The sequence below is a fragment of the Mycobacterium paragordonae genome, from assembly GCF_003614435.1.
GTDB lineage: Bacteria > Actinomycetota > Actinomycetes > Mycobacteriales > Mycobacteriaceae > Mycobacterium > Mycobacterium paragordonae.
The window spans coordinates 458,423-573,765 of the sequence record NZ_CP025546.1 but is presented as its reverse complement, the minus strand read 5'-3'; the positions used below and the strand labels follow the sequence as shown (position 1 = coordinate 573,765).

Genomic DNA, 115,343 nt, shown 5'->3' with positions numbered 1-115,343 from the left:
GCCCGGGGCGAACCGCCCCCTAGCCGATGCGGACACGAGTTCGGGGGCGAAGCGCATGCCCCACACGCTCATCGCGGCGATGGTTCCCAGCGGCTCCAGGCGCTTGCCGACCAGGGGCAGCGACGCCCCCGCCCTGCTCATGGCCAGGAGGTAGTCAGCAGGGCCAGCCCGCAGCATCCTCTTGACGCAGGATTTGGACTGTCCAGTCGCCGTCATGCTGGGGAGCGTACCCCTACTGGCCGGTAGTAACCCAGCATTAGCCGTTTGCTTTCTCGGGTTCCGGGATCCGGCGCCGCGCCAGAAGGAGCCGCGCGGCGTAAGTAAGCGCGCTGCCGGCGAACAACGCGGCGACCACCAGCAACCATCGGCCCAGAAACGGCTGCTGGGTCAGACCGGTCGCCGCGTGGTAGGTCTCGGCGCCCTGCTCGATGATGCCGGGCAGAAAGACCAGCAGGGTGAGCCCGGCCCCCAGGGCCGGGAAACGAATGTAGTTGCGTACCGGGATTTTTGGTGACCTTGGCGGGGACTCTGACTGGGTGCCCGGCAGCCGGCCCAGGACCGCGTCGGCCAGCGCGTAGAGCGGGAATAGCACCAGGTCGTGGCCGACGACGGCGGCGGCGAACCAGACCGCCACCGACTGCCACCACTTGTCCGGATTCCACAGCGCGGCCGGCCGCAGCGCGATCAGCACATAGCCCAGCAACGCGAACCCGGCCACCATGGTCAGCAGATGCAACGGGTGGGCACCGTAGTATTTCGCGAAAGACGTTGGCCTCAATCGCATTTCAATCCCGCTTGAAGTCGATGGCGGTGACCCACTTGGTGTTGTGCACACCGGGCAGGGCAGGAACGATGATCCGCGCCGGATAACCGTGATCCAGCGGCAGGTCCGCGCCGTCGACCTGCAGCGCCAGCAGCGCATCCGGGTCGCCGACCTGGTTGGCCTGCAGGAACGCCTCGCCGAAGGCTCCGCCGCGCTGCAGCGACCGCACGTGTGCCGACTCCGGCGCCGGCACCCCGGCCAGCTTCGCCAACTCCGCCAGTGGCACGCCGCTCCAGGTTTGCACCGTCGACCAGCCTTCGACGCAGGCGATCGGCAACCGCGCGGTGCGCTGCGGCAGCCTGGCCAGCGCGGCACGGTCCAGCACCACGTCAGCGGGCCCGCCCCGCAGCGTCAATCGCCATCCGGGACCCACCGCCTCCGGCGTGATGCCGGCGACGGACGCGGTCTTGTTGACCGGGAAGTCCCGGCCTCGCCCCCGGGGAACCAGCAGGGCGACGCTGCGGGCGGGTCCGCCGAGCGTCTGGCCGACGGTCAGCACCGCGAGCAGCAAGACGCCGGAGCCGACCAGGGCGAGTGCGCCGCGGCGGCTGACGGTCGGCGCGGCCGGCTCCGCGGCCACCAGCCCGGTGTCGTCGGGAGGTTGTGCCCGGGTGTCGGTCACGTTGGTGCGCAACACTTCTCGCCACGACAGCGATCGCAGCCCGGTGACCATGTGCGGGATCTTGAGCGCGATGTGCATCAGGAACCCGGTGATGAACACCCAGGCGCCGAAGTAGTGCGCGTCGTAGAAGCTGAACCCGAAGATGTAGTCGTACTGGATGTTGAGCACCCCGGTGACGATCTCGAACAGCAGGCCGCCGACCAGCAACAGCAACGACACCCGTTCGATCAACTGGGCGAGCGTGCGGGCCGGCGGCCAGGCGAACAGCTTTGGGATCACCGACCACAGCTTGGCCAGCACCACCGGGATGATCACCAGACCCAGACCCACGTGCAGGCCCTGAGTCAGCCGGTAGAGCCAGGACGGGCGGGTGGGCCAGGCGAACAGCGGCAGCCGCAGCCAGCCGACGTCGGCGGGAATGGCCTGGCCCAGCTGCGGACCGTAGGCGATGTAGGACAGCAGCCCGGTGAGAATGATGATGGGCAGGGCAACCAGCAGCGCCAACCCGAACACCGACGTCAGCCAGGGGCCGCGCAGTGGGCTGGTGAAGCGACTCGCCGGGGTTTTCACAACGCGGCCAGCGTTGCGATCACCCTCCCGCCGATCATCCGCACGCCGGTAAGCGTAAGTCCAACTTGCGCCGCAAGCGAGGCGGCGCTGTCCACGCCGACCGATGCCCAGCGGAACCAGGGACCCACCTCGCGTCCGGACTCCAGCCGGACCCAACGGCCCTGGATGCCGATGGCGCGGGTATCGAATTCGGCCACGCAGCGCCCGCCGCGGCCCAGTAGCTCCGCGGCCCTGCCCAGGATGCGGCGCGGGTCGCCGCCGAGGCCGACATTGCCGTCGACCAGCAATACCGTCTGCCAGCGCCCGGTGCCGGGTAGCGGCTCGAAGACGTCGCCCAGCAGGGCCGGAGCGCCGCCGCGGCTGGCGAGTTGAATCGCGGTCACCGAGCGGTCGATGCCCAGTGCCGGGATGCCCCGCTGCACCAGGCGGGCGACCAGGCGCGCCGGCCCGCAGCCCAGCTCGATCGTCGGGCCGAAGCACATCTGCGCGACGGCCTCGTCGAATGCCTCGTCGGAGGCGAGTTCTCCGTCGTGGGCGGCACGGTCGGCGGCCGCCAGCCAGCGGTGGGCCGGCAGCGGACGCACCTCACCGTCGTCGTGGCGGATCCAGCAGCGCTCGCCGCCGAGCGCCCGCTCATACAGATTTCCCAGCATTTGCCCGCTCCTCGCACGTCGTGACCGACCACGTTGCGCGAACGCGCAGCGGCCGCTGGCAAAACCGCGTCCACCGACAAACCCATCGATACCCCGTTCCCGGGCCGGCTACACACGCCGTTGTCAAGAGTTACGCGCGGCGAACGTGAAAGTCCATGCCGGATATTCGGTGCCGAAGCACCCGCAGATGGCCCGAATTGGATACTGGATTGATGCCGACCGCCTCGAAAGACGACTTGAATGCCGGGGTCCACCCTGACCTGCGACGGATTGCGCGCTTTGCGCCGAAGCGGTTGGTCAGTCCGCGACTGTTACCGGTGATGCGGCGTGCGAGCAAGCTGATGAGCCCGGGACGGACGCCCGGCGGGGTCGAGGTGGTGACGCTGCCGTCGGGCACCGGCGTTCGCCTCTACCGGCCAACGGGCGTCGCCGAGCCGACTGCCGCGCTGTTGTGGATTCACGGCGGCGGATACGTGTTCGGTTCGGCCAAGCAGGACGACGCTCTGTGCCTGCGGTTCTGCAAAGCGCTGGATATCACGGTCGCCTCGGTGGATTACCGGCTGGCTCCCGAGTTTCCCTACCCGGCCCCACTCGAAGACTGCTATGCGGCCCTGACCTGGCTGGCCGGCCTGCCCGCGGTGGATCCGGCCCGGGTCGCGATCGGCGGAGCCAGCGCCGGCGGCGGGCTTGCGGCCGCGCTGGCATTGCTGGCGCGCGACCGCGATGAAGTGGCGCCGGTGTTTCAGCTGCTGGTCTATCCGATGCTGGACGACCGCAGTTCGTCGGCGCCGGCCGACCCCAATCACCGGCTGTGGGATCCGCGCGCCAACCACTTCGGTTGGAGCTCCTATCTCGGTGGCGCCGACCCGGCCGTGGCGGTGCCGGCCCGGCGCACCGACCTCAGCGGGCTGCCGCCGGCGTGGGTAGGGGTAGGTACCCACGACCTGTTTCATGACGAGGACATCGAGTACGCGCGGCGGCTGGTCGAGGCCGGGGTGCCGTGTCAGGTGGAACGGATTCCGGGCGCGTTTCACGGATTCGATCTGGTCGCGGCGAAACTGCCGGTGTCGCAACAGTTTTTCCGGATGCAGTGCGACGCGTTGCGCCCCGCCCTGTCTGGTCACATCGCGAAGTAGACGAGTTCGCCCCGGATCAGCGTCGCGGCCACCAGACCTGCGTTCAGCTCCGCCAGCGCCGCGGCGGGTGGCTCGGAGAGCACACAGAGGTCCCCCGGTTCACCGATCTCGACGGTGCGCGGCCGGTCCGGGCGATCCGACCAGCCCAGGAACATCGTCAAAGCCATTCTGGCAGAAACACATTCGTGGGAATTGAGGACCTCGCCGCTGGGTGTGGTGCGCGACACCGCGGCCCGCATCGCGGCCCACGGATCGCCGTCGCCGAACGGCATATCGGTGGACAGCGCCACGGGAATGTTCGCCCTGAGCAACGACGCGACCCGCCAGAGCTGATCCTGTTCCCGCTCCGGGACCTCGGCCAGGTACTGATCACCGCGCTCGGCAACGAAATTGGGCTGCGTCACCACGGTGACCCCCAGCTCGGCCAGGTCGGCCAGGTTGTCGTCGGGCACCACCGCGGCATGTTCGATGCGATCGAAGGGATGGCTGCCGGCCGCGCGCAGAGCCGCGATCGTGACGACCAGTTGTGCCGCGGTCACGCAGTGCACGGCCACCGGCTGCCCGGAGCGATGCCGGTCGCCGATCCACTCCGTCAGGGCATCGAGGTCGAGCCGGTCGTCGTGCAGGATCTTCTTGCCGGGCACCAGAACCTTTATCCCGGGCCGGAATTCGCCGTTACGGTGCGCCATCATCAGTGACACCAGGCCCTCGACGTCCAGATCGGGAGTCGCGTCGGTGACCCCGGTGACGCCGGTGGCCGTGATCCGCCGGCTCAGTTCGGCCAGATCTGTCTCTCGTCTTAAGGCCGGATCCCGCAGCGCCTTTGACCAGGGATCGGCGCTGCGCAGCCGGCCGTCGGGATGACCGGCGAGCCCCACCCGCCCCAGCGCTTCGGAATTGAGCATCCACAGGGCGCCGCTGCGGTGCTGGACCCGCACCGGAACGTGCGCGCGGACGGCGTCCAGGACCGTCCGGTCCAACTCGCCGGCCACCGATTCGTGGTAGCCGACGGCGCGGATCCAACCGTCGGGACCGGGCACCGCGTTCGAAAGGGCATGTGCCAGTTGGTCTCGGGTTCGAACCGCGGGCGGCCCGACGGACAACGAGTCCAGCGCCGCCGCCGCCGCGTGCAGGTGCACGTGATGGTCGTGCAGCCCGGGCAGCACGGTTCCGCCCCCGGCGTCGAGCACGCCCTCCCCCGGCCGCGGGTGCAGGCCCTGGCCCACTTCTTCGATCCGGACCCCCGCCCGGATGTCGGTGGTCGTGCCGTTCAACAGGGTGGCCCGTTTGATCAGCATGAGAGGCAACGTCTTTCGGCGACCAGATGGCGTACGGCGTCGTTGTCGGCCCCCAGTACGGCGGCCACGCCGGCCACGTCGGGAGCCTGCGGCGCACACACCGGCTGGTCGGAACGCGCGGGGCAGGTCGGCACCGCAGCATAGGTCGCGGCCACCGCGGCCATGGCCACTTCGATCAGCTCGCCGCCGCCGCGATGAAGCGAATCCAGCACCGCCCGGGCGGCTTCCAGCCCGGTGAGCGGGTCGGCGATGGCGTCCCCGCAGAAGACCGGCCCTCCCCTCACGAATCTGCCGACCAATCCGCCGGCCACCGCCGCATCGTCGCCGAAGGCCGGTCGCCGGGACTGCGGCCCGTGACCGGTTATCCGCAGCCACGTCCGGCCGGCTCGCGGCGGGATGTCGTCCGGTCCCAGGCGCCGGCGCGCCAGCGCGTCGGGCCGCGAACCTTCGATCACGACGTCGGCGACCGTCAGCAGGTCCCGCAACTCGCCGGCCTGCCGGTCGAAGTCCAGGCAGTAGGACAGCTTCGAGCCATTGATCCAGTCGAAGAACTTCGGGTTGCCGGCCCGGGTGCCGTCGGGCCGGGCGGGACTTTCCACCTTGACGACGGTAGCGCCCGCCCGGGCCAGCAACTGCCCGCACAACGGACCGGCCCACATCGAGGACAGGTCGGCCACCAGCAGTCCGGCCGGGCCGTTCAGCCGTTCCCGCGGCCCCGTCTCGCGCACCCGCGGCGACGCCGCGGCGGTCTCCCCCAGCACGGCCGCGGGGATGTCCAGCAGCGCCGCGCGTTCGACGATCTGGGTCGCCGGGCGGGTCGCAACCCAGCGGCGCAACGCCGGCCACGGGTCCGCGACCGTGTCGGCCGACAACAATGCGGGGACGGCGGCGACGTCGTCGGGACGGGACAGGGTGATCGCGCACCAGCCGTCGCGCGCCGCCAGCAGCTGGGTGGCGCCGCCGGCCGACACCCGCCCGGCCCGGGTGAGCCCGAGCAGCGCGGCGCGCCCCGTCAGCCAGGTGGCCGCCTCGGGAGCAAGACGGCGGGCGTGTTCGAGCACGCCGGCGCGGGAGAAGTCGGGCGCGTGGAATTCGGGGCCGGGCAGACCGGTGAGGTAGGCCATGCCGCTGCGCCCCCACTCCCGGGCGGGGTCGGCGGCAGGCGGGCCCGAACTCACCCCACCATGGTTGCTCGCAGCCGCGGATGCGCGGATGCGGGGGCACCGGTGCCGAGATGCGGGGATGTGGCGTAGACCACATTCTCGAAACTATTTGGATGTGTTTACCGCTTTTTAGCCATAAGCCAGTTTGTTTTGGGCGGATTCCAGTTATCGTCGTATCGGCTTAGCCGATCAACATGACCGGGGGACATGACACGACCTCTGTGGTCGTGACCTAGCGAGTGGGCGGTTCCCATGTCGTATGTAGTTGCATCGCCGGACCTACTGTCGGGCGCCGCGTCGAATCTGACCGGCCTCGGGGCCGCGCTGGAGCGCGCCAACGCGGCCGCGGCGGCCTCCACCACCGAGCTGCTGTCCGCGGCGCAGGACGAGGTGTCGACCGCCATCGCCGCACTGTTCGGCGACCATGGCCAGGCCTACCAGGCGGTCAGCGCGGAAGCCGCGTCCTTCCACAGCCGGTTCATCCAGGCCCTGTCCTCGGGCGCGAGTGCGTACACCGCCGCCGAGGCCGCCGCCGCGTCCCCGCTGCAGCCGCTGATCGACCTGATCAACCAGCCGACCGAGGTGCTGTTCGGACGGCCGCTGATCGGTGACGGCGCCGACGGGGTCGACGGGACCGGTGCCGCCGGTAAACCGGGTGGCTACCTGTACGGCAACGGCGGTAGAGGCGGATCGGGCGCGGCCGGTCAGGCCGGCGGGGCCGGCGGTTCGGCCGGATTGATCGGCCACGGCGGCGCCGGCGGCGCCGGCGGGAACTCGGCGACGGGTGCCGGCGGGGCCGGTGGGGCCGGCGGCAACGGCGGCTGGTTGTACGGCAACGGCGGCGCCGGCGGGGCTGGCGGGAACAACACCGCCGGCGTGGGCACTGGCGGCCTCGGCGGGGTCGGTGGCGCCGCCCGCCTGATCGGCAGTGGCGGCGCCGGCGGGGCCGGCGGGTCGAGTGTCAGCGCCGATGGCGCGGCGGGCGCGGCCGGTGGCGGCGGCGGGCTGCTGTACGGCAACGCCGGTTCGGGCGGGGCCGGCGGCAGCGCTACCGGCACCGGAGCCGGTGGGGCCGGCGGCGCCGGCGCCAACGCCGGATTGTTCGGCAACGCCGGATTCGGCGGCGACGGCGGTGACGGCACCCTGCTCGGCGCGGGCGGCGCGGGCGGGTCCGGCGGCAACGCCGTCCTGGGCATCGCGGGCTCGGGTGGAGCCGGCGGCGACGCCGCCGGGACGGGTGCCGGCGGCGCCGGGGGCATCGGCGGCAATGCCTGGCTGGTGGGGCTGGGCGGACATGGTGGTGCCGGCGGCAGCAGCGTGGGCGCCGACGCCGGGGCCGGCGGCTCCGGCGGGGCCGCGGTGCTGATCGGCTACGGCGGTAATGGCGGTACCGGCGGCGTCAGCCTGGCCGGCTTCGGTGGCGCCGGGGGCGCGGGAGCAGCCGGTGGTCTGTTGATCGGCAGCGGGGGCGTCGGCGGCAACGGCGGCGCCAACCTGGGCGGTAACGGCGCGGGCGGGGCCGGCGGGGCCGGCGGCAATGCATATCTCCTCGGCGAGGGCGGCTCCGGCGGTGCTGGGGCCAGCAGTGCGACCGGGGTCGGCGGTGCCGGCGGCGCCGGAGCAAACGGCGGCTACCTGATCGGCACCGGCGGGTCCGGCGGCCACGGCGGCTCGACGACCTTCCTCAACGGCACCGCAGGCAACGGCGGCACGGCAGGCAACGCCTGGCTGTTCGGCCGGGGCGGCATCGGCGGCAGCGGCGGGAGCAGCACCAGCGGCCTCGGCGGCAACGGCGCGAACGGCGGAAATGCCGGATTCCTGCTCGGCAACGGCGGCGGCGGCGGGAACGGCGGAGGCGGCGGCGCGGGCGACGGCATCGGCGGTGGCGGCGGGAACTCCTGGCTGTTCGGCAATGGCGGGCATGGCGGCAATGGCGTGATCGGCGGCACCGCGGGCCGGGCCGGGTTCTTGATCGGCAACGGCGGTGACGGCGGCACCGCGCGGGCCGGCGCCAACGGCGGCCTGTTGTTCGGCGACGGCGGCAACGGCGGCAATGGCGGAATCGAACTGCCCTCCGACGGCGGTGCCGGGGGCAGGTCCTGGCTGCTGGGCAGCGGCGGCCACGGCGGCGCGGGCAGTGCCGGGTTGTCCACCGTCGCCGACGGCAACGGGTGGGCCGGCGGCAACGGCGGCGCCGCCGGACTGCTGTTCGGCTTCGGCGGGAACGGCGGCAGCGGCGGTGCCGGACTGGTCACCATCGCCGGTTCCGGCAACGGCGGCGCCGGGGGCGCCGGCGGTGACGCGGGCTGGATCTGGGGCATCGGCGGAGACGGCGGCACGGGCGGCGCCGGCGGGAGCGGCACCTTCCTCGCGACGGCCGGCCACGGCGGCGTCGGCGGCAACGGCGGCATCGCCCGCATCTTCGGCACCGGCGGCCACGGCGGCGCCGGCGGTAGCGGCGGCGACCACAACGTCAGCACGGCCGCGGGTGCCGGCGGCCAGGGCGGCAATGCCGGTGGCAGCGGTTTCATCTACGGAAACGGCGCCTACGGCGGCGCCGGTGGCGCCGGCGGGGCGGGCGGTATCAACGCCACCGGCGGCGCGGGCGGTAACGGCGGCGCCGGCGCGTCGACGTTCCTACTCGGCGACGGCGGGGCCGGTGGGGCCGGCGGCGCGGCCGGTGACGGGAACAACGCCGCCGGGGCGGGCGCGGCAGGTGGGTCCGGTGGCGTCGCCGGCAACAGCGGATTCATCTTCGGTAACGGCGGGGCCGGGGGCGTCGGCGGCGCCGGCGGCGACAACCAGAGCCAGCAGCCCGGCGGACCCGGCGGCAACGGTGGTGGCGGCGGCAACGCCACCTTCATCGGCAACGGCGGCAACGGCGGCGGTGGCGGCTCGGGCGGTACCGGCGTTCCGGCCGGAACCACCGGCGCAGGTGGCGGCGGAGGTCGCGGCGGCTTCTTCGGGCAGCCCGGCACTGCGGGGTAGGCAGCGGTTATCCGCTATTCACGGATGACCATCCGCTAAACGAAGCAGCACCCGGTACCGCCAGTCGTACCTGGCGCGCTGGAGAGTGCTCCGCGCCCCATGTTGACCCGACTTAGATCACCTAAGTGTGGCGCAGACCACTGTTTAGAAACTATTTAGATGCTTTAGCCTGTTTTTGGACAAAAGTCAGTATGTAAACGGCGTTTTCCAGTTATCGTCCGTATCGGCCTGGCCGATCAGCATGACCTGGGGACATCAAACGACCTCTTGGTCGTGACTTAGTTAGTGGGCGGTTCCCAATGTCGTACGTAATTGCATCGCCGGACGTGCTGTCAGCCGCGGCGTCGGATCTGGCCGGACTGGGGGCCACGCTGGAGCGGGCCAACGCTGTCGCGGCGGCGTCCACCACCGAGCTACTGGCCGCGGCGCAGGACGAGGTGTCGACCGCCATCGCCGCGCTGTTCGGCAACCACGGGCAGGCATACCAGACGATCAGCGCCCAGGCCGCCGCCTTCCACAGTCAGTTCCTGCAGAACCTTTCCACCGGCGCGGGCGCCTACGGCATCGCCGAGGCCACCAACGCGGCACCGCTGGCCGGACTCGAGCAGGCGGTGCTCGGGGCGATCAATGCCCCCACTCAGGCGCTGCTCGGACGTCCACTGATCGGCGACGGAGCCAACGGCAGCACGCCCGGCGCGGCGGGCGGCGCGGGCGGGTTGCTGTGGGGCAACGGCGGCTCGGGTGCGGCGGGAGCCAGCGGACAGGCCGGCGGCGCCGGCGGCAGTGCCGGATTCATAGGTAACGGCGGGGTCGGCGGGGCCGGCGGCGCCTCGACGACCGGCAATGGTGGCGCCGGTGGCGCCGGCGGTGCCGGCGGATGGCTATACGGCAGCGGCGGCGCCGGCGGCGCCGGTGGCGCCAACCTCAACGCCCTGGGAACGGGTGGCGCCGGCGGGGCCGGTGGCCGGGCCTGGCTGATCGGCGCCGGGGGCACCGGCGGCGCCGGCGGCACCGGCGCGAACGGCGGCTGGGGTGCGGGCGGCGGCAACGGCGGCTACCTGTACGGCGACGGCGGGACCGGTGGCGCCGGTGGCGGCAACACCAGTCCGACCGGGGTCGGCGGGACCGGCGGCCGCGGCGGCGACGCGTACCTGTTCAGCAACGGCGGCGCCGGCGGATCCGGCGGTGCCGGTCCGACCGTCGGCGGCCAGGCCGGGTTCGGCGGCCACGGCGGTCACGGCGGTCTGCTCACCGGCGCGGGCGGCGCCGGTGGTGCCGGCGGCATGGGCTCGACCGGTGGCGGCGGCGGAACGGGTGGCGACGCGGGCTGGCTCTCCGGCGGGTCGGGCGGAGCCGGCGGCGCGGGCGGTATCGGTCAGAGCGGCAACGGCGGCCTGGGTGGCGCCGGCGGCTCCGGCGGGCTCTACGGCGCCGGTGGAGCGGGCGGTACCGGCGGCGCCGGCGCCGCGGCCGGCGGTACCGGCGGGCTCGGCGGCAATGCGGGCTGGCTGTTGGGTACCGGTGGCACCGGCGGTAGCGGCGGATCCAGCGGCGCCGGCAACCCCGGCGGTACCGGCGGCGCCGGCGGCAACGGCGGATGGCTGTACGGCAACGGCGGCGTCGGCGGCAACGGCGCCAACGGCGGAGCCGGGTCGATCGGGGTCAACGGTGGCGCCGGCGGCAACGGCGGGGCCGGCGGCCGCGGCGGCCTGCTCTTCAGCGACGGCGGCAACGGCGGCAACGGCGGAATCGGCGGCAAGGGCGGCACCGGCACCCAGGGCGCCAACGGGATCGACGGAACCTATCCCAGCGACAATGGAACCAACGGCGGCGACGGCGGCACCGGCGCCATCGGCGGCAACGGCGGAAACGGCGGCGCGGCCGGCCGTGGTGGCCTGCTGTTCGGCGAGTCCGGCATCACCGGCCGTGGTGGCGCCGGCGGTGACGGCGGCACCGGCGGCTTCGGCGGTAACGGCGGCAACGGCGCGGCGGGCAACGCGGCGAGCCCGAACGGCGGCAACGGCGGCAACGGCGGCAACAACGGCGTCGGCGCCGCCGGCGGCACCGGCGGGTCCGGATCGGTCGTCGGCGCGCACGGCAAGACGGGCACCACGGTCACCGGCACCGGTGGTAACGGCGGCAACGGTGGGGCCGGCTACGACGCGTCCCTGGGCTCCGTCGCGGGCGCCAGCGGCGGCAACGGGGGCGCCGGCGGCCACGGCGGCAACTACGGCAACGGTGGGGCCGGCGGCGCCGGCGGGAACGGGGCGGCCGGCAAGGCCGGCGTCAACGGGCTCAACGCGGGCGACAGCGGCACCAGCGGCACGGCCGGTGGATCCGGCGGTAGCGGCGGCGCGGGCGGTAACGGCGGTTCCATCTCCGGCAACAGCGGTGCCGGCGGAGCCGGCGGTCACGGTGGCGCCGGTGGCGCCGGCGGGTTCGGCGTCGACGGCAAGGACGGCGCCGCGTCGGGTCAGGCGGGTCAGGCCGGCGGTAGTGGTGGCGACGGCGGCGCCGGTGGCACCGGTGGCGCGGGCGGCCAGGCCGGAAAGGTGCTGGGCACGGGCGTCGCGGGCGCGGCGGGTGCCGGTGGCGCCGGCGGCGACGGTGGCGCGGCCGGGCGGCCCGGTGACGGCGGTATCGGCGCGACCGGCGACGCCAACCACATCGACGGCGCCGCGGGCGGCAAGGGCGGCAATGCCGGTACCGCCGGCAACGGCGGCAACGGCGGCGTCAACGGCAGCGGAAGCGGCACCGGCGTCAAGGGCGCCAACGGCGCAGCGGTAGTGGGTCCGGCCGGCTCCGGCGGCGACGGCGGCGCGGGCTACAGCGCCACGGTGGCGGGCGCCAGCGGCGGCAGCGGCGGCGCGGGCGGTGCCGGCGGCAACATCGGCAACGGCGGTAGCGGCGGCGCCGGCGGCAACGGCGCGGCGGGCGGCAACGGCAGCAACGGCGTCAACGCGGGTGACAGCGGCACGAATGGTCTGGCCGGCGGCAAGGGCGGCGACGGTGGTGCCGGTGGCGCCGCGGGCGGCGCAGGCACGCACGGCGGCGCGGGTGGCGCCGGTGGTACGGGCGGCCAGGGCGGCAGCGGCGGCAGCGGTGTGGATGGCTCCGACGGCGTCGCCACCAATGGCAACGGCGGCGCCGGCAAGGCCGGCGGGAATGCCGGTAGCGGTGGCGCCGGTGGGGACGGCGGTAAGGGCGGGGCCGCGGGCGGAACCGGCCTGGGCGGCGCGGCCGGCACGGCCGGTAGCGGTGGCGCGGCGGGTAGCGGCGGCAACGCGGGTGTGGCAGGCCAGGGTGGCGGCGGCGCCGGCGGCGCGAACGGCGCGGCCGGGGTCAACAACGGCGCCGGCTATGCCGGTGGTGACGGCGGCGCCGGCGGTAAGGGCGGCGACGGCGGCAAGGGCGGCGTCGGCGGCGCGGCCGGCACCGGAACCGGCGGCAGTGCGGGAGCCAACGGCAACGGTGGCGCGGCCAGCAGCGGTGGCGCCGGCGGCGCGGCCGGCTCCGGCGGCGCCGGTGTGGACGGCGCGAACGGCGTGGCCGGGTCCAACAACGGCGCGGGTGTGGCCGGCGGCGACGGCGGAGCGGGCGGCAAGGGTGGTGCCGGCGGAAGCGGCGGCACCGGCGGCCAGGCCGGTGGGTCCGGGGCAACCGCGGGCGCCGACGGCAAGGGCGGTGCCGGCGGGCACGGCGGCAACGCGGGCACAGCCGGTGACGGCGGTCGCGGTGCCGACGGAGTGACCGGGGCCGGCAACCTCGTCGACGGCGGTGCGGGCGGCAAGGGCGGTAACGCCGGGGCGGTGGGCCTTGGCGGCAGCGGTGGTACCGGGCCGGCCGGCAACGGCGCAAACGGCCTCAGCGGGCTGGGCGCCAATGGTGGCGACGGCGGCGCCGGCGGTAACGGACTGGCCGGAACGGCCGGAACCAACGGCGTCAGCGCCGGCGACAGCGGCGGCAACGGCGTGGCCGGCGGTCGGGGCGGTGACGGCGGCGCCGGTGGCACGGCCAGCGGTTCGGGCACCCACGGCGGTGACGGCGGCGCCGGCGGTGTCGGTGGGGCCGGCGGCAAGGGCGGCTGGGGCGTGGACGGCTACAACGGCCAGCTCACCAACGGCGCCGGGCAGAACGGCCAGGCCGGCGGCAACGCCGGCAGCGGCGGCGACGGCGGGGCGGGCGGCAAGGGCGGCGACGCCGGCAGCGGCGGCACCGGCGGCGGCGTCGCGGGCAAGGCCGGCAGCGGCGGCAACGCCGGCAGCGGCGGTGACGCGGGCACCGCCGGCAAGGGCGGAATCGGCGCCACCGGCGCCAACGGGGTGGCCGGGCTCAACAGCGGCTCCGGCTACGCCGGCGGCGACGGCGGGGCCGGCGGCAAGGGCGCCAGCGGTGGTAACGGCGGCGCCGGCGGTCAGGCCGGTGCCGGCGCAGGCGGCAGTGCGGGCAAGGACGGCAACGGCGGCGCGGCCAGCAACGGCGGCGCCGGCGGCGCGGCCGGTAGCGGTGGCGCCGGTGTCAACGGAGCCAACGGCGTGGCCGGCTCCAACAATGGCGCGGGCGTCGCGGGTGGCGACGGCGGGGCCGGCGGCAAGGGCGGCGACGGCGGCGTCGGCGGTACCGGCGGCAAGGCCGGCGGCGCCAACGGCACGGCAGGTGGCGACGGCAAGGGCGGCGCCGGCGGCCAGGGTGGCAACGCCGGCACGGCCGGTGACGGCGGCCGCGGTGCCGACGGCGTGACCGGCGCGATCGACGGTGGCGCCGGCGGCAAGGGCGGCAACGCGGGCGCGGTCGGCGGCGGCGGCACCGGCGGTAACGGGCCGGCCGGTAACGGCGCGAGCGGTCTCGCGGGCGCCGGCGCGAACGGCGGCAACGGTGGCGCGGGCGGCAACGGCCTGGCCGGAGCGAACGGAACCGACGGCGTCAACGCGGGCGACAACGGCACCAGTGGCTTTGCCGGCGGCAAGGGCGGCGACGGCGGTGCCGGCGGAACGGCCAGCGGGTCCGGCACCCATGGCGGTGACGGCGGGGCCGGCGGTAAGGGCGGCGCGGGCGGCAAGGGTGGCAGCGGTGTCGACGGCGGCAACGGGGTGGCCACCGATGGCGCCGGACAGAACGGCCAGGCCGGCGGCAACGCCGGCAGCGGTGGCGACGGCGGAGCGGGCGGCAAGGGCGGTAACGCCGGCAGCGGCGGCACCGGCGGCGGCGTGGCAGGTCAGGCAGGCAGCGGCGGAGACGCCGGAAACGGCGGCGCGGCCGGCACGGCCGGCAAGGGCGGCATCGGCGCCCACGGTCACGACGGCAGCGCCGGCAGCCCCAACGGCTACACCGGCGGCGACGGCGGCGCGGGCGGCAAGGGCGCCAACGGCGGTAACGGCGGCGCCGGCGGTCAGGCCGGCCTGGGCGCCGGCGGCAGCGCCGGCAAGGACGGCAACGGCGGCGCGGCCAGCAACGGCGGCGCAGGCGGGGCGGCCGGGGCCGGCGGCGCCGGTGTCAACGGTGCCGACGGCAAGGCGGGCCTCAACAACGGCGCCGGCGTGGCCGGCGGCGACGGCGGGGCCGGCGGCAAGGGCGGCGACGGCGGCACCGGCGGCACCGGCGGCAAGGCCGGTGGACTCACCGGCAGCGCGGGCGCCGACGGCAAGGGCGGCAATGGTGGTCTCGGCGGCAACGCCGGCACGGCGGGCGACGGTGGCCGCGGCGCCGACGGCGTGACCGGCGCCATCGACGGAGGCGCCGGCGGCAAGGGCGGCAACGCCGGCGCGGTCGGCGGCGGCGGCAATGGCGGCGTAGGCCCGGCCGGCAACGGCACGAACGGCGTCGGTGGGCTGGGCGCCAATGGCGGCAACGGTGGCGTCGGCGGTAACGGTCTGTCCGGAGCGAACGGCACCAACGGCGTCAACGCGGGCGACAACGGCACCAGTGGCTTCGCCGGCGGCAAGGGCGGCGACGGCGGCGCCGGCGGGACGGCCAGCGGAGCCGGTACCCACGGTGGCGCGGGTGGCGCCGGCGGCCAGGGCGGCGCGGGCGGCAAGGGCGGCTCCGGTCTCAACGGCGGCAACGCCGTGGCGGGTGAAGACGCATACGGCACCGGTGTCGGCGGCGGTCAGGCGGGCGGCAACGCGGGCACTGGTGGCGACGGCGGGGCCGGCGGCAAGGGCGGTGACGCCGGCAGCGGCGGCACCGGCGGCGGCACTGCGGGCAAGGCCGGTAGCGGCGGTGCGGCCGGTAGCGGCGGTGACGCCGGCACGGCGGGCAAGGGCGGTAACGGGGCCGGCGGCGCCAACGGGGTGGCCGGGGTCAACAACGGTGCCGGCGCTGCCGGTGGCGATGGCGGCGCCGGCGGTAACGGCGCCAACGGCGGTAATGGCGGCGCCGGCGGTCAGGCCGGTGCCGGCGCCGGCGGCAGCGCGGGCAAGGACGGCAACGGCGGCACGGCCAGCAACGGCGGCGCGGGCGGCGCGGCCGGCAAGGGTGGCGCCGGTGTCAATGGCGCCAACGGCGTGGCTGGCTCCAACAACGGCGCGGGTGTCGCCGGTGGTGACGGCGGGGCCGGCGGCAAGGGCGGCGCCGGTGGAACGGGCGGCACCGGCGGTAAGGCCGGTGGCGTCACCGGCAGCGCGGGCGCCGACGGCAGCGGCGGGGCCGGTGGCAAGGGCGGCAACGCCGGCACGGCCGGCGACGGCGGCCGCGGCGCGGACGGGGTGACCGGAGCCATCGACGGCGGCGCCGGCGGCAAGGGCGGCAACGCCGGTGCCGTGGGCCAGGGCGGCACCGGCGGCAGTGGTGCCGCGGGCAAGGGCGCCACCGGTCTCGACGGCAACGGCGCCAACGGCGGTAACGGTGGTGCCGGCGGTAACGGTCTGGCCGGAGCCAACGGCAGCGACGGCGTCAACGCCGGCGACAACGGCACCATCGGTCAAGCCGGCGGCAAGGGCGGCGACGGTGGCGCCGGCGGCACGGCCAGCGGGTCCGGCACCCACGGCGGTAACGGTGGCGCCGGCGGCATCGGCGGCACCGGCGGCAAGGGCGGTTCGGGCATCAGCGGTGCGGTCGGGCAGGTCACCAACGCGGCCGGCGGCAACGGGCAGGCCGGCGGCAACGCCGGCAGCGGCGGCGACGGTGGCGCCGGCGGTAAGGGTGGCGACGCCGGCAGCGGCGGTACCGGCGGCGGTGTCGCGGGCACCGCCGGCAGCGGCGGCGCGGCCGGTAGCGGTGGTGCGGCCGGCACGGCGGGCAAGGGCGGGGCCGGCGCGGCCGGTCATGACGGGGTGACCGGGATCAACAACGGCGCCGGTTACGCCGGCGGTGACGGCGGCGCGGGCGGTAGCGGCGCGAACGGCGGTAACGGCGGCATCGGCGGTGCGGCCGGAGCCGGTGCGGGCGGCAGCACGGGCGTCAACGGCAACGGTGGCGCGGCCAGCAACGGCGGCGCCGGTGGCGCGGCCGGCGCAGGTGGTGCCGGCATCACCGGCGCCAACGGCGTGGCAGGGACCAGCGCGGGCGCCGGCCAGGCCGGTGGCGACGGCGGCGCCGGCGGTAAGGGCGGTGCCGGCGGGACCGGCGGAACCGGTGGTAAAGCCGGCGGCGCCGGCGCGACGGCAGGCGCGGATGGACAGGGCGGCGCCGGTGGCCAGGGCGGTAACGCCGGCACGGCCGGCGGCGGTGGCCGCGGCGCCGACGGGACCAGCACATTCATCGACGGCGGCGCCGGCGGCAAGGGCGGCAATGCCGGCGCGGTGGGCCAGGGCGGCACCGGCGGCACCGGTCCGGCGGGCAAGGGCGCGGACGGTCTCACCGGGTCCGGCGCCAACGGCGGTGACGGCGGCGCCGGCGGTAACGGCGCGGCCGGGGCCAACGGCGAGAACGGCATCAACACCGGCGCCAACGGAACCAGCGGTGCGGCCGGCGGCAAGGGCGGCGACGGCGGTGCCGGTGGTACGGCCAGCGGATCGGGCACCCACGGCGGTAACGGCGGCGCCGGCGGCATCGGCGGGACCGGCGGCAAGGGCGGTTCCGGCGTCGACGGCAACAACGGCGTCGCCACCACCGGCGCGGGCGGCAACGGCCAGGCCGGTGGCAACGCCGGCAGCGGCGGCGACGGCGGGGCCGGCGGCAAGGGCGGCGACGCCGGCAGCGGCGGCACCGGCGGCGGCGTGGCGGGCAAGGCCGGCAGCGGCGGTGCGGCGGGCAGCGGTGGCGCCGCGGGCAGCGCGGGCAAGGGCGGCGCGGGCGCCGTCGGCCACGACGGCATCGCCGGGCTCAACAACGGCGCCGGCTACGCCGGTGGTGACGGCGGTGCGGGCGGTGCCGGCGCCAACGGCGGTAAAGGCGGCGCCGGTGGCGCGGCCGGTTCCGGGGCCGGTGGCAGCGTGGGTGCCAACGGCAACGGCGGCGCGGCCAGCAACGGCGGCGCGGGCGGCGCGGCGGGCTCCGGCGGTGCCGGCAGCACCGGCGCCAACGGCGTGGCAGGAACCAATGCGGGCGCCGGCCAGGCCGGTGGCGATGGCGGCGCCGGCGGTAAGGGCGGCGCCGGCGGCACCGGCGGAACCGGCGGGCAGGCCGGCGGTGCCGGCGCCACCGCTGGAGCCGACGGCAAGGGCGGGGCCGGCGGCCAGGGTGGCAACGCCGGCACGGCCGGCGACGGTGGCCGCGGCGCCGACGGGACCAGCACATTCATCGACGGCGGGGCCGGCGGTAAGGGCGGCAACGCCGGCGGGGTCGGCACCGGCGGGACCGGCGGCGCCGGTGCGGGCGGCAATGGCACGAACGGGACCGACGGCCTCGGCGCCAACGGTGGTAACGGCGGCGCCGGCGGTAACGGCGCGGCCGGGGCCAACGGCGAGAACGGCGTCAACGCCGGCGCCAACGGCACCAACGGCCTCGCCGGCGGCAAGGGCGGCGACGGCGGCGCCGGTGGTACGGCCAGCGGAGTCGGCACCCAGGGCGGAAACGGTGGCGCCGGCGGCATCGGCGGGACCGGCGGCAAGGGCGGTTCCGGTGTCGACGGCAACAACGGCGTCGCCACCAGCGGCGCGGGCGGCAACGGCCAGGCCGGTGGCAACGCCGGCAGCGGCGGCGACGGCGGAGCCGGCGGCAAGGGCGGCGCGGCCGGCAGCGGCCCGATCGCCGGCAAGGCCGGTGACGGCGGCGCGGCCGGCAGCGGTGGCGCCGCGGGCACCGCGGGCAAGGGTGGCGCAGGCGCCGTCGGCCACGACGGCGTCTCCGGGATCAACAACGGCGCCGGCTACGCCGGCGGTGACGGCGGCGCGGGCGGCAACGGCGCCAGCGGCGGCAATGGCGGCGTCGGCGGGGCCGCCGGCACCGGCACCGGCGGCAAGGCGGGCGCGAACGGCAACGGCGGGGCCGCCAGCAGCGGTGCCGCCGGCGGCGCGGCCGGTAACGGTGGCGCGGGTATCACCGGCGCCGGCGGGCAGGCCGGCGTCAACGCCGGCGCGGGTCAGGCCGGCGGGAGCGGTGGCGCCGGCGGCAAGGGCGGCGACGGCGGGACCGGCGGAACCGGCGGGCAGGCCGGTGGCGCCGGCGCCAGCGCGGGCGCCGATGGCAAGGGCGGCGCCGGCGGTCAGGGCGGCAACGCCGGCACGGCCGGCGACGGTGGTCGCGGCGCCGACGGCACCGGCAGCTTCGTCGACGGCGGAGCCGGCGGCAAGGGCGGCGACGCCGGTGCGCTCGGCGCCGGCGGCAAGGGCGGCAGCGGGCCGGCCGGTACCGGCGCTAACGGCGCCGACGGCACCGGCGCCAACGGCGGAAGCGGCGGCGCCGGGGGCAATGGCGCGGCCGGCACGGCCGGCAAGAGCGGGGTCAACCCCGGTGACAACGGCACCATCGGCTCGGCCGGCGGCAAGGGCGGCGACGGTGGTGCCGGCGGCACGGCCAGCGGGAAGGGCGTCGGCGGCACCGGCGGGCAGGGCGGCACCGGTGGCACCGGTGGCACCGGCGGTTCCGGCGTCGACGGCGGCAACGGCGTGGCCGGCGTCAACAGCGGAGCCGGCCAGGCCGGCGGCAACGCGGGTGCGGGCGGAAGCGGCGGAGCCGGTGGTAAGGGCGGCGACGCCGGCGGCGCCGGCACCGGTGGCGGCACCGCGGGCAAAGCGGGCAGCGGCGGAGCCGCCGGGTCCGGTGGCGACGCGGGCGCTGCCGGCAAGGGCGGCATAGGCGCCACCGGCGCCAACGGTCTGGCCGGAGTCAACGGCGGCGCAGGCAGTGCCGGCGGTAACGGCGGGTCGGGTGGTAACGGCGCCAACGGTGGTAACGGTGGCGCCGGGCGGCGCGGCCGGCACCGGTTCCGGCGGAAAGGCCGGCGCCAACGGCAACGGCGGCGCGGCCAGCAGCGGTGGCGCCGGCGGCGCGGCCGGCAACGGTGGCGCCGGAGTCAACGGGGCCAACGGCACGGCCGGCGTCAACAGCGGCGCCGGGTGGCCGGCGGCGACGGCGGCGCCGGCGGCAAGGGCGGGGCCGGCGGAACCGGCGGAACCGGCGGGACGGCGGCGGCGCAGGGGCGACGGCCGGCGCCAACGGCAAGGGCGGCAACGGCGGTCAGGGCGGCAACGCCGGCACCGCCGGCACCGGCGGCCGCGGCGCCGACGGCACCAGCGCGTTCGTCGACGGCGGAGCCGGCGGCAAGGGCGGCAACGCCGGCGCGGTGGGCCTGGGCGGCACGGCCGGCACCGGTGCGGGCGGCAATGGCGCGAACGGGCCCGACGGCCTCGGCGCCAATGGCGGTAGCGGCGGTGTCGGCGGTAACGGCGCGGCCGGCGCCAACGGCGTCAACGGGGTGAACCCGGGCGACAGCGGCACCGCCGGCTCGGCCGGCGGTAAGGGTGGCGACGGCGGGCCGGCGGCACGGCCAGCGGCACCGGCACCACCACCGGAAACGGCGGAGCCGGAGGCCAGGGCGGCGCGGGCGGCATCGGCGGCTCGGGAGTGGCCGGCGCCAACGGCACGACGACGACCGGCATCGGTAACGCCGGCCAGGCCGGCGGCAACGCGGGCGCCGGCGGCGCGGGTGGCGCGGGAGGCGCCGGCGGCGCGGCCGGAACCCCGGGCAGCGGCATCAGCAAGGGCACCTCCGGCAACGGCGGCACGGGCGGCAACGGCGGGGCGGCCGGAACCGCGGGTGCCGGTGGCACCGGCGCCAACGGCGCGAACGGCGTCTCCGGGGTCAACAACGGCGCCGGTTACGGCGGCGGGACCGGCGGCGCCGGCGGTAACGGCGCAGCGGGCGGCAAGGGCGGCAACGCCGGTGCGGCCGGCGGAGCCGGAGCCAGCGCGGGCGGCAACGGCAGCGGCGGCGCCGGCAGCAGCGGTGGCGCCGGCGGCGCGGCCGGATCCGGCGGCACCGGCATCACCGGCGCCAACGGGGTCTCCGACTCCGGCAAGTACGGCACCGGCATCGGCGGCGGCCAGGCCGGCGGCGACGGCGGCGCCGGTGGTACCGGCGGCAAGGGCGGCGCCGGCGGAGGCGGAGGCGCGGCGGGCACCGGCGGTACCGGCGGCGCCACGGGCGCCAACGGCAACGGCGGCAGCGGCGGCAAGGGCGGCAACTCAGGCGCAGCCGGTAGCGGCGGCGACGGCGCGGCCGGCACGGCGACCAACCCCAACGGCGGCGCCGGCGGAGCGGGCGGAAACGCGGGCGCGACCGGCACAGGTGGCGGCGCAGGCGCGGCGGGCACCGGCGGCACCGGCGGCACGGGCGGCAGCACCGGCGGCACCGGCACCGGGGCCAACGGCGGCAACGGCGGCGTGGGCGGCAACGGCATCGCCGGTACGGCCGGTTCCAACGGCGTCAACGCCAACAACCCGAACGGCACCGACGGCACCGCCGGCGGCAACGGCGGGGCGGGTGGCGCCGGCGGTAAGGGCGCCGGCAGCGGCTTCAAGGGCGGCACCGGTGGTCTGGGCGGTAACGGCGGCGTCGGCGGCGCCGGCGGCAGCGGCATAGACGGCAGCAACGGCGTGGCCACCACCGGAGTCGGCGGGTCCGGCACGGCCGGCGGCAACGCCGGCAACGGTGGCGCGGGCGGCAGCGGTGGCGCGGGCGGCGCAGCGGGCGCCGCCAACGGCAGCGCGGGTGCGGGCACGGCAGGCAGCGGCGGCAACGCCGCCAAGGGCGGTAACGCGGGCACCGCCGGCAACGGCGGGACCGGCGCGGCCGGCGCCAACGGCGCCTCGGGCTTCAACAACGGCGCCGGCTACGCCGGTGGCGACGGCGGCGCCGGCGGTAAGGGCGGCAATGGCGGTGCCGGCGGCACCGGCGGCACGGCCGGGGCCACCAACGGCGGCACCGCGGGCACCGCGGGCACCAACGCCGGCGGCGGCAACGCCAGCAACGGCGGCACCGGTGGCGCGGCCGGCGCCGGCGGCACCGGCATCACCGGGGCCAACGGCGTCAGCGACCAGAACAACTACAACAACGGCGTCGGCGGCGGCCAGGCCGGTGGCGACGGCGGGGCCGGCGGCACCGGTGGCGCCGGCGGGTCCGGCGGCAAGGGCGGAGCGGCCGGCGGTGCCGGTGCCACCGCGGGCAGCAACGGCAGCGGCGGCGTCGGCGGCAAGGGCGGCAATGCCGGCACACCCGGCAGCGGCGGTAACGGCGCGGCCGGCACCAGCACCAACCCGAACGGCGGCGCCGGCGGCAACGGTGGCAACGCCGGTGCCGTCGGCAAGGGCGGCGTCGGTGGCAGCAACGGCGGCGGTGGTACCGCGGCCAACGGCGCCAACGGCACCAACGTCACCGGTCCGGTCGGCAACGGCGGCAACGGCGGCAGCGGGTTCAACCCGCAGGCTGCCGGTGCCAGCGGCGGCAACGGCGGGGCCGGCGGTGACGGCGGCAACTACGGCAACGGCGGCAACGGCGGAGCCGGCGGCAACGGTGTGGCCGGCAACGACGGCAGCGCCGGGGTGAAGGCGGGCGACAGCGGCGGCAACGCGCAGGCCGGCGGATCCGGCGGCGACGGCGGCCGCGGCGGCAAGGCCGGGGTGAACTTCGGCAACGGCGGCGCCGGCGGGGCCGGCGGCAGCGGTGGCAGCGGCGGCACCGGCGGGACCGGGCAGGACGGCGCCGCGGGTGTGGCCGGCGTCAACAACGGCGCGGGCGGGGCCGGCGGCAACGGCGGCAACGGCGCCAACGGCGGCAACGGCGGCAACGGCGGCGTCGGCGGCAGCTCCACCAAGGGCATCGCGGGCACCTCGGGCGCCGGCGGCAACGCCGGCAACGGCGGCAACGCCGGAACCCCGGGCAACGGCGGCAGCGGTGCGGCCGGCACCTCCACCAGCCCGAACGGCGGCGTGGGCGGCAGCGGCGGCAACGTCGGCACGGTCGGCGCCGGCGGAACCGGAGGCAGCAACGGCAACGGCATCGGCACCGGCAAGTACGGCATCGACGGCGCTTTGCCGCAGACGCCGGTCGGCAACGGTGGCGCCGGCGGCGCCGGATTCACCTCCACGGCTGCGGGTGCCAACGGCGGCGACGGCGGGGCCGGCGGCAAGGGCGGCAACTACGGCAGCGGCGGCGCCGGCGGCGACGGCGGCAACGGTGTGGCAGGCGCGGTCGGCAAGGACGGCGTCAGCACCGGCGACAACGGCGCCACGGGCCAGGCCGGTGGGGCCGGCGGCAAGGGCGGCGCCGGTGGCGACGCCGGCACCAACCTCGGTGACGGTGGCGCCGGCGGCAACGGCGGGACGGGTGCCAACGGCGGTGCCGGCGGCACCGGCGCGAACGGCGCCAACGGCGTCTCCGGCCTCGACGAGTACGGCAACGGCAAGGGCGGCGGCCAGAACGGCGGCAACGGCGGCAGCGGTGGCGTCGGCGGCAACGGCGGCGCGGGCGGCGCCGGCGGCAAGGCCGGCCTGTACGGCACCGCCGGAACCGTCGGCAACGGCGGCAACGCGGGCAACGGCGGCGCCGCGGGCGCGTCCGGCAGCGGCGGCAACGGCGCGGCCGGCATCGCGACCAGCACGGCCGGCGGCAACGGCGGCAACGGCGGCAAGGTCGGCACCGCGGGTGGCGGCGGTACCGGCGGCCTGGACGGCGGCGGCGACGTGAGCGGGGCGAACGGGACCGCGGGTGCCGCGTTCACCGGCCCCTCCGGCAACGGAGGTGACGGCGGCGTCGGCTACACCTGGGCGCCCAACGCCACCGACGCCAACGGCAACGGCTTCGCCGGCGGCGCCGGCGGACAGGGCGGCAGCGGCGGCAGCAACGGCAGCGGCGGCAAGGGCGGTGCCGGCGGAAACGGCTCCAACGGCGCCGGCGGCAGCAACGGCATCAACACCGGCGACTCCGGAACCAACGGCGGCAAGGGCGGCGCCGGCGGCGCCGGCGGCGCGGGTGGCGCCGGCGGCACCACCACCGGCAACGGCGGAGCCGGCGGGGTCGGCGGCAACGCCGGCAGCGGCGGCAACGGCGGCAACGGCGTCGACGGACACGACGGCGTGGCCAACTCGAACAAGTACGGCACCGGCATCGGTGGCGGCCAGAACGGCGGTAGCGGCGGCAGCGGCGGCCAGGGTGGCGACGGCGGCGTCGGTGGCAAGGGCGGCAGCAGCGGTCCCAACGGCGTGTCGGGCGCCGGCGCGGCCGGCGGCAACGCGGGCAACGGCGGCAACGGCGGCCTGCAGGGCAACGGCGGCAACGGCGCGGCCGGCACCGCAACCAACCCGGACGGCGGGGCCGGCGGCAAGGGCGGCAACCCGGGCACCGGGGCCGGCGGCGGCACCGGCGGTGCCGGCGGCGCCAACGGCAGCGGTTCGGGCTCCGGCGCCAAGGGCAACAACGGCAGCGGCGGCAGCACCCCGACCGGCGTCGGCGGCAACGGCGGCAACGGTGGCGACGGCTACAACGCCACCACCCCCGGCGCCAACGGCGGCAAGGGCGGAGCGGGCGGCGATGGCGGCCTCTACGGCGACGGCGGCACCGGCGGCAACGGCGGCAACGGCGCTGCCGGCAAGGCGGGCGCCAACGGCACCGTCAACGACCCCAACGGCGCCACCGGCCAGACCGGTGGCAGCGGCGGCGCCGGCGGTGACGGCGGCAACAGCGGCACCCTGAACGGCAAGGGCGGCGCCGGTGGTAACGCCGGCACCGGCGCGGCCGGTGGCGCGGGCGGCAACGGGCTCAACACCAACGTCGGCGCGGGCGGCAACGCCGGCAGCGGCGGCGACGGCGGTCTGGGCGCGGCCGGCGGCAAGGGCGGCAACGGCTATCTGGGCGGCGGCAAGGGCGGCAACGGCAGCGACCCCGGCGCCGGCGGCAGCGCCGGCACCCCCGGAACCGGCCCCGGCGGCAGCGGCGCCAACGGCAAAGCCGGCACCACTCCCACCACCCCGACCGGCAACGGGGGCAACGGCGGCAACGCCTTCGGCATCCCCGGCGCCGGACAGACCGGCTACGCCGGCGGCGACGGCGGCAATGCCGGGGCTTACGGCAACGGCGGCAACGGCGGCAACGGCTACACCGGCGGGACCGGGGTGACCGGCACCACCGGGCCGACCGGCGGCACCGGCGGCGTCGGCGGCACCGGCGGTGACGGCGGCGCGGCCGGCAAGGGCGGCAACGGCGGCACCATCGCCGGCAACAGCGGCAGCGGCGGCAAGGGCGGCGACGGCGGCGCCGGTGGCGTCGGCGGCAAGGGCGGCGCCGGCGACCCGACCTTCGCCTTCCACAACGGCGCCGGCGGGGACGCCGGCAACGGTGGCACCGGCGGCAAGGGTGCTGCGGGCGGCGATGCCGGCAGCGTCACCAACGGCACGGTCGGCAACGGCGGCAACGCCGGCAACGGCGGAGTCGGCGGCGTCAGCGGGGTCGGGGGCACCGGCGCGGCCGGCACCGCGGCCCACCCGACCGGCGGCACCGGCGGCAACGGGGCCAACCCCGGTAGCGGCGGCACCGGTGGCACCGGCGGCAGCGGACTGAACCCGGGCGGCAATGGCAGCAACGGCGCCACGCCCACCACCATCGCCGGCAACGGCGGCACCGGCGGCGCCGGCTGGGACTCCACCGACCCGACCAAGGCCGGCGGTAACGGCGGCACCGGCGGCAACGCCGGGCAGTACGGCGTCGGCGGTACCGGCGGCAAGGGCGGCAGCGGCGCCAAGGGCAGCACCGGCACCGACGGCAACGCGCCCGGCGTGGACGGCGGCAGCGGCGGCAACGCCAGCGCCGGCGGCAACGGCGGCCAGGGCGGCGTGGGCGGCACCATCGGCGGCGACGGCGGTGCCGGTGGCGCCGCGGGCAACGGCGGCGACGGCGGTACCGGCGGCAACGGCGGCAGCGGCATCAACGGCGGCAACGGCGGTAAGGGCGGCGGCGGCGGCAACGGCGGCGGCGGCGGCCAGGGCGGCAACGGCGGAGCACACGTTGGCGCCGGCTACAAGGACGGCAACGGCGGTGCCGGCGGCAACGGCGGCAACACCGGAGTCGGCGGCAACGGCGGCGACGGCGGCAACGGCACCTACGCCAACCCCAACGGCGGCAAGGGCGGCGACGGCGGCAACATCGGCACCGGCGGCACCCTCGGCAAGGGCGGCACCGGCTTCGTCAACGGCGCCGACGGCAAGGCCGGCAGCGTCCCCGCCGGCACGGCCGGCAACGGCGGCAAGGGTGGCACCGGGTTCAGCTACAACCCGCTCACCGACCCGGGCAAGACCGGCGGTGACGGCGGCGCCGGCGGCAGCGGCGGCACCATCGGCAACGGCGGCGACGGCGGGGCCGGCGGCAACGGCACGGCCGGCAAAGCCGGCGTCAACGGCGTCCTGCCCGGCAGCAGCGGCACCAGCGGCCAGGCCGGCGGATCCGGCGGCAGCGGCGGCGCCGGTGGCGCCAGCGGCACGCTGGCCGGTAACTCCGGCAGCGGCGGCGCGGCGGGCAACGGCGCGGCCGGCGGCAAGGGCGGCAACGGCGTGAGCGGCAAGTCCGGTCTCCCGCTGATCAACAGCGGCGCCGGCCAGGACGGCGGCAACGGCGGCGACGGCGGCAACGGCGGGGCCGGTGGCAACGGCGGCAAGGCCGGCGCGCTGCTCAACGGCAGCGGCAGCAAGGGCACCGACGGCACCGGCGGCAACGGCGCCAACGGCGGCAAGGCCGGCACCCCCGGCAACGGCGGCACCGGCGCGGCGGGCACCGTGCTCAACCCCAACGGCGGCAACGGCGGCAACGGCGGCAACGCCGGCAAGGCCGGAATCGGCGGCACCGGCGGCACCGGGTCCACACCGGGCACCAGCGGCACCGACGGCGCCTCGGTCGCCGGCCCCGCCGGCAATGGCGGCCAGGGCGGCGCCGGCTACAACCCGCTGACCAAGGGGGCCAACGGCGGCAACGGCGGGGCCGGCGGCAACGGCGGCAACATCGGCAACGGCGGCAACGGCGGTGCCGGCGGCAACGGTGTCGACAACACCCTGAACGGCGCGAACGGCACCAAGTCCGGCGACTCCGGCGTCGACGGCCGCGCGGGCGGCTCCGGCGGCAGCGGCGGCGCCGGCGGCAAGGGCGGCTCCACGTCCGGCAACGGTGGCCAGGGCGGGGCCGGCGGCAACGGCGGCAACGGCAGCGCCGGCGGCAACGGTGTGGCCGGCGGCAACGGTGTCACCGATGTCGACCAGTACGGCACCGGCGTCGGCAGCGGCCAGAACGGTGGCAACGGCGGCGCCGGCGGCAACGGTGGCAACGGCGGCAACGGCGGCGTCGGCGGTACCGCCACCAACGGCGTCGCCGGCAGCGACGGCACCGGCGGCAACGGCGGCAACGGCGGCAAGGCCGGCACCCCGGGCGACGGCGGCAAGGGCGCCGACGGCACCGTGACCAACCCCAACGGGGGCAACGGCGGCAACGGCGGCAACGAGACCGCCGGCAAGGGCGGCACCGGCGGCACCTCCAACACCAAGGCGGGCACCAACGGCACCAACGGCGGCACCGTCGGCGGCGTGACCGGCAGCGGCGGCGCCGGCGGCAACGGCTACAACCAGACCCTCGCAAACCCGGGCACGGCCGGTGGCAACGGCGGCGCCGGCGGCAATGGCGGCAACCACGGCAACGGTGGCGCCGGCGGCAACGGCGGCAACGGCTCGGCCGGCACGGCCGGCACGGCGGGCGTGGGTGCGGGCGCGAGCGGCACCGACGGCACGGCCGGCGGCGCGGGCGGCAGCGGTGGCGCGGGTGGTACCGGCGGCTCCGGTTTCGGTAATGGCGGTAAGGGCGGCAGCGGCGGCATCGGCGCTGCCGGCGGCAACGGCGGCGACGGCGTGGCCGGGTCGGCCGGAGTGAACGGTGTCAACAACGGGGCCGGGCAGAACGGCGGCAACGGCGGCACCGGCGGCGCCGGCGGCAACGGCGGCAACGCCGGGCTCGGCGGCAAGGCCCTCGGTACCGGCACCAACGGCACCGACGGCAACGGCGGCAACGCCGGAAACGGCGGCAAGGCCGGCACCCCGGGCGACGGCGGCAAGGGCGCCGACGGAACCGCACTCAACCCCAACGGCGGCAAGGGCGGCGACGGCGGCACCGCGATCGTCGGCAAGGGCGGCACCGGCGGCACCAACAGCGGCGGCACCGGCACCACCGGCAGCAACGGCTCCGACGGCGCCGGGTTCGCCAGCCCGGTCGGCAACGGCGGCAACGGCGGTAACGGCTTCACCCAGACCAGCACCGCGGGCGCCAACGGCGGCAGCGGCGGCGCCGGCGGTAACGGCGGTACCTACGGCAACGGCGGCACGGGCGGCAACGGCGGCAACGGCTTCGCCGGGTCGAACGGCGGCGCCGGCGTCAACGGTCAGGCCGGCGGCATCGGTGGTGACGCCGGAGCCGGCGGTAACGGCGGCACCATCTCCGGCAACGGCGGAGCCGGCGGCATCGGCGGCACCGGTGCCAACGGCGGCACCGGGGGCGCCGGGGCCAACGGCACCACGGGTGTCCAGGGCGTCAACAACGGAGCCGGCACCAACGGCAACAACGGCGCGAACGGCGGCGCGGGCGGTAACGGCGGCGCCGGCGGCAAGGGCGGCACGGCCCTGGGCACCGGCACCAACGGCACCGACGGTGCCGGCGGTAAGGGCGGCAACGGCGGTACGGCCGGAACCGGTGGCGCGGGCGGCAACGGCGCGGCGGGCAACTTCGCCAACCCCGACGGCGGCAAGGGCGGCGACGGCGGCAACACCGGCACCGTCGGTGCGGCGGGCAAGGGCGGCGCCAACGGCAGCGGCATCGGCACCGGCGCCGACGGCGCGGCCGGCACCACACCCACCACCCAGACCGCCAACGGCGGGAACGGCGGCGCCGGCTTCAGCTACAACGCGGCCACCGATCCCGGCAAGGCCGGCGGTAACGGCGGCGCCGGCGGCAACGCCGGCCAGTACGGCACCGGCGGCACCGGCGGCAACGGCGGCAACGGCACCGCCGGCAAGGCCGGATCGACCGGAACCAACCCGGGCGACAACGGCACGGCCGGCCAGGACGGCGGAGCCGGCGGTAAGGGCGGGGCCGGCGGCCTCGGCGGCACCGTCGCCGGCAACGGTGGCGCCGGTGGCAGTGGCGGCACCGGCGGCAACGGCGGCCTCGGTGGCAACGGCGCCGCGGGCGACTCCACCTTCAGCGTCAACAACGGCGCCGGCGGCGCGGGCGCCAACGGCGGCAACGGTGGCGCCGGCGGCGCGGCCGGCGCGGGCGGTAACGCGCTCGGTGCAGGCAACGGCGGTGCGGGCGGCAACGGCGGTGCAGGCGGTACCGGCGGCGGCCCCGGCACCGGAGGCAACGGTGCAGCCGGCATTGCGAGCCACCCGGACGGCGGCGCCGGCGGCGACAGCGGCACTGGCGGCAAGGGCGGCGCCGGCGGCGCCGGCGGCGCGGGCGGCACCGGCATCAGCTCCGGCAAGGGCGGTAACGGTGGCGTCGGCGGCAAGGGCGGCAGCGCGGCGGTCAGCCAGACCGGCGGGGTCGGCGGTAACGCCCTGATCGGCAGCAACGGCAACGGCGGCAACGGCGGAAAGGGCCCCAGCGGCGGCGACGGCGGTGACGGCGGAGCCCTGGGCGCCGGCGGCGGCAGCGCGGGCACGGGCGGCGCCGGCGGTACCGCAGGCACCGGCGGCTCCGGCGGCAAGGGCGACGGCACCGGCAGCGACGGGCTGACCGGCGCGGTCGGATCACCGGGCAAAGCCGGCAACTGACCGGTCCGGCGGGTCTAGAACTGCAGCGCGCGGTAGCGCCAGTCCAATACCTGCCGGTCCGGCGCCCCGTCGAGGCCGGCCGCGTACACCAGCGAGCGCAGCCCCAGCACGCCCGCGTCGGAGTTCGGGGTGGCCGACTCGACCTGTACCTCGCTGTACAGCGTGTCGCCCTCGTGCACTGGGCCGGTGTGGTCGCAGGACTCCCAGCCCAGCACCGTCGCCAGGTTGGGCAGCAACCGGTTGGCCTGGGCGAACGCCAGCCCGATGGTGTGTCCGCCGTACACCAGCCGCTGCCCGCCCACTCGCGAATCATGATGTGTGGCAGCGATATTCAGGGTCAGCCGGGCCAGCTCGGGGGCGCTGGTGACCACGTCGCCGGTGCTGTGCAGCACCGCGCCGGCCAGACCCGGGTCGAAATGCGGGCCCGGCACCCTGCGGCGGAAGGCCTCGCCATCCCACGTCTCGGTGGGGTCCACGGCCGGGGGTGCCGCATCCGCGCCGACGCGCGACAGGTCATCGGTCCGGGTCGCGGCGTCCTCGGGCGCCCAGTCCGGGCCGGCCGGCAGCATCGCGCAGCGGTAGAAATCCAGGACCAGTTGATCGGCCTGGTCGATCGTGGTCATCCGCAGCGCCGCCAGTCCGGTGGGCGCCCGCCCCGGCTTGGGCGTGTTGGCGCGCAGACCCACGACCTCGGTCCGGGTGTAGAGGGTGTCGCCGAGCACCGGGAACCGGTGGAACGTCAAGCCGCGGTAGAACAGGTTGGCTCTGACCCGCTGAGTGGCCAGCGTCGACTGCCCGATCGCGACGTCGCACACCAGCCCCGGATGCGCCAGCGCGGCCGCCGCGCCCGTCACCGCGAAGCACAGACCGGCGTCCAGCGCCAACCGCAGCCGGTCTCCGATGATCGCCTGGTGGGCGGCGGCCAGCCCCGGCGACAGGGTGACCGACGGCGCCCAGTCGAACACCTGCCCCAGGACGAGGTCGTCGAAGTAGGGCCCGCCCGCACGCACCGCCGTATACCCATCAGTCACGAAATCCCATGCTGGCAGGCTGTCTCAGCGAGGGTCAAACACGCGCCCCGCCGAAAGTGAATACGACGACGTGACACGCCGGTTCGGCGTCGCCACGTTCACGCTCGGCCGATCAAGCAGAAGGGGCAACAGTGAGCACTGAACTCAACGACGACGAAGCGATGCTGGTGGCCACCGTGCGGGCGTTCATCGACCGCGACGTGCGGCCCACCGTGCGCGAGGTCGAGCACGCCAACACCTATCCCGAGGCGTGGATCGAGCAGATGAAGCGCATCGGCATCTACGGCCTGGCCATCGACGAGGAGTACGGCGGTTCGCCGGTCTCGATGCCGTGCTACGTCGAGGTGACCCAGGAACTCGCCCGCGGCTGGATGAGCCTGGCCGGCGCGATGGGCGGGCACACCGTCGTCGCCAAGCTGCTGACCCTGTTCGGCACCCCGGAGCAGAAGCGAAAGTACCTGCCGCCCATGGCTACTGGCGAACTGCGGGCCACGATGGCGCTCACCGAACCGGGCGGCGGCTCTGACCTGCAGAACATGACCACCACCGCACTACCGGCCGCAGACCCAGATACGTTGGTGGTCAACGGCTCCAAGACCTGGATCAGCAACGCACGCCGTTCCGGGCTGATCGCGCTGCTGGTCAAGACCGACCCGAACGCCACCCCGCGGCACCGGGGCATCTCGGTACTCCTGGTCGAACACGGGCCGGGCCTGACCGTGTCGCGGGATCTGCCCAAGTTGGGCTACAAGGGCGTTGAGTCGTGCGAGCTTTCGTTCGACGACTTCCGGGTTCCGTCGTCTGCCGTGTTGGGCGGCGTTGCGGGCGAAGGGTTTTCGCAGATGATGAAGGGCCTGGAGACCGGCCGGATCCAGGTGGCCGCCCGGGCGCTGGGCGTGGCGACGGCGGCACTGGAGGACGCGCTGGACTACGCCCAGCAGCGCGAGAGTTTCGGGCAGCCGATCTGGAAGCACCAGGCCGTCGGGCACTATTTGGCCGACATGGCAACGAAACTCACCGCCGCGCGCCAGCTCACCCGCTATGCCGCGCAGCGTTACGACGGCGGGCAGCGGTGTGACATGGAGGCGGGAATGGCCAAGTTGTTCGCCTCGGAAGTGGCCATGGAGATCGCGCTCAACGCGGTGCGGATTCACGGCGGCTACGGCTACTCCACCGAATACGACGTCGAACGCTATTTCCGTGACGCGCCACTGATGATCGTCGGCGAGGGCACCAACGAGATCCAGCGCAACGTGATCGCCGCGCAGCTGGTGTCGCGCGGCGGAATCTGACGGCAACGCGGGTCCGCTTCGCCCTGCCCGCGCGCCGCCCGGTGCGCTATATTTGCCTGACTCGCCGCGAGGTACCAGCAAAGTGGCGACCCAAGGGAAGGCAGCGGCCATGAGTTATCCGTCGGACCCGTACGGCGCCAACCCGGGTTGGCAGGGCCAGCCGCCGCCGAGCTACGGCGGGCCGCCGGCTTACGGCGCCGGTCCGGAGCCGGACAACTACCTGGTGTGGGCGATCCTGAGCACCGTGTTGTGCTGTCTGCCGGCCGGCATCGTGTCGATCGTCTACTCCACCAAGGTCTCCGGGCTATGGGCGCAGGGGCGCTACCAGGAGGCCCAGGACGCTTCGCGCAACGCCAAGAAGTGGGCGATCATCAGCGCCATCGTCGGTGCGGTGGTGATCGTGGTGTCGATCATCCTCTACGTCGTGCTGATCGCGGTGGCCGTCTCGAACGCGCCGTCGACGACCTACACCACCTACTCCGGCTACTGAGCAAAGCCGATCGCGTCCACCAACCCCCACGCCAGCGCCGTCTGCGCGTCGACGGTGTGACCGGACAGCACCAGATACGCGGTGCGCCAACGGCCGACGCGCCTGGTGACGCTGACCGTGCCGCCCGCGCCGGGTAACAATCCCAGGCCCAGTTCGGGCAGGCCGAACACGCTGTCCGGCGCCGCCTGCACCCACCCGCAGAACGCGGCCATCTCGAGTCCGCTGCCCAGCACCCGACCGTGCACCTGCGCGCGGCATGCGCGGCCGAGCCGGGCGGTGAGTTCGTCCAGCACCAGCGCGGGGCTGTGCCGGGTGCGCGCCAGGTGAGCGCCGGCCGGGTCGGCGAAGCTGCCGAACTCGGCGAGGTCTCCCCCGCTGCAGAACGACGGGCCGTTGCCGCTCAACACGATCCCGGTCACCGACGGATCGAGTTGCGCGACCGCAAGCGCCTCCAGCAACGCCGCTCGCGTGCCGGTGCAGAAGGCGTTGTGCCGCTCCGGGCGGTTGAAGCTGATCCGCAGGATGTCGTTGTCACGATGCGCCGTAACGGGTTCGACACTGTCCGGCACCCGGGCGGGCCCGCGCTGTGACAGCCAGCGACCGAACTCCGGGCCGGCCTGCAACGTCGAGTAGGCCAGCGACTCGGTGACCAGGCCGGCCAGGGTGGCGCCGGCGGGGTCCAGGCAGCGCAGCACGTCGTCACAGACCGCACTCGCGATCGGCCAATTCCGGCAGCGTTGCGTCAACTCCGTCAACGCTCGTGGCACCGAATCCACCACGACCACCCGGCGATCGTCACACGGTTGCTCGGAGAGCGTGAAAGTTGCTTTATCCAGCCAGTATTCGCTGTGTGGTGACCCGTAGGCGACGATCACCCCCGGCGGCACGGCCGCGTCGGGCTCCGGCGCGCTGGACAGATCGACCACCCGCAGGGTCACACCGAATACTTCTCGATCAACTCGTTCTTGTAGAGCTTGCCGGTATCGGTCCGCGGCAGCTGCGCCTCGAAGGCGATCGAGCGCGGACACTTGAAGTGCGACAAGCGTTCTCGCAACCACCCCGACAGCTCCTCGGCGAACGCCTCGGTGGCGTCGGCCGGGTCGACGGTCTGCACCGCGGCCAGCACCCGCTGACCCATCTCGTCGTCGGGCACGCCGAATACGGCCGCGTCCAACACCTTCGGGTGGGTGACCAACAGGTTCTCGGTTTCCTGCGGGTAGATGTTGACCCCGCCGGAGATGATCATGTGGTGGCGGCGGTCGGTGAGGTACAGGTAACCCTCTTCGTCGAGAAACCCGATGTCCCCGACCGTCATCCAGCCGTGCGTGTCCCGCGAGGCTTCGGTCTTGGCCGGGTCGTTGAGGTACTCGAACGAATACCCGCCTTCGAAATAGATCTCGCCGGGGTGACCGGGCGGCAACTCCGCGCCGTCCTGCCCCAGGATGTGCACCGCGCCCATCATCGGTTTGCCCACCGAGCCGGGATGCGCCAGCCATTCGTCAGCGGTGATCAACGTCGAACCTATCGCCTCCGAGGAGGCGTAATACTCGTCGACGATCGGGCCCCACCACTCGATCATCTGCTTCTTGATCAGCACCGGGCACGGCGCAGCCGCATGCATCACCCGCTTCAGGCTGGACAGATCATACGAATTACGCACTCCCTCAGGAAGTTTGAGCATCCGCACGAACATGGCCGGGACGAACTGGCCGTGGGTCACCCGGTAGCGCTGGATCGCGTCCAGCGTTCCCTGCGGATCGAATTTCTCCATCACCACGGTGGTGAGGCCGGCCGCCTGCACCGTCAGCGACCACACCGACGGCGCGGTGTGATACAGCGGCGCCGGGCTCAGATACACGGTCTCGGGATCCATCCAGAACCCGACCAGCCCCGACATCATGCCCGGCGCGTCTTCCGGTGGCACATGAGGCAATTCGCGTTTGATGCCCTTGGGCCGGCCGGTGGTTCCCGAGGAGTACTGCAGCAGGTCACCCTCGATCTCGTCGGGAATCGGGGTATCCGGTTGATCCGCAACGCATTCCGGATAACGTTGCCAGCCTTTGAGATCGCCGTCGGCAAGCAGCAGCACCTCCGGCAACCCGTGCGGAAGGTGCTCGCCGAGCGCCGCGCAGACATCACGCAACGCGGCCGAGCCGACGATGGCCCGGGCGTTGCTGTTGTCGATGATGTAGGCCGCCTCGGCCGCGGTGAGATGGGTGTTGATCGGCACGTAGTAAAGCCCGCTGCGCCGCGCCGCCCACATGACGGCGTGCATGTGTTCGTTGTTCTCCATCAGGATGGCGACGGCGTCGCCTTCGTGCAGCCCGTGAGCACGGAAGTAGTGCGCCAGCCGGTTGGCGCGCGCCTCGAGTTCGCCGAAGGTCACCACCGTGCCCGACGGATACAGGATGACGGCGGGCTTGTCGGGATGAGCCTGCGCGTGCGGGCGAATCTGCATGGCTGAACTCTACGAGTCAGCCCCGCAGCGTTGCGCGCACCGTGGGCAATACGTGCTCGCGGTTCACCACCAGCGCGCCGACGGCCAGCACCGCGTAGACGCCGCTGAGCGCCAGCCGCCCCTCGGTCGATGCGACCGGGAACTGCACCACGAACAGCGCCAGCAGCGCCCAGGCCGTGTAGCGGTGGAAGCGCAGCGCCAGGATCAGCGCCACCCCTATCAGGGTCTGGGTCGCGGTCAGCAGCATCTCCTCGATCTGCCTGCCGTCCAGCACCAGGGCGGTGCCGCCACCGCCGGCCAGGTGCGCAATGGGCAGCGAGCCCACCAACAGCGTCCACTGGTTGACCTTCGACGAGATCAGCGTCGCGATCGCCGCGGTGCCCTTGCCCCGGCTGGCGAAGATGATCGCGATCACGAATTCCGGCGCCTCCGAGGCCAGCGGGGCCAGCCACTGCACCAGCAGGAACCGGTCCACACCGAGCTCGGTGCCGGCCCCGATCAGGCTCTCCGCGAACGGTTTTGCGCACGCCAGCACCACTCCGGCGGCGACCGCGAACAGCGTGATGACGGCGACGCGACGAGCCCGGTCGGGCAGCGCGCCCAGGGCCGCGGCGGTACCCATCAGCTCGGGTTCCTCCACGACGCCGCGGCTCAGCTTGTAGAGATAGAAGCCGAACCAGCCCAGCAGCGCGACGCCCAGCGTCAGGTGAATCCGGCCGGTCGCCGGAACCACGAACGCGGCGATTCCCGCGACCAGCAGAAAACCGAGTTCCACCCGGTTGCCGCGCTCGAGCTTCAGGGCAGCGGTCGGCCCACTCGTCTTGCGTGCCACCCACAGCGCCACCAGCACCACCACCGGCCAGCCGAGGCCCATCAACAACCGGTTGGACCCGGTCATGTTCGCCGCGGCGTATTGCGTGTATTCGGCGTGGGAGCCGGACTGGTAGGCGTAGTAGAGGTCGACGGCGTATTCCGGCAGCACGGCGATGAGCGCGAGGACCGCGATGGCCAGGCCCCCGGAGACATCCAATTGTGCCGCCTCCGCCGCCCAGGCAAGCAGGAAACTCGCTGCGACGACGGCCGCACCGTAGATGACCAGCGACACCACCGGCGTCGGGTGCAGGCCGCCGCAGCGCACGATCAGCGCCGGCGCGATGAAAATCAGGGTGGTCAGGAGCGAGCGCAGCAGTGCGTCCGCGGGGGTCCGGGTCCGACGGCGTTCGGCGATCAAGGCCATTAGCGTCCTTCGGTTCCTGCGATCCGGGTCCCGTCGGCAGCGGCGAGACTTCGGACCGACGTTTCTGTCGGCCGAAGGTCTCGCTCGCCGGGAACTCCCCGGTGGATGACCGGGCGTGCGAACTGAATCCGCAATCGCCAGTATGTCGACCATCCGCAGCCGCCGGCTTCGAGCCGACGATCTGGAACTACTCCCCTTCGCTACACCGAGGCTAACCTTATTTGCGGTACCTGGCAACTTAGTGAAGCTACGATTTTTTTCGTGTCGTCGCCCTATATTTGCTGATCAGCGCGGATAAATTTAATTCTTCGTTTACCCGAAACCGTAGATTTGGCAAATCAACACTTCAGCAACACCCGACGGTGGGCCGCCGCTCACCGCCACACACCGGTCAGATAGCCGATGTCTTCACGGAGCAGCTCCCCCGGCAGAGACAGATCTTCGATGGCCAGGCGCGAGGCCACGTCGGCGTCGTAGGCGACCGCCGACCCGACATCCCTGGCCGCGGTGACTGGATCTCCACCCAGAAAGGCGCCCTGCGCCGCCCGCAGACTGCTCTCCGTCACAGCCGCCGCGCGCGACAGTTCCAGCTGGTTGTCGCCGACCACCCGACCGATGGTGGCCGCGTCCATCTGCACCAGGCCCCCGAGATCCGCCGCCGGCGCCGAGACGGGCGCGGTGGCCGGCGGCCTGTTGCCGGGCGCGGCCAGTATTTCGATGTTCTTGGATACGAGCTGCCCCGGCAGAGCAGCGTTCTCGGTAACCAGACGTGCCGCGGTCTGCGCGTCGTATTCCAGTGCGGAGCGGAGCGGCGTCCAAAAGCGCGTCGGGCCGATGCGCCCCTCGACGACTGCCGTGTTCACGGCGTCCCGGGTGAAGCGGGCCGCGTCGGCGATCTCGGCCGAGTTGGCGGCGGCGCGGGCGTCGATCATCGCCTTGTCGGTTTCCACCACCCGGCCGATGCGCGCGCCGAAGTCACCCAGCGCCTCCTGCCAGGGCGCGATCTGCGCGGCCGCCGCCGAAGCCGCACTGTGATACCCCACCAGCGCGGACACGTTCTGCGCCCACAACTCGTCGTACGCGCCTTCGATGGCCGCGATCAGCGGACCGTTGAGGCCCAGGAAATTGGACCGAATCGCCGAGACGAACTGCACGCGGTTGGCCCGCACCGCGACCGGATGTGCCACGGCCGCCTTCGCTGCCTCGAAGATCGCCGCCACCGAGTTCGCCTGAGTGGCCGCGGTCACGGCCCGCACCGCCGCGCCGTCCAGGAAGTCCCGGTACCGAGCGGCAACGGCCGCCATCGCCACCGAAGCCGGTCCCTGCCACGGTCCGCTCACCAGATTGGCCGTCACCGACCCGAAAGAGGCCGCGGCCGTGCCCAATTCATCGCCGAGCCCGCTCCAGGCCGCGGCGGCCCCGAGCATCGGGCCCGAGCCCGCGCCGGAATACATCTGAGCAGAGGTGATCTCGGGTGCCAGCATCGCGAAACTCATGGCCGCGCTCCTGCCTCACTCGACGATTTCAGTGTCGTGTCGCGAGGGATCCTACGACGGAGCGCAACGGCGAATTGACGTTTCCGCAGAACTAGCCGGACCAGCGGCTACGCAGGGGCTAGTCGGCGTCGCGCAGCCGCTCCTTGAGCGCATCGAACTCGTCGCGGATGCCGGTCGGCAGCTTCTCGCCGACGAACTCCAGCCACTCCTCGATCAGCGGCAGTTCCGCGCGCCACTCCTCGGTGTTGACGGCCAGCGCTTCGGCCACGTCGGCGGCTTCGGCATCCAGACCATCGAGGTCCATGTCCTCGGCGGCCGGAACGGTGCCGATCGGGGTGGTGCGGCCGCCGGCCGTGTGCTCAATGCGGTCGACGATCCACTTCAGCACCCGGCTGTTCTCGCCGAAGCCCGGCCACAGGAAGCGGCCGTCGTCGCCGCGACGGAACCAGTTGACGAAGAACACCTTCGGCAGCTTGGACTCGTCGGCGTTCTTGCCCAGGTTGATCCAGTGGCCCAGGTAGTCGCCGACGTTGTAGCCGAGGAACGGCAGCATGGCCATCGGGTCGCGGCGCACGTTGCCGACCTTGCCCTCGGCCGCGGCGGTCTGCTCGCTGCCCAGGGTGGCGCCGATGAACACACCGTGCTGCCAGTCGCGGGCCTCGGTGACCAGCGGAACCGTGGTCTTGCGGCGACCGCCGAACAGGATGCCGGAGATCGGCACACCCTGCGGGTCGTCCCACTCGGGGGCCAGGATCGGGCACTGCGACATCGGCGTGCAGTAACGGGAGTTGGGGTGCGCCGCGTTGGTCTCCGTCTCGCGGAAATACCAGTCGTGGCCCTTCCAGTCGATCAGGTGCTGCGGGTCGCCTTCCAGGCCCTCCCACCACACATCGCCGTCATCGGTCAGCGCGACGTTCGTGAACACCGTGTTGCCGCCGGCGATGGTGCGCATGGCGTTCGGGTTGGACTTCCAGTTGGTGCCGGGCGCCACGCCGAAGAAGCCGAACTCCGGGTTGACGGCGTAGAGGCGGCCGTCCTTGCCGAACCGCATCCAGGCGATGTCGTCACCCAGCGTCTCGGCGCGCCAGCCCGGGATGGTCGGCTGGAGCATGGCCAGGTTGGTCTTGCCGCACGCCGAGGGGAACGCCGCGGCGAAGTAGTAAGCCTTGTTCTCCGGTGAGATCAGCTTGAGGATCAGCATGTGCTCGGCCAGCCAGCCCTCGTCGTGGGCCATCGCCGAGGCGATCCGCAGCGAGTAGCACTTCTTGCCCAGCAAGGCGTTGCCGCCGTAGCCCGACCCGTAGCTCCAGATCTCGCGGGTCTCCGGGAAGTGGGTGATGTATTTGGTGTCGTTGCACGGCCACGGCACGTCCGCCTGGCCCTCCTCCAACGGCGCGCCCACCGAGTGCAGGGCCTTCACGAAGAAGCCGTTGTCGCCGATCTTCTCCAGCGCGGCCTTGCCCATCCGGGTCATCGTGCGCATCGAGACGACGACGTACTCCGAGTCGGTGATCTCGACGCCGAGCTTGGGGTCCTCCGCACCCAGCGGGCCCATGCAGAACGGCACCACGTACATGGTGCGGCCGCGCATTGAACCGCGGTACAGGTCCTTCATGAGGGAGCGCATCTCGCCCGGGTCTTTCCAGTTGTTGGTCGGGCCGGCGTCGACCTCGCGCTCCGAGCAGATGAAGGTCCGTGACTCCACCCGGGCGACGTCGGACGGGTCGGACAGCGCCAGGTAGGAGTTGTGGTGCTTCTCCGGGTTGAGCCGCTTGAACGTGCCGGCCTCGACGAGCTGGTCGGCCAGCCGCTGGAACTCCTCCTCGGAGCCGTCGGTGAAGACCACCCGGTCGGGCTGGGTGAGCTCGGCGACCTCCTGCACCCAGGACAGCAGCCCCTGATGGTTGGTGGGTGCGGTGTCCAGGCCGGGGATGGTCGCTGAGGTCATCGAACTCTCCTGAATTCTGCTGCTCGGTAATCGTCGGTTCCAGTGGCATGCATGTTCAGCACACTTAACGCTTTCTTATTCAGATTATCGCGCATCACTTGTCGCGTAAGTCCCAGGAGGGTATAAGCCTGCTCACAAGACCGATTCAGAAAGGCCTGTTTTCGTAACGCGTCACGGTTTCGGCCCGGACAAAACCACGCTGGTCCCGGATACCCGGTTCGCCCAGTTCTGCACGCACCGCGTCGAGAGCGGCCTGGATCGTCGGCATCTCCCGGTCTCGCACTGCCGCGGCCCGGGCGGCGGCCAGCGCATGCTCGCGCAGTTCGCCGTCGATCACGCTGATCTGGTCGGTCACCCGGACATTCTCGGCTTCGTCGTGTGCGGTGACTTCGGTGCTGAGGAGCGATTCGGCGGCCAGGACCCGGCCGACAACCAGTTGTTCGGCCACCGAGCGCAGCGAGGCCGTCGCGTCATCCGCCCAGCGGTCCAGCACGGCGCGGTCGCTGAGCAGACTGCGGACCGTCACCACCCAGGCCGTTGTGGCCAGGCCCACCGCCACGCACGCCGCGATCCCGGCGGCGGTCAGCCCCGGGTGCAGGTCCGGCGTCAAACCGGCGATCAACCGGCTCAGCGTCAGGGCCACCCCGAGCCCGAACACCGCGCCGAAGACCATCATCAGCCGCATCTCCAGGCGACGGGACTTGAGCTGAGGTGGCGGGACCGGGACGGCCGGTGTGTTGACCGGCGGCAGATCCAACGGCGCACCCATACCCGCCGCGATCTCGGCAAGATGGGCGTCGGCCTCCGCGGCGATCTCTCCGGCCGCCTCATCGAGCCGAGCCTGCGCACCGGACGCGAAGCCGGGGGCCTGTCGCCGGGACAGCGCCGCGATGTCTTCCTGCAGCTCGCCGCGCAGCGCGGCGGCCCGATTGCGTGCCGCGTAGGACAGCTGGACCCTGGCCTGCTGAATCTGGCCGCGCAGGGTGATGGTCCGCTCGGATCGCGACTGGCGCCGTTGCCGCAGGGTCGTGCTGCGCGCGTCGCGCAGGGCGTCGACCCGGGCCCGCCGCCCGGCGCCGTCGGCATCCCGGTCGAACCGTTGGGCCGCTGTCCGCAGCCGCGATTCCCAGGCCCGCAGCCGGTTGCGGCGGGCCAGGTCGGAGTCGGCGAGCTGGGCGGCGACGGTGACGACCAGGTCGTCGATCTGCGGCTCGCCCACCTCGGGCAGGGCTGCGGCGCCGACCCACGACACCTTGCCGTAGCGCGGAGCGTGCGCGGCCAGCGTCTCGCGGTTGACGTCGAGCACGTCACGCCAGGCGAAGTGGACATCGATCTTGGCCACCACGGCCACCACCGCGTCGGTGTTCTCGGCGGCGGCGTCGAGCAACATGCAGTCGGAGGGGGTCATCGGGGCCGAAGCCGACACCACGAACACCACTTCCAGCGGGGCCTCACCGGCTCCCAGCTCGCCCGACTCGACGAAGGTGCGGTGCGGAATCCGCTGCCGCAGCGCGGCTGCCACGCCGCTGACCCCGGCCAGCCAGGGCCCCGTCACCAGCACCACGTCGCGCCGGGTGATCACCGGCGGGCCCAGCTTCGGTCCGACGGCCGCCACCATCGCATCGACCCGCGCCGCGGGATCGTCCCGGGTCACCGGGGCCCCTGACCGGCGGCCCACAGGCGCAGCGCACCCCGGGCGATGTCCGCGCCGCAGGTGCGGTGCAGGCCGCTGCGCGCCGAACGGCTGTAGCGCTGCCAGTGCGCCGCCCGCTGCAGCGGCTCCCCCGGGCCGGCGTCCAGCCCGCGCGCCCGCGCGGCGTCCAGGGCGTCGGCCATCCGGGCGATCACGGTGTCGTCGGCGCCGAGGAAAGCGTTGACGGCCGGGTCCGCGACGGCCAGGGCTTCCAGTTCGGTGACGGCGTCGATCACCCGGCGGTATCGCGCCTCCGCTCCGGCGGCGTTCAGCCGGCCGACCACCTCATCGACGCCACTCACCCGCCGCCACAGCGCCCGCACCCGGGCGGGCCCGTTCCCCTGGCGCAACGCGGCTACCGCAAGTGCGATGCCGAACAGATCCACACCCGCCAGCAGCTCCCGCGGCACCACATCCGATGCGGACTCAGCGGCCAGCGCCCGCAACGCCGCCCAGCACGTCGCACCGGGATCCTCCAACGCGGCCAGGGCCAGCAACCCGCTCATCGGCAACACCGGCACTCCGAGGATCGCGGCGAACTCGGGACAGCGCGCGCACGCCGCCGCCATCGGGCCGTCACCGCCGAAGCCGGTGAGGTCGGCCTTGTTCAGCACCGCCAGCACCGAACCCGGGACCGAGTCCTCCGGTTTGACGGCCTCGGCGATGACCTGGATTTCGAGGTCCGCGCCGCTTTCCACCACCGTGAACCACCGGCTCAGGGCGCGCGCGACCGTGCCGCGCCCCACCCCACGTCGCCCGCGGACCGTCACCCGCAGCGGCGCGGCGACCCGTTCGGCTATCGCGACAACACGCTGGTCAGCGGCCCCCCGGGCGAACCGCGTGAGCTCGTCGACGAAAATCTGCTGCCCCCGTCCCCTCGATGTGCTCCGCACCGAATGGTGGCATCTCCCTTGCCCGCGCGCGAGCCAGGTGTCGCCCGATACCAGCTGAAGGCAACTGTTGGGTATCAATCTGGACCAGAGGCGGCTACACCCGGCCTTCATGCGCCACCATGGACGGATGCATGCGCAACCCGGGGTTGGGTTACGGCCCGACGCGCCCTGGGGCTACCTGCCTGCCTCGAGTTTTCGGTCGCGGCGTTCGGCCCTGTCCGACGCCCAGCGCCAGACCTGGGAGCGGCTGTGGCCGCAACTCGGCCGTCAGGCCGACACCGGCGAGACCCTGGACACCCCGCTGGACACCCCCCTGGACACTCAGGCCTGGTTCGGCCGCAGCGCGCCGCTCGTCCTGGAGATCGGTTGCGGCAGCGGAACGTCAACCTTGGCCATGGCGCAGGCCGAGCCGGACATCGATGTGATCGCGGTGGAGATCTATCGCCGGGGTCTGGCGCAATTGCTCTGCGCCATCGACGCCGAGCAGGTCGGCAACATCCGGCTGATCCGCGGCAATGGTGTCGACGTGCTCAAAGACCTGATCGCTCCGCAGTCGCTGACCGGCGTCCGGGTCTTCTTTCCCGACCCGTGGCCGAAGGCACGCCACCACAAGCGCCGGCTGCTGCAGACCGGCACGGTTTCCCTCATCGCCGATCGGCTACTCCCCGGGGGTGTGCTGCATGCCGCAACCGACCACCCCGGCTACGCAGAGCACATCGGTGCGGTCGGGGATGCCGAGCCCCGGCTCGTCCGTGCCGACCCCGACTCCGAATCACTACCGATCTCCATCAGTCGTCCCACCACCAAGTACGAGACGAAGGCTCAAGAAGCGGGCAGCCACGTCTGCGAGTTCGTATGGAAGCGGATCTGAGCACATGAGCATTACTGAAGAAGTGGCCCCGGAAGCGGGGGCGGTCTCCGAAGCGTCCCAAACCTCCGACTCGCTGGCACCCATGCTGACGCCGGACCTGGCCCCGAAAGTGACCCCCGGTGTAACTAAGGACGGACTGGCCGGCCTGGCCAAACCCGTCAAGCGGGTCCTGCTGGTCTGGGACGCCCCGAACCTCGATATGGGCCTGGGCTCGATCCTGGGTCGCCGCCCGACGGGGGTGGAACGCCCGAGGTTCGACGCCCTGGGTCGCTGGCTGCTGGCGCGGACCGCGGAGGTCGCGGCCGGTACCGGCGCGGCTGAAGACGTCCGGGTCGAGCCCGAGGCAACGGTGTTCACCAACATCGCACCGGGCAGCGCCGAGGTGGTGCGGCCGTGGGTGGACGCGCTGCGCAACGTCGGATTCGCCGTCTTCGCCAAACCGAAGATCGACGAGGACAGCGACGTCGACCGCGACATGCTCGAACACATCGACCAGCGCTTCAATGAAGGCCTCGCGGGCCTGGTGGTGGCTTCGGCCGACGGTCAGGCGTTCCGGTTACCGCTGGAAGCGGTGGCCCGCGCCGGGACCCCGGTACAGGTCCTCGGATTTCGTGAACACGCCAGTTGGGCGCTAGCGTCGGATACCTTGGAGTTCGTCGACCTGGAGGACATTGCAGGCGTTTTCCGGGAGCCACTGCCGCGAATCGGCCTCGATTCGCTACCTGAGCAGGGGGCTTGGCTGCAGCCGTTCCGGCCGCTGTCGTCGCTGTTGACCTCGCGTGTGTGACAACCAAACATCTATACGCGGGTCTTTAAAGATCTTGAAGATCCAGTAAGGAGCTTACGTGTTCGCCTGGTGGGGTCGAACTGTGTACCGGATCCGGTACATCGTAATCGGGGTCACGGTGGCTCTGTGCCTGGGCGGTGGCATTTTCGGGCTCAGCCTGGGCAAGCACGTGACGCAGAGCGGTTTCTACGACGACGGCAGCCAGTCGGTCAAAGCATCGGTGCTGGGCGACCAGGTGTACGGCCGCGACCGCACCGGTCACGTCGTGGCCATCTTCAAAGCGCCCGACGGCAAGACCGTCACCGACCCGGCGTGGTCCAAGAAGATCAGCGACGAACTCAACAAGTTCGTCGCCGACCACCCGAAAGAGGTGTTCGGCTGGGCCGGATATCTGCGGGCCCCCGACAGCACCAGCCCGGTCATCAAGGGCATGGCCACCGACGACAAGAAGTACACGTTCGTCTCGATCCCGCTCAAGGGCGACGACGACGACACCATCCTGACCAACTACAAGACCATTGAGCCGGCACTGCAGAAGCTCGACGGCGGCACCGTCCAGCTGGCCGGCCTGCAACCGGTCGCCAGCGCGCTGACCGGCACCATCGCTACCGACCAGCGCCGCATGGAGGTGCTGGCGCTGCCGCTGGTGGCGGTCGTCCTGTTCCTGGTCTTCGGCGGCGCCGTCGCGGCCTGCCTTCCCGTCATGGTCGGCGGGCTGAGCATCGCCGGTTCGCTGGGCATCCTGCGGTTGATCGCGATGTTCGGGCCTGTGCACTTCTTCGCCCAACCGGTGGTCTCGCTGATCGGTCTCGGCATCGCGGTGGACTACGGGTTGTTCGTGGTGAGCCGCTTCCGGGAAGAGATCGCCGAAGGCTACGACACCGAGGCCGCGGTCCGACGCACGGTGATGACGGCAGGCCGGACGGTGGTGTTCTCGGCCGTGCTGATCGCCGCTTCGGGTGCCAGCCTGCTGTTGCTGCCACAAGGGTTCGTGAAGTCGCTGACCTACGCCCTGATCACCGCGGTCTCGCTGGCCGCGATCCTGTCCATCACCTTGCTGCCTGCCTGCCTGGGCGTTCTCGGCAAGCACGTCGACGCCCTCGGGGTGCGCACCGCGTTCCGGGTTCCCTTCCTGCGGAACTGGAAGGTCTCCCGGGCCTACCTGAACTGGCTCGCCGACCGCCTGCAGAAGACCAAGACCCGCGAAGAGGTCGAGGCCGGCTTCTGGGGCAAGCTGACGAACTTCGTCATGAAGCGCCCGCTGGCGTTCGCGATCCCCATCGTCATCGGCATGATTCTGCTGATCATCCCGCTGGGCAACATGTCGCTGGGCGGCATGAGCGAGAAGTACCTGCCGCCGAACAACGCGGCGCGCCAGTCGCAGGAACACTTCGACAAGCTCTTCCCCGGCTACCGGACCAATCCGCTGACGCTGGTGATCGAGTCGACCAACCATCAGCCGGTCACCGACCAGCAGGTTGCCGACGTCCGCAGCAAAGCGATGCAGATCAGCGGGTTCATCGAGCAGGACAACGACCCGTCGAACATGTGGCAGGAACGCCCGCAGGCGCCGGGCGGCTCCAAGGACCCGTCCGTCCGGGTGATACAGAACGGACTGCTCAACCCCGCTGACTCGTCCAAGAAGCTCGAAGAGTTACGCGCGATCACGCCACCCAAGGGCATCGAGATACTCGTGGGCGGTACGCCCGCCCTGGAACAGGACTCGATTCACAGCCTGGTGGACAAGGCACCGCTGATGGTGTTGGTGCTGATCAGCACGACCATGGTGCTGATGTTCCTGGCATTCGGATCGGTGGTGCTGCCGATCAAGGCGGCGGTGATGAGCGTGCTGACGCTCGGGTCCACCATGGGCATCCTGACGTGGATATTCATCGAAGGCCATGGCGCCGGGCTGCTGAATTTCACGCCCACGCCACTGATGGTGGTGATCATCGCGTTGGTGGTCGCGGTCGGTTACGGCCTGGCCACCGACTATGAAGTCTTCCTGGTCTCGCGAATGGTCGAGGCCCGCGAAAACGGCATGTCCACCCAGGAGTCGATCCGGATCGGTACGGCCACCACCGGTCGCCTGATCACCGCGGCCGCGCTGGTCCTCGCCGTGGTTGCGGGCTCGTTCGTGTTCTCCGATCTGGTGATGATGAAGTATCTGGCGTTCGGCCTGATGGCAGCCTTGCTGCTGGACGCGACCGTGGTCCGGATGTTCCTGGTGCCGTCGGTGATGAAGCTGCTCGGTGACGACTGCTGGTGGGCACCTCGCTGGATGAGACGCCTGCAGAACCGGATCGGCCTGGGCGAGATCCAGCTGCCCGACGAGCGCAAGCGGCCCGCCACCAAGACACGGCCGCCGGTGACGGCCGGACTGGTCGCCGCCGGGGCGTCGCGCAAGCCGCACGACCCGACACACCCGGCCGCGTTGACCCGGGCGGCCCAGCCCGAGCTGACACCCGCGCCCGCGGCGCCGTCGCCGCAGGTTCCGGTGCGGGCCACTCCCGCCGCCGAGCCGCCCACGGCGCGCCTGTCGGCGCCCGGGGCCACCCGCAACGGCCCGGCACCGCGTCCGGCCGGTCGTGGCCCGGCTCCCAAGAACGTCACCCCGCCCTCTGCCGGCGAGACCAACAAGATGCCGGTGGCGGGCAGCCGGCCGGAGCCCACCCCGGAACCCGAGGCGGCCGACAAGACCGCCGCCCTGCCGGTCCAGCGCCCCGACGGCGACGACTCCGACACGGCCACCGAAAAGCGCAACGCCCGCGGTATCCAGGAGGACAGCAACGGCGACACGTCGCGCCGGCGGCGCACCGGCGGCGGTGGCCTGTCGGCGCAGGACCTGCTGCGTCGCGAGGGTCGGCTCTAGGGAGCGTCCCTCGCGGCGAGCGCCCGCATGTTGCCAACAACACGCCGCGTCCGGCGTACATTTGCGCGCCCTCGCCACCAGAGCCGTGCGCGGTGGGTATGACGACACGCCGCAATTGCCGCACCTAGGCGCGCGCATTCGCCGCCGCGTAGTTGAGAATCGTTGGCTATGCGCAACTTTCGATCGATCGGCGGTGCCTTCGTTGCAGTTGCCGCAGCCGCCGCAGTGTCGGGCATCGCCGGACTCAGCGCCGCGCCGGCCCACGCCGACGGCCCGGTACAGGTGAAAAGCCGCATGGGCGACGTCTGCCTGGACGCGCCGGACGGCAGCTGGTTGACCGCGGTGGTGGTCAATCCCTGCAACGGGTCGGACTCCCAGCGCTGGAATCAGAACGGCGAGCAGCTGGAGAGCGTCGCGTTTGCGGGCAACTGCCTGACGTCGCCCAACGAGGACCGCTGGACAGCACACCTGGGACCCTGCCTGAACTGGTACAACCAGCACTGGAGCCCGCAGCCCAACGGCCACATCATGATCAGCCTGGACGGGTGCCTCACCGTGCTCGGCGGTCCCAACCCCGGGACGTGGGTGTCCACCCGGTTCTGCGGCGGCGACGTCGACCAGGGCTGGGATCTGGTGGCTTAGTCGTCCGGTTTATCCGGTCTTTCCGGTTTGTCCGGTCTATCCGGTTTCGCCTGCAGAATCGCGGACACCTCTTCGTCATTGGCCTGCTCTTCCGCCTCGGCCTCCGGATCGCGGGCCAGCAGAACCTGCATCGCGTTGTTCAGGAATGCCACCGTCGGAACGGACAGCAAAGCTCCGACGATGCCGGCCAGCACGCCGCCGGTCGAGATCGCCAGCACCACCGCCAGCGGGTGGATCGACACCGCACGGCCCATCACCAGCGGCTGCAATATGTGCGCCTCGAGCTGATTCACCACGATCAGCAGACCGAGCGTCAGCAGCGCGTAGAGCATCCCCTTGGCCAGCAGAGCCACCACCACGGCCAGCAAACCTGATACCAGGGCACCGATCAGCGGCACGAAGGCGCCAAGGAAGACGATGGAGGCGAGCGGCAGCGCCAACGGCACCCCCATGATCGCCAACCCGGCGCCCACTCCGGCCGCGTCGGTCAGCGCGACCAGGAAGGTGGCCCGGATGTATCCGGTCAGGGCGCCGTACCCGGCGTGGCCGGCCGCATGCACTCGGTCGCGGACGTGGGCCGGGAAGATCTTCTGCACGTACTGCCAGATGTTGCGCCCGCCGTACAAGAAGAAGATCAGGGTGAAGAGCACCAGGACGGCCGCCGTGACCAGCTCGGTGATCGTGGCGGCGGTGGACAGTGCGCCGCTGGTCAGCTTCGCCTGGTTGTTGCGCAGGGCTTCGATCGCCGCGTTGCCCGCGTTGTCGATCTGCTCGCGGCGCAGGTGCGCCGGCCCCTCGATCAACCACCTCCGGCTGCTGTCGATGCTGTGCTCCACCTGCTTGACCAGGTCGGGCACCCCGACGATGAACTGGCTGACGACGAACGCCAGGATGCCGCCCAACACCGCGAACCCGCTCAGCAACACCACCGTCACCGCGGCTCCGCGCGGCAGGCCATGCTCGTCCAACCAGTCGACCGCCGGCACCAGCAAAGCGCTGAGCATCAGCGCCAGCAACACCGGCACCACGATGACTTCGAGCTTGTCGACCACCCACAGCAACGCCACGGCAGCGGCCACGATCACCAGCAGTCGCCAGGACCACGCGGCGGCCTTGCGAACCAGGGGGCTTACCGCTTCGTCGTCCGAATTTGCCGGCATCAAGTCAGCCTAACCGGGATCCCCCGCAAATCCGGCCGCCACGATCCGGTTACGACCTCAGAACAAGGCCGACACGTCAGCGACGTGCAACGATGCGCCAGACACTGGCCCGGCTACCCTAATGCGATGTCGTCTGACGCCGCCACCCGCAAGTTTGCGGGCATTCGCCTCGCCCGGGGTGAGAAGGCGGCGCGCGGCAAGCACTGGTGGCTGCGGTGGGTGGTGTTGTCCGTCGTCGCGATCGTGCTCGGCGTCGAGGTCATTCTGGTGCGCGATCAGCTCGCCAAAGCGTGGACGAGTCTGTTCGAAGCCAACTGGTGGTGGCTGGTCGCCGCGATGGCGGCTGCCGCGGCGTCGATGCACAGCTTCGCCCAGATTCAGCGCACGCTGCTGCGTTCCGCCGGCGTGCACGTCAAGCAGTTGCGCTCGGAAGCGGCCTTCTACGCGGCCAATTCGCTGAGCACCACGCTGCCCGGGGGCCCGGTGATTTCGGCGACGTTCCTGCTGCGGCAGCAGCGCATCTGGGGCGCCTCGACGGTGGTGGCGTCCTGGCAGCTGGTCATGTCGGGCGCGTTGCAGGCGGTCGGGCTGGCCGTGCTCGGGCTGGGCGGCGCGTTCTTTCTGGGCGCTCGGAACAACCCGTTCTCGTTGCTGTTCACGCTCGGTGGTTTCATCGCGCTGCTGCTGCTGGCGCAGGCGGTGGCGTCCCGCCCGGAGCTGATCGAAGGAATCGGCAGCAAGGTTCTGTCGTGGGTCAATTCCATTCGTGGCAAACCCGCCGACACGGGTCTGGAGAAGTGGCGCGAAATCCTGATGCAGCTGGAGTCGGTCAGCCTGAGCCGGCGCGACCTGGGTGTGGCGTTCAGCTGGTCGCTGTTCAACTGGGTCGCCGACGTGGCGTGCCTGGGGTTCGCGGCCTACGCCGCCGGAGACCATGCCTCGGTCGCCGGACTGACGGTCGCGTATGCGGCGGCCCGCGCGGTCGGGACGATCCCGCTGATGCCGGGTGGGCTGCTGGTGGTGGAGGCGGTGCTGGTCCCCGGGCTGGTATCCAGCGGCATGGGCCTGCCCAATGCCATCTCGGCGATGCTGATCTACCGGCTGATCAGCTGGCTGTTCATCGCCGCCATCGGCTGGGTGGTGTTCTTCTTCATGTTCCGCACCGAGAAACTCGCCGCGGACAGCGACGACGACCCGCCCACCGATCCCGAACTACGGGTGCCGGACCTGCGGGCGACGGACTTGCGGGCGACGGCCGACGAGCGGGCCGACCCGGCCGATTCGGCGTTGCAGGGACCGCTGCCGCCGCTCGATCCGGCTAGTTAGCCACCCGGCTTCGGCGCGGGCTTCGGCGCGGTGGTCGGCGCCGCGACGGCGGGCACGCCCGGCACCGGCGCCGTGCCGGCGGCGGGCGCGGGGCCCGGCAGCGGCGCGGCGGGAGCACCGCCGGCCGGCAGACCACCGGGCAGACCCCCGCCACCCTGGGCCGCCTGCACCATGCTGAGCGCCTGCGGCAGCGAAATCGGCAGCTTGCACTGGGTGCCCAGCTTGTTCAGCGGGTTGGCCAGGCCCTGCATGTCCAGGGCCACTTTGGGATTCGCCTCGAAGTACGTCTTGATCGTGCCGAGCGACTGCGGGCCGGCCTGGTCCTGCAGGGCGCTGGTCATCACCTGGTTGGTCTCCGGGTGCGAGTCCAGGTAGTCGCCCGTCGACTTGGCCACCGAACCGATGGTGCGGGCCACCTCGCTGGCCGCGCACGGGTCCGTCGAACCGGTCGCCGCGGGCGCATCCAGCACCGCACTGCCGGCGCAGGACAATCCGGTCGCGGCCAGGACGGCGAACAGTCCCTGGCGCAAAGAAGGCGTCCGTGGCTTGGAAAACGGGGAAAACATGGCTGACTCCTCACGATTCGCCGCCCGAAGTCCCCCCACCGGCGGCCACCGACATCCTGCCATCCCGCCCGGCGGGCCCGCCAACTCAAGCGGATGACCCCACCTCCATCACGACTTAACAACGATCCTGGCAAACCGGTGTCGTCGCAGCTCAGCAACCGATAAGCAGAGCTAGGGCACAGCACACTCCGGTAGGCTCGCGGGCACGCGCAGCGCAAGAAACACGGGGAGATAGAAAATCCAGCAGTTCATGATGCGGCTGAGCCGCAACCTGCGCAGATTCCGCTGGTTCGTATTCGCAGGCTGGCTGTTCGCCCTGGTACCGGCGGTCTATCTGGCCATGACGCAGTCGGGGAATCTCACCGGCGGCGGGTTCGAGGTTGCCGGTTCCCAGTCGCTGGCCGTGCACGATCAACTCGTCGAGCAATACCCCGAGCTGGGGGCGTCGCCGTTGGCGCTGGTGGCCGCCCCCCGTCCCGACGCCACCTACCAGGACATCAACGACGCGGTCGCCGAGCTCAAACGGATCGCCGGTGAGCTTCCGGGAGTCACCGAGGCGCCCAACCCCACTCAGCGGCCACCGCAACCCGACCGGCCCTACGTGGTCACCCTGCGTCTGGACGCCCGCAACCCCGGCACCAGCGACGTCGCCAAGAAACTGCGGGAACGGGTCGGTGTGAAGGGCGACCAGTCCGGGCAGACCGCCAACGGCCGCGTCCGGCTCTACGTCATCGGGCAGGGAGCTCTGAGCGCCGCCGCCGCGGCCAACACCAAGCACGACATCGCCAAGGCCGAGGAATGGAACCTGCCGATCATCCTGGTCGTGCTGCTGGCCGTGTTCGGTTCGCTGGCTGCCGCCGCGATCCCGCTGGCGCTGGGTGTCTGCACGGTCGTGGTGACCATGGGACTGGTCTATGCGCTGTCCATGCACACGCCCATGTCGGTGTTCGTGACCTCGACGGTGTCGATGTTCGGCATCGCGTTGGCCGTCGACTATTCGCTGTTCATCCTGATGCGCTTCCGGGAGGAACTGCGCACCGGCCGTCAGCCGCAAGAGGCCGTCGATGCCGCGATGGGCACCTCGGGTCTGGCCGTGGTGCTGTCCGGGATGACCGTGATCGCCTCTCTGAGCGGCATCTACGTGATCAACACCCCGGCGCTGCGGTCGATGGCCACCGGCGCGATCCTCGCGGTCGCGGTCGCGATGCTGACGTCGGCGACGCTGACGCCGGCGTTGCTGGCGACGTTCTCCCGGGCGGCGGCCAAGAGGTCACCACTGCTGCACTGGTCCCGCCGGCCGGAAAGCACGGTGTCCCGGTTCTGGACACGGTGGGTCACCTGGGTCATGCGCCGGCCGTGGATCTCCGCGCTGGCGGCCTCGGCGGTACTGCTGCTGATGGCGGCGCCGGCGCTGTCAATGGTGTTGGGCAACAGCCTGTTGCGGCAGTTCGACTCCTCCCACGAGATCCGGGCGGGGGTGGCTTCGGCGTCGCAGGCCCTCGGCCCCGGCGCGCTGGGTCCCGTTCAGGTCCTGGTGACGTTCCCCGACTGGCCGCAGGGACAGGACGCGGTCCCGGTGCGAGCACAGAAGCTCGCCGCGATCCGCGACAAGATGGCCCAGGGGCCCAACGTCGCCTCGGTGTCGCCCCCGCAATACGCCGGCGACAACAAGAGCGCCCTGCTCAACGCGGTGCTGTCGGTCGACCCCGAAGACCTGCGCGCACGGCACTCCGTCGACTGGATGCGCAGTCAGTTGCCCAGGGTCGGGGGCGACGCCCAGGTTTCGGTCGGCGGCTCGACCGCGCTGATCAAGGACTTCGATGACCAGGTGGCGCAGACCCAGCCCATCGTGCTGGCGTTCGTCGCTCTGATCGCGTTCCTCATGCTGTTGCTCTCGGTGCATTCGGTGCTGCTGGCGCTCAAGGGTGTGCTGATGACGTTGCTGTCGGTGGCGGCCGCCTACGGCAGTCTGGTCATGGTCTTCCAGTGGGGCTGGGCCGAGAAACTCGGATTCCCGCACCTCACGTCGATCGACAGCACGGTGCCGCCGCTGGTCCTGGCGATGACCTTCGGGCTGTCCATGGACTACGAGATCTTCCTGCTCACCCGCATCCGCGAACGCTTCCTGCAGACCGGCCACACCCGCGACGCGGTGGCCTACGGCGTCAGCACCAGCGCCCGCACCATCACCAGCGCCGCGCTGATCATGATCGCGGTGTTCTGCGGCTTCGCGTTTGCGGGCATGCCGCTGGTGGCTGAGATCGGGGTGGCGTGCGCCGTCGCGATCGCGGTCGACGCCACGGTGGTGCGACTGGTCATGGTGCCGGCGCTGATGGCGATGTTCTCGAAGTGGAACTGGTGGTTACCGGGCTGGTTGGGCCGGATCCTGCCGTCCGTCGACTTCGACCGTCCGCTGCCCGACGTCGACCTCGGCGGCGTCGTCGTCATCCCCGAGGACATCACCGCCGCCATCGCCCCCAGCGCCGATCTGCGGGTGGTGATCAAGTCCGCGGCCAAGCTCAAACACCTTGCCCCCGATGCCATTTGCGTCGCGGACCCGCTGGCGTTTTCCGGTTGCGCGCGCAAGGAAGAGCCGGAATCGGCGGAGGCCGACACGGTGGCGCTGGCCACCGGTCCGGTCGGCAAGGTCAGTCTGGCGTACCGCAGCGGCATCGCCCGCGCCATGTCGTTGGCCGACCGCCCGATCCACCCGGTGACCTTGTGGCGCGGACGGCTGTCCGTCGCACTCGACGCGCTGGAGAGCCGGGGCACCAGGAACGGTTTCCGCCGCAGCAGCCCGGTGGAGACCACCAACGTGCAACTGCCGACCGGTGACCGTTTGCTGATCCCCACCGGGGCCGAAACGCTGCGGTTCAAGGGCTACCTGATCATGAGCCGTAACAGCAGCCGCGATTACGCCGATTTTGCTGACATGGTCGACGCAATGGATCCGGAGACCGTCGCGGTGGTGCTGGCCGGGATGGATAGGTATTACTGTTGTCAGCCTCTCGGCTCGTCTTCGCGATCGCATTGGATGGCCACCGAGTTGGTTCGCCGGCTCGCGGATCCCGATCCGTCCGACCTCAACGACGATTGGCCCGAAACCGATGCGAGGGCAGACTGGGAGGAGGTCAGGCAGCGCTGCCTGTCCGTGGCTGTAGCAATGCTGGAGGAGGCGAGGTGACGTTGACTGCCGACCAGCGAAATCCTGCGTCTGCTCCGCAGGTGCGGCGTCCCGACCCTGATCAACCGGTGGAGTTCTGGTCCACCGCGGCGATCCACTCCGCCCTGCAGGGCGGGGACATCGCCACCTGGAAGCGCATCGCGGGTGCGCTCAAACGCGACCCTTACGGCCGGACCGCCCGCCAGGTGGAAGAGATCCTGCGCGGAACACGACCCGTCGGCATCGCCAAGGCGCTGTGGGAGGTGCTCGAGCGCGCCCGCACCCACCTCGAGGCCAACGAACGCGCCGAGGTGGCGCGGCACGTCAAGCTCCTGATGGACCGGTCCGGCCTGGTGCAGCAGGAGTTCGCCTCCCGCATCGGGGTGGCTCCGGAGGACCTGGCCACCTTCCTCGATGGCAGCGTCAGCCCGTCGGCGTCGCTGATGATCCGGATGCGCAGGCTGTCCGACCGGTTCGTCCGGGTGAAGAACGAGCGCTCAGCCAACTCCAACTAAAGCTCAGCGGGAATTGATCGGAACGATGTCCTGCACCAGCCAGTCGTTGCCGCGTTTGGACAAGGTGACGCGGACCGCCGGGGCGGCCTGACTGGCGGGCTGGCCGGGCGCGTTCTGGGTGACCCGCATGATCACCGCCACGCTGGCCGCCGACGGCCCGATGGCCTCGACGCCGGCCGCCAGGGTTGAGGCCTGCGCGGTGATCTTGCGCTGCAGCAGGTCCGCGCTGGTCTTGGTGTACTCCTCTTTGAACTTGCCCGCCTTGTCCGGCACCATCATCGACGCGGCGCGCTCGATGGAGGCGCCGGGCGCCGTCGGGGAGAACGAGGCGACCGCCTCGGCCACCCCCGTGGCGACCTGAACCACCGCGACCGAGTCCCGCTTGAAGTCGTCGTCCTTGGTCGTCCAGTGCGTGTACCCGGTCAATACGGCCGCGCACAGGGCCGCCGCGGCCAGGAACGCGACGGCCAGTCGCAGCCCGGGCGCGTCGTCGTCGGTGCCCACGGTGACCGCGTCGCGACGCAGCAGCCAGAAGTTGATCGCGACGCCTTCGACGATCAGCAGCGCGAGCGCGGCGGCCACCGCCACCCACCAGCGGGGCCAGGCCAGCACCGCGCCGATGCCGAACAACGCGGTGAGCGCCGCCAGCGGTGCCAGCACGTCGAACGCCGCGAGCCGCCATGCGTTCCTCATCGGATCGACTCCAGCTTGGAGATCATCATCTTGTTGTCGACGTTGGACACGTCCAGGCGCAGATTCCAGTGCACCACCTGCGGTTTGGCGCCGGCGTTCTCGCTGACCGAGGTCGCGACCAGCATCACGGAGTCGGTGCGGGTGGCGAATGCCGGCAGCTTCGTCGTCACCACGGGTCGCGGCGAGCCGGGCACGGTGTCCAGGTCGCGGTGCACGGTGTCGATCGCGACCGACTCGATCTGGCCGGCGCTGCGCGCCTGCAACTTCTCCACCACCTTCCGGTAATCCATGATCGCGGCCTCGAAGTCGGTGTTGAGCTGGCCGACCGTGCCGTCGTGCAGCCGCTGCAGGCTGGCGTCGATGTTGCCGACATTCATGTTGATCAGGATTTCCGTCCAGTCGGCCGCGGCCGACATCACCCGGGACAGGTAGACCCGCTCGGCGGAGTCGTCGCGATGGCCGAACCAGATCAGCCCGCCAAGCACCAGCGCCGCGACCGAGATCAGGCCCAGCACGGTCGACGCGATGCCGAAGGTGGAGAACACCCGGGTGTCGTCGTCGGTATCTGAGTCGTCGTCGGTGTCGTCGTCGTCGGTGTCCGAGTCGTCTTCGGTGTCGTCTTTTGCGTCGTCTTCTTTGTCGTCGAAGTCTTCGGCGTCCTGGTCAGGCATGGTGCGATCGTTGCACCCGAAAGGAGATGGAAGGATGGCGGGGTGACAGTAGAGGCCATCCGCTCGGGGATCGACCTGAGCTTCGTCGACCCAGCCGCCCGCCCCCAGGACGACCTTTTCGGCCACGTCAACGGCCGCTGGCTGACCGAGTACGACATCCCCGCCGACCGCGCGACCGACGGCGCCTTCCGGACGCTGTTCGACCGGGCCGAGGAGCAGGTGCGCGACCTGATCATCCAGGCCAGCCAGAGTCAGGCCGCGCCGAGCACCGACGAGCAGCGCATCGGCGACCTGTACGCGAGCTTTCTGGACGAGGACACCGTCGAGCGCCGCGGACTGCAACCGCTGCTCGACGAACTGACCGTGATCGACGGCGCCGCTGACCGTAGTGCGCTCGCCACCGTCGTCGGCACCCTGCAACGCACCGGGGTGGGCGGCGGTGTCGGACTTTACGTCGACACAGATTCCAAAGACTCGAGCCGCTATCTGGTGCACTTCTCGCAGTCGGGCATCGGGCTTCCCGACGAGTCCTACTTCCGCGACGAGCAGCATGCCGCCGTGCTCGCTGCCTATCCGGGCCACATCGCCACCATGTTCGGCCTGGTATTCGGGGGCAGCGCGGACGACCACGCCGACACCGCCGCCCGGATCGTCGCCCTGGAGAGCAAACTGGCCGCCGCTCACTGGGACGTGGTCAAGCGCCGTGACGCCGAGCTCACCTACAACCTGCGCACCTTCACCGAGCTGGAGGACACCTCGGGCTTCGACTGGTCCGGCTGGGTCAGCGGACTGGGCACCACGCCGGAGGCAGTCGCGGAACTCGTTGTCCGCCAACCGGATTACCTCACCGCCTTCGCCGATCTGTGGAGCGGCGAAGACTTCGAAGACTGGAAGAGCTGGGCGCGTTGGCGGTTGATCCGGGCCCGCTCGCCGTGGCTGACGAGTGAGATGGTCGAGGCCGACTTCGAGTTCTACGGCCGCCGCCTCACCGGCACCGAGCAGATCCGGGACCGATGGAAGCGCGCGGTGGCGCTGGTGGAAACCCTGATGGGCGACGCCGTCGGAAAGCTTTACGTGGAACGGCATTTCCCGCCGGGAGCCAAAGACCGCATCGACACCCTGGTGGCCAATCTGCGCGAGGCGTACCGGATCAGCATCAGCGACCTGGACTGGATGACACCGGAGACCCGCACCCGTGCGCTGACCAAGCTCGACAAGTTCACCGCCAAGGTCGGCTATCCCGTCACCTGGCGGGACTACTCCGCGCTGGTGATCGACCGCGACGACCTCTACGGCAACTTCCAGCGCGGCTACGCCGCCAACCACGACCGTGAACTGGCCAAGCTTGGCGGGCCCGTCGACCGTGACGAGTGGTTCATGACACCGCAGACCGTCAACGCCTACTACAACCCCGGGATGAACGAAATCGTCTTTCCCGCAGCCATTCTGCAGCCGCCGTTCTTCGACGCCGAAGCCGACGACGCGGCCAATTATGGCGGTATCGGCGCGGTGATCGGCCACGAGATCGGCCACGGCTTCGACGACCAGGGCGCCAAGTACGACGGCGACGGCAACCTGGTCGACTGGTGGACCGACGACGACCGCACCGAGTTCGGCGCCCGAACCAAAGCCCTGATCGAGCAATACGAGGCATACACGCCGCGCGCTCTGGACGGCGATCACCACGTGAACGGCGCGTTCACCGTCGGGGAGAACATCGGTGACCTGGGGGGTCTGTCGATCGCGCTGCTGGCTTACCAGTTGTCACTGCAGGGTGAGCCCGCTCCGGTCATCGACGGCCTGACCGGCGTGCAGCGGGTGTTCTTCGGCTGGGCCCAGGTGTGGCGGACGAAATCCCGTGACGCCGAAGCGATCCGGCGGCTCGCGGTGGACCCGCACTCGCCGCCGGAGTTTCGCTGCAACGGTGTCATCCGCAACGTGGACGCGTTCTACGATGCTTTCGACGTGTCGGAGTCCGACGAGCTGTTCCTCGACCCGCCCCGCCGCGTCCGCATCTGGAACTAGGCCGGGCAAGCCTCGACCCGCGCCGGCACGTGCTTGTGCCAGGGCGTACCCGCGTAGGGGTCGCGCCACTTGGTCGACGTCAACGCGTTCGGTGCCACGCCCGGCACCACGGTGCGACCGTCCTCGCCGACGTAATCCAGCCCAAAACCGTTGGGCAGCGCGGCATGTCCGGGCAGCATCGTCTCGGTGATCTCCACGGTGGCTTCGGCGCTGCCGGCCGCGGTGGTGATGCGCGCCCGGCCGCCGTCGTGCAGACCCAGCGACTGAGCGTCTTCGACGCTGACCCGCAGCGCCCCGTCCGCGTCGCGCTTGCGCCAGGACGGGTCGCGGAAGATGTCGTTTGCGGTGAAGGCGCGCCGCTCCCCCACCGACAGCACGATCGGCAGCTCGTCGGTGGTCAGCCGATCCGGCCCGGCCGCCAGAGCCCTTATATCGCTGAGCATTTCGGGTATCTCCAAAGAGATCTTGTGGTCGCTGTGACCGATCAGCGCGAAGTCGTCCTCGTAGTTGTGCACGGTGAACGTCACGCCGGAGGGGCTGCCCAGGATCGCGTCGAAGAGCGCGTTTCCGTCGGCGTGCCCGGCCCGCCGCACGGCGTCGGGGTAGGTCATCGCCGTCTTCTGCGCCTGCCCCCACAACGCCGCCGCGCCGGCCAGCCCGTCCGGCAGCGTCGGGCCCAGCGTCTCGTACAACACGTACGGCAGCACCCGGGCCAGCGTTGGATTTCCTGCGACCGCACCCAGAAACGCCTCGGTGTACGCCTGGCGGCCCTGTGCGGCGGCCTCGTGCAGCGGCCGCAGATCCTCGTCCGACACGACGCCCAGCGCGCGCACCAGCCTCGCCCAGATCTCGGGTTCCGGCAATGTCCCGGGCAACGGCGGGAACAGCGGGTGCCGCAATTGCATTGAATTGTGCGGGAATTCGAGGTTGAAGAAGGTCGCCTCGCATTTCTCGAACTGTGACGCCGCCGGCAGCACGTAGTGCGCCAGTCGGGCGGTTTCGGTCATCGCGACGTCGACGACCACCAATAACTCCAGTGACTGGAACGCCGCGCGGCACGCGGCCGAGTCGGCCAGTGAGTGTGCCGGATTGCTGCTTTCGACGACCATCGCCCGGAACCTGTTCGGGTGGTCGGTCAGGATCTCCTCTGGCACGACGTTGCCGGGCACCAATCCGGCGATGACGGGTGCGCCGGTCACCGGCGTCCGGCCGGACACGGTGCTGAACAACGGGGCGAACGATGAATGCAGATGCTGGCTGCCCTTTTTCGCGAAGTTGCCGGTCAGGATCCACAACATCTTGTTCAGGTAGGAGCACACGGTGCTGTTCGGCGCCTGCTGCACCCCGAGGTCCTCGAACACCGCGACGCTGCCGGCCGTCGCGACCCGCCGGGCCGCCGCGCGCAACAACTCCTCGTCCACTCCGCAGCGCTGCGCGTACTCGGCGACCGGCACATCGTTCAGTACCGCCCGCACGGCGTCCACACCGTGTACGTGCTCGGCGAGAAACGCTTCGTCGCAGAGCTTTTCCTGCACCAGGACCGCGGCCAGTGCGGCCAGACACCACGCGTCGGTTCCCGGCCGCACCCGAAGGTGGAAGTCGGCCATCTTGGCGGTATCGGTGACGACCGGGTCGATCACGATCATCGAGCGCCGCGGATCCTTGGCGATCTCGTTGAGCACCACCCGAGCCCGGGGGAAGCTCTGCGACATCCACGGGTTCTTACCGACGAACACCGAAACCTCGGCATGCTCGAACTCGCCGCGCGTGTGACCACCGTAAAGTTGCGCGTCGACCCACGCCTCGCCGGTCTTCTCCTGCGCCAACGCATTTGACCGATATTTGGAACCCAGCGCCTTGAGGAACGCTCCGCTGTAGGCACCGCCGAGGTGGTTGCCCTGCCCACCGCCGCCGTAGTAGAAGATCTTGTCGCCACCGTAGGTGTCGCGGATGTGTTTGAAACCCTCGGCGATCTCGACGATCGCTGTCTCCCAGTCGATTTCCTCATAGCTGCCGTCGGCGCGGCGGCGCAGCGGTGAGGTGAGCCGGCCTCGGCCGTTCTGGTAGTGATCCAGCCGCAGCGCCTTGTTGCAGGTGTATCCCTGCGACGCCGGGTGCTCCTTGTCGCCCCGGATGCGGGCGAGGGTGCGGCCTTCGGTCTGCACGACGATGCCGCAGTTGCACTCACACAGGATGCACGCGGTGGGCTGCCAATCACTCATGGGACAAGTTCCTTTCGACCAACTCGCGTAACTGGCGGTGAACCAGATCCAGCGGCGCCAGGTCGCGCCGTACCCGGGCCAGTAGCAGCGCGCCCTCGAGCGCTGCCGTTGCAAACTCCGCGAGCTCGCCTGCCCGCTCCGCGGCGAAGCCGTCGGCGATGAAGCGCTGGGTGATCAGGTCCGACCAGCGGTCGAACACCACGGCCGCATGTTCCACCACGGGCGCCATGCGATCGCGGTCCTCCTGGTCGAACCCCGCTTCCACCGACACCGCAGCGATCGGACAACCCGCGCGGAACTCGGTGGCCAGCAACTGCTCGCGGTACTTCTCGATCAGCGTGTCCAGCAGCGCCAGACCGCTGTCCGCATCGGCGATGAGCGAGGCGATGTGGTCGCCGGCGAAGTCGACCGCCTCGCACAGCAGTTGCGTACGCCCACCCGGGAAGTGGTGGTAGGCCGACCCGCGTGGCGCCCCGCTGTGCGCCAGGACGTCGGATATCGCGGTGGCCCGCGCGCCGCGTTCCCTGATCAGCAGGGCCGCAGACACCACCATCCGCTCTCGGGGGCTACGCATATGTATGATGCTATACATAATCTCGGCTCGCGACCAGACGCAAAAGCCCCCTTTCCCAGCGCGGAAAGGGGGCTTTTGTGACTGCTTGGCGGCCTAGGGCCTACAGCTGCCAGTCCGAGGCGCCGTCGGGCTTGTTGTAGGTCCCGACGGAGTTCTTGACCACGATCGGGTCGCCACTGCCGAAATTGTCGAAGAACCACTTCGCGTTGGCCGGAGCCAGATTGATGCAGCCGTGGCTGACGTCGCGCTTGCCCTGGTCGGCCACCGACCACGGGGCACTGTGCACGAAGTTGCCGCTGTTGTCGATGCGCACCGCGTCCGACACGGTCACCTTGTAGCCGTTCGCCGAGTTGACCGGTACCCCGTAGGTCGAGGAGTCCATCACCACCGTCGGCATCTTCTCCAGCACGTAGTAGGTGCCGTTCGGCGTCTGGTGCCCACCGGAAGCCATCCCCATCGACATCGGGAAGGTCTGCTGCACCACGCCGTTGCGGGTGATCGTCATCTGGTGCGTGGCGTCGTCGGCCGTCGCGATCAGCGAGTCACCGGTGCGGAAGCTCGACTTGACACCGGCCGCGTCGATGTTCACCGCCGTGTTGGCCGGCCAGAACGACAGCGGGCGCCAGCGCAGCTGCGACGGCGTCATCCAGTAGAACTTGCCCGGCACCGGCGGGATCGACGAGATGTGGACGGCGCGCTCGGCCATCGCCTGGTCGGCGATCGGCACCTGGAAGTTGATGATGATCGGCTTGGCCACGCCCACCATCGCCCCGTTGACCGGGTTGAAGGTCGGCGGGCGGAACGGCGGTTCGCCGGTGAACGGTGTCGGGTCCTGTCCGGCCACCGGACCGGACGCGACCGGGACCGCCGCCGGGTCACCCGGGGGGACGCCGAACGGGTCGGCCAGCGGGGGCAGCGGCGGCAGAGCGATCGGTTCGGGTGCGGGCGGGTCCGCGGGCGCCACCACCGGCCCCGGGTCGCCGGGTGCCTCGTCCGGGTCCGCCAGCGCCGGGCCGGCGCCCATCATGAGCACCGCGGCGACTCCGAATGCGTTGAGAGCGGCGACGAGGCCAGCCCTCGTGCGGCCCCTCTTCGAGCGCGACATACCGTTTCCTTCCGGTCACATACTTCAAGACCTGAACTGGCCCCAGTGTGGCACAGCAGAACCCCTAATTAGCCATTCGGCGAACCCATCGCGACCGTTACCGAGCCCAGTTCAGGCCGCTGACCTGCGCCGTTAGTCGACCTGTGAAATTGCCGGATCCGGGGTATCGACGATGGGACGAATCGCTGCCATCGCCAACAACGCGGCGCCCAGCAGACCCGCGGATGCGGTCAGCATCATCGCCACGCTGCGCTCGTACAACAGGCCGCCCGCCAGCGAGCCGGCCATGATTCCCACCTGGAATGCCGTCACGTACAGGCCCGAGGCGCCGTCTGGGTCGTCGGCGCCGGCGCGCATCGCCGCCGACTGCAGCATCGGCGACACCGCCGTGGCCATGGCGCCCCACAGCACGATCGCCGCCGTGCCGACCACCAGCGCCGTCGTCGCGGAGCGGTGCCAGCCGAAGGCCAGCGCACTGAGCAGCGCCAGCGCGGCGGTCAGGCCCCCCATGCAGACGATGATCGCCCCCTTGGGACGGCGGTCCAGCGGCCGCGCCACCAGCGCCACCGCCAGCACCCCGGCGATTCCGTAGGCGGCCAACAACCACGCGACGTTGGGCCCGCGCACCCCGACGACCTGGCGGACGATCACCACGATGTAGGTGTAAGACACGAAGTGGCCGGTGACGCCGATCATGGTGATCAGGCTCACCATGATCAGCGCCCGGTTGCGGTGATGCGTCGAGCGTCGGCCCACGTACTGCAACTGGTCGGTGGACAGCGTCAGCGGGGGCAGCACCAACCGGGCCGCCACCGTCACCACGGCGGCCGCGACGGTGATGCACACGGCCGCCAGGCGCCAGCCCCACATCAAGCTCAGGGCCGCGGTGAGTGGGCTGCCGATCACCAGCGCCAGGCTGGTTCCGACGTAGATCGACATGGTGGCGCGGCCGGCGTGGCTGGGCGGGACCAGGCGGGTGGCGATCGGAGCGATCACCGACCACAGCAGGCCGTGCGTCACCGCGCACAGCACCCGGCCGGCGGCGAGTACCGCGAAGCTGGGCGCCAACGCCGAAATCAGTTGCGAGACGGTCAGACATACGAGGCTAAGGAGCAGCGTCCGGCGCCGCGGCCAGTGCGCGGTCCAGCGCACCAGCGGAACGGTGGTCAAGGCCGCGACGAACGCGTACCAGGACAGCAACGTTCCCACCAGCACCACACTGACGTTCAGGTTGCGCGCGATCGCCGACAACGCGCCCACGGGCAGCAGTTCCGCGGTCACATAGATGAAGGCCGCCGCGGCAAGCACTGCCAGTTGAACCGCGATCCGTGGCGTCCACGTTCGAGCGGTTGGGGCGATGGTTCCCGATTCGGCAGTCATGGTGTTGTGGTGACACATCGTCCGTGCGCCGAGGCGGCTTACGGACACATTGCGCCGTGACAACCGTACGCAACGTATCCGGGCTTTACCCAAACATTGGGTGTCAACACGCCCGGTCAGGAACGGACGAGGCGTGCGATGGCGGCCGAGGCTTCGGCCAGCTTCTCCTCAGCCTCGGGGCCTCCATCGGCCACCGCACGGGTGACGCAGTGGTTCAGGTGCTCGTCGAGCAGATTCAGCGCCACCGAACGCATCGCACTGTTGACGGCGCTGATCTGGGTCAGGACGTCGATGCAGTACTTGTCCTCTTCGATCATGCGCGCGATGCCGCGCACCTGACCCTCGATGCGACGCAGCCGCTTGGCGTAATTGTCCTTCTGCTGCGCGTATCCGTGTGCTGCCGTCATCAAGTCTCCCAAACGCCATGTCATACCCCGACGGGGTATTACCTCTCGATCATAAACGATTTTGGCGGGATGACGCCGCACCGCATACTTGCTGCATGCCTGAACCCGACATCAAGCCCCGCAGCCGCGACGTCACCGACGGCCTGGAGAAGGCCGCCGCCCGCGGAATGCTCCGCGCGGTAGGCATGGGCGACGAAGACTTCGCGAAAGCGCAGATCGGGGTCGCCTCGTCGTGGAATGAGATCACCCCGTGCAACCTGTCGCTGGACCGGCTGGCCAAGGCCGTCAAGGACGGCGTTTTCGCCGCGGGCGGTTATCCGCTGGAGTTCGGCACGATCTCGGTGTCCGACGGCATTTCCATGGGACACGAGGGGATGCACTTCTCGCTGGTGTCACGCGAGGTGATCGCGGACAGCGTCGAGACGGTGATGCAGGCCGAGCGGCTCGACGGCTCGGTGCTGCTGGCCGGCTGCGACAAGTCGCTGCCCGGCATGCTGATGGCCGCCGCCCGCCTGGACCTTGCCTCGGTGTTCCTCTACGCGGGTTCGATCCTGCCCGGGGTCGCCAAGATGTCGGACGGCAGTGAACGCGAAGTCACCATCATCGACGCGTTCGAAGCGGTGGGCGCATGCTCGCGCGGCCTGATGAGCCGCGAGGACGTCGACGCCATCGAACGGGCGATCTGCCCCGGCGAGGGCGCCTGCGGCGGCATGTACACCGCCAACACCATGGCCAGCGCCGCGGAAGCCCTGGGCATGTCGCTGCCGGGCAGCGCCGCGCCCCCGGCGACCGACCGCCGCCGCGACGGGTTCGCCCGCCGCAGCGGTCAGGCCGTCATCGAACTGCTGCGCCAGGGCATCACCGCGCGCGACATCCTCACCCGGGAGGCGTTCGAGAACGCCATCGCGGTGGTGATGGCGTTCGGCGGCTCGACCAACGCGGTGCTGCACCTGCTGGCCATCGCCCGCGAGGCGGAGGTCGAGCTGTCGCTGGACGACTTCACCAGAATCGGCAAGCGGGTGCCGCACCTGGCCGACGTCAAGCCGTTCGGCCGGCACGTGATGTCGCACGTCGACCACATCGGCGGGGTGCCGGTGGTGATGAAGGCCCTGCTGGACGCGGGCCTGCTGCACGGCGACTGCCTGACCGTGACCGGCCGGACCGTCGCGCAGAACCTCGCCGACATCGCCCCGCCGGACCCGGACGGCAAGGTGCTGCGCGCCCTGGACAACCCGATCCACCCCACCGGGGGCATCACCATCCTGCGCGGCTCGCTGGCCCCCGAGGGCGCGGTGGTCAAGTCGGCCGGTTTCGATTCCGACGTGTTCGAGGGCACCGCAAGGGTTTTCGACGGCGAGCGGGCGGCGCTGGACGCGCTCGAGGACGGCACCATCACCCACGGCGACGCGGTGGTGATCCGCTACGAAGGACCCAAGGGCGGCCCCGGCATGCGCGAGATGCTCGCGATCACCGGCGCCATCAAGGGCGCCGGGCTGGGCAAGGACGTGCTGCTGCTCACCGACGGGCGGTTCTCGGGCGGGACGACCGGGCTGTGCGTCGGGCATGTCGCGCCCGAAGCCGTCGACGCCGGGCCCATCGCGTTCCTGCGCGACGGCGACAAGATCCGTCTCGACGTGGCCAACCACACCCTCGACGTATTGGTCGACCCCGACGAGTTCGCTTCGCGCCAAACGGGTTTCACTCCCCCGCCGCCGCGCTACAAGACCGGCGTGCTGGCGAAGTACGTCAAGCTGGTGGGCTCGGCCGCGAACGGAGCCGTCTGCGGCTGACCGCGTCGGGTGTGCGTCCACCGCGTCGGATGTGCGTCCACCTCGTCGGATGTGCGTCCACCGCGCCAAAATCGCGAATTCCGCACAGCTGCCGCACACCCAATGCGGTCAGCGCACACTCGATGATCGGCGCGAAAGCTAGCGCACCAACGCCATCGCGAAGCCGTCCCACCCCTTGCCGCCGACCGTCTGCAACACCGCGGTGTCCAGACGCGGGTGCTCGCCCATCAGTTGCAGTGTCCCGCGGGTCGCGGCAACCCTGACGTCGTCGGACTCGGTCAGCACCTTGCCCCCGCGAATGACATTGTCGACCACGACGGCCGTGCCGGGACGCCCCAGCCTGATCGCCCACTCCAGGTAGGCGGCGTTGTTCTCCTTGTCCGCGTCGATGAACACCAGGTCGAACGGGCCTCCGGTCACCGTGGGCAAGGTGTCCAGCGCCGCGCCGACCTTCACCTCAACCCGGTCGCTCAGACCCGCCCGCTCCAGGTTGGCCCGGGCGAGTTCGGCACGCCGCGGGTCGAACTCCAACGTGACCACCCGTCCCTGCGGGCCCGCCCCGCGCGCGAGCCAGATAGTGCTGTAGCCGCCCAGCGTGCCGAGTTCGAGAATGCGACGCGCTTGCATCGCCGAAGCCAGCAGGCACAGAAACTTGCCCTGCTGCGCCGACACCGCGATTCGCGGCAGGCCGGCCGCGTCACTGGCCTGTATGGCCGCGGACAAAGCCGGATCCGGTCCGATCAGTGTGCTGTCCAGGAATGCGTCGACCGCTTGCGGGTTCGCTTCTGCAGGCATAAACCACGCTAACTCCTGGCCAGACCGGCGCATTCGAAATACCCGGCCCCAGACTGTTTACCCGTACCCCCAAGGGGTATATGCTGGGTGACGGATCAACCGTCCACAGAGATGAAGGTGATATCGAAATGGCAACTCACGAAGCTGGAACCGAATTGACCTGCGGCCACGAGGGCTGTGGCTGCCGCGTGCGCATCGAGGTCCCCTGCCACTGCTCCGGCGCCACCGAGCCGTACCGCTGCACCTGCGGCGAGGCCCTGGTCCCGGTCCAGTAGGACCGCCGGCCGGTCGTGCGTCCGGACGCGCCGCTCAGCGCCCGAACGTACGGCCGGCCAGCTCGACCTCGGCCGACAGAGTCAGGGCCACCGCCGACGCACCGACAGCTACTGTGTGCCGCCCCGGCGCGATGCGCCAACTCCCGTCGGTATAGCGCGCCAGCAGGCGCGGATCCGCCTCGATGCTCACCCGGCGGGACTGCCCGGGTTCGAGGTCGACCCTCTCAAATCCCAACAGCCGTAACCGGCCCCCGCCCGGCGCCCCGGCCAGGTACACCTGCGGGACATCGGCTCCGCTGCGGTCGCCGGTGTTGACGACGGTGACCGCGACTCGTACCGTGTCGCCGCCGGTCGCCTCCAGGTCGCGATATTCAAAGTTGGTGTAGGACAGGCCGTGTCCGAACGCGAACAGCGGGGCCTGCCCGGTGCGGGCGAACCAGCGGTACCCGACGTCGGCGCCCTCCGAATAGTCGATGGCCGTCGGCGAGCCCAGCAACGGACGCGGCGTCTGACCCAGATCCGCCGGGAAGCTGATCGGCAGCCGGCCCGACGGGTTCACTTGTCCGGCAAGGATTTCCGCGATCGCCCGGCCGCCCTGTTGGCCCGGATACCAGGCCGCGACGATCGCGCTCACCGAATCACGCCAGGGCATCGCCACCGGGTTGCCGGTCTCCAGTACCACCACGGTGTTCGGGTTGGCCGCCGCGACCGCGGAGATCAATGCGTCCTGTCCCCACGGCAGCGACAGGTCGGCCGCGTCGAATCCCTCGCCTTCGGCCCGGGTCGCGAACACGATCGCGACGTCGGCCGCCCGCGCCACCGGCACCGCCTCGGCCGGGCTGATACCGGGATCGAACTCGATGTGCGCCTGCGGCAGCAGTTTTCGCAGTTCCTCGAGCGGGCTCGACGGATGCAGGTACAGATTGCGCATGCCCGCTTCCAGGCCCGCGCCGCCGATCGGGATCACGCCTGCGTAGCCACCCGGCGGCAGCACGGTGCTCGAGCCGTATCCCGCCGGAACCCCGCGGTGGGCGTATCCGCCGATGACGGCGATGCGGCCGGCCTGCAACGGCAGCGCACCGCGGTTCTGCAGCAGCACGATCCCCTGCCGCGCGATATCCAGGGCAATGTCGTTGTGCGCGTTGAGGTCCGGTTCTGGTGCGGGTCCCCACCGGTCGATGCCGACCGCGAATATCGACCGCAGGATCCGCCGGACCATGTCCGACATCCGCTGCTTCGGAAGCCGGCCGTCGGCAAAGGCGGCCCGCAGCGGGGCCCCGAACGTCTCGGCCTGCCACAACAGGGCGTCGATCTGCGCGCCGCACTCCTGGTCGAGACCGCCCAGCGCACACTCCCAGCTCGGCGTGCCACCCCAATCCGACATCACCCAGCCGGGGTATCCCCAGGCGCCTTTCAGTACCTCGTTGAGCAGGACGTCATTGGCGGCGGCATAGTCGCCGTTGACCTTGTTGTAGGCGGCCATCACCGCGCCGGGCCGGCCCCGCTCGATGGCGATCTCGAAGGCCAGCAGGTCGGATTCGCGGTGTGCGTCTGGATCGATGACGGCGTCCAGCCAGTGCCGGTTGGTTTCGTTGCAGTTCAGCGAGAAGTGCTTGACGGTGCAGATGACGCCGTGCTGCTGAATTCCGATGATTTGTTCGGCGGCCATGGCGGCGCTCAACAGGGGGTCTTCGGAGAAGTACTCGAAATTGCGGCCGTTGCGCGGATCGCGGCACAGGTTCATCGCGCCCGCCAACTGCACGTTGAACCCGCGACTGCGTGCCTCGACACCGATGACCGAGCCCGCGGCCCGGGCCAACTCGGGTTTGAAGGTCGCCGCCAATGCCAGTCCCGCAGGCAGCGCCGTCGCGGTATCACCCGCGCGGAACCCGGGATTGGTCACGCCGAGTCCGGCGTCACTCATCCGCAGTGCCGGTATCCCCAGCCGGGCGATCCCCGGCACATACCCCGCGCTCATCGGGACGTCCGGCGGGATCCGTTCGTCGTGCAGCGGCCACATGTCCCCGGCGCCCATCACACCGACCAGCAGCGAGAAACGCTCGTCGTCGGTCAGCGCGGCCTCGACCTCGCGCGCCCGCGCGTCCGGATCCGGGCTCACCGCACCCCCTCCTTGGCGTACACGACATGCAGCACATGGCCGAGTTCGGGACCCATCACCAGCTCCGTCAGCGCGCACATCGTCGCGACGAAGTCCGGCCCGTGTGGCGGCGGCACCCGGCTCAGGTGATGCGCCACCTCATGCAGTATGACGAGCTCACGCATCGCCCAGTCCGCGGTGTCGCGATCGGGAACGGCGATAGTGCCTGCCCCGTCCCGGTTCTCGTAGTGCGCGGAGGTGGCTCCGCGCCGGGCCCGCACCCGCAGCGAAGGCACGTCCGGCCACTGCCGGCGCACCGCCGGCAGCGCCAGCACCTCGTCGACATAGCGCTGCACCGACGCCATCGAGGCGAACCGCCCCTCCGGCGGCAGCGTCAACTGGGTGCCGAAGAAGTCGACGCTGGGTGACCCGTGTTCGGCGGCACGGTCGAACATGACCCGCACGAATTCCTCAGCCGCGTAGACCTTGGCGCGCTGGGAATCGCGGCTCAACGGCCCAGCGCGGTCCGCGCCCCGGGCAGCTCGGGACTGTTCCCCAGGCGCGCCCGGCGCCCCGCCCGGTCGCCCGCGCGTCGCGCCGACGACGAATACCCGGCCGAGGCCCGGTTGGCCTGCCAGGTGCCGCGCGCCTTCGAGGCCTCCCGATAGTGGTCGCGCAGCTCGACTTCCTTGTCCCGCAACGCGATAGCGGTTCCGGGAGCACGGCGACGGTCCTTGGTCACTTCCTGCTTGGCCTGCTCGCGGGCCTCCGCGAGCCGCTGACCGACGCGCGCGCCGAACGCCAGCTGGAAGTTGAGCCGGGCGGTGATGGTGGGTGTCGGCCGGTGCTCACCCGTGGCGAGGTAGGCATCCGAGGCCCGGACCATCTGCACCACCAGGCCGGCGTACAGGGCGTGCGTGGCGTCGATGTCCTCGGCGAACCCGTAGGCATACAGGAACGTCGAATTCGAGGCGATGTCACAGCGCACGTCGTTGGCCGCCGCGATCAGCACGAAAAGCTGCACGTACGTGCGTAGTCCACGGGTGCCCGCGGCACCGATCGTGATGGTGCGCTGGGTGGGGGCCTGGGCCGCCGAACGGTTCGCCGAGTGCGAGCGCGCCACCGCGAGATCGATGGAGGATGCCGTCGCAAGCCGCTGCGCGGCAGTCATGAAAGCCTCGGCCTCGTGCGAGTTGTCGGTGCCCTCCGCCTGACGCAGCAGTGCCGCAATACGGGACAGCATCTTGTCGTCGGTCATGCCGCCAAACTAGCGCAGCGGCACGACAATCCCGGTCGAGTATTCACAGGCGCAGGTTGAGCCAGGACACCACGTCGTCGAGCACCTGATTCTGCTCGGGCTCGTTGAAAACCTCATGGAAGAGGCCGGCGTATTCCTTCAGCTCGACATCAGGGGAACCCACACAGTCCACCAGGCGGCGGCTGCCCTCGATCGGCACCAGCGCGTCGCCGGTGCCGTGCACCACCAGCAGCGGAGTCGTCAACGCCGGGGCCCGCTGCGGCATGGTCTCGCCCACCTGCAGCAACGCGCGGCCCAGCCCGGCGGGCACCTTGCCGTGGTACACCAGCGGGTCGGTGTTGTAGGCGTTGACCACCTCGGGGTCGCGCGATATCGCGTTGAAGTCGAGGGCCTCCACCGGCAGGCCGGGCGTCAGGACACCCAATACCTTGGCGGCCAGCGCCACCACCCGCGGCACCATGTCCTGCGCGGCGACGGCCGGCGCCGACAACACCATCAGGTCGTAGTTGTCCGGGCGTTCCACCCCGTAGGCGAACACGATGGCACCGCCCATGCTGTGCCCGAGCACGATGCGGGTCAGCCCGGGGTTCTCCCGGCTCGCGATGCCCACCAGCGTGTCGAAGTCTCCGGTGAACTCCGAGACGTCGCGGACCATGACGCGCTTGCCGCCCGAACGGCCGTGCCCGCGGTGATCGAGCGCGTAGGTGACAAGACCGGCCTGGCCCAGCCGCTGCGTCACATGGTCGTAGCGGCGGGCGTGCTCGCCGAAGCCGTGGGCGAGAATGACCACCGCGCGCGGCGGAGCGTCCGGGGTCCACACGTCGTAGACGATGGGGACGCCACCGACGCCGTCGAAATTCCGTTCAGTGCGGGTGGTAGTCATCACCGGCAGCTTACGGCCTGCACGGACACTCCTCACGGCATGTTGTCAGACAGTCTGCGTAGTCTCAGACGGGTGAGTGTGCTCACCGAGAATTCGCCATCCAGTGCCGACGGAGATTTCTCCGCCCACGCCGAGCCTTACCGGCGCGAACTGCTTGCCCACTGCTACCGGATGACCGGGTCGTTGCACGACGCCGAGGACCTGGTGCAGGAGACACTGCTGCGGGCCTGGAAGGCCTATGACCGGTTCGAGGGCAAGTCCTCGGTCCGCACCTGGCTGCACCGGATCGCCACCAACACCTGCCTGACCGCCCTGGAAGGCCGCGGGCGCCGCCCGCTGCCGACGGGGCTGGGCAACACCCGGTCGGACCCGACGGCCGAACTCATCGAACGAGCCGAAGTGCCCTGGTTGGAGCCACTGCCCGACACCCAGGACCCCGCCGACCCGGCGGTGATCGCCGAGTCGCGGGAATCGGTGCGGCTGGCTTTCATCGCCGCGCTCCAGCACCTGTCGCCGCGGCAACGGGCGGTGCTGCTGCTGCGCGACGTGCTGCAGTGGAAGGCAGCCGAGGTCGCCGAGGCGATCGGCACCACCACAGTCGCGGTGAACAGTCTGCTGCAGCGCGCCCGGACCCAGCTGGACGCCGTCGCGCCCAGCGCCGACGACCGGCTGGCCGCGCCGGATTCCTCCGAGACGCAGGACCTGCTGGCCCGCTATATCGACGCGTTCGAGACCTACGACATCGACCGGTTGGTGGATCTTTTCACCGCAGAAGCGATTTGGGAGATGCCGCCCTACACCGGCTGGTACCAGGGCGCGCCCGACATCATCACGCTCATCCACTCGCAGTGCCCGGCCGAGCATCCCGGCGACATGCGGATGATCCCCATCATGGCCAACGGCCAACCCGGTGCGGCCATGTACATGCGCGCGGGCGACCGGCATGTGCCTTTCCAGCTGCACGTCCTTGACGTCCGGCCGGACGGGGTGTCCCATGTGGTCGCATTCCTCGACGGTTCGCTGTTCGCCAGATTCGGCCTGCCGGACGCGCTGTGACCGCCCCGACCGCCGTCACGCCGGTGCCCGGCCGGCCCGCAATCCTGTTGGGCGCCTTCGACATCGGTGGCATCGGCTATCGCGCGGAAGAGTTCTTCGTCTCCGGCAGCGCCTCGTCCTACACCCCGGAGCACACGCTGGGCCCGGACGGCCGGTGGCGCGTGACCGCCTCGGACACAGCCGATTACACCACCCGGGTGGTGGTGCTCACTCCCAGCGATGCGGCGGAGTTCAACGGCACCGTGCTGGTCGAGTGGCTCAATGTCAGCGGCGGCATCGACGCCCCGGCAGTGTGGATGATGGCCCACCGGGAAGTGATCCGCGCCGGCTACGCCTACGTCATGGTCTCGGCCCAGAAGGTGGGCGTGGACGGCGGGGTCAGCCTGCTCGGCATCGACATGTCTTTGAAGAGCCAGAACCCCAAACGCTATGGCGGCCTCAGCCATCCGGGTGACGTGTTCGCCTACGACATGTTCTCCCACGTCGGCGGCCTGGCTCGTGAAACCGGTGGCATCCTGGGTGATCTGAGCCCCGAACATGTTGTCGCCGTTGGGGAATCGCAATCGGCGATGTTCCTCACCAGCTATATCAACGCCGTCGATCCGCTGGCCCGGACGTATGACGGGTTCCTGGTGCATTCCCGGTTCGGGCCTGCCGCACCACTGCACGACGGGTCCATCTTCGACGAACTGCAGTCCAGCAATTCACAAGCGGTCAAATTCCGTCCGGACCTGCGGGTGCCGCTCATGACGATCATCACCGAGACCGACCTGTACGGCGCAGGACGGCAGGGCTATTACGCCGCCCGCCAACCCGACCACGACCTGCTGCGGGTGTGGGAGATCGCCGGCGCCGCGCACGCCGACAACTACACGATCCAGGTAGCGCCGATCGACTCGGGTTCCGCGTCGATCGAGGAGTTGGCGGCCGGTTACGCACCCACCGACAACCTGATGGGTCAGCAACTCGACCACCACATCAACTTCGGCCCGCAGCACCACTACGTCGTGCAGGCGGCGCTGGCGGCGCTCACCGACTGGGTGCGCACCGGGACGGCGCCGCCCAGTGGCCCGCCGCTGCAGGTCCGCGAATCCCCACATCCGGAGCCGGTGCTGGACGGCCACGGCATAGCCGCCGGCGGCGTGCGCACTCCGTGGGTGGATGTCCCAGTCGCCCGCACCTCCGGCATCGCCGCCGAGGAGAGCATCATGTCCTCGATATTCGGCACCGGCGAGCCTTTCGACGACGCCACCGTGCGGCGCCTCTACCCAGGAGGCGCGGACGAATACCTGGGCAAGTTCACCGCTGCGCTCGACGCCGCGATCGGGTCCGGGTTCATCCTGGCCGCCGACCGCGAGGAGATCCTGCAACTGGCCGGCGCCACCTACCCGCGCGCCTAGAACAACCGACTGTCCGGCGTCGGCCCCGGCACCGAACGCACCAAGCCCCCTCCGGTCACCAGCGGCAGGTCCAGCGCGGACAGCAGACCCGGGGGCGCCGCGCACACCGCCGGGATGGCATTGACCATCCGGGATGCTCCGGCGATGCGCGCACCGAGATCGTGGTCGTGATCTTCGGCCATCTCGAATTCGCACCGCATGGTCGGGGAACCCTCGATTTCGACGCGGTACAGGCCCCGGCCCGAGGCCGCGCCATAGCCCAGGTCGTTCGGTTGGATGCTGATGTTCGGCTGTGGCCAGTCCGGCGCGATGTCGTCGCGCATCCGCGTCACATGGTCCAGGACGAGGGTGGCGTCGTCCTGCACGTATCCGGTCAGCGTGGAGCGCATGGCCGCGATGGTGCCGGCCGCGATATGCCCGGTGGGCGTGTCGAACGACTCGTCGGCCGCCACCCGTTCCACGGTCTCGTCGATGTGGTCCAGCTTGATGTCGAGCCCGGCGGCGAGTTGGTGCAGCACCGGTCCCCATCCGAAGCTGAAGATCCCGGGCGCGGCGGCGAACGGGGTCACCTCGGGTGGCTGACCGAATCCCAGGATGTCGTACACCGCGGCCTTGTCGGGGTAGGTCGCGTAGTTGAACATCTCGGTCACCCGGATCGACTCGATGGACCGGGCAACGCCCGAAAGAACAAGCGGCAGAACATCATTGGCGAACCCCGAGTCGATGCCGGTGGTGAAGAACGACACGCCGCCGGCCAGCGCGGCGTGTCGCAACGGTTCGGTGAACCCGGGTTCCACCGCGTCGGGAAACACCAGCGGCACCACCGAGCAGGAGACCACGTTCTTGCCGGCGCGCAGGATCGACGCCATGTCCTCGACGGCCTCCAACGGCCGCAGGTTCGCGGCAGCGGCGTACACCACCGCGTCGGCATCCCCGGCCAGCATTGCCGCGGGATCGGTCGTAGCCACGACACCGACGGGTTCGATGCCGCACAGCTCACCGGCGTCGCGGCCGGCCTTGGCGTCGCTGTGCACCACCAGGTCGACCAATTGCAGCCGCGGATGGTCGATGACCCCGCGCAGGGCGATCAATCCCATCGAACCCGGCCCCCATACCCCCACCTTCAGCACTTGTTCTCCTATTATTAGGACGACTATCTTCAGATTTTGGACGGATGGTAAGGAGGTCTTGATGGCGGCGTCAACCGCCAAGTCGCCGCCGACCGGACGCGTGATGGACGTGCTCGCCGCGCTGGCCGACGCACCGCACGGCCGGACCGCGGCCGAACTGGCGAAGGGCTGCGGGATCAGCACCTCCACGTGTTCGCTGATCCTCGCCGAACTGGAGCGGCGCGCGTGGGTGACCCGCTACGAAGACCGCCGCTACAGCCTGGGCAGTGGGCTGTTCGGGCTGGTGCACGGGCTGCGGCGACAATTTCCGCTCCTGGACCGCGGCCGCGACGCCTTGCAGTTCCTCAACGACTCGCTGGGCGCGGGGTGTTCGATGTCGAAGATCGGCGCGCGAAACCTCACCACCGTCGATGCGGTAGGGCACGGCACCGATGGCGAACACGCCGTCGGTCAGCGCTTCCCGATCGACCCGCCGTTCGGGCTGGTGGCCATGGCCTGGCGGGATGATCAGGCCATCGCGGAGTGGCTGCGCCGGGTCACACCGCGGCCGGCCGCCGCCGAAGTGCAGCGGTATCAGCAGGTACTCGCCGACATCCGGGCCCGCGGCTACGGCGCCTGGCGGTTCGACGACACCCACCAGTCACTGCACGACCGGGTGGCGACCGTGCTGGCGTCGCTCGAGCCCACCGCTGCGGTCACCCGTCAGCTCCGCGGGCTGATCACCATGGTGACCTTGCAGTCGGTCACCGATGCGCTCGAAACCGACTTGGCGACAGCCGAATTCGTCGTCTTACCGATCTTCGGCCGGGACCGGCAGCCCGAGTACCAGATCGAAATCCACCTGGGCGGCGCGCCAGGGCTCACGCTGGCCGAGCTCGATGCAGCGCTGCGGCATGCGCAACAACTGCTCACCGCCGGACTGTAGCGGCCGTTACTGTGGAGGCCATGCCTGCCACCGTGGATATCCGGCGCGCAGCCGACCGTGGCCTCACCACCACACCGTGGCTGGAGTCCCGGCACTCCTTCTCCTTCGGTGACCATTACGAGCCGGACAACACGCATTTCGGCTTGCTGTTGGTGAACAACGACGACATCGTCGCGCCGCGAACGGGTTTCGACACTCATCCGCACCGCGATATGGAGATCGTCACGTGGGTACTGGAAGGTGAACTGGCACATCAGGATTCCACCGGCAACCGGGGAGTGATCTACCCCGGTCTGGCTCAACGGATGTCGGCCGGCAGCGGCATCCTGCACTCGGAGAAGAATGGTTCGCCCACGCGGCCAGTGCATTTCGTGCAGATGTGGGTTATTCCCGACGAGACAGGCATCACACCGGGCTACCAACAGGACGAAATCGGCAATCAGCTGGACAACGTCGGCTTGGTCACTGTCGCTTCCGGCATCCCGGGACGTGACGCGGCCCTAAGCCTGCACAACCGAGCTGCCGCACTGCATGTCGCACGACTGTCGGCGGGTGACTCCATTTCGCTGCCGCCGGCGCCCTACCTGCACGTATTCGCGGCTCGCGGCCGCCTCACCCTAGAGGAAGGCGGCGAGCTGACCGAAGGAGACGCGGCTCGCTGCACCGACGCGGACGGCCGGCGGCTCACCGCGCACCAGCCCGCTGAAGTGCTGGTCTGGGAGATGCACGCGAAGCTGGGTGGCTGACCGACACACTAGAGTGGGCTCGACAGACAGGAGCTCTCATGTCTCAGAAGCAGCCCCGCCACGCAGCACCCAAGCCGAACCGGAACACCCGGCAGCTTCGCAAGGTGCGGTTCTGGCTGGCGCCGATCCTGATCACCCTGGCCCTCATGTCGGCGCTGTCCGCGCTGTACCTGGGCGGCATCCTGAACCCGACGACCAACCTGCGCCATTTCCCCGTCGTGGTGGTCAATCAGGACGCCGGGCCGTACGGCAAGCAGATCAGCGACGGCGTGGTGGCCGGCCTGGATAAGGAGAAGTTCGACGTCCGTGTGGTCTCCGCGGCCGAGGCCAAACAACTGCTGGACCGCGCGCAGGTGTACGGCGAGATGGTGATTCCGCCGGGTTTCTCGTCGAAGCTGCGCGACCTCGGGGAGAGCGCGGTGACCGCCAACCGTGCCGAACGGCCGACGATCACGATCTCCACCAACCCGCGCGCGGGCACGCTGGGCTCCAGTATCGCCGGCCAGACCCTGAACCAGGCCGCCTCGATCGCGAACAGCAAAGTAGGTGAACGACTTTCGGCCGACGTAGCGGCTCAGACCGGCGGCGCGCCACTGGCCGGTGCTTCGGTGCTGGCCCTGAACAGTCCGATCGACATCAAGTCGACCGTCTACAACCCGCTGCCCAACGGCACCGGAAATGGGTTGTCGGCCTTCTACTATGCGCTGTTGTTGTTGCTTGCCGGCTTCACCGGCAGCATCGTGGTGAGCACCCTCGTCGATTCGATGTTGGGTTATGTACCAGCTGAATTCGGCCCGGTGTACCGCTTCGCCGAGCAGGTCAACATCTCGCGATTCCGCACCCTGCTGGTCAAGTGGGGGCTGATGGTGATCCTCGCGCTGGCCACATCGGGCGTGTACATGGCCATCGCCCACGGGCTGGGAATGCCCATCACGCTGGGCTGGCAACTGTGGCTCTTCGGGGTCTTCGCGATCAGCGCGGTGGGCATCACCTCGAGTTCGCTGATCGCGGTACTCGGCTCGATGGGCCTGCTGTTCAGCATGCTGATCTTCGTGATCCTCGGCCTGCCGTCGGCAGGTGCCACGGTGCCACTGGAGGCCGTGCCGCCGTTCTTCCGCTGGCTGGCCGAATTCGAGCCCATGCACCAGGTCTTCCTCGGGGTGCGCTCGCTGCTCTATCTCAACGGTCACGGGGACGCCGGATTGCGCCAGGCGCTGATCATGACGGGCATCGGCCTCGTGATCGGAGTTCTGGTGGGCGGCATCATCACCCGCATGTACGACCGCAAGGGCTTCCACCGCATTCCCGGTGCGATCGAACACGCCATCGCCGCCGAGCATCAGGCGCACCACCAGCGCGAGAAGGCGCGCGAGGGCGTCCCCCAAAACGAGGGTGCGACGGAGGTGGCAACCGAGGAGCCGACCGAGGTGGCAACTGAGGTGACACCCGGGGATGCGATCGAGTCCGAGACTCGCCCCGCGCCCATGCCGCAACCCGCTTCCGAAAGTGCAAGCGGGCAAACGTAATTCGACCGCGCCCGGACCGTCACCGGCCTGTTACTTAAGTTGACAGTGTGACGGATGTGGCTGATCCTGGGAGAGTTGCTTCTCCGGATATTGGCCGAAAGGGCTTCTCGTGCCGACGCCAGCTGCCGTCCTGCGCAGACTCACGGCAAGTTGTGCCGCCCTGGCGTTGTGTGTCGCACTGGCGAGCACCACGGGGCAGCCCGTCGCACACGCCGCGGATGCCCGGGAACTGTTGGAGCAGGCCATCGCCAACACCAAGGGCTCGTATCTGGTCTACAACTTCGGCGGCGGACACTCGATGCCGCTGTTGGACGGCGCCGGCCACGGATACGAGATGAACAACGGCGGCCACTTGATGATCATCAAGCAGGCCTCGAGCCGGCTGCAGCCGCACCTGCTGGTGGACAGCCACCAGGGTGACCAGGCCCGTTGCGAGAACAACACCGGCGCGCGGACCAGTGAAGGCCTGATGCAGGCGTCCGAGATCTATGCCCCGCTGCAGGCGTGGCAGCGCATGGGCCAACCGACCATCGCGATCAACGCCAACTTCTTCGACGTTCGCGGCCAGAAGGCCGGTTCCTGGCGCGAAACCGGGTGCAGCTCACCGCTTGGCGCATTCGTGGACAACACCCACGGCCAGGGCCGCGCGAACCAGGCGGTCACCGGCACCGTCGCCTACCCCGGCAAGCAGGGCCTGTCCGGCGGCGACGAATCCTGGACGTCGTTGACGACGATGATCCTGCCGGCCGGCGGCACGCCATATGTGTTGCGGCCCAAGGGTAGAGAGGACTACGACCTGGCCACGCCGGTGATCGCCGACCTGCTGAACAAGAACGCGAAGTTCGTGGCGGTGGCCGGCATCGGGCTGCTGTCACCGGGCAACACCGCGCAGTTGCACGACGGCGGTCCCAGCGCGGCGCGCACCGCTCTGGCCTACTCGAAGCAGAAGGATGAGATGTACGTCTTCGAGGGCGGCAGCTACACCCCGGACAACATTCAGGACCTGTTCCGCGGCCTGGGCAGCGACACCGCGATCCTGCTCGACGGCGGCGGCTCGTCGGCGATCGTGTTGCGCCGCGACACCGGGGGCATGTGGGCCGGAGCCGGGGCGCCGAAGGGCTCGTGCGATACCCGGCAGGTGCTGTGCGACTCCCACGAGCGGGCACTGCCCAGTTGGCTGGCCTTCAACTAGCTTTCGGGCCGAACCGGAAGATCAGCATGCTGGTGCCGACCACGGCGGCCGCGAGTCCGAGCACCGGGGCCACCGCCACCCGGGTGATCGTCGCGCCCACCGTCGCTCCAGCGCACATCGTCAAAATCACGCCGTAGCGCAGCTTTTCGCGGTCGGCGGTGCCGCCGGCCAACCGGCTGTCGACCCCGAGCCCGACGATCGTCGACGTCAGGACCGTGGTGGTGAGTTCCTGGATGCCGAACTGGCGGGCGGTGGAGTGCTGCAGTCCGAAAACGATCGCCATGCCGCCGATCAGGAACAGCTTTGTGTTGTCGACGTAGCGGCACACACCGGTGCCCGCCATCGCCGACAAAATGCTCAACAGCACCACTTCGATGCTCAACGCCGTGGTGATCCAGTGCCGGGTCCGTTCCCCGAAGTACCGCATCAGCCTGCCACCGAGGATGGTGCCGGCGACGAAGGTGGGGAATGCTACGACGACGGCGGTCAGGTCGACGGTGGATCGCGGCGCGAACCAGAAGCCCAGGAAGATCACGTTGCCCGTCATGTTGGCCACGAACACATGCCCAAGCTTCAGGATGGCGATGGCGTCAGCCAACCCGGTGGCGAACGTCAGGAGCAGCAGCGCCGTGACGGTCGACCGGTAGGACACCGGGGAGATGACGGCCATGGCGAACGGGCCTACAGCTGCGGCGTCACGTCCAGCGAGGTGATGGTGGTCATCCTGGTCACCAACCAGCGGTCGCCCTCGCGCTTCATCGACATCCGGTACGACAGGTACTGCAGCGACGGGATGTTCTTCTTCAGCGGGGTGGTGGCGGTGGTGTTCGTGTAGACGATCACGCTGGCGTTCGGGCCTTCGAGGGATTCCACCGCCACGCCGGTGACCTCGGTGGAGTTGGTGATCTTCAGCTGTTTGTTGGGCCCGACGACCTTCTCCTCGACGAACTTCCGGTACTGAGCGCCGAAGTCGCCGGTGAGGTATCGGCCCGCGCGGTCAGCGAGGGTGTCCATGTTCTCCGGCGTGTAGCTCCACAGCGTGGTGATCGCATTGGCCGCGGCCCGGGCCACCTTCACCTTGACTTCGATGGTGGCCCGCTCGGCGAGGTAGGGCTGCACCACCGCGGCCGCGAAGGCCGCGGACCCGACGAACAACGCCGCCACCAGCGCGACGACGACGGCAGCCAGTCGCCCGGGCTTGCGCTTCTTCTTCGGCTTGGCCGGTTTGGCCGGCTTGGCCGCCTTTGCCCGCTTGGCCCGCCTGGTCCGCTTGGCCGGCTTGGCTGCCGCGCCTGCCTCGCCGGCCTCGCCTGCCGCGCCGGCCTCGCCGGCCTCGGTGTCGCCTGCGTCGGCGTCGGCCGCCTCGTCGCCACCAGCGGCGTCGTCCTCTTCCGGCGAATCACCTTCTGCCGCTTCGGTTTCCGCCGCCGGGGCCGCCGCCTCGACGGTCTCGGAGTCGGTCAGATCACCTGCTGCAGGTTGCTGATCTTCCACTGATTCCCTTCCTGCGTAGCGGTCGCCGACCAACGGTTGGTGTTCTCGAAGACCTGTTTCCCGTCCGGTGACTTGGAGGTGACGTCGGTGGCTACCAACACGGTCACGCTGCCGTCGTCGTTCCAGCGTTCCACGCCGGCTTCTAACACCGTCCCGGTCGAACGCTCCGCGCGGGCGACCTGGAACAGGATTTCGTTGGCCTTGTCCGTGTACTGCTTGGCGAAGTCGCCCGTCGCCTGGGCCAGCACCCGGTCGATGTACTCGTTGGCATGGAACGGATCGATGGAGGTGAAGCCGGTCATGAACCACTTGACGTAGTTGACCGCCTGGACCTCCCGCTCCGCGACATGCTCACGGGATTGATGGTCGACAAGCACGAAGGTGGACAACGCGATCGCCGCCACCATCACCACCGGGGCGATCGAGGAAACCAGCGGCAGTGCCCACCGTCTCGGCGGGATGGACTGCGGGACGAGCAGCGACTCCTCGCCGGGTTCGAACTTGCGCCGCGGGCTCATTTGCCCTCCCCGGCAGGCTTCGGCTTGGCCAGCACGGTGAGGTCGTCGACCAGCCAATGGCCTTCGTCGCTCTTGAGGAACTTCACTCGGACGCTGGCGGTGATGTATCGGGTGTCCGGTCCCTCGCCGCGGCGCCCCTGCAGGAACAGCAGCATCGTCGCGCTGTTCGGAGTGGCCTCCAGCACCGAGTTGGTGGAGCCCCAGTACTCGTTGATGACGGGATGGCCCTTCTGGACCACCTCCTGCTGAGCGGCCAGGTTCTTGCGATACCTGTCGGTGGTCAGATTGAGGGCGCGGGCGAAATCGTCCTTCAGATTCTTCGGGTCGTACGTCAGCATCTGGGCGACGATCTTGGGGCCCTGCGTAGAGATCTCGGCGCGGGTCCGGTCGGTGGCCTGCGCCCGGGCGTAGACGACGCCGTAGCCCACGCCGGCACCGCCCAGGCACAGCAGCGCCGCCACAGCCAGGGCCACCGCCGTCCACTTCCGCACCTTCTCGGCGCGCTCGTGGGGGACGACCCGCAGCACCTCGGTGCGCAGCAGCATGTCGGCGAAGGTGCGGCGCTGCGAATCCCAGAGCGGCCAGAACCAGCCCACCAGCAGCGCCGCGGTGTCGATCAGGTGCGCCAGGTCGCGCAACAGCAGCCACCACGGGCTGGTTTCCTTACCGTCGCGCCGGGCCACGGCGATGCCGAATTGTGCGCGTCCCAAACTCCAGCCGGTGACCGTCGGCAGGAGCAGTCGGTTGACCAGCACCGCCAGGATCACCAGCGCGCACACCACCATGCACACCCACCACCACACGCGGTAGGGCGGCAGCGCGAGCGAAACCAGAGCCATCGTGGTCGCTACGGCCAGGCCGGCAAGCACGTCGACGGAGAACGCCGCGACGCGCACATGCCAAGGCGCCAAGGCCTTCTCGGGTAAGTCCTGGGTGGCGGTCCGGGTGTCTTCGGCCACCACCGTCACTTCGTCACCTGGTCGAGCTTGGAGATCTTGTAGGTCCCTTCGGTCGGGGCCATTCGGACCCGCAGCCGGTAACCGGTCTCCTGGTTCTGCTGCTGGTCGTTGGAGACGCTGATGCGCAGGGCGATGAGTACGTCGACCGAGCCGTCGGGATTGTTGCGCTCGACGGCCGCGCGCATGTCGGACACCTTCAGATGCACGTTGGCTGCCTGGTAGGCCTGCACCAGCATGCTGCTGTAGAGCAGCGCCTGGGTGCGGTACTGGTCGGTGCCGCAGTCGACGATCTTCTGCTCACTGGCCGCCATGCTGCTGATGTCCGGCGCCTGGGTGGCGGCGACGCAGTCCTTGGCCACGGCTAGCGCTGCCGCGTCGTTGTGCTGCAAGGCCGCAATGTCCCGGTGCGCACGCAGCGCGTAGTAGCCGCCAAAACCGATGCAGCCGGAGAGGATCACCAGGATGGCCGCGACGCCGATCAGCCACGCCCGGCCAAGCCGGGACTTACCCCGCTCGACGGCCGGGTCTCCCGCAGTTTCGGTTCCGGACGGTTCGGCCTCTGCGATGGCTTCCGCTTCGGTTCCGGCCTCGGGTTCTGTCGAATCCTCGGCCGAGACCGCGGTGTCGGTCGACTCGGCTCCGGCCTCGGATCCTTTCGAATCCTCGGCCGTCACCTGAGTGTCGGTCGGGTTGGCCTCAACTGCGGACTCGGTGGAATCCGTCGCCTCCGCCTTGGTGCCCAGCGAATCGTCCTTATTGATGGGGTTCAGCCGGCTGGTGCCAGCATCTCCTTCCATCCGTCGTCTCCTGTTTTCATCGAGTTTGCGACGGAGTATTTGACCCCGTCGGGCCCTACCAGCTCTCCACTCTGCGGACTGTAGACCGCGGAGGGGGGCCCGCCCGGAGTGTAGACGCAGGGGTTGGGCTGCTGTCCGTTGCACTGCACCGCACCGGTGCCGGGACGGGTCAGCGGGTCGCTGATCGGCGGCGGTGTGCCGCCCGGTGGGAGCCGGTCGGCCGGGGCCGGGTTCATCCCGTTGTTGACCGACGGCGCGGGTACCACCAGGCCCGGCTTGACCGGCTGATCACACCGCGCGGCGGGCGCCGGGCAGGTCAGCAGCTGGTTCGGGTCGCCGTACCAGGGGTTCGTACCCGCCGGCTCATACGGCTTGGTGCTACGGCACTCGCGCGGAGTCGCGGCCCGCTTGCCGGGCACGTCCACACACGGAATGTTGCGCGAACCACGCACGCTGTTGGACGGGGTGTCCATCGGGATCTTGCAGTACGTCCCGACCGGCAGCGGCTGCGTGCTGGTGTCGGCGAACGACCGCCACTGCTCGGCCGGGATGAAGCCGGTCAGGCAGGGGGGCGGCTGGTTGATCGCCAGCGCCAGGTCCAGGGCCGCCATGTTCGGGAACCGCGCGGCCACCGTCTGTGCGATCGATGCGCCCTGCGGCAGGAACACCAGGACCTGCTCGAGGCCCTTGTGGTAGCGCTTGAGCAGATCGAACACGACCTCGAGGTTCGCCAGCGTCTGCGGCAGCGAGTCACGGACATCGGTGAACACCTCGTTCACCTGGTCTGCCGTCGGAGCGGCCTGGGTCAGCACGCTGCGCAGGTGCTGGTCCTCCTGGGCGCTCTGGGCGGCCAACGTGTTCAGGTTGCGCGCCCAGCGCTCGATCGCGCTGCCCGAGTCGACCTGGCTCTGCAGGATCGGCCCGGAGTTCTGGATGATGTCGTTGACGTCGTTGATCTGGGTGTGGAAGTCGCCCACGATCGCCTGCGTCGCATCCACCAGCCGTTGCAGGGCCGGCCCGAGGCCACCGACCGCCAGCGCCGTCTCGTCGAGCAGCTTCGGAATCTTCTCCTTGGGCAACACCGCGAGGCCACGGTTGGCGGTGTCCAGCGCCGGCCCGATCTCGCTGGGCACGGTGCCCTTGGTGATGGTCTGACCGGACGCGAAGAACTTTCCTGGGTTACCCGTCGAGACCAGGTCCAGGTACTGCTCACCGACCGCCGACACCGAGTGCACGTTCGCGGTGGCGTCGATCGGGATCTTGTAGCGGCTGTCGATGCTCAGCGTCGCCTTCGCGCCCGCGGGAGTCGGCTCCACCTCGGTGACCTTGCCGATCGTGATACCGCGGTAGGTCACGTTGGCCGTCGGGTACAGACCACCGGAGGCCGGCAGGTTGGCGGTCAACTCATAGCGCCCGATGCCGACCAGAGTCGGAATCTGCAGGTAGTAGATGCCCAGCACGGACAGCGCGACCACTGTCAGCGTCAGGAACATCCACAGCTGGCGCTTGATGAAGGGTGTCAGCATTGGCCTCGCTCCGCCCTTTCCACCAACGGCCCGCCCGGTGCGTCGTTCGGGTTCGACGTGTAGCGAACGTCGGGGATCATCGTCTCCGGGTCACGCCCGAACGACTGCTCCAGGGCCCGCAGAGCTCCGGAGAATCCGGTACCGGTCAGCACCGCGTTGTCCATCGCGCTGTAGGTCACGTCGAGCGTGGCCGACACGTTCTGGTAGTCGCCGCGGAAGATCTTCGGCACCGCGTCGATGTCGAACGGCTGCGTCAGGATCAGCTTCAGCGCGCCGATCAGGTACGGCGAGCCACGGCCGAGTTCCCGCAGCGGGCACTGCAGCGACTGCAGGTCGGTGTGCAGGTTGCCGCGGGCTTCCGACAGGTACTGGTCAGCGGCACCGCTGAGCCGGCCCACCGAGTCGACCGCATTGATCAGCAGGTTCTTGGTGTCCGCGAAGTGCTTGATCAGCGGCGGGAAGTCGGTGAGCACCCGCTCGAGCACGTCGTTGCGGTTGCCCACGTAGCTCAGCAGCCGGTTCGTCGAGTCGATGGCATGGGTGATGTCGTCGCGCTGCTCGTTGAGCTGCCGGGTGAAGGTGTCCAGCCGGTTGAGGAAGCCCCGGATCTGGTCGCCCCGGCCGTGGAAGATCGCGTAGATCTCGTTCTGCAGCACTTCCAGGTTGGGGATACCGCCGCCGCGCAGGATCAGCGAGACGACCGCCAGGGTCTGCTCGATGTTGGGATAGGCCGACGAGTTCTTCAGCGGGATGGTGTCGCCGTTGCGCAGGAGTTCCTTCGACGGGTTCTCCGGCGCCAGCAACTCCACGTGCTGGGACCCCAGCAAGCTGGTCTGGCCGATCTTGAGGATGGCGTTCTTCGGGAGCTTGGTGTCCTTCTTCAGCCCCAGCGTCAGGGTCGCGATCCAGTTCTTCAGCTCGATCTTGCGGATCGAACCCACCTCGACGTCGGCGACCATCACCTTGCTGTTGCCGTTGATCGCCAGCGTGTCCGGCACCTGCGCGTAGACGGTGTAGGCGTCGCTCCCGCTGCCCGGCGCACCGGGGATGGCGACCTGCGAAATGCCTTTCCAGCCACAGGAACTCAGCATCAGGGTGGCCACCAGCAGCACCAGCACCTGCCAGGTGCCGCGGCGGATCCTGCCAAGCATCCCTATCACTGACCCCCTCCTACCTCAGCTGGCAGCGGTGCGCCGACCGCTGCGGCCGGTCCGGGCGCCGCCGGTGTGGGGGCGACCGGTCCGGGGATCACGTTCGGGCCCGGCGCCGGCGGCGGCACCGGTACCTGCGCCTGCAAGCCGACGGGCGGCAGCACCGGGTACTCGTCGTACGCGTTGGGTGGTCCCGGCGGTGTCTGCAGGGTGGACTGAACCGGCTGAATGTCGGGTCCACCCATCAGTTCGGCCAGCGACTCGGGGGTCATCAGGCCCGCCGTGATCGGGCCGACCTGCTGACCCTGCATACCCGGAGCCACGATCCAGCCGGGCTGGGTGTTCTTGTGCGACGTCGGGGTGTCCGGCACCCAGATACCCGGGACGGTCGTGTCCTTATATCCGTTCGGCGGCTGCAACCGCGGTTCGGAGTACGCGACGTGCTTGGGCAGGATCTCGGTCGTGTTGAACGTGTTCAACCCGAACGGGAAGTAGTTGAACTTGATCGCGTCCAGCACCGGCGCCAGGTACTGCGCGCACAGTTCGGCGGATTCCTGGTACCCCAGCCGGCTGCCCGCCTGCACCGAGCTGCAGATGAACTGCATCGGGTTGGCGAAGCTGGTGATCTCCGGCACGGCGACCACCGAACCGTGGGCCGGGTGGTAGATCTGGTTGACGTTGGCGGCGGCCGTGGGCAGCACGTGCAGCGCGGTCTCCAGCCCGTTCAGCGGCTCGGGCTGCAGCAAGGTGTTGGTCACCGTCGCCAGGTTGTTGACGTCGTGGGTCAGCACCTCGCGGTTCTTGTCCAGGAACGGCCGGACCGTGGTAAGCAGGCTGTCGAGCTGCCGCAGCGCGCTGGCCAGCGCCTGGTCCGAGCTGGCGAGCCGGCCCGTGACGTCGGCGAGGTTCTGGTTGAGCGCGACGAACTGCTTGTCGTCCTGGTGCAGCGCGTTGACGAACAGCGCCAGGCTCTTGACCACCGCGAAGAAGTCGCCGCGGCCCTCGTTGAGCGCTGTCAGCGCCCGGGACAGGCTGTCCAGCGTGGTGTTGAGCTGCTTGCCCTTGCCCTCCAGGCCGTTGGCGAAGGAGTTGATCACCTCACCGAACGGACCGGTCGGCTGCGCCTCGGTGGGACCGAGCTTCGAGATGATGTTGGTGATGCTGTTCCGCAGCTCGTCCCACTCGACCGGCACCTGAGTGCGCTCCATCGGGATGATCGCGTTGTTGGCCAGCACCGGGCCGCCCTTGTAGGGCGGCTCCAGCTGGATGGCACGCGATGCCACCAGGGTGGGGTTGAGGATCACCGCGGAGGCGTTGGCCGGAACCTTGTACTGGTTCTCGTAGTGGAAGGTGACCTTCATCTTGTCGCCGGCCGGCTCGATCTTGTCGATCAACCCGACCTTCATGCCCATGATCTGGACCTTGTCCCCCGCGTAGAGGGCGTTCGCGGCCGAGAAATAAGCGGTGACGTAGTTGTTGGTCAGCTTCTTGTAGAGCTGCCAGCCGACGAACGCGGCGACGAGAGCCAGCACCACGATCAGCGTTCCGACGATGACCGTGACCTTGGACATCCTCGGCAGCCGGATGTTGCGGACGTCAAAGATGGTGCTCAATTCTGGCTACCTCCCGCTGCGCCGCTACCGCCCGAACCGCCGGGGTTGATGAACGGTGCCGGTAACTGGTTCCCCGGCCCGGGCGGGGCCGGCGGACCCGGGGGCAGCCCCGGAGCGAATGTCGATGGTGGTGCCACCGGTCCAGCCGGTCCCAGTGGCTCGGTACGAGCACCCGGAGGAGCGTTGGGCGGCAACGGAACCGGCGTACCGGGAGCGTTGGGAGCCGGTTCGCCCGGCCGTCCGGCGATCGGGATGCCGGGTACGTCCTGCACCCCGTTCGGGTTGGGCGGCGACACCTGGACGTCCAGCGGAGCCGGGAAGCCCGGACCACCGAACGGACCGATGGCGGTGCCCGCGCAGGGCAACGGGTTGGCCGGGCTGGGGATGCCGTCCGCGGCCGGGGTGTACGAGCACGGCGAGCCGGGTGGCACGGCCGGACCCGGGTGCTCCGGGGTGCCTTCCAGCACCAGCGGTCCCGGCGGCGGTGCGCCGTTGGGGAACCGGGTGCCGTTGGGGTCGGGGAACCGGTAGGCCGGCAGTCCGGCGCTACGCCAGAAGTCCTCGGGGCTCAGACCGCGCTTCTTGAACGCGGCATCGATGAAGGGCTGGATGATCTGGCCCGGAACGAGGTTGTGGATGACGACCTTGAAGAACGGTCCGGACGCGATGGACTCGTTCAGCGACGGCAGGAACCCGCCGACCATCAGCAGGCCGTTCGCCAGGTCGTCTTTGCGCTCGACGAGCAGGTCGCTGACGGTACGCAGCTGCTCGAGCACGTGGTTGAGGTTGGGGTTGTCGTTGATGAAGCCCGATACCTGCTGGGAGAAGGCGGCGACGTTGCTCAGCAGCGCGTCGATGGCGCGGCCGCGCTCGTTGAATGCGGCCAGCAGCGTCTTTGCGTTGACCAGCAACCGGTCCACCTGCTGGCTGCGGTCACCGAGGACGCTGGCCACCTGGTTGGCCTGGGCCAGCAGGTGCTTGATCTCCTCGTCGCGCTTTCCGATGGTGTCGGAGAACTTGGCCACGCCGTCGAGGGCGGGGCTGAGCTGCGGGTAGGTCTGGTCGATGGTCTCCGACAGCACGTGCAGCGACTTCTTGACCGTGTCGATGTCCCAGCCGGTCGCCGCCTTGGTGACGTCGAGGAACGCGTCGTAGATCTGGTAGGGCGTGGTGCTCTGCCCCAGCGGCAACGTGCCGTTCGGACGTAGCGGCTGGTTGCCGCGGGCCTCGATCTCGAGAACCTTCTTGCCCAGCAGCGTGTCGGTGCGGATGTTCAGCCGGCTCTCGGTGCCGATGCTCTCGGTGCCGATGGAGAACTTCATCAGGATGTGGTCGCCGTCGATGCTGATGGCCTCGACCTTGCCGACATCCATGCCCGCGATGCGGACCTTGTCACCCTTGTTGATGCCACCGGTGTCGGTGAACTGCCCGTAGTAGCTGGGCTTGGCCATCAACATCGGCACACTGGTGAAGCTCTGACCCACCCCGATGACCAGGAGTGTCACCAGGATGCCCATCAGGCCGATCTTGAGGCGGTTGGGCGGTTCCAGCGTTCTCATTGCGGCGCGCACCTCCCGGTCGGCTGGTGGAAGAGGCGGACGGTGCGAACCGGCCCACCAGCCTGCAGACCGTTGATCCGGAGGCTGATGTCGCAGGAGTAGAAGTTCACGAAGTCGCCGTAGGAGCCGATGGCGCGCCCGATGGAGTTCAGCGCGCTGGGCACCTTGTGCAGGAAGTCGTTGAGCTGTTCACGCTGATCGATCAACGGCTGTTGGACGGTGTCGAGGTAGTTGATCGCCTTGTGCAGCAGCGCCCGGTCCTCGCTCAGCAGGTCGGCCACCGTGCCGGCGGCGTTGCTGATGTTCGCGGTCCCGCCGGCCAGGGAATCGCCGTGGTCCTTCAACCCGGTGATGAGCACCTCCAGGTTGTTGACTGTCTGGTCGAAGTCCTTGCGGTGCCGAACGGTGGTGTCCAGCACCTTGTTCAGGTTCGTCACCACTTCGCCGATCGCCTGGTCCCGCTCGCCCAACTGCGAGGTGACCTGCGCGGTCTGCTGCAGGATGTCGTTGATCGTGCCCCCCTGGCCCTGGAACACGGTGATCAGCGCAGACGCGATGGTGTTGACCTTGTCCGGGTTCAGCGCCCGGAAGATCGGCTTGAAACCACCGATCAGCGCATCGAGGTCAAGCGCCGGCGTGGTGCGTGCGAGCGGGATGAACCCGCCGGGCTGCATGACCTTGTCCTGGCCGTCGCCCTCACCGCGCTTGAGCTCGAGGTAGCGGTTGCCGATCAGGTCGAGATAGCGGATCGACGCGGTCGTCGATTGGTACAGCGGAATCGAGCGGTCGACGTTGAAGTTGACCCGCACCCGCTTGCCGCCGTCGACCAGCTGGACATCGCTGACCTTGCCGATCTCCACGCCGGAAGCGCGCACGAACTGGCCGGCCCGCAACCCGCTGATGTTGCTGAACTCGGCGGAGTAGGAGTTGGTCCGGTCGAATCGGATCTGACCGAACACGATGATGATCATGATGCTGAACATCAGCAGCACCAGAGCGAAGGCGCTGAGTTTGACGAGCGTACCGGTGATTTTCATGGGTTGATCGTGTTATCCCCTACCTGACGGCCCCAGACGTACTCGTTCACAAAGGGCGACCCGACCTCCAAGTGGTTATAAGGCGCAAGGCTGTTGCCGGTGTCCATCACCAGTTCCGGCGCCGGCCACAGTTGCCGCGTGATCTGCTGCCAGCAACCGGGCGCCCCGCCCGGTCCACCGTGGGCGTTCACCCGCGGCAGGTTCTCCGGGTAGGTGTAGGGGTTCGGCGCGCCGCCGATCACTCCGGCTGCCAGCCCGCCGACCTGCGAGAGCAGCAGGGGAACCAGCGACACCGGGTTCAGCATCAGGCCCAGGGCGGAGAGGATCTGGGTGTGGCTGTTCAGCGAGTAGCCGTTGCCGCCCAGGAACTGGTAGGCCTTGGGCTCGATGTCGTGGTAGTTGTGCAGCGTGCAGTACAGCTCCGGGCTGTAGGTGTCGAGTAGCTGGGCAGTGGGCACCAGGTCGGCGGCGCCGCGGGCCAGGTACGGACCGCCCCGCTCGAAGATGTCCGCGCCGGTGTTGCCGAATCCGGCCGCGGCCAGCAGCGCCTGGTCCAGGTCCTTCTGCTGGGCGTTGATGGTGCGGGCTGTCGGCACCGAGTTGTTCAGGAAGTCGATCAGATCCGGCGCCGCATCCGCGTAGACGTCGCCGAGCGCGGCCAGCTGCTGGATGTCCCGTCGGGCCTGCGGCATCTGCGGGTTGACGTCGTCGAGGATCGCGTTGCCGTTCACGATCGACTGGCCGAACCGGTCACCCAGTCCGGTCAGGGACTGCGCGGCGGCGCTGAGTGTCAGGTTCAGCTTGACCGGGTCGACCTTCTCCGAGATCGAGGTCAAAGTCTGGAACAGCGTGTTGATTTCGGTCGTCACGCCGGAGGCGTTGATGACGCTCTTGGGCCCCAGGTGTCCGCGGGAGGTGATGTTGCCCTTGTCATCCTTCGGGGTGGTCAGTGACACGTACTTGCCGCCGAACACCGTCGTCGCCTTGATCTGGGCGTCGACGTTCTCCGGCACCACGCCGTCGGAGCCGAGGTACTCCGGGTAGATCTCCAAGGTGAACTTTGCGGCCGGCCGACCGTCGCGGCTGATCTCCTGGATCTTGCCGACACGGCCGATCTGCACGCCGTTGTAGGTGACCTTCGAGCCCGGGTCCATGACCAGGCCGGCCCGGTCGCTGTACATGGTCAGTTCGGTCTTCTTCGTGAAATCACCGCGGAACTGCAGGTAGACCACCGAAAACACCAGCAACAGGACAACGAAGGAAGAGATGCCGATCAGCTTGTACGGCGGGTGCTTGACCTTGTTGACCTTTCCCGGACTCGTCATGGCGCTACACCGTCAATGCGAAGTTGGGGTTGACGCCGTAGAGCGCCAACGCGGCGGACAGGACGACGACCTGGACCGAGACCAGCGAGAACCGCATGGACCGGCCGACCGCCTCACCGACGCCGACGGGGCCGCCGCCGGCGTTGTAGCCGTAGTAGCAGTGGGTCACCATCACGATCGCCGCGATGATGATGGCCTCCAGAAACGACCAGAACACGTCGTCGGGTCTCAGGAAGGTCCGGAAGTAATGCTCGTAGGTGCCAGTGGACTGCCCGTACAGCGCCGTGGTGACGATCTGCGGTGACAGGAACGACATGATCATCGCCAGCGCATACAGCGGGATGATCACCACCAGGCCGGCCACGATGCGCGTGGAGGTCAGATACGACACCGACTTGATGCCCATCACCTCCAGGGCGTCGATCTCCTCGCTGATCCGCATCGCACCCAGCTCCGCGGTCGCTCCGGCGCCGACCGTGGCCGCCAGCGCGATCCCGGTGACCACCGGACCGGCGATACGCACGTTGATCAGCGCCGAGAAGAACCCGGTGAACGCCTCGACACCGATGTTGCCCAGGGAGGCGAACCCCTGGATGGCCACCAGCGAGCTACCGGACAGGGTGACGAAGCCGACGATCGCGGCCGTACCGCCGACCACAGCCATCGCGCCAGTGCCCATCCCGATCTGCGCGACCAGCCGCAGGGTCTCCTTGCGGTAGTAGTGCAGCGCGTGCGGAATCTGGCCCAGGCTGGTCAGAAAGAACCAGGCCAGCTGCCCGGTCTCGTCCAGCCCCCGGGTCACCGCCCCCGCATACCGGTTGACGTTGGCCGCCGCCTTCGGGAACCGCTGGCGGACTACTGCTGCTGTCGACATCGTTAGTGCCCCGTCCCGAATCGAACGCCGATCGTGGTCAAGATGACGTTCACCGCATACAGGGCCACCACGCACAACACCACGGTCTCGTTGACCGCCGTGCCCAGGCCCTTGGAGCCCCCGCGCACGGTCAACCCGCGGTAACACCCCACCAGACCTGCGATCAAGCCGAACGTCGCCGCCTTGATCATGGCGATGATGACCTCGGGCAGACCGGTGATCGTGGTCAGCGTCGCCAGATAAGCCCCACCGGAGACGTTCTGCAGGTACACCCCGAACAGGTAGCCACCGACCAGCCCCACCGTGATCACCAGGGCGTTGAGCAGCGTCGCGACCACGGTCGCGGCGATCACCCGGGGCACCACCAGGCGGTGGATCGGGTCGATGCCGAGGACCTCCATCGCGTCGATCTCTTCGCGGATGGTCCGCGCACCCAGGTCAGCGCAGATCGCCGTCGACCCGGCGCCGGCCACCACCAGCACCGTCGTCAACGGACCCAGCTGGGTGACCGCGCCGATCGCCGCGCCCGCACCCGAGAGGTCCGCGGCGCCGAACTGAGCCAGCAGCACATTGAGGGTGAAGATCAGCAACACCGTCAGCGGGATCGACACCATGATCGTCGGCAGCAACGCCACCCGCATGATGAACCAGCACTGCAGGATCAGCTCGCGCCACTGAAACGGCCGGCGGAACAAAGCCCTTCCGGTCAACACACACATCCGGAAGAACCCGCCGATCATCGTCAGCGGCGTCTGGAGCTGATCGCGCAGGTATCCGACCAGGTGCGGTCGAGTGGATGTCGTCACGATTGCCCCCTGAAAATGGGGCCGCTCGTGTCGCGGCGCCGCGGCGAATGGTGTCGCACGCCTCCTCCTTGCCCCGACCCTACGTGTGTGACCAACGGCTCCCTACCCGCAGGTAGTAACGGAGACCACAGGAATGTACCCGATGGCCGCTCAGGTGTGTATAGCAACTCGACAATTGACATCACGTCAGCACCCAGCAAACATGTCGACCTCGTCAGCTTTCCTCTCCGGTGGCAGATTTCGTTGTGGCAGAACGACTTCCGGAGTCGTCGCCGACACCGTAGCGCAAACGCAGTTCAGTCTTGAGCACCTTCCCGGCGGGGTTGCGCGGCAGGGCCTCGACGATCTCGAGCGCCTTGGGGTGCTTGTACCGCGCAAGCCGTTCGGTCAGGTACTCATCTAGCTCTTCGATGCGGAGGTGGCCTTCCGTTACAGCGGCGACCGCAACCGGAACCTCGCCCCATCGCGCGTCGACCCGGCCGATCACCGCGACCTCGACGATGCGCTCGTGTCCGGCCAGAACGTTCTCGACCTCGGCGCAGTAGATGTTCTCGCCGCCGGAGATGATCATGTCCTTCTTGCGGTCGACGACCCACACGTAGCCGTCGGCGTCCATCCGGACCAGGTCACCGGAATGGAACCAGCCGCCGGCGAACGCCTCCGCGGTGGCCTCCGGGTTGTTCCAGTACCCACTCATCAATGTCGGTGCGCGGTACACGATTTCGCCCACCTCGCCGACCGGCACGTCATTCATGTCGTCGTCGACGACCCGGGCGGCGACCGTCGGGATCACCCGGCCGACCGAGCCCCGCTTGCGGATGGCGTCGTCGCCGAGCAGCATGCACGTCACCGGCGACATCTCGGTCTGGCCGAACGCGGCCAGGATCTGGGTGCCCGGAAATATCTCGGACATCTTTCGCAGCAACACATCTGGCGCCGGCGCGGCACCCCAGGACATCACCCGCAACCGCAGGTCGCGCGGCCTTGCCTGCTGCTCCGCGCACACCGCCTGCCACTGTGCGGGGACCAGGAAGATGCCGGTGACCCTCTCGGCCTCCAGCACGTCGAGCAACTGCCCGGGCTCGAACGCACCGAGCGGGTAGATCACGGTCGGGAGGCCGAGCAGCATCCCGGAGAGGATGTTGCCGATGCCGGCGATGTGGAACAACGGGACGCCGATGAAGCCGACGTCGTTGTTGAGGTCGACACCGCTGGTGTACAGCATGGTCATGGTCTGACCGGTCAGGTTCGCGTGGGTCAGCACCGCGCCCTTGGGCCGCCCGGTGGTTCCCGACGTGTACATGATCAGCGCCGGAGAGTCGTTCGGGATGTCAACCGGGGCGGGCGCCTCGCCCGCCTCATTCATAAGGTCTTCATAGAAGACGACGCTGTCATCGGCGGTGTCCCCCGCCACCACCACCGTGTCCAGCAGTGGAGCGATGTTCCGGACGTCGGTCGCCACTGGCGCGAGGACCGCTTCGGTGACGACCACCCGGGCTCCGCTGTCCTCGACCAGGAACGCGATCTCAGCAGGGGTCAGCCGGAAGTTCAGCGGGACTGCGATCGCCCCCAACATGTTGGCGGCCAGCACCGACTCGACGAACTCGGGGCGGTTCAGCATCAACACCATGACCCGGTCGCCGGCGCTGACGCCGCGGCGGCTCAGTGCGCCGGCCAGCGCCGTCACCCGGCGCCGCAGCTCCGTCCACGTCAGCGTGCGGCCCAGGAACCTCAGCGCCGCCGCGTCCGGCTGCATCATCGCGTGCCGCTCGAGCTGGTTCACCCAGTTCTGGCGGCGAGCAAGATACGGCTGCTCGAGCGCTTCGGTTTGGGCCTGCGTCCGGTGGCCGGCCAGTTGGGCGGTCAAATATGCCTTCCCTTCACTCGCGCACCGCTTGCGTCAGGCTGATATTTGATAAAACATGTGTTGTCTGGGTCACACTAACGGCCGCTGAGGTCGCTAACAAGCCCTTAGCCACGACTTGAGCCAATACCGCAATGTCGCTGAAAGGCCTGGCAGGCCCCGTGAATGCACCGTTATCGGCCGTAGGGTCCGAGCCTCGGAGGCGCCGCCCGCTGCGCCGGGCGCAACTGTCCGACGAAGTCGCCGGGCACCTGCGGACCGCGATCATGTCGGGCACGCTGCGCCCGGGCACGTTCATCCGTCTCGACGAGACCGCCGCCCAGCTCGGAGTCAGCATCACGCCGGTGCGCGAGGCCCTGTTGAAGCTGCGTGGCGAGGGCATGGTGCAGCTGGAGCCGCATCGCGGTCACGTGGTGCTCCCGTTGACCCGCCAGGACATCGAGGACATCTTCTGGCTGCAATCCACCATCGCCCGGGAGCTGGCCGCGACCGCGACCGAACGCATCACCGAACGCGACATCGCCGAGCTGGAACGCATCAACGATCTGCTGGCAACGGCCGTCACCGGGGGTGACGCCGAGGCGATCGCCTCACTGGAGTTCTCTTTCCACCGGGTGTTCAACCAGGCCAGCGGTCGGATCAAGCTGGCCTGGTTCCTGCTCAACGCCGCCCGCTATATGCCCGCGCAGCTGTACGCCGCCGACCCGCTGTGGGGCGAATCCACCGTGGACAACCACCGCCGGTTGATCGCCGCGTTGCGCGACCGCGACGCGGTCACCGTCATCGAGCACACGGTCTGGCAGTTCACCGACGCCGCCCGCCGCCTCACCGACACACTGGACCGGACGGGGATCTTCGGCTCTTAGCCGGCCAGTTGCTCGGCGCGCTGCTTGACGTTGGCGGCCAGTTGGTCGAGGACGTTGCCGAGCAACATCTTCACCATCGGCGGGGGCACCGGCATGCTGGGCTCGACGTCGATGTCGACGGTCAGCAGGCTGTTGGCGCCGGTGGCCACCACGCTGAAGAGCTGCTCCTGCTTGGTGAACAGGTCTCCCTGCTGCATCACGGTCTGAATCTGGTTCTCACCCGGGTAATACACGGCGTGGATGTAGACGCCTTCGAAACCATTGACATTGGTGTCGAGGCGCACCTGGCTGGGGCGGCCGTCGTCGTAGCGGGCGAGGATCCAGGCGCCTTTGACGCCTTCATTCCATTCCGGGTACCGCTCGATGTCGGAAACGATGCCCATGATGGAGCCGGCCTCGGCATCGACCTCGACTGTCTTGCTCATAACTGCCATTGGCGAAGCATACGTGCGCCTGGCCGGGCTCAATTCACTACGGCGCTCGACAACAACGACCGGATCGAGTCGGGAATCGGCACCGGTCGGCGGCTGCCGCGGTCGACGTAGACATGCACCCAGTGGCCCAGCGCGGCGATCGGCCGGGGCGAGTCATCGGACGGATCCGCCCTGAAGACGCCCAGTCGATAGGTGACGCTGCTGCGGCCGAGCCGGGTCACGGCCAGACCCACGGCGAGCCGCTCCGGGAAGGCCAGCTCGGCGAAATAACGGCAGCCCGACTCCGCGACGATGCCCAGCTCGGGAATGGTGAGCGGATCGACGCCGGCCGCGGTGGCGATCCAGGCGTTGATCGCGGTGTCGAACAGCTGGTAATAGACCGCGTTGTTGAGGTGGCCGAACATGTCGTTGTCGGCCCAGCGAGTGAGCACCGGCCACAGCACCGGGAAGTCCGCGCTGGTCAGGCCGTCCGGGGCGGCTGGCATTGAGCTCATGGTTGTATTCCAACATGATTCACATCCGCGGCGCGGTGCTGGAGCGCATCGGTGCGCCACGCCCGTTCGCGCGGTCCCGGCCGATCAGTATCGCCGACCTGGAGCTGCAGGACCCCGGTCCCGGCGAAGTATTGGTGCGTATCGAGGCGGCCGGGCTGTGCCATTCGGATCTGTCGGTGGTCGACGGTAATCGGGTGCGGCCGGTGCCGATGCTGCTGGGCCATGAAGCGGCGGGCATCGTCGAAGCGCTCGGTGACGAGGTGGACGACCTCGCCATCGGGCAGCGGGTGGTGTTGGTGTTCCTGCCGCGCTGCGGCCACTGCGCCGCGTGCGCGACCGACGGCCTGACGCCGTGCCAGCCGGGCAGCGCTGCCAACAACGCGGGAACGCTGCTCGGTGGCGGCATTCGCCTGAGCCGGGAAGGCAGCCCCGTTCACCACCACCTCGGCGTTTCCGGGTTCGCCACACATGCGGTGGTCAATCGGGCCAGTGCCGTTGCCGTACCCGACGATGTGCCACCCGAGGTGGCCGCCCTGCTCGGGTGTGCGGTGCTGACCGGAGGCGGTGCCGTGCTCAACGTCGGCGACCCACGACCCGGCCAGACCGTTGCCGTCGTCGGACTCGGCGGCGTCGGCATGGCTGCCGTGATCACCGCGCTGACCTATCCCGCGGTCCGCGTGATCGGCGTCGATCAGCTGCCCGAAAAGCTGCGCGCCGCAGAGGCTTTGGGCGCGCACGAGACGTACACGCCGGACCGGGCCGCGGGCGTCAAGGCGGATGTGGTGGTGGAAGCCGTCGGTCATCCCCTCGCGCTGGAGACCTCGATCGCGCTGACCGCCCCGGGCGGGCGCACCGTCACCGTCGGGCTGCCCCGGCCGGACGCTCGAATAAGCCTGTCGCCGTTGGGTTTTGTCGCCGAGGGCCGCTCGCTGATCGGCAGTTATCTCGGGTCGGCGGTGCCCAGCCGCGACATTCCCCGGTTCGTGGCGCTGTGGCAGTCCGGCCGGTTGCCGGTCGAGTCGCTGGTGTCGTCGACGATCGGGTTGGGCGACATCAACGAGGCGATGGACCACCTGGCCGACGGCATCGCGGTGCGGCAGTTGATCAGATTCTGAACGCCGCCGTCAGCGCGGCGCCTTGCAGCGCGAACAACCGCTGGGACTGAGTCCATTCCGGCAGCAGCGAGTCGAATCCGTGGCATGCGCCGGAGAACACGTGCAGCTCGGCCGGCACCCCGGCGCGGTGCAGCCGCTGCGCGTACTCCACCGCCTCGTCGCGGAACGGATCGACCTCCGCGCAGGTGATCAGGGCCGGCGGCAGGCCCGCCAGGTTCTCCCGCCGGGCGGGCGCGGCCGCGGGTGACGGCTGCTGCCCGGCCAGGTAGTGCTGCCACATGAGATCAGCCCCTTCGCCGTCGAACGCGGGCGTAGCGCGAAATTCGGTCCTCGAAGAGGTGGGGCGGTCGTCTAGCACCGGCTGGTGCAGCAGTTGGAACACCAGCGGCGGCAGTTCGCGGTCGGCGGCGCCGTGTGCCAGGCCGGCGGCCAGCGCACCGCCGGCGCTGCTGCCCGCCACTGCCACCCGGCCCGGGTCGATACCCAGCTCAGACGCGTTGCCGTGCAACCACTTCAGCACTTTCTCCGCGTCGTACCGCGCTGCCGGCCAGGGGTGCTCCGGCGCCAGGCGATAGTCGACCGACACCACCACACATCCGGCGCGGCGCGCCAGTTCCAGACACTGCCGGTGGTCGGTGTCGAGGTTGCCGAGTGCGAAACCGCCTGCGTGGCAATAGACGACCGCGGGTGCCGGCACCGTGCCGCCGCGATAGATGCGCACCGGCACACCCTCGGCGGCCGCGTGGTCGATGGACACCCCGGTTGTGTCGCTGCGCGCCTCGGAGCGACGCTGGTTCATCGAGTCCCGGATCAGCGGGATCGCTTCGGCGGTGAACACCGTTCGGTTGACCGCGACGGCGCGCAGTTCGGGGTCGAGAAGGTCACTGAAGCTCAACGGATCTGCAGGCATTGCCCACCGTCCACGACGAGTTCGGATCCGGTGATGAACGATGCCTGCTCGGAGACCAGAAACGCGACGGCGTCCGCGATTTCGGCGGGCCGGCCCAGCCGGCCGAACATCGCCACCGCTGCCAGTCGCTGCTGGATGCTGTCGTCGAGCATCGGGGTGGCGATCGGCCCGGGGAATACCGCGTTGACGCGGATCCCGGCCGGCGCGAGTTCGGCCGCCGCGGTCTGGGTCAGACCGCGTAAGGCCCATTTCGCCGACCCGTAGGCGCAGTGCTGCGGGAAGGGCCGGATCGCTCCGGTGCTGCAGATGTTGACGATCGCGGCGTTGTCGGCCGCTTGCAGGTGTTGCAGCGCGGCACGCATACCCAGGAAGGCGCCCAGACAGTTGACCCGCCAGGAGTTTTCGAAGTCCGCGACCGTCTCGTCGGCGAGCGACGCCCGGTGCAGCACTCCGGCGTTGTTCACCAGGGTGGACAGCCCCCCGAATCGCTGGACGGTGGTGGAGACGGCCGCGTCCCAGTGTTCGGGATTCGTCACGTCCATGGGTATCGGCAATACACCCGATTCGCTTGTCGCAGAATCGAGTTCGCCGCTTCGCACGTCGCACGCGGCAACCTGGTAACCCGTGCCGAGCAGCCTGTGCACGATCGCCCGGCCCTGTCCACCGGCGGCGCCGGTGACCAACGCGATCTTCATATCTTTGTCTCCGCAGTCGCCTCGCGCAGGTGTTCGGCGGCACCGCGGCGCAGCGTCTGCGATTCGGATGCCAGGGTGATCATCCGAAAACCGAGCTGCGCCATCCGCTTTCCGGTCACACCGTCGCCGGCATGAATGCCGGTGACCAGTCCCGCGGCGGTGGCGGTGTGATGGATGCGGCCGATCGCCTCGAGGACCCGGTCATTGCGGGTCGCGCCGACCACATCGGCGCCCATCGAGATCGCCAGATCGGCCGGCCCGACATAGATTCCGGTCAGCCCGTCGACCGCGCAGATGTCCTCGATGCCGGAAACCGCCGCGGCTGTCTCGATCATGGCGAAGACGCCGGCCCTGGCCGCCAGCGCGGCGGGGTCGTGCCCGAGGCTCGCTCGCAGCGGGCCGTAGCTGCGAACGCCCGCGGGCGGGTACCGGGTGGCAGCCACCGCCGCGGCGGCCTGGTCAGCCGATTCGATCATGGCGATGATGACGGCGTCGGCACCGGCGTCGAGCACCCGCCCGATCGGCGCCGGGTCGGCGTTGGGCACCCGGACGGCGGTGGCGATCGGAACATGTTCCAGGCGCCGCAGCATGGCGGCGATACCGGCGTCGTCGAGATAGCCGTGCTGAGCGTCGAATCCGACGTAGTCGTAGCCGGCCCGGGCAAACTCCTCGGGCCCGATCAGGGTCGGAGCGGTGACCCAGCCGCCCCAGCGGGGCCTGTCGAGATCTTGCCGAAAGACGCTCATCCGGCGATCGCGATCTTCACGCGCTGCGGGTCCGGCCGGCAGGCCAGCTCGAAGGCTGCCTGAACGTCGTCGATCGCGAAGGTGTGCGTCAGGTACGTGGCGAGCAGGTTGGGGTGTTCGGCGGCGAACTTTCCGGCCAGGTCCAACATGCGCCGCCGGTCCAGTGTGACACCGGATTTCAGGGTCAGGTTCTTGCGCAGCATGGCGCGCATGTTGATCGGGTAGGCGTCGTCGTCGGCGACGCCGAAGTAGAGCACGGTGCCCCCGGGGGCGGCCGCGTCGATCGCGTGCCCCAGGGTGGCCACCTGATGACCGACGGCCTCGATGACCACGTCCGCCCGGTCCCCGGCTGCGAGTTGACTGACCCATCTGTCACTGGTGGCACGCATCGGATCGTCGACACCGAATGTGGGCGCGAGGTTTTCGCGATCGACGGGGTCGATGCCGGTGATTCGTCGCGCCCCGGCGGCTTTGGCGACGTAGGAGAACAACAGGCCGATCGACCCCTGGCCGATGATCGCCACGTGCCGGCCGGCCAGATCCGGCAACTGCTCGCACGCATACAGCACGCACGCCAACGGCTGCAGGCCGACCGCCTGCGCCGGGCTCAGTGCCGGATCGTAGGGCGCCAGGCCGTCACCGTCGCTCACCACGCGCTCCATCATGCCGTCGAATCCGGACGCCCAGCCGACCACCAGATCGCCGGGCCGGTGGTCGGGGTGCCTGCTGGCAAGGACTTCACCGGCCACCTCGTGAATCGGGAAGCCGTCCTTCTCCGCGGCGCTGCGGCCGTCGTCACCGGACAGGGGGCCCTTCGCGCCGCGGAATCCGGGCAGATCGCTGCCACACACCCCCGCGGCCTGAAACCGCAGCAGCACTTGGCGATCCGTGAGATGCTCGGCCGACTTGTCCGGTATCGAGGTGCGCTCGAACTCGTACGGCGCGACGATCCGGTAGGACCACACCTCAGACCTCCACCGGAATCTTGTTCCAGCCCCACTGGAAGCTGGATGGCAGCCGGGTGGCCCGGTCGCCGTCGATCGCGAATTCGGGCACCCGTCGCAACCATTCTTCCAGCAGCACAGCAACTTCCAGTCGCGCCAGATGATAGCCGAGGCAGAAATGCTGGCCCCGGCCGAATGCCAGCGACCGTTTGATCGGGCGGTCCCAGATGAACTCGTCGGGTTCGGGATACTCGCGTTCGTCGCGGTTCGCCGACGCCAGCAGCGTGATCACCCGCTGTCCGGGCTCGATCGTCTTGCCGTGCATGGTGAAGGGCTTGCGTGCCGTCCGGGCGAACCACTGCGCCGGCGCGCAGTAGCGGATCATCTCTTCCCGCGCGAGCGGCACAGTGGCGGCTGGGTCGGCGCGTACCGCTTGCATCTGTTCGGGCCGTCGGCTGAGCTCCCACAGCCCGTGCGCCACGATCTTCGGCACCGTTTCGGTGCCGCCGATGAAGATGCACAGCATCTGGGTGGCCACCTCGACGTCGGTGAGCGCGCTGCCGTCGGGCAGGTGATAGCCAAGTAGTCCGTCGACCACCGGCAGGTCGCCGGCTTCGCCGTCGCGGCGACGTTGCACCACCGGCACCAGGAATTGCAGATAGTTCGGCCTGGACTCGGCGGTGTCGACACCCTCGCCGGGCTCGGCCAGGCTGCCGGCGTTGACCGCCGCCAACACCTGGGGCGCGAGATCCGTTGACAGTCCCAACAGTTCGCACACCATCGAGGCCGCCACGATGCCACCGTAGTCCTGGGTGAGGTCGAAAGACCCCCGCGCCAACAGCAGGTCGAGTCGTTCGTTGGCCAGTTCGCGGATTCGTGACTGCAGTGCCGTGACGGACCTGGGCCGCAGCGGCTGGGAGTGTGCGCGGCGGATCTCACCGTAGAGGTCCGTGTCGAACACCGCATGGAACGGCAGCGGATGCAACGGCGGGTCGGCGACCGGGCCGTTATTGTGCTGCGCCAGAACCGATGCCGGCGGCAGAGTTCCCTCCGAGGCGACGAAGGTGCCGTCGCTGACTTCCAGTATCTGCCAGATGTCTTCGAATCTCGAGACGGCGAAGGTATCCCACTGCGGCATGTAGTACACCGGGTACTCATCGCGCAGGATGCGGTAGTAGGGAAGCGGATTCGCCATCACGTCCGCGTCGAAGGGATCGTAGGAGAAGTCCCGCGTCACTGCAGTGGCGACGGCGGTAGAGCCTGCAGAATGGAGTCTTCCCAGCCGTCGCGCAGCGCCGGCGCGACGCTCATCCAGGTGACGATTTCCGCGGGCGGGCTGTCCTTCCACGACGGATAGTGATTCGCGAAGCACTCCCAGCCGCCTTCGAGTGCCCAATAGTGGATGACCTCGTTGAAGCGGAAGGTGGTGGTGAAGGACCCGAGCCAGTGTTTACCGGTGCGCTCCGACCAGGGCACGTAGAGCCGTTCCAGCTCGCGGATGTAGTCGTCCTGCCGACCTGGCTTGGTTTGCATGATCTCCTGAATCACCAGGGAGGCATTGAAATTGGCGTCGCGCAGCGCGGCCAGGCTCCTGTTGCTCGGACCGGCGTACATGATGCGGCCCTCTCCCGAGGCGCCCATGTCGGCCAGGTAGGCCGACCATTTCCCGGCCGCCGCCTCGTGGCTGCCGCCGCGCGCCTGCGCGGCGCCGATCCGGGCGTAGTCCGCGAACGCGTCGATCTCCCAGATGATCGTGACCTGCGGCCAATGGCCGTTGTAGGGAGTGGTTTCCCAGATCGAGTACAGCCGGGCGCCGAGTTCTTCCATCATCGGCTGATAGGTGTCGACGAAGATCTCGGTGAAATCGTCGCTGCGTCCCGATCCCAGATCGATCGTCTCGTGCAGGTAGAGCAACGCGTGACGGTGGTACTTCTTCATGCTGTCCGGCTAGCCCAGCCAGGCCGAGTCGGTAATCAGAGTCTCAGTGGAATCTATTGTCTCGTAATGCATTCCAGCGGCACGCAACGCTTGGGCTTTGAACGCGCGGGCCGCGGCACTCAGCGTGTAGTGGGTCCTGGTCAGGCCGCGGTCGGCGCCGAGCGGCCAGCCCTCGCCCCACAGCGCGACTTCGGTCAACCGGCCCGCCACCGCCTTGCGCACCAGCGCGCGAACCCGGTCGTCGGCCACGAACGCCTCGACGCTGACGGCCAGACCCTGACTCATCGGGCCGGACATGTCCAGACCTGCGGCCGCGTCCACGACCTGCGCCCCCAGCACGCGCAACGGGCGGGTATCGCAGCCGCGCGGCAACAGCACGTTCACCTGCCAGCCGGCCATCACCCGGTCATACAGCCAGCCACCGGCGGTGTGGACGACGTCGCCGGTGCCGACGGCGATCACGTCGAGGCGGTGACGCATGATCTCCGGGTTGGCCCTGCGGGCCGTGCCCCTGCCCGGATGAATGTCGAACGTTGGAGTAACCATCGATCCGTTCCTCTTGCCACACCCCCGGAGCGTGGCTCGTCGCGGTTGCCATGGGCCGTCACCAGCGTGACACTTTAGCTCAGTTTTGTAAAGCTCCCCGGTGCGTTCAAGACTGTCGGCGGGCGTCGAGTTCCGCCCGGACCTCGTCGGTGTGCTGGCCGAGTTGAGGCGCCACGGAACGCGGTGAGCTGGGCGTTCCGTGAAAATCGGCGGGTGTGGCCACCATCGGCACGATCGCTTCGCCGTCCGGCACATCGACGATTCCGCCCGCCGCGTGGAATTGCTCGTCGGCGACGACGTCCTCGAGTGTGTTGATCGGGGACCAGAAGAAATCCGGCTCGGCGGCGAACAGGTCCGCCCATTCGTCGAGCGAACGGGTCGCGAAGATCTCGTCGAGCGCGGCGATCAGTTGCACCGCGTTGGCCGCGCGGCCGCGGGCATCGGCATAGCGCGGATCGGTCAGCCACTCGGTACGGCCTACTACCCGGCACAGGGCCGGCCAGTGCCGGTTCACTTCCAGTCCGACGATCCAGAACCGGCGCCCGTCGCCGGCGGCGTAGTTGTTCATGCACGGGTTGGCCATGGTGGCGCGCTGGCCGATCGCGATCGGCTGGCCGGTGAGCAGGTAGGTGTTCAGGTCGAAGCTCACGGTGTAGGCGCCCTGGCGGTACAGCGAGGTCGACACCAGCTGCCCCGCGCCGGTGCGTTCGCGGGCCAGTAAAGCCGCACAGACCGCCCCGGCCAGGGTCATGCCTGCCGAGTGATCCCCCATGCCGCCGCGCTGGAACGGCGGTGTGTCGCCGGGCCGGGTCAACAGGTGGGCGATGCCGCCCCGGGACCAGAACGCCGCGACGTCGTAGGCGGCGCGGTCGGCATCCGGCCCGGATTCGCCGTAGCCGGTGATCAGACCGTAGACCAGGCGGGGGTGATCGGCGGCCAGCGTCTCGTAGTCGAGACCCAGCCGCCGCAACGCCCCGGGCCGCACGTTGGTGATGAAAACATCTGCGTCCGAGAGCAATTCGAGCGCGATCTGCCGGTCTTCGGCAGTGGTGAGGTCCAGCACGACGCTGCGTTTGGACCGGTTGTCCATCTCGAACGGCGGGTTCACGCCGAGGTCGCAGCCCAGCATCCGGCCGAACATCCGTCCGGGGTCACCGGTCGGCGGCTCGATCTTGATCACGTCGGCGCCCCAGTCGGCAAGGATTGCGGCCGCCGCCGGACCGGCCACCCAGACGCCGAGTTCGACGACTTTGACGCCCTCCATCGGTCCCGCCATCGCGGTCAGCCTAGCTTCATCACCAACTGGCCGAGGCTCAGGATGCCCGAATTTGCGGTCCCGATGTTGAACAAGCCCGAGTTGAAGCCGCTCAGCACGCCAGCGGGGAAGGGGCCCACCGCGCCGCTGACAGCGGTGTTGAAGAAGCCCGAGCTGACGCCGGAGGACTGCAGCGCCGCAACGATCGTGTTGAAGAAGCCGGAGACTCCGTGGCCGTCGCTGCCGCCGTTGTTTCCAAACCCCGAGATCCCGGCACCGGTGTTGCCGAACCCCGAATTGTCGACCGCGCCGATGCCGACGTCGCCGGCGTCGGTGGCGAAGCCGAAGCCGGTGTTCACGTTGCCCGCGTTGCCGAAGCCGGTGTTGACGTGGCCCGAGTTGCCGAAGCCCGTGTTCGTCTCGCCTGAGTTCCACAGGCCGGTGTTGAGGTTGTTCCCGTTCCAGCCACCGGTGTTGATCGAGCCGGCGTTCCCCCAGCCGGTGTTGAGCAGGCCCGAGTTCCAGAAGCCGACGTTGCCGGCGCCGGAGTTGCCGAAGCCGAGGCTGCCGGTGCCGGAGTTCCCGAAGCCAAAGCTGTTGATGTGTCCCGGGAAAACGGTATTGATGCCCGAGCTGAAGACGCCGACGTTGCCGCTGCCGGAGTTGAAGAAGCCGATGTTGTGGTCGCCCGAATTGAACAAGCCGATGTTGCCGTTGCCGAAGTTGAACACCCCGGCGAGATCGATGCCCACCCTGCCGTTGCCGGTCAGCCCGATCCCGATGTTTCCGTTGCCGGTGTTACCGAAACCGAAGTTTCCGATCCCGGTGTTTCCGGCCCCGACGTTTGAGGTGCCGGTGTTCCCGCCGCCGATATTTCCGGTGCCCAGGTTGCCGAGGCCGATGTTGTTGCTCCCGGTGTTGCCCATTCCCACGTTGTTGTTGCCGGCCGTTGTCTGGAAGGTGTAGAGGTTGGGGTTGGACAAATCGGTCGGGCCGCCGTTGCCGAAGCCGATGTTCCCATTGCCGAAATTGCCGAAGCCGAAGTTGCTGTTGCCGTTGTTTCCGGCGCCGACATTGAAATTGCCGTTGTTTCCGCCGCCGACGTTGTAGTTGCCCGATTGCGGGGGCACCAACTCGCTGTTGTCGGTGCCGCTGTTGCCGATGCCGATGTTTCCGGTGCCGGTGTTGCCGTGTCCGATGTTCGCGTTGCCCTTGTTGCCGATGCCCAAGCTGGGCAGGTTCTGCAGAAGCTGCTGCAGGTCAGCGGGCAACTGCGCCGCCGCGGCCGCCGCCCCGGCGTAGTAGCCCGTCATCGCTTCGACGTCCGCGGCCCACATCTGCTCGTAGAGCCCCTCGGCGGCCATGATTGCCGGCGCGTTGAGCCCGAGCCAATTGGACCGGATGAGCTGGACAAAGGCATTGCGATTGGCCGCCACCGCCAGAGGGTGGATCGTCGCCGCGCGGGCGGCCTCGAAAACGCCGGCCACCGATCGCGCCTGTGCGGCGGCCCCGGCCGCCTGGGCGCAGGCCATGGTCAGGAACTCCGAATACGGTGCGGCCGCGGCCGCCATCGCCGCCGACGCCGCTCCCTGCCACCAGGCGCCGGTCAGGTCGGTGGTCACCGCCGAGAAGGACGACGCTGCCGTCCCCAACTCCGATGCCAGCCCTTCCCAGGCGGCCGCCGCACTCAGCATCGGCGCCGAGCCCGCACCGCTGAACATCAGCAGAGAATTGATCTCCGGCGGAAAGGTAACGAAGTTTGCCACGATTGACCCCCTGTCAGGCGGAACTCTCGAGTACCCGCAGAGCACGCTACGCCTACGCCAGCGTCAATATTTACTTTCCCCCGGATTGCCGGGCGGGCGTAGAGATCGGTGAGTCTGACGCCGATGGCGTCTTCGACCTGGCCATCGCCGTACCCTCGGAGAATGAGTCTCACAGCCGGCCGCGGCCCACTCAGCAGTCATCCCGCCGGCCGGTTCACTCCCCCGATAGCAGACAGCGTCGTCTACATCGAGCCGCACCCGCGCCGGATTCAGGCCACACACCACGGCCGCACCGTCATCGACACCGAGATGGCCCTCATGGTGCACCGGCGCAACCACCCACTCAGCTACGTCTTCCCAGAGGACGTAATCACCGGGCTACCAACCGAACCCGAGCCGGAGGCGCCGGGTTTCGTTCATGTGCCCTGGGACGCGGTCGACGCCTGGTTCGAGGAAGGGCGCAAACTCGTCCACTATCCACCCAACCCGTATCACCGCGTCGACTGCCGCCCGACCAACAGGAGGCTGCGGGTAACTCTCAACGACACCCTGTTGGTCGACACCGATGACACCGTGATCGTCTTTGAAACCGCTCTGGAGCCAAGGCTTTACGTAGCGCCCAAGCACGTGCGGACCGACCTGCTGCGGCAAACCGGGACGTCGACCTACTGCAACTACAAGGGATACGCCACGTACTGGGCGCCTCTCGACGGTGAAGTCGGCGAAAGCCCCGACAAAGACATCGACGTCGCCTGGAGCTACGACGATCCGTACCCCGAAAGCAGTCTCATCGCAACATTTTTCAGCTTCGATCCCACCAAAGTTCAGGCGGAGGCCGAACTTCCGTAAGCCGGCCGCCCCAGCCGCAGTTCGTGCTGGGCGATCATGTTCCGGAACACCTCCAGTGAACCGCCGTAGATCCCCATCGGCAGAGCAAGCCGGAAGAGATGCTCCGCCGAGCCGTCGTCGGCGGATCCCTCGGTATCTGTCGGCAGCGCCGCCGCCGGGCCCAGCATGTCCATCAGGTCCGCGGAGATGTCGCGCATGGTCTGTCCGATCGCGACGCGGCCGAACATGCCGGGGGTGGTCAGAGCCGCCTCTGTCCGCGCGAAATCCCGCCCCAGCCGGTACATCACAGCTTCGTCGTCAATCTGGGCCAGGGCGGCCACCCGGTCGACCGCTTCGGCCATCACCATGCCGTGCCCGGACATCGCGGCGACATCCTGCAGACCTTCGGCATCCCGTTCGGTCAACCCGTGCTCGGAGTCCAGCGCGGACCGCATCACCGTCCAACCGGCGTTGACGTCACCGATCCGGTACAGGTCGTCGACGCGCACGTTGCTGTAGAAGACGATGTTGGTCCGGTCGCCGTCCAGGGTGCGGATGCCCTGGATCTCGATACCCGGCGAATCCAGCGGCACCAGGAACATGGTCAGGTTGCGGTGTTTCGGGCCCTGCGGGTCGGTGTTGGTCAGCAGGAAGACGTACTTCGCGTTCTGCGCATTCGACGTGAACATCTTGGAGCCGTTAATGATCCAGCCGTCGGAATCCCGTACCGCGCGGGTCTTGCAGGTCGCCACGTCCGAGCCACCTTCGGGTTCGGTATACCCCAGGCACAGGCGTACCTCCCCGGACAGCACCCCCGGCAACACCATCTCCGCGAGTTCGGGCGGCCCGAACTGCTCCACGAGGCGCGCGACCACCGACGTGGTGCCCCAGTGGTACCACGGCGTATGCGCCCGGGCGATCTCCAGGTTGAAGATGCGACGACGGACGGCACTGAAACCTCCCTCGGATTCCAGCTTCCAGTCCGAGGCCAGATAGCCCGCTGCGCCCAACGCCAAATGCACTCGCTCATCGAAGTTCTCACCGAACTCACGGTTGCGCCGACGCACCTCGTCCGTCACGTGTTCGGTGATGAACGCGCGCGTCTGGTCATGGAATGCCCGATCCTCGTCGGACAACGGCACCGCGGAGAAGTCCATTCACATCACATCGATCACCAGAGACCGGAACCGGTCCATCACCTCGAGCGCGTGCGCCAGACTGTCGCCGGGCAGGTGCGCCGATACCCACGTAACACCCAGTGCGGCAAGCTTTTCCAGCCCGCCCAGGTAGGCGTCGGCATTGAAGTCGTCACTGGCCGGATTGCCGCCCTCGAAATTGCTGAAGGTGATGTCGACCGTCGACCAGTCCTTGCCCTCCGCGTCGCACCGTCGCCGCAGGTCGTCGATCCCGGCGGCCAGCGCCTCCGCCGAATCGATGACGGCAGTGCCCGCGGTGCGCGCCAGCCCTGCCGGAGCGGGGAACGGACACCACCCGTCTCCGTATTGCGCGACCCGTTGGCGGGCCATACCGGTATTGCCGCCGATCCAGATGGGTGGATGCGGTTGGCTCACCGGCAGCGGATGCGCGGTGATCCCCCGCGCGGTGAAATGCTGCCCCTCGAATGTGACGTCGTCGGACGTCCAGATGGCCCGGATCGCCTGCAGCGCTTCCTCGAACAACTCGGCGCGCTTGTCATAGTCCACACCCAGTGCCGCGAATTCCCGCCGCAGATAACCCACCCCCACCGCGAGGGTGAATCGGCCATCGGACAACAGATCAAGTGTGGCACCGGATTTCGCGACCACGAACGGATTCCGATAGGGCAACACCACAATATTCGGGATGAGCCGCAGCATCGAAGTCCGCGCCGCCGCAAAGCCGAGGGCCACAAAGGGATCCAGCGCGTCGTGCCCGCCGGCTTCCAGCCAGCGCTGCGACGGGGCCGGATGGTCGGTGAACCCGAACCCGTGGAATCCGGCCTTCTCGGCCGCTGCCGCCACTGTCGCGATGCCGTCCCCGCTGACCAGCTCCGGGTTGTACGGATGGCTGTGCATCGGGTGAGTGATGGTGAAACGCACGGGATTCAGAACCGGGCCGCAGCGTTGATCGAGGTGTCGGTGGTGCGCAGCGGGCGGATCAGCGCCTCCTGCGCGAAGGAACACAGCAGATCGCCGTCCTCGGTGTGCACGGTTCCGCGCACGTAGGACATTCCCGCACCGACCTGGGTGCTCTCGTGGCTATAGAGCAGCCAGTCATCCCAGCGCACCGGTTCGTGGAAGGAAACGAAGATCGACATCGGTGCGGTCGACACGGTGAGGTGTGCCTGGGCGGTGCCGATGCCCGGATGTGCCCGCATGGTCGTCGAAATGCCCAGGTGCCCAGTGAAATACGCGATCAAGGCCTTGGCCAGGTCGTCGCGCTCAGGGATGGGGTCGTAATGCAGCCAAGCGTACAGCTCCGGCGGACCGACCTCGTCGGGGCTGTTCACGTCGACCACGTCGACCAGGCGCAGTTCCCGGCCGGTCATCGGCATCTCGACGGCATTGGCGTCGGCCGGCGCCGCGACATCGGGCCGGGTCAGGTGGTGGCGGATGACGTCGCCGGTCGGAACGTCGGTGAGCACCGTGATGCTCACGCACCGCTTGCCGTTCTGCAGCACCGAGATGATCGCCGTCGCAGTGGAGCGTCCTTCGTTCAGCACGTCGAGCACGAGCTCGATCGGCGGGCCCACCATGATGGCGCGGGCGAACACGGCGTGCGCCGAACGCACGGACTTGCCCTCAAATCGGTTCGCCGCGGCCACAATCGCCTGAGCGACGACCTGGGTGCCTTCCACCACCTGCCGGCCGTCCTGGCCGGCCAGTCCGGTTTCGGCGATGAACCGGTCGGGCCCGTCGGGTCGCACCTCGAAGAGATCCAGCAGGCTCTCCACCGACCACTGGACCTGTTCAGACTCTGTCGTCAACGCGCTCACCCCTTGTTCCGGCAGCTCACGGCCCAGCGTGACATTTCAGGCATTATTTGTAAAGCTCGCGCGAACCCGCGCCCGCGTTGACAGCAATGCCCGCGGTGCATGACACTTTGGCAGTGATTTGTAAAGGCACGCTGGCGCCGACACCGCTCGCCGACGGCTTTTGCTTCGGGGAGGGTCCGCGATGGTTCGAGGGCTTGCTCTGGTTTTCCGACATGCTCGGCGAAGCCGTCCACACCTGCGACTTGCGCGGCTCGCTCACCACCCTGCCGCTGCCCGGCCACACACCCTCGGGGCTGGGTTTCCGTCCCGACGGATCACTGCTGATCGTCTCCGCCGAGGACAGGCAGGTTCTCCGGTATGACGGCGAGACCGTGTCGGCTGTGGCCGACCTGTCCGATCTCGTACCGGCCAGCCTCGGCGATATGGTCATCGACGACCTCGGGCGTGCCTATATAGGCTCGCAGGCGTTCGACGGCGGCATCATCGTCCGGCTCGACACCGACGACACCGCAACCGTGGTGGCAACCGATCTCGACTTCCCCAACGGGATGGTCATCACCGCCGATCGCGGCAACCTGATCGTGGCCGAGTCGATGGGCCGCCGCCTCACGGCATACGCCATCGGGAAAGACGGCGAGCTCACCGACCGCCGGCCGTTCGCCGACAATCTCGACGGCCCGCCGGACGGCATCGCGCTCGACGCCCGGGGCGGCGTGTGGGTGGCGATGACGCTGGCTCATCAGTTCGAGCGGATCACCGAAGGCGGCGAGGTGACGGACCGCATCGACATCGGTGACCGGGTCGCTATCGCGTGCACGCTCGGCGGACCGGAGCGGCGCACGCTATTCCTGCTGTCGAGCACCGATGCTTATCCCAAGCGATTGGCGGGCACCCGGCTGGCCAGGCTGGACGCGGTGCAGGTGGACATTCCGGGCGCCGGCCTGCCCTGACCCGAGGGGGAAGATGACCGACTCGTACTACGAGCTGATCGACAGTGCTGATGCGCGGGGCGAGAAGTTCCGCGCCACCGATCTGGCCCGCGGCACCTGGTCGTCCTCCATACAGCACGGCGCGCCGGTGTCCGCGCTGCTGACGCGGGCGCTGGAACGATGCGAGCGGCGCGACGACACCCGTTTGAGCCGGGTGGTCATCGACCTACTCGGCGCCGTCCCGGTGGAAGGGGATCTGTGGGTCCGCTCGAGTCTGGACCGCGGCGGAAAGCAGATCGAGTTGGTCACCGCGGAGATGCTGGCACTTGGACCCGACGGCGAACCGCGCCCGGTGGCCCGGGCCAGCGGATGGCGGTTGCAGCAGGTCGACACGGCCGCCGTCGCGCACGCACCCGCGCCGCTGCCGCGCCCGGTGTCCGAGGCGCGCAACCGTGATCTCAAGGCGCGGAATTGGGACCGCAACTATGTGCACAGCCTGGAGTGGCTGTGGCTGACCGTGCCGCTGACGCCGGGCCCGGGTGAATCATGGATCAGGCCGATCGCGGACCTCGTCGCCGGTGAGACGATGACGCCGCTGGAGCGGTTGTTCGCAGTGGCCGATTGCGCCAACGGCATCGGCAGCAAGCTGGACATCACCAAGTTCACCTTCGTCAACACCGACCTGGCCGTGCACGTCTTCCGGGTTCCCGAAGGTGAGTGGGTCGGCATCCGCGCGGAAACCAGTTACGGCCCGGACGGCATCGGCGCCACGATCGGGACACTGTTCGACGAACAGGGCGCGGTCGGGGCCATCCAGCAATCGGTGCTGGTCCGCCCGAGGCCCCCCAGGGCCAAGACCAAGCCCGAGCCCAAGCCCGAGCCGAACGCAGACCCAAACCCATTGGGAGAGAAGAACTCATGAGCCAGCCATCGCCGGTGAGCGAAAGCGTCGACAACGACACCTCGACCCGTCAGCGGATCCTCGCGGCCACCGCGGAGGTGCTGGCCCGCAGCGGCAAGACCAAACTCAGCCTGTCCGAGGTCTCGACACAGGCCGGGGTGTCGCGCCCCACGCTCTACCGCTGGTTCGCGTCCAAAGAGGAGTTGATGTCCGCCTTCTCCCGATATGAACGTGAGAACTTCGAGAAGGGACTGGCTAAGGCGACCGCGGGGCTCAAGGGCGTCGAAAGGCTGGATGCCGCACTGCGATTCATCGTCGACTATCAGTACTCGTACTCCGGGGTGCGGATGGTCGACATCGAACCCGAGCACGTCATCCCGATGATGTCCGGTGTCATCCCCGAGATGCGGGAGGGCTTACAACGGCTCCTGCCGGGACCCAACGCCGCGGTGAAAGCGGCGACCGCGATCCGAATCGCGATCTCGCACTATGTCGTTCGCAGTGACGACGCCGATCAGTTCCTTGCTCAGTTGCGTCACGCCGTCGGCATCAAGGGGCCTACCGACTGAACAGCACCGCCGCGTTGAGGTAGCCGGTCGGGTCCAGCGCCGCCTTGACGGCGCGCATCGCGGCGATGTCGGCGGCCTGCCGGGACATGCCGAGGTAGGGCCTCTTCAAAGTGCCGACGCCGTGCTCGGAACTGACATTGCCGCCGCAACCGGAGATCAGATCCATCATCTCCGCGTACAGCGCGGGCTCGTGCTCCGTCGGGAAACGCAGCACGTTCAAGTGCAGGTTGCCTTCGCCCACATGACCGAAAAGCACCGGCAGCGCCTCGGGCACCCGCTCACCGATCAACGCCACCGCGTCGCGGGCGAACCCGCCGATGGCCGGCAAGGGCAGCGAAACGTCGAATTTCAGCGGCGGACCGTACACCCCCAGCACCTCGGTCAGCGCTTCGCGGAGCCGCCACAACCGTTGTTGCGCAATGGCATCCACGCCCACCGCCGGCTCACCGCACAGTCCCACCCGGTCCAGCAATCCGGCCAGCCGCTCCGTCTGGTCGTGATCGGCGGCCAGCTCCACCAGCAGCAACCAGTCGCCGTCGACCGGCGCCCCGACCCCCAGCTGGTCGCGAGTCAACGCCACCCCGCGGCCGTCGATGAGCTCCAGCGCCGCGATCCCGTCCACCTCGGCAAACAGCCGGCCGGCCTCGACCAACGCTTCCAGGTCGGCGAACCCGCACACCGCGGTCACCCAGTGCGACGGCACCAGGTGCAATCGCAGATCCAGGGCGGTGATCACCCCCAAGGTGCCCTCGGCACCGACGAACAGCGACGGCAGGTCGTAGCCGGTGTTGTCACTGCGCACCCGGCTGTGCCGGCGCAGCACCGAGCCGTCGGGCAGAGCCACGTCCAGGCCGATGACCTGCTCCCCCATGTTCCCGTAGCGGACCGTGCGCAGGCCGCCGGCGTTGGTGGAGGCCATGCCTCCCACCGTCGCGGAGTCGCGGGCGGCCAGATCGACACCGAACACCAGGCCCGCCGCCGTTGCCGCCCCCTGCACCGCCGCCAACGTGGCACCGGCCCCGACACAAACCCGGCGCTCGACCACGTCGACATCGCCGACGGCAGAAAGTCTTTCGGTGGACAGCAGTACGTCGTCGTGTTCCGGCACGGTGCCGGCCACCAGCGAGGTGCGACCGCCCTGCACGGTGACGTAGGCACCGGCGTCGCGGCACACCCGCAGTACCGCGGCGACCTCGTCGGCCGAGCCCGGCCGCACCAGCGCGCCGGCCTTGCCGCGATACCGGCCCGTGTGGTCGATGCTGCGGCCCGCCAGTACGTCGGGGTCGGTGACGACGTGATTGGAGCCCACCACCTCGGCCAGGAGGGCGGGCAGGCTCGAGACCATCGTCAGAACTGCTTGTGTGGCACGTCGGTCACCAGCCCGCCGTCCATGATGAATTCGCTGCCGGTGGCGTAGGAGGCTTCGTCGCTGGCGAGGAACACCACGAACGTTGCGACTTCGCGGGATTCGGCCGGCCGGCCCAACGGGATGGTGACCATGTCCTCGGGCAGGTGCGCGGTCATCGGGGTGCGGATGAAGCCGGGGTGCACCGAGTTCACCCGGATGTTCACCGGCGCGAGTTCCAGGGCCGCGGACTTGGTGATGCCGCGCACCGCCCACTTCGACGCGACGTAGGGATGCACCATCGGCGCTCCGCGGATCCCTTCGATCGAGGAGATGTTGATGATGGAACCGCCGCCGGCCTCGGTCATCGGGTCGACCACCGAGCGCATGCCCAGGAAGGTGCCGGTCAGGTTGACGTCGAGCACCTGCTGCCACTTGTCCATCCGGAACTCGCGCAGCGGCCCGGCCGCGACGATGCCGGCATTGTTGACCAGCACGTCGAGCTTGCCGAACTCGCCCGTGGCCGTCGCAACCGCGGCCTCCCACTGGTCGAGTTGCGTCACGTCGAGATGGACGTAGCGTGCGGCGTCACCCAATTCGGAGGCCAGCGCTTTGCCCTCGTCGTCACGGACGTCGCCGATCACCACCCGGGCGCCCTCCTCGACCAGCAGCCGCGCGTCCTCGGCGCCCATTCCGCGGGCGCCTCCGCTGATCAGCGCGACCTTGCCCTCGACCCGTCCCGGTCGTTCCATCGCAGCCGGTTCCTTTCGCTTACGTGACCACTAGGTCGTTGGGTGTGAAAAACCCTTTTCCGGTGACCAAGGGCAGGTCCAGCGTGCTCCTGATGCCGGGCGGTGCCGCGATCACGTCCGGAATGGAATTGACGATCCGGCCGGCGGCACCGGCGATCGCCGCATGGTTGTGGTCGCCCTTGCGGCTGCTCGGCACGATATCCACCGCGTAGGACGGCTCCCCGGTGATCTCGACCCGGTACGAGCCGGTGCCCGCCGCGGGCTGGCGCAGATCGGGGCGCAGATCGGGACGCAGGCGGGTGATGTGCTCGATGACGATCGCCGGGCGGCCGTTGACCATGCCGCGGATCTCGAACTGCAGCACGGCCAGGGTGCCCTTTTCCACGCGGCCCACCGCGATGTCGAAGTCCTCCGGTGCCGGCTCGCGCTGGTAAGACTCGGTGATCTCATCGATCTCGATGCCCAGTCCGGCCGCCAGCTGCCTGATCGCCGTTCCCCAGGCGATGCTGAGCACCCCCGGCTGCAGCAGCATCGGGATCTCGTCCAACGGCCGGGCGAACCCCATGTAGTGCATGACCTCGGCGCCGTTGTAACTCGCGTAGTCGTGAATCTCCATGCACCGCACCGCCTCAATGCGCTGGCAGGTGCCGGCGAGGGCGAACGGGATGAGGTCGTTGATGAAGCCGGGGTCGACGCCGGTGATGAAGATGCTCGAATTGCCTTGCTGCGCAGTTTTTTCCACACGGGCGATGTATTTCTCCGGCATCACGCCCCACGGATACTGCAGCAGCCCCGGCGACGATCCGACGACGTTGACACCGGCGGCCAGAATCCGCATCACGTCAGCCATCGCGTCCGGCAACCGGGTATCCCCCATCGCGCAGTAGACAACGCACTCGGGTCGCGTGGCCAGCAGCGCATCGAGGTCATTCACCGCCCGCACGCCAGTCGTCACGGCTGAATCCAGACCCACTCCGCACAATTCGCCGGCGTCGCGTCCCACTTTCTCCGGGCTGGACACGCACACTCCGGTGAGTTCGAACGCGGGGTTGGTGATGAGCTGGGCAAGGGCCAGCCCGCCGACATTTCCGGTGCCCACGTGGGCGACGCGAATCGCCATGAGTGTCCTTCCGTCCCCACAACGCTGTAGCTTTTCTAGACAGTAGTCCATAATTTTTCGGGGGTCTCGGCGGCACTATTGTTGCGCTATGCCGCAGCGCGAAGACGTCTCGTTCCTTTCCGGCAGCACCCGGATCAGCGCCTGGTTGTACCGACCCGAGACGGACGGCCCAGCCCCGCTGGTGGTGATGGCTCACGGGCTCGGCGCGGTGCGCACGATGCGGCTGGACGCCTACGCCGAGCGGTTCCGGGCGGCGGGGTACGCCTGCCTGGTGTTCGACTACCGCAACTTCGGCGACAGCGACGGGCAGCCCCGTCAGCTCCTCGACATCGACATGCAACTCGCCGACTGGGCCGCGGCCGTCGACTTCGCCCGCACCCTGCCCGGCATAGACCCGGAACGAATTGCACTGTGGGGCACGTCTTTCGGCGGCGGACATGTGATCGAGTCCGCGGCCCGCCTGCCCGGCATCGCCGCCGCGGTGGCACAGTGCCCGTTCACCGACGGCCTGGCGTCCATCGGGGCGATCAACCCGCTCACCGCCACCCGCGTCACCGCGCTGGCGGTACGCGATCTGCTGGGCGCCCGCCGAGGGAAGCCGCCGGTGATGATTCCGACCGCGGGCATGCCCGGCGAGGTCGCCCTGATGACGGCACCCGACGCCTACCCGGGCT

Annotated in this window: 88 protein-coding genes and 1 pseudogene (2 of these 89 running past the window's edge); 29 read left to right on the top strand and 60 right to left on the bottom strand. The window is 70.1% G+C overall.

Annotation, left to right across the window (positions count from 1 at the left end; genetic code table 11):
* The 4 genes in view from C0J29_RS02630 to C0J29_RS02615 are tightly spaced (at most 40 nt apart) and all read right to left on the bottom strand, a layout consistent with a single transcriptional unit that may run on beyond the window.
* A protein-coding gene (locus tag C0J29_RS02630; protein WP_065046914.1) for an alpha/beta hydrolase crosses the window boundary here: on the bottom strand, positions 1-216 show its start. 984 nt of this gene lie to the left of the window's left edge; the window shows 216 of its 1,200 coding nt (coding positions 1-216); it begins with the start codon at positions 214-216; its stop codon lies beyond the left edge, outside the window.
* 40 nt (positions 217-256) lie between these two features.
* Positions 257-784: a hypothetical protein gene (locus C0J29_RS02625; protein WP_065163588.1), complete on the bottom strand. Its 528-nt coding sequence runs from the start codon at positions 782-784 to the stop codon at positions 257-259.
* 1 nt (position 785) lies between these two features.
* Positions 786-2,015 carry a molybdopterin-dependent oxidoreductase gene (locus C0J29_RS02620; RefSeq protein ID WP_065163587.1) on the bottom strand — a complete coding sequence of 410 codons (1,230 nt, stop codon included), beginning with the start codon at positions 2,013-2,015 and terminating at the stop codon, positions 786-788.
* A complete protein-coding gene (locus C0J29_RS02615) occupies positions 2,012-2,668 on the bottom strand; it encodes a class I SAM-dependent methyltransferase (protein WP_065163586.1) in 657 nt (218 codons plus the stop codon). Before C0J29_RS02615 ends, C0J29_RS02620 begins: the two co-directional genes overlap by 4 nt.
* A gap of 212 nt (positions 2,669-2,880) precedes the next feature.
* Here C0J29_RS02615 and C0J29_RS02610 point away from each other — a divergent pair, with 212 nt between their 5' ends.
* Positions 2,881-3,804: an alpha/beta hydrolase gene (locus tag C0J29_RS02610; protein WP_120791446.1), complete on the top strand. Its 924-nt coding sequence runs from the start codon at positions 2,881-2,883 to the stop codon at positions 3,802-3,804.
* Here the strand turns inward: C0J29_RS02610 and C0J29_RS02605 are convergent.
* Positions 3,789-5,102 (bottom strand): amidohydrolase family protein, encoded by a 1,314-nt coding sequence (locus tag C0J29_RS02605; RefSeq protein ID WP_065161506.1) that lies wholly within the window; start codon positions 5,100-5,102, stop codon positions 3,789-3,791. The genes C0J29_RS02610 and C0J29_RS02605 overlap by 16 nt on opposite strands.
* Positions 5,096-6,226: a CoA transferase gene (locus C0J29_RS02600; RefSeq protein ID WP_120791445.1), complete on the bottom strand. Its 1,131-nt coding sequence runs from the start codon at positions 6,224-6,226 to the stop codon at positions 5,096-5,098. Before C0J29_RS02600 ends, C0J29_RS02605 begins: the two co-directional genes overlap by 7 nt.
* A gap of 291 nt (positions 6,227-6,517) precedes the next feature.
* On the opposite strand from C0J29_RS02600, the gene C0J29_RS34315 reads away from it, so the two are divergent.
* From C0J29_RS34315 to C0J29_RS34310, 3 genes are all read left to right on the top strand, one after another.
* Positions 6,518-9,253 carry a PE family protein gene (locus C0J29_RS34315; RefSeq protein ID WP_120791444.1) on the top strand — a complete coding sequence of 912 codons (2,736 nt, stop codon included), beginning with the start codon at positions 6,518-6,520 and terminating at the stop codon, positions 9,251-9,253.
* A 299-nt stretch (positions 9,254-9,552) separates the two neighbouring features.
* A complete protein-coding gene (locus C0J29_RS33510) occupies positions 9,553-20,052 on the top strand; it encodes a PE family protein (protein WP_162951347.1) in 10,500 nt (3,499 codons plus the stop codon).
* Positions 20,053-20,197: 145 nt separating this feature from the next.
* On the top strand, positions 20,198-29,428 hold the full coding sequence (locus tag C0J29_RS34310; protein ID WP_162951373.1) for a hypothetical protein: 9,231 nt from the start codon (positions 20,198-20,200) through the stop codon (positions 29,426-29,428).
* Between the two features lie 14 nt (positions 29,429-29,442).
* On the opposite strand, the gene C0J29_RS02525 is transcribed toward C0J29_RS34310, so the two are convergent.
* Complete coding sequence (locus C0J29_RS02525) at positions 29,443-30,459, bottom strand: MaoC family dehydratase (RefSeq protein WP_120791443.1); 1,017 nt, start codon at positions 30,457-30,459, stop codon at positions 29,443-29,445.
* Between the two features lie 131 nt (positions 30,460-30,590).
* On the opposite strand from C0J29_RS02525, the gene C0J29_RS02520 reads away from it, so the two are divergent.
* Positions 30,591-31,751, top strand: coding sequence for an acyl-CoA dehydrogenase family protein (locus tag C0J29_RS02520; RefSeq protein ID WP_120791442.1), 1,161 nt, complete (start codon positions 30,591-30,593; stop codon positions 31,749-31,751).
* Positions 31,752-31,860: 109 nt separating this feature from the next.
* On the top strand, positions 31,861-32,241 hold the full coding sequence (locus C0J29_RS02515; protein ID WP_065048486.1) for a CD225/dispanin family protein: 381 nt from the start codon (positions 31,861-31,863) through the stop codon (positions 32,239-32,241).
* On the opposite strand, the gene C0J29_RS02510 is transcribed toward C0J29_RS02515, so the two are convergent.
* The 7 genes from C0J29_RS02510 to C0J29_RS02480 form a co-directional block, all read right to left on the bottom strand.
* The gene (locus C0J29_RS02510) at positions 32,235-33,173 is read right to left on the bottom strand and encodes an enoyl-CoA hydratase/isomerase family protein (RefSeq protein ID WP_371872514.1); all 939 of its coding nucleotides are present in this window, start codon (positions 33,171-33,173) and stop codon (positions 32,235-32,237) included. The two genes, C0J29_RS02515 and C0J29_RS02510, sit on opposite strands and share 7 nt — an antisense overlap.
* A 2-nt stretch (positions 33,174-33,175) precedes the next feature.
* Positions 33,176-34,699 (bottom strand): fatty-acid--CoA ligase FadD4, encoded by a 1,524-nt coding sequence (gene fadD4 / locus C0J29_RS02505; protein ID WP_120791441.1) that lies wholly within the window; start codon positions 34,697-34,699, stop codon positions 33,176-33,178.
* A gap of 16 nt (positions 34,700-34,715) precedes the next feature.
* Complete coding sequence (locus C0J29_RS02500) at positions 34,716-35,936, bottom strand: sodium:proton exchanger (RefSeq protein ID WP_120791440.1); 1,221 nt, start codon at positions 35,934-35,936, stop codon at positions 34,716-34,718.
* Positions 35,937-36,310: 374 nt separating this feature from the next.
* Entirely contained in the window at positions 36,311-37,432 is a 1,122-nt protein-coding gene (locus C0J29_RS33280; protein ID WP_197748244.1) for a PPE family protein, read from the bottom strand.
* Positions 37,433-37,550: 118 nt separating this feature from the next.
* A complete protein-coding gene (locus C0J29_RS02490) occupies positions 37,551-39,380 on the bottom strand; it encodes a phosphoenolpyruvate carboxykinase (GTP) (RefSeq protein WP_065048419.1) in 1,830 nt (609 codons plus the stop codon).
* Between the two features lie 145 nt (positions 39,381-39,525).
* Positions 39,526-40,998, bottom strand: a complete 1,473-nt coding sequence (locus C0J29_RS02485) for a hypothetical protein (protein ID WP_242460692.1) — start codon at positions 40,996-40,998, stop codon at positions 39,526-39,528.
* Positions 40,999-41,030: 32 nt separating this feature from the next.
* Positions 41,031-41,966 carry a hypothetical protein gene (locus tag C0J29_RS02480; RefSeq protein WP_120791439.1) on the bottom strand — a complete coding sequence of 312 codons (936 nt, stop codon included), beginning with the start codon at positions 41,964-41,966 and terminating at the stop codon, positions 41,031-41,033.
* Positions 41,967-42,075: 109 nt separating this feature from the next.
* Between C0J29_RS02480 and trmB the strand changes: the two genes are divergently transcribed.
* From trmB to C0J29_RS02460, 4 genes are all read left to right on the top strand, one after another.
* On the top strand, positions 42,076-42,837 hold the full coding sequence (gene trmB, locus C0J29_RS02475; protein WP_120791438.1) for a tRNA (guanosine(46)-N7)-methyltransferase TrmB: 762 nt from the start codon (positions 42,076-42,078) through the stop codon (positions 42,835-42,837).
* Between the two features lie 4 nt (positions 42,838-42,841).
* The gene (locus tag C0J29_RS02470; RefSeq protein ID WP_371872478.1) at positions 42,842-43,624 is read left to right on the top strand and encodes an NYN domain-containing protein; all 783 of its coding nucleotides are present in this window, start codon (positions 42,842-42,844) and stop codon (positions 43,622-43,624) included.
* 58 nt (positions 43,625-43,682) lie between these two features.
* A complete protein-coding gene (gene mmpL3 / locus C0J29_RS02465; RefSeq protein ID WP_120791437.1) occupies positions 43,683-46,496 on the top strand; it encodes a trehalose monomycolate exporter MmpL3 in 2,814 nt (937 codons plus the stop codon).
* Positions 46,497-46,664: 168 nt separating this feature from the next.
* On the top strand, positions 46,665-47,138 hold the full coding sequence (locus C0J29_RS02460) for an Rv1419 family lectin (protein WP_120791436.1): 474 nt from the start codon (positions 46,665-46,667) through the stop codon (positions 47,136-47,138).
* On the opposite strand, the gene C0J29_RS02455 is transcribed toward C0J29_RS02460, so the two are convergent.
* Positions 47,135-48,298, bottom strand: a complete 1,164-nt coding sequence (locus tag C0J29_RS02455) for an AI-2E family transporter (RefSeq protein WP_120791435.1) — start codon at positions 48,296-48,298, stop codon at positions 47,135-47,137. The two genes, C0J29_RS02460 and C0J29_RS02455, sit on opposite strands and share 4 nt — an antisense overlap.
* Before the next feature lie 126 nt (positions 48,299-48,424).
* On the opposite strand from C0J29_RS02455, the gene C0J29_RS02450 reads away from it, so the two are divergent.
* Complete coding sequence (locus tag C0J29_RS02450) at positions 48,425-49,624, top strand: lysylphosphatidylglycerol synthase transmembrane domain-containing protein (protein WP_065048406.1); 1,200 nt, start codon at positions 48,425-48,427, stop codon at positions 49,622-49,624.
* Here C0J29_RS02450 and C0J29_RS02445 read toward each other — a convergent pair.
* Positions 49,621-50,190 carry a hemophore gene (locus C0J29_RS02445; protein WP_120791434.1) on the bottom strand — a complete coding sequence of 190 codons (570 nt, stop codon included), beginning with the start codon at positions 50,188-50,190 and terminating at the stop codon, positions 49,621-49,623. The two genes, C0J29_RS02450 and C0J29_RS02445, sit on opposite strands and share 4 nt — an antisense overlap.
* A 250-nt stretch (positions 50,191-50,440) precedes the next feature.
* On the opposite strand from C0J29_RS02445, the gene C0J29_RS02440 reads away from it, so the two are divergent.
* Positions 50,441-53,374, top strand: coding sequence for an MMPL family transporter (locus C0J29_RS02440; RefSeq protein WP_120791433.1), 2,934 nt, complete (start codon positions 50,441-50,443; stop codon positions 53,372-53,374).
* On the top strand, positions 53,371-53,868 hold the full coding sequence (locus C0J29_RS02435) for a hypothetical protein (RefSeq protein ID WP_065048401.1): 498 nt from the start codon (positions 53,371-53,373) through the stop codon (positions 53,866-53,868). Before C0J29_RS02440 ends, C0J29_RS02435 begins: the two co-directional genes overlap by 4 nt.
* A gap of 3 nt (positions 53,869-53,871) precedes the next feature.
* On the opposite strand, the gene C0J29_RS02430 is transcribed toward C0J29_RS02435, so the two are convergent.
* Positions 53,872-54,561 carry a hypothetical protein gene (locus C0J29_RS02430; protein ID WP_065048399.1) on the bottom strand — a complete coding sequence of 230 codons (690 nt, stop codon included), beginning with the start codon at positions 54,559-54,561 and terminating at the stop codon, positions 53,872-53,874.
* Positions 54,558-55,232, bottom strand: coding sequence for a hypothetical protein (locus C0J29_RS02425; protein ID WP_120791431.1), 675 nt, complete (start codon positions 55,230-55,232; stop codon positions 54,558-54,560). The genes C0J29_RS02430 and C0J29_RS02425 overlap by 4 nt, the downstream gene beginning before the upstream one ends.
* 42 nt (positions 55,233-55,274) lie before the next feature.
* Between C0J29_RS02425 and C0J29_RS02420 the strand changes: the two genes are divergently transcribed.
* Positions 55,275-57,257, top strand: coding sequence for a M13 family metallopeptidase (locus tag C0J29_RS02420; RefSeq protein WP_120791430.1), 1,983 nt, complete (start codon positions 55,275-55,277; stop codon positions 57,255-57,257).
* Here C0J29_RS02420 and C0J29_RS02415 read toward each other — a convergent pair.
* The 5 genes from C0J29_RS02415 to ricR all read right to left on the bottom strand — a co-directional run bounded on the left by C0J29_RS02415 (position 57,254) and on the right by ricR (position 62,945).
* Positions 57,254-59,479, bottom strand: a complete 2,226-nt coding sequence (locus tag C0J29_RS02415; RefSeq protein WP_120791429.1) for a molybdopterin-dependent oxidoreductase — start codon at positions 59,477-59,479, stop codon at positions 57,254-57,256. The two genes, C0J29_RS02420 and C0J29_RS02415, sit on opposite strands and share 4 nt — an antisense overlap.
* A complete protein-coding gene (locus tag C0J29_RS02410) occupies positions 59,472-60,053 on the bottom strand; it encodes a TetR/AcrR family transcriptional regulator (protein WP_120791428.1) in 582 nt (193 codons plus the stop codon). Before C0J29_RS02410 ends, C0J29_RS02415 begins: the two co-directional genes overlap by 8 nt.
* A 100-nt stretch (positions 60,054-60,153) precedes the next feature.
* Positions 60,154-61,158 (bottom strand): L,D-transpeptidase, encoded by a 1,005-nt coding sequence (locus C0J29_RS02405; protein ID WP_065162648.1) that lies wholly within the window; start codon positions 61,156-61,158, stop codon positions 60,154-60,156.
* Between the two features lie 132 nt (positions 61,159-61,290).
* Entirely contained in the window at positions 61,291-62,538 is a 1,248-nt protein-coding gene (locus C0J29_RS02400) for an MFS transporter (RefSeq protein ID WP_065048481.1), read from the bottom strand.
* A 116-nt stretch (positions 62,539-62,654) separates the two neighbouring features.
* The gene (ricR, locus tag C0J29_RS02395; protein WP_065048478.1) at positions 62,655-62,945 is read right to left on the bottom strand and encodes a copper-sensing transcriptional repressor RicR; all 291 of its coding nucleotides are present in this window, start codon (positions 62,943-62,945) and stop codon (positions 62,655-62,657) included.
* A 95-nt stretch (positions 62,946-63,040) separates the two neighbouring features.
* On the opposite strand from ricR, the gene ilvD reads away from it, so the two are divergent.
* Entirely contained in the window at positions 63,041-64,735 is a 1,695-nt protein-coding gene (gene ilvD, locus C0J29_RS02390; RefSeq protein WP_120791427.1) for a dihydroxy-acid dehydratase, read from the top strand.
* 138 nt (positions 64,736-64,873) lie between these two features.
* On the opposite strand, the gene C0J29_RS02385 is transcribed toward ilvD, so the two are convergent.
* Positions 64,874-65,530, bottom strand: coding sequence for an O-methyltransferase (locus tag C0J29_RS02385; protein ID WP_065164352.1), 657 nt, complete (start codon positions 65,528-65,530; stop codon positions 64,874-64,876).
* 128 nt (positions 65,531-65,658) lie between these two features.
* On the opposite strand from C0J29_RS02385, the gene mymT reads away from it, so the two are divergent.
* On the top strand, positions 65,659-65,805 hold the full coding sequence (gene mymT / locus C0J29_RS02380; RefSeq protein ID WP_065048380.1) for a copper-binding metallothionein MymT: 147 nt from the start codon (positions 65,659-65,661) through the stop codon (positions 65,803-65,805).
* Positions 65,806-65,839: 34 nt separating this feature from the next.
* On the opposite strand, the gene C0J29_RS02375 is transcribed toward mymT, so the two are convergent.
* The 4 genes from C0J29_RS02375 to C0J29_RS02360 are packed head-to-tail and all read right to left on the bottom strand — an operon-like array spanning position 65,840 to position 70,044.
* A complete protein-coding gene (locus tag C0J29_RS02375; protein ID WP_174814884.1) occupies positions 65,840-67,924 on the bottom strand; it encodes a glycoside hydrolase family 3 protein in 2,085 nt (694 codons plus the stop codon).
* Complete coding sequence (locus C0J29_RS02370) at positions 67,921-68,415, bottom strand: TIGR04338 family metallohydrolase (RefSeq protein WP_120791426.1); 495 nt, start codon at positions 68,413-68,415, stop codon at positions 67,921-67,923. Before C0J29_RS02370 ends, C0J29_RS02375 begins: the two co-directional genes overlap by 4 nt.
* On the bottom strand, positions 68,412-69,161 hold the full coding sequence (locus tag C0J29_RS02365) for a DUF2786 domain-containing protein (RefSeq protein WP_120791425.1): 750 nt from the start codon (positions 69,159-69,161) through the stop codon (positions 68,412-68,414). Before C0J29_RS02365 ends, C0J29_RS02370 begins: the two co-directional genes overlap by 4 nt.
* Positions 69,162-69,204: 43 nt before the next feature.
* Positions 69,205-70,044 (bottom strand): alpha/beta hydrolase, encoded by an 840-nt coding sequence (locus C0J29_RS02360; RefSeq protein WP_065048374.1) that lies wholly within the window; start codon positions 70,042-70,044, stop codon positions 69,205-69,207.
* Between C0J29_RS02360 and C0J29_RS02355 the strand changes: the two are divergent.
* Positions 69,992-71,100: pseudogene (locus tag C0J29_RS02355) on the top strand (sigma-70 family RNA polymerase sigma factor). The gene C0J29_RS02360 and the pseudogene C0J29_RS02355 sit on opposite strands and share 53 nt — an antisense overlap.
* On the top strand, positions 71,097-72,500 hold the full coding sequence (locus C0J29_RS02350; protein ID WP_120791423.1) for an alpha/beta hydrolase domain-containing protein: 1,404 nt from the start codon (positions 71,097-71,099) through the stop codon (positions 72,498-72,500). Before C0J29_RS02355 ends, C0J29_RS02350 begins: the two are co-directional and overlap by 4 nt.
* Here the strand turns inward: C0J29_RS02350 and C0J29_RS02345 are convergent.
* Positions 72,497-73,630, bottom strand: coding sequence for an NAD(P)H-dependent amine dehydrogenase family protein (locus C0J29_RS02345; protein ID WP_120791422.1), 1,134 nt, complete (start codon positions 73,628-73,630; stop codon positions 72,497-72,499). The genes C0J29_RS02350 and C0J29_RS02345 overlap by 4 nt on opposite strands.
* Positions 73,631-73,691: 61 nt before the next feature.
* Here C0J29_RS02345 and C0J29_RS02340 point away from each other — a divergent pair, with 61 nt between their 5' ends.
* From C0J29_RS02340 to C0J29_RS02325, 4 genes are all read left to right on the top strand, one after another.
* A complete protein-coding gene (locus tag C0J29_RS02340; protein WP_242460604.1) occupies positions 73,692-74,555 on the top strand; it encodes a MarR family transcriptional regulator in 864 nt (287 codons plus the stop codon).
* A 20-nt stretch (positions 74,556-74,575) separates the two neighbouring features.
* A complete protein-coding gene (locus tag C0J29_RS02335; RefSeq protein WP_120794501.1) occupies positions 74,576-75,301 on the top strand; it encodes a pirin family protein in 726 nt (241 codons plus the stop codon).
* Between the two features lie 38 nt (positions 75,302-75,339).
* Positions 75,340-76,827 carry a YhgE/Pip domain-containing protein gene (locus C0J29_RS02330; RefSeq protein ID WP_120791421.1) on the top strand — a complete coding sequence of 496 codons (1,488 nt, stop codon included), beginning with the start codon at positions 75,340-75,342 and terminating at the stop codon, positions 76,825-76,827.
* 109 nt (positions 76,828-76,936) lie between these two features.
* A complete protein-coding gene (locus tag C0J29_RS02325) occupies positions 76,937-78,019 on the top strand; it encodes a phosphodiester glycosidase family protein (protein WP_120791420.1) in 1,083 nt (360 codons plus the stop codon).
* Here the strand turns inward: C0J29_RS02325 and C0J29_RS02320 are convergent.
* The 14 genes from C0J29_RS02320 to fadD5 all read right to left on the bottom strand — a co-directional run bounded on the left by C0J29_RS02320 (position 78,012) and on the right by fadD5 (position 93,545).
* Positions 78,012-78,689: a YoaK family protein gene (locus C0J29_RS02320; protein ID WP_120791419.1), complete on the bottom strand. Its 678-nt coding sequence runs from the start codon at positions 78,687-78,689 to the stop codon at positions 78,012-78,014. The genes C0J29_RS02325 and C0J29_RS02320 overlap by 8 nt on opposite strands.
* An 11-nt stretch (positions 78,690-78,700) precedes the next feature.
* Entirely contained in the window at positions 78,701-79,513 is an 813-nt protein-coding gene (locus C0J29_RS02315; RefSeq protein WP_120791418.1) for a mammalian cell entry protein, read from the bottom strand.
* Entirely contained in the window at positions 79,480-80,031 is a 552-nt protein-coding gene (locus tag C0J29_RS02310; protein WP_065048355.1) for a mammalian cell entry protein, read from the bottom strand. Before C0J29_RS02310 ends, C0J29_RS02315 begins: the two co-directional genes overlap by 34 nt.
* Positions 80,028-80,999: an RDD family protein gene (locus tag C0J29_RS02305; protein ID WP_120791417.1), complete on the bottom strand. Its 972-nt coding sequence runs from the start codon at positions 80,997-80,999 to the stop codon at positions 80,028-80,030. Before C0J29_RS02305 ends, C0J29_RS02310 begins: the two co-directional genes overlap by 4 nt.
* Positions 80,996-81,787 (bottom strand): Mce protein, encoded by a 792-nt coding sequence (locus C0J29_RS02300; protein WP_120791416.1) that lies wholly within the window; start codon positions 81,785-81,787, stop codon positions 80,996-80,998. The genes C0J29_RS02305 and C0J29_RS02300 overlap by 4 nt, the downstream gene beginning before the upstream one ends.
* On the bottom strand, positions 81,757-83,313 hold the full coding sequence (locus C0J29_RS02295) for a virulence factor Mce family protein (protein WP_120791415.1): 1,557 nt from the start codon (positions 83,311-83,313) through the stop codon (positions 81,757-81,759). Before C0J29_RS02295 ends, C0J29_RS02300 begins: the two co-directional genes overlap by 31 nt.
* Positions 83,307-84,464 (bottom strand): virulence factor Mce family protein, encoded by a 1,158-nt coding sequence (locus tag C0J29_RS02290; RefSeq protein ID WP_065048347.1) that lies wholly within the window; start codon positions 84,462-84,464, stop codon positions 83,307-83,309. Before C0J29_RS02290 ends, C0J29_RS02295 begins: the two co-directional genes overlap by 7 nt.
* A gap of 5 nt (positions 84,465-84,469) precedes the next feature.
* On the bottom strand, positions 84,470-86,077 hold the full coding sequence (locus C0J29_RS02285) for a virulence factor Mce family protein (RefSeq protein WP_120791414.1): 1,608 nt from the start codon (positions 86,075-86,077) through the stop codon (positions 84,470-84,472).
* A complete protein-coding gene (locus C0J29_RS02280; protein ID WP_065048472.1) occupies positions 86,074-87,636 on the bottom strand; it encodes a virulence factor Mce family protein in 1,563 nt (520 codons plus the stop codon). Before C0J29_RS02280 ends, C0J29_RS02285 begins: the two co-directional genes overlap by 4 nt.
* Positions 87,633-88,673 carry a virulence factor Mce family protein gene (locus C0J29_RS02275; RefSeq protein ID WP_065048343.1) on the bottom strand — a complete coding sequence of 347 codons (1,041 nt, stop codon included), beginning with the start codon at positions 88,671-88,673 and terminating at the stop codon, positions 87,633-87,635. The genes C0J29_RS02280 and C0J29_RS02275 overlap by 4 nt, the downstream gene beginning before the upstream one ends.
* Positions 88,670-89,998, bottom strand: a complete 1,329-nt coding sequence (locus C0J29_RS02270; RefSeq protein WP_120791413.1) for an MCE family protein — start codon at positions 89,996-89,998, stop codon at positions 88,670-88,672. Before C0J29_RS02270 ends, C0J29_RS02275 begins: the two co-directional genes overlap by 4 nt.
* Positions 89,999-90,002: 4 nt before the next feature.
* Positions 90,003-90,872, bottom strand: coding sequence for an MlaE family ABC transporter permease (locus C0J29_RS02265; RefSeq protein ID WP_120791412.1), 870 nt, complete (start codon positions 90,870-90,872; stop codon positions 90,003-90,005).
* Between the two features lie 2 nt (positions 90,873-90,874).
* Entirely contained in the window at positions 90,875-91,678 is an 804-nt protein-coding gene (locus tag C0J29_RS02260; protein ID WP_120791411.1) for an MlaE family ABC transporter permease, read from the bottom strand.
* 214 nt (positions 91,679-91,892) lie between these two features.
* Complete coding sequence (gene fadD5 / locus C0J29_RS02255; protein ID WP_120791410.1) at positions 91,893-93,545, bottom strand: fatty-acid--CoA ligase FadD5; 1,653 nt, start codon at positions 93,543-93,545, stop codon at positions 91,893-91,895.
* Positions 93,546-93,703: 158 nt separating this feature from the next.
* Between fadD5 and C0J29_RS02250 the strand changes: the two genes are divergently transcribed.
* Entirely contained in the window at positions 93,704-94,408 is a 705-nt protein-coding gene (locus tag C0J29_RS02250) for a GntR family transcriptional regulator (protein WP_120794500.1), read from the top strand.
* Here the strand turns inward: C0J29_RS02250 and C0J29_RS02245 are convergent.
* Positions 94,405-94,842 carry an SRPBCC family protein gene (locus C0J29_RS02245; RefSeq protein ID WP_120791409.1) on the bottom strand — a complete coding sequence of 146 codons (438 nt, stop codon included), beginning with the start codon at positions 94,840-94,842 and terminating at the stop codon, positions 94,405-94,407. The genes C0J29_RS02250 and C0J29_RS02245 overlap by 4 nt on opposite strands.
* A 29-nt stretch (positions 94,843-94,871) precedes the next feature.
* Positions 94,872-95,336, bottom strand: a complete 465-nt coding sequence (locus C0J29_RS02240; RefSeq protein ID WP_120791408.1) for an acyl-CoA thioesterase — start codon at positions 95,334-95,336, stop codon at positions 94,872-94,874.
* Positions 95,337-95,350: 14 nt separating this feature from the next.
* Between C0J29_RS02240 and C0J29_RS02235 the strand changes: the two genes are divergently transcribed.
* Positions 95,351-96,451, top strand: a complete 1,101-nt coding sequence (locus C0J29_RS02235; RefSeq protein ID WP_120794499.1) for an alcohol dehydrogenase catalytic domain-containing protein — start codon at positions 95,351-95,353, stop codon at positions 96,449-96,451.
* Here the strand turns inward: C0J29_RS02235 and C0J29_RS02230 are convergent.
* The 9 genes from C0J29_RS02230 to C0J29_RS02190 all read right to left on the bottom strand — a co-directional run bounded on the left by C0J29_RS02230 (position 96,441) and on the right by C0J29_RS02190 (position 105,251).
* Complete coding sequence (locus C0J29_RS02230; protein WP_120791407.1) at positions 96,441-97,361, bottom strand: alpha/beta hydrolase; 921 nt, start codon at positions 97,359-97,361, stop codon at positions 96,441-96,443. The two genes, C0J29_RS02235 and C0J29_RS02230, sit on opposite strands and share 11 nt — an antisense overlap.
* Entirely contained in the window at positions 97,343-98,056 is a 714-nt protein-coding gene (locus C0J29_RS02225) for an SDR family NAD(P)-dependent oxidoreductase (RefSeq protein WP_120791406.1), read from the bottom strand. Before C0J29_RS02225 ends, C0J29_RS02230 begins: the two co-directional genes overlap by 19 nt.
* A complete protein-coding gene (locus C0J29_RS02220; protein ID WP_120791405.1) occupies positions 98,053-98,802 on the bottom strand; it encodes an HpcH/HpaI aldolase family protein in 750 nt (249 codons plus the stop codon). The genes C0J29_RS02225 and C0J29_RS02220 overlap by 4 nt, the downstream gene beginning before the upstream one ends.
* Positions 98,799-99,767: a zinc-binding dehydrogenase gene (locus tag C0J29_RS02215; protein WP_120791404.1), complete on the bottom strand. Its 969-nt coding sequence runs from the start codon at positions 99,765-99,767 to the stop codon at positions 98,799-98,801. Before C0J29_RS02215 ends, C0J29_RS02220 begins: the two co-directional genes overlap by 4 nt.
* A 1-nt stretch (position 99,768) precedes the next feature.
* A complete protein-coding gene (locus C0J29_RS02210; RefSeq protein ID WP_120794498.1) occupies positions 99,769-100,941 on the bottom strand; it encodes a cytochrome P450 in 1,173 nt (390 codons plus the stop codon).
* 38 nt (positions 100,942-100,979) lie between these two features.
* The gene (locus C0J29_RS02205) at positions 100,980-101,684 is read right to left on the bottom strand and encodes an NIPSNAP family protein (protein ID WP_065163444.1); all 705 of its coding nucleotides are present in this window, start codon (positions 101,682-101,684) and stop codon (positions 100,980-100,982) included.
* Positions 101,685-101,693: 9 nt separating this feature from the next.
* Complete coding sequence (locus tag C0J29_RS02200; protein WP_120791403.1) at positions 101,694-102,230, bottom strand: hypothetical protein; 537 nt, start codon at positions 102,228-102,230, stop codon at positions 101,694-101,696.
* Positions 102,231-102,336: 106 nt separating this feature from the next.
* Positions 102,337-103,506 (bottom strand): CaiB/BaiF CoA transferase family protein, encoded by a 1,170-nt coding sequence (locus tag C0J29_RS02195; RefSeq protein ID WP_065163446.1) that lies wholly within the window; start codon positions 103,504-103,506, stop codon positions 102,337-102,339.
* A gap of 5 nt (positions 103,507-103,511) precedes the next feature.
* Positions 103,512-105,251: a PPE family protein gene (locus tag C0J29_RS02190; RefSeq protein ID WP_120791402.1), complete on the bottom strand. Its 1,740-nt coding sequence runs from the start codon at positions 105,249-105,251 to the stop codon at positions 103,512-103,514.
* A gap of 162 nt (positions 105,252-105,413) precedes the next feature.
* On the opposite strand from C0J29_RS02190, the gene C0J29_RS02185 reads away from it, so the two are divergent.
* Entirely contained in the window at positions 105,414-106,100 is a 687-nt protein-coding gene (locus C0J29_RS02185) for a DUF427 domain-containing protein (protein WP_120791401.1), read from the top strand.
* On the opposite strand, the gene C0J29_RS02180 is transcribed toward C0J29_RS02185, so the two are convergent.
* The 3 genes from C0J29_RS02180 to C0J29_RS02170 are packed head-to-tail and all read right to left on the bottom strand — an operon-like array spanning position 106,076 to position 109,053.
* Entirely contained in the window at positions 106,076-107,236 is a 1,161-nt protein-coding gene (locus C0J29_RS02180) for an acyl-CoA dehydrogenase family protein (protein WP_065163449.1), read from the bottom strand. The genes C0J29_RS02185 and C0J29_RS02180 overlap by 25 nt on opposite strands.
* The gene (locus tag C0J29_RS02175; protein WP_065163450.1) at positions 107,237-108,157 is read right to left on the bottom strand and encodes an LLM class F420-dependent oxidoreductase; all 921 of its coding nucleotides are present in this window, start codon (positions 108,155-108,157) and stop codon (positions 107,237-107,239) included.
* 5 nt (positions 108,158-108,162) lie between these two features.
* Complete coding sequence (locus C0J29_RS02170) at positions 108,163-109,053, bottom strand: acyl-CoA thioesterase (protein ID WP_065163451.1); 891 nt, start codon at positions 109,051-109,053, stop codon at positions 108,163-108,165.
* 131 nt (positions 109,054-109,184) lie between these two features.
* Between C0J29_RS02170 and C0J29_RS02165 the strand changes: the two genes are divergently transcribed.
* The 3 genes from C0J29_RS02165 to C0J29_RS02155 are packed head-to-tail and all read left to right on the top strand — an operon-like array spanning position 109,185 to position 111,452.
* Positions 109,185-110,003 (top strand): SMP-30/gluconolactonase/LRE family protein, encoded by an 819-nt coding sequence (locus C0J29_RS02165; RefSeq protein WP_065163483.1) that lies wholly within the window; start codon positions 109,185-109,187, stop codon positions 110,001-110,003.
* Positions 110,004-110,016: 13 nt separating this feature from the next.
* Positions 110,017-110,904: a thioesterase family protein gene (locus C0J29_RS02160; protein ID WP_082994207.1), complete on the top strand. Its 888-nt coding sequence runs from the start codon at positions 110,017-110,019 to the stop codon at positions 110,902-110,904.
* A complete protein-coding gene (locus C0J29_RS02155) occupies positions 110,901-111,452 on the top strand; it encodes a TetR/AcrR family transcriptional regulator (protein ID WP_065163452.1) in 552 nt (183 codons plus the stop codon). Before C0J29_RS02160 ends, C0J29_RS02155 begins: the two co-directional genes overlap by 4 nt.
* On the opposite strand, the gene C0J29_RS02150 is transcribed toward C0J29_RS02155, so the two are convergent.
* Genes C0J29_RS02150 through C0J29_RS02140 form a run of 3 tightly spaced genes read right to left on the bottom strand, consistent with a single transcriptional unit; the run spans position 111,442 to position 114,669 of the window.
* Entirely contained in the window at positions 111,442-112,797 is a 1,356-nt protein-coding gene (locus C0J29_RS02150) for an FAD-binding oxidoreductase (protein ID WP_065163453.1), read from the bottom strand. The genes C0J29_RS02155 and C0J29_RS02150 overlap by 11 nt on opposite strands.
* A 2-nt stretch (positions 112,798-112,799) precedes the next feature.
* On the bottom strand, positions 112,800-113,549 hold the full coding sequence (locus C0J29_RS02145) for a glucose 1-dehydrogenase (RefSeq protein ID WP_065163454.1): 750 nt from the start codon (positions 113,547-113,549) through the stop codon (positions 112,800-112,802).
* 19 nt (positions 113,550-113,568) lie between these two features.
* On the bottom strand, positions 113,569-114,669 hold the full coding sequence (locus C0J29_RS02140) for an NAD(P)H-dependent amine dehydrogenase family protein (protein ID WP_120791400.1): 1,101 nt from the start codon (positions 114,667-114,669) through the stop codon (positions 113,569-113,571).
* Positions 114,670-114,757: 88 nt separating this feature from the next.
* Here C0J29_RS02140 and C0J29_RS02135 point away from each other — a divergent pair, with 88 nt between their 5' ends.
* On the top strand, positions 114,758-115,343 hold the 5' portion of the coding sequence (locus C0J29_RS02135) for an alpha/beta hydrolase (RefSeq protein ID WP_120791399.1). 311 nt of this gene lie beyond the right edge of the window; 586 of the gene's 897 nt are visible here — the first part of the coding sequence; it begins with the start codon at positions 114,758-114,760; the stop codon falls past the right edge of the window.

Bases quoted from the DNA above. Each gene is read 5' to 3' on its own strand.
- C0J29_RS02625 (WP_065163588.1), bottom strand. From the start codon at position 784: ATGCGATTGAGGCCAACGTCTTTCGCGAAATACTACGGTGCCCACCCG.
- C0J29_RS02615 (WP_065163586.1), bottom strand. From the start codon at position 2,668: ATGCTGGGAAATCTGTATGAGCGGGCGCTCGGCGGCGAGCGCTGCTGG.
- C0J29_RS02610 (WP_120791446.1), top strand. From the start codon at position 2,881: ATGCCGACCGCCTCGAAAGACGACTTGAATGCCGGGGTCCACCCTGAC.
- C0J29_RS02605 (WP_065161506.1), bottom strand. From the start codon at position 5,102: ATGCTGATCAAACGGGCCACCCTGTTGAACGGCACGACCACCGACATC.
- C0J29_RS02600 (WP_120791445.1), bottom strand. From the start codon at position 6,226: ATGGCCTACCTCACCGGTCTGCCCGGCCCCGAATTCCACGCGCCCGAC.
- C0J29_RS34315 (WP_120791444.1), top strand. From the start codon at position 6,518: ATGTCGTATGTAGTTGCATCGCCGGACCTACTGTCGGGCGCCGCGTCG.
- C0J29_RS33510 (WP_162951347.1), top strand. From the start codon at position 9,553: ATGTCGTACGTAATTGCATCGCCGGACGTGCTGTCAGCCGCGGCGTCG.
- C0J29_RS02515 (WP_065048486.1), top strand. From the start codon at position 31,861: ATGAGTTATCCGTCGGACCCGTACGGCGCCAACCCGGGTTGGCAGGGC.
- fadD4 (WP_120791441.1), bottom strand. From the start codon at position 34,699: ATGCAGATTCGCCCGCACGCGCAGGCTCATCCCGACAAGCCCGCCGTC.
- C0J29_RS02500 (WP_120791440.1), bottom strand. From the start codon at position 35,936: ATGGCCTTGATCGCCGAACGCCGTCGGACCCGGACCCCCGCGGACGCA.
- C0J29_RS33280 (WP_197748244.1), bottom strand. From the start codon at position 37,432: ATGAGTTTCGCGATGCTGGCACCCGAGATCACCTCTGCTCAGATGTAT.
- C0J29_RS02490 (WP_065048419.1), bottom strand. From the start codon at position 39,380: ATGACCTCAGCGACCATCCCCGGCCTGGACACCGCACCCACCAACCAT.
- C0J29_RS02485 (WP_242460692.1), bottom strand. From the start codon at position 40,998: ATGGTGGCGGCCGTCGGACCGAAGCTGGGCCCGCCGGTGATCACCCGG.
- trmB (WP_120791438.1), top strand. From the start codon at position 42,076: ATGCGCCACCATGGACGGATGCATGCGCAACCCGGGGTTGGGTTACGG.
- C0J29_RS02470 (WP_371872478.1), top strand. From the start codon at position 42,842: ATGAGCATTACTGAAGAAGTGGCCCCGGAAGCGGGGGCGGTCTCCGAA.
- C0J29_RS02460 (WP_120791436.1), top strand. From the start codon at position 46,665: ATGCGCAACTTTCGATCGATCGGCGGTGCCTTCGTTGCAGTTGCCGCA.
- C0J29_RS02455 (WP_120791435.1), bottom strand. From the start codon at position 48,298: ATGCCGGCAAATTCGGACGACGAAGCGGTAAGCCCCCTGGTTCGCAAG.
- C0J29_RS02450 (WP_065048406.1), top strand. From the start codon at position 48,425: ATGTCGTCTGACGCCGCCACCCGCAAGTTTGCGGGCATTCGCCTCGCC.
- C0J29_RS02445 (WP_120791434.1), bottom strand. From the start codon at position 50,190: ATGTTTTCCCCGTTTTCCAAGCCACGGACGCCTTCTTTGCGCCAGGGA.
- C0J29_RS02440 (WP_120791433.1), top strand. From the start codon at position 50,441: ATGATGCGGCTGAGCCGCAACCTGCGCAGATTCCGCTGGTTCGTATTC.
- C0J29_RS02430 (WP_065048399.1), bottom strand. From the start codon at position 54,561: ATGAGGAACGCATGGCGGCTCGCGGCGTTCGACGTGCTGGCACCGCTG.
- C0J29_RS02425 (WP_120791431.1), bottom strand. From the start codon at position 55,232: ATGCCTGACCAGGACGCCGAAGACTTCGACGACAAAGAAGACGACGCA.
- C0J29_RS02415 (WP_120791429.1), bottom strand. From the start codon at position 59,479: ATGAGTGATTGGCAGCCCACCGCGTGCATCCTGTGTGAGTGCAACTGC.
- C0J29_RS02410 (WP_120791428.1), bottom strand. From the start codon at position 60,053: ATGCGTAGCCCCCGAGAGCGGATGGTGGTGTCTGCGGCCCTGCTGATC.
- C0J29_RS02405 (WP_065162648.1), bottom strand. From the start codon at position 61,158: ATGTCGCGCTCGAAGAGGGGCCGCACGAGGGCTGGCCTCGTCGCCGCT.
- C0J29_RS02400 (WP_065048481.1), bottom strand. From the start codon at position 62,538: ATGACTGCCGAATCGGGAACCATCGCCCCAACCGCTCGAACGTGGACG.
- ricR (WP_065048478.1), bottom strand. From the start codon at position 62,945: ATGACGGCAGCACACGGATACGCGCAGCAGAAGGACAATTACGCCAAG.
- ilvD (WP_120791427.1), top strand. From the start codon at position 63,041: ATGCCTGAACCCGACATCAAGCCCCGCAGCCGCGACGTCACCGACGGC.
- C0J29_RS02385 (WP_065164352.1), bottom strand. From the start codon at position 65,530: ATGCCTGCAGAAGCGAACCCGCAAGCGGTCGACGCATTCCTGGACAGC.
- mymT (WP_065048380.1), top strand. From the start codon at position 65,659: ATGGCAACTCACGAAGCTGGAACCGAATTGACCTGCGGCCACGAGGGC.
- C0J29_RS02365 (WP_120791425.1), bottom strand. From the start codon at position 69,161: ATGACCGACGACAAGATGCTGTCCCGTATTGCGGCACTGCTGCGTCAG.
- C0J29_RS02360 (WP_065048374.1), bottom strand. From the start codon at position 70,044: ATGACTACCACCCGCACTGAACGGAATTTCGACGGCGTCGGTGGCGTC.
- C0J29_RS02340 (WP_242460604.1), top strand. From the start codon at position 73,692: ATGGCGGCGTCAACCGCCAAGTCGCCGCCGACCGGACGCGTGATGGAC.
- C0J29_RS02335 (WP_120794501.1), top strand. From the start codon at position 74,576: ATGCCTGCCACCGTGGATATCCGGCGCGCAGCCGACCGTGGCCTCACC.
- C0J29_RS02330 (WP_120791421.1), top strand. From the start codon at position 75,340: ATGTCTCAGAAGCAGCCCCGCCACGCAGCACCCAAGCCGAACCGGAAC.
- C0J29_RS02320 (WP_120791419.1), bottom strand. From the start codon at position 78,689: ATGGCCGTCATCTCCCCGGTGTCCTACCGGTCGACCGTCACGGCGCTG.
- C0J29_RS02310 (WP_065048355.1), bottom strand. From the start codon at position 80,031: ATGAGCCCGCGGCGCAAGTTCGAACCCGGCGAGGAGTCGCTGCTCGTC.
- C0J29_RS02300 (WP_120791416.1), bottom strand. From the start codon at position 81,787: ATGGAAGGAGATGCTGGCACCAGCCGGCTGAACCCCATCAATAAGGAC.
- C0J29_RS02295 (WP_120791415.1), bottom strand. From the start codon at position 83,313: ATGCTGACACCCTTCATCAAGCGCCAGCTGTGGATGTTCCTGACGCTG.
- C0J29_RS02290 (WP_065048347.1), bottom strand. From the start codon at position 84,464: ATGCTTGGCAGGATCCGCCGCGGCACCTGGCAGGTGCTGGTGCTGCTG.
- C0J29_RS02280 (WP_065048472.1), bottom strand. From the start codon at position 87,636: ATGAGAACGCTGGAACCGCCCAACCGCCTCAAGATCGGCCTGATGGGC.
- C0J29_RS02275 (WP_065048343.1), bottom strand. From the start codon at position 88,673: ATGAAAATCACCGGTACGCTCGTCAAACTCAGCGCCTTCGCTCTGGTG.
- C0J29_RS02270 (WP_120791413.1), bottom strand. From the start codon at position 89,998: ATGACGAGTCCGGGAAAGGTCAACAAGGTCAAGCACCCGCCGTACAAG.
- C0J29_RS02265 (WP_120791412.1), bottom strand. From the start codon at position 90,872: ATGTCGACAGCAGCAGTAGTCCGCCAGCGGTTCCCGAAGGCGGCGGCC.
- C0J29_RS02245 (WP_120791409.1), bottom strand. From the start codon at position 94,842: ATGGCAGTTATGAGCAAGACAGTCGAGGTCGATGCCGAGGCCGGCTCC.
- C0J29_RS02240 (WP_120791408.1), bottom strand. From the start codon at position 95,336: ATGAGCTCAATGCCAGCCGCCCCGGACGGCCTGACCAGCGCGGACTTC.
- C0J29_RS02235 (WP_120794499.1), top strand. From the start codon at position 95,351: ATGATTCACATCCGCGGCGCGGTGCTGGAGCGCATCGGTGCGCCACGC.
- C0J29_RS02230 (WP_120791407.1), bottom strand. From the start codon at position 97,361: ATGCCTGCAGATCCGTTGAGCTTCAGTGACCTTCTCGACCCCGAACTG.
- C0J29_RS02225 (WP_120791406.1), bottom strand. From the start codon at position 98,056: ATGAAGATCGCGTTGGTCACCGGCGCCGCCGGTGGACAGGGCCGGGCG.
- C0J29_RS02220 (WP_120791405.1), bottom strand. From the start codon at position 98,802: ATGAGCGTCTTTCGGCAAGATCTCGACAGGCCCCGCTGGGGCGGCTGG.
- C0J29_RS02210 (WP_120794498.1), bottom strand. From the start codon at position 100,941: ATGGCGAATCCGCTTCCCTACTACCGCATCCTGCGCGATGAGTACCCG.
- C0J29_RS02205 (WP_065163444.1), bottom strand. From the start codon at position 101,684: ATGAAGAAGTACCACCGTCACGCGTTGCTCTACCTGCACGAGACGATC.
- C0J29_RS02200 (WP_120791403.1), bottom strand. From the start codon at position 102,230: ATGGTTACTCCAACGTTCGACATTCATCCGGGCAGGGGCACGGCCCGC.
- C0J29_RS02195 (WP_065163446.1), bottom strand. From the start codon at position 103,506: ATGGCGGGACCGATGGAGGGCGTCAAAGTCGTCGAACTCGGCGTCTGG.
- C0J29_RS02185 (WP_120791401.1), top strand. From the start codon at position 105,414: ATGAGTCTCACAGCCGGCCGCGGCCCACTCAGCAGTCATCCCGCCGGC.
- C0J29_RS02180 (WP_065163449.1), bottom strand. From the start codon at position 107,236: ATGGACTTCTCCGCGGTGCCGTTGTCCGACGAGGATCGGGCATTCCAT.
- C0J29_RS02160 (WP_082994207.1), top strand. From the start codon at position 110,017: ATGACCGACTCGTACTACGAGCTGATCGACAGTGCTGATGCGCGGGGC.
- C0J29_RS02155 (WP_065163452.1), top strand. From the start codon at position 110,901: ATGAGCCAGCCATCGCCGGTGAGCGAAAGCGTCGACAACGACACCTCG.
- C0J29_RS02150 (WP_065163453.1), bottom strand. From the start codon at position 112,797: ATGGTCTCGAGCCTGCCCGCCCTCCTGGCCGAGGTGGTGGGCTCCAAT.
- C0J29_RS02145 (WP_065163454.1), bottom strand. From the start codon at position 113,549: ATGGAACGACCGGGACGGGTCGAGGGCAAGGTCGCGCTGATCAGCGGA.
- C0J29_RS02140 (WP_120791400.1), bottom strand. From the start codon at position 114,669: ATGGCGATTCGCGTCGCCCACGTGGGCACCGGAAATGTCGGCGGGCTG.